Origin of the sequence: Sorangium sp. So ce834, assembly GCF_051521425.1 — a bacterium.
Classification (GTDB): Bacteria; Myxococcota_A; Polyangia; order Polyangiales; family Polyangiaceae; genus Sorangium; species Sorangium cellulosum_D.
In genome coordinates this window covers 8,575,008-8,690,350 of the sequence record NZ_CP150351.1, presented here as the reverse complement: position 1 = coordinate 8,690,350, position 115,343 = coordinate 8,575,008, and the positions used below count along the sequence as shown (strand labels likewise).

Here is a 115,343-nt window from a genome sequence, read left to right as displayed (position 1 = left end):
CGACGATGGCGACGTCGACCCTCGCCAACGCCAGCTCGCCCGCCAACATCAGCCCTGTCGGACCTCCTCCGGCGATCACAACTGCGTGCTTTGTCATGGCGACACCGCGTCCGGATTCGTCGTGCATTTCGATCCTCCTGTGCATGCCATCTCTGGCTTGCGGCCGGCGACCGTACGGCACGACCCGGGGCTTGCCGCAAGCCCCCGTCTCTGGCATACGTTGGTAGTGGAGAGAGGCGGGGGTTGCGCTCCCCGGAGCGTTTTGCGTGTGCCCTCTCACAGAACGACGGCGCGCAAATTTCAGCGAGACCCGCCTGCTCCCGCCGGCGTTGTGGGTCAGCGGATCCGCGGCGAAGAGCTGTCGGTCCTCCGGCGGCGCACAGCTGGCGCCGGTGTCCCCTGCGCGGGAGCACGGCCATCAGGACAGCCGCGTTCCCGGCGAAGTAGAGACAGGCCGTCCCGGCGGCGGGCTACCGTGCTCCACCTTGGATGACGAGGAGCGCCACGTCGGCTGACGACGGGTTCCGCCCGGGATGACGACGGGTTCCTCCCCGGCCGACGACACCCGCCGCCGCGATGCCGACGGCGTTGCGCGCCGCGCCGTCGTGATCGGCGCGCGCGTTCGCCCACGCTCGCCGGCCCTATCGCCGCGAGAAGCCCCTCGACATCCCGCTGCGTGCGCGCCTAGCGTGCGCCAAGCCCGGCAAACGACACCATGACCGCTCCTCAGAATCCGCTCCTCAACGACCGCGACGTCGAGTTCCTCCTCTACGAGGTGCTCGACGCGCCCCGCCTCTGCGAGCTCCCCTATTTCGCCGATCACACGCGGGAGACCTTCGACCTCTACCTCCAGAGCTGTCGCCGGTTCGCGCGGGAGGTGCTGTTCCCGACCTACCGGCCGGTGGACGCGTCGCCCCCGCGCTTCGAGGGGGGCGCCGTCGCGGCGCACCCCGCCCTCAAGCAGGTCTTCCGGCCCATGATCGAGCTCGGCGTGCTCACCGCGGCGCGGCCGGCCGACGTTGGGGGCCAGCAGCTGCCGCTCGTGGTCGCGATGCTCGCCGGCGCGTACCTGATGGCGGCCAACCTGAGCGCGTGCGGCTACCTCGGGCTGACGACCGCGGCGGCGCACCTGATCCAGACGTTCGGCGACGAGACCCTGAAGTCCACCTTCATGACCCGGCTGTACGCCGGCGAGTGGACCGGGACCATGGCGCTCACCGAGCCGCAGGCCGGCTCGAGCCTGGCCGACGTGCAGGCGCGCGCCGAGCGGACCCAGGCGGGGCACTACCTCGTCCGCGGGTCCAAGATCTTCATCTCGGGCGGCGATCACGACCTCGCCGAGAACATCGTCCACCTCGTGCTGGCGCGCATCGACGGCGCGCCGCCGGGCATCAAGGGGGTGAGCCTGTTCGCCGTGCCCAAGCGGCGGCCCGAGGGCGGGCGGCTCGTCCCGAACGACGTGGAGGTCGCCGGCGTGATCCACAAGATCGGCTGGCGCGGGCTCCCGAGCCTCGCGATGAGCTTCGGCGAGCGCGGGGACTGCCACGGCTACCTCGTGGGCAACCCGCACCAGGGCATCTCCTACATGTTCCAGATGATGAACGAGGCCCGGATCATGGTGGGCGTCAACGCCGCCGCGACCGCCTCGGCGGCCTACCACGAGGCGCTCGGCTACGCGCTCGCCCGGCCCCAGGGCCGGCCGCTCGCCTCGAAGGATCCGAGGACGCCGCAGGTGCCGATCGTCGAGCACGCCGACGTGCGCCGGATGCTGCTCCGGCAGAAGGCCATCGTGGAGGGCAGCCTCGCGCTGGTCTCCACGACGGCGCGGTACGCCGATCTCGCCGCGCACGCCGAGGATCCGGCGGAGCGCGAGCGCGCGCAGCGGCTCCTCGACCTGCTCACCCCCATCACCAAGACCTTCCCCGCCGAGAAGGGCTTCGAGTCGAACGCCCTCGCGCTCCAGGTCCACGGCGGCTACGGCTACTCGAGCGAGTACCTCCCGGAGGCGTGGCTCCGGGACCAGAAGCTCAACTCGATCCACGAGGGGACGACGGGCATCCAGGGCCTCGATCTCCTCGGCCGCAAGGTCGTGGCCGGGGGCGGCGCGGCGCTCATGGCGCTCGGCGGCGAGGTCGAGCAGGCGATCGGCCGGGCGCGGCGGGCCGGCGTCGAGCCCGCGTGGTGCGAGCGGCTCGGCGCGTCGATGGCGCTGCTCGGGGAGCTGACGATGCACCTCGCCGAGTCGGGGCTGCGCGGCGACGTCGAGCGGATGCTGCGGCACAGCGCGGACTACCTCGAGCTCGCCTCGATCCTGGTGGTCGCGTGGCAGTGGCTCGCGATGGCCGCGGCGGCCCGCGAGGGGCTGGCCCGGGGCGCGTCGCCCGCCGGCTTCTACGAGGGCAAGCTGTGCGCGGCGCAGTACTGGTTCTCGACGGAGCTGCCGCGGGCCCCGGCGCTCGCGGCGCTCTGCCGGTCGGGCGAGGACTCGTACGCGAGGATGCGGCCCGAGTGGTTCTGAGGGGCGGCGCGCAGCTCGCGCGGGGCGTCGGCCAGGTCGGCACCCGCACCCGCACCCGCACCCGTACCCGCCCCGGCACCCGCACCTGCGCACCGCCGCGCCCGCGCACCGCTGAGCCCGTGGAGCTGCTCCCGGCATGTCCGCGGAGCAACATCTTGGAGAGCCTACCTTGTCCCTGTTCGGCGCTTACGCTACTTGATGGATGCCACCTTCAGGGGTGGCCGGACATCGGCAAGGTAAGCGGGCTCACTCGACGCGGCGCTCCTTGCTTGACACGAGACCCAGGACTCCTTCACCAGGAGAGCGAGATGTACGTCCCGACGACGGCGATCCGGCCTCAGCTCGATATTCGCGCGCAGGCGCCCGTGCCCACGAAGCACGGTGTCTTTCAGATGCTCGTGTTCCACTGGGGGGGAGCGACGAACCCCGAGCAGGGGCTATCGCCCGACCACGTCGCGCTGATCATGGGCGACGTGCGCGGCAAGTCGGACGTCACGCTGCGCGTGCACTCCGAGTGCCTCACGAGCGAGGTGTTCGGCTCGCTGAAGTGCGACTGCCGCGAGCAGCTCGAGGCGGCCCAGGCGGAGATCGGCCGCCGCGGGCTCGGCGTCGTGCTCTACCTGCGGCAGGAGGGGCGCGGCATCGGGCTCGCCAACAAGATCCGCGCCTACCAGCTGCAGGCGTTCGGCCACGACACGGTCGACGCGAACCGCATCCTCGGGCTGCCCGACGACGCCCGCGGCTACGAGCCCGCGGCCGCGATGATCGATCACCTCGGGATCGAGTCGATCCGGCTCCTCACGAACAACCCCGACAAGGTGGAGGGGCTCCGCGCCCTCGGCGTGCGCATCTCGTCGCGCTCCCCGGCCATCGTCCCGGCGAACCCGTTCTCCGCGCCCTACCTCGAGGCGAAGCGCGTCCGGATGGGCCACGCCATCCCGGCGCTGCGCGACGGCGCGGCCGCCGAGAGCGCCGCGGCCGGCGACGCCGAGTAGCCCGGGGTGGGCGCGATCCGTCGTGACGTGCGCTGAGCCCCCGCCGGCGAGGTCGTGCGCCTGCGCGCCGGGCGCGTAGCCCGCCGGCGCCAGACCTTGCCGCATCCGTCGCGGATCTTGCCCATCCTCGCCTGCGCACCCACGACGCGCCCCGCCGCTCCGAGAGGGCGTTGGGACCGTCACGTTCGAGGCGCCTCGCCGCCTCGGGAGGCGAGAGGCCATCCGGAGGCGAGGTGACGGCTGCGAGGTGCCGCCAGCAGAGGCGCCGCCCTGGGAGACGCATGTTCGATGCGGCTCCGCGCGGCTCGTCCGGGGTCGCTCACGTCCTCCTCGGGGCGGTCGCTGGAGGAGTGAGCGGCGGCGGAGTGTCGGCTGCTCCCGCAGCGCGGCGGCGGAACAGCGCCACACGTGCCAAGAGCAGCGTGGTCACAGGGACCGTGATGGAGAGCATGATGATGATGAGCCACGGGTGCAGCACGGGCCGGGACTCGATCATCGAGAAGTAGAGGATGCTCGCCAGCGTCACGCACCAGCTGCCGAAGGTGTACGCTAGCGCAGGGGGATGCATGCGCAGGAAGAAGTCCGGCAGGCGTAGGAACCCGAACGCGGAGATGACCACGAACAGGCCGCTCAACACGAGCAACGCAGCGACCGCCGCCTCGACCCAGAGGGGGAGCTGGTTCATTCAATCACCTCCCCACGCAGGATGAACTTCGCCATCGCGGATGAGCTCACGAAGCTGAAGAGCGCGATCAACAACGCGGCTTCGAAGTACGTGTCGCTCCGGTGACGAATACCCAGCACCAGCATGACCAGCATTGCGTGGAAGTAGAGCAAGTCGAGCGCGAACACGCGGTCCTGCGCCCGCGGCCCCCGGATCAACCTGACGACCACCAGAACCGATGCGACGGCGTAGCAGCCGAGCGCGAAGGCAATTGCGCCAGACAGAAGTGCGCTCATTCGAAGATCTCCCTGAGAGGCTCCTCGTAGCGAGCCTTGAAATGGGCGACGAAGGCGCCTTCATCACCGACATTCCACACGTGCAGCAAGAGTGCGCTGCGATCGAGCGCGAGCTCCGACCACACGGTGCCCGGAACCACGGTCGTCACCATGGATAACGCGGCCAGCCCGACGGGATCACGCAGATCGAGGGGCACGATCACGAACTTCGACCGCGGTCGCCGCGATCGCCACGCGACCACGTCCCGGGCGACCTCGAAATTCGAGAGCAAAACGTCGTAGCCGACGCTCAGGATGAAGCGCACGACGACCAGCGGTCGCCGCGCCCGGACATTCGTCAGTCGCAGGGCCGAGGTAAGGAGCGGCACCGCCAGCGCGAGCCCCAGCCCCAGGACGATCTGGCCCACGCTCGTCGAGCGCGCGAGCGCCAGCCACAACGCGAACAGAGCGGCGGACAAGAGCGGCGCGAACACGGGCTTCTCGATGAAGGTCACGGTGCCCCCTCCTCTTCGATCACGGGACGCGTCGGGCCCGGACGAGGCCTCATCGACAAGACGGCCTCGATGTACGCCTCCGGCGAGTGCAGTCCCGCGGCTGTCGCGCTCGTGGTGCGCATGACCGGCTCAGCGCACAGCGTGAGCAAGATGCAGCAGAGGATGAGGCCGAGGACGGAGGCAGCCTCGACGACCTTCAAGCGGGGCGGAAGCCGGCCACCCGACGACCAAAAGTGTCGAATGCCCGCTCTCGCGAGGGAGATGGTGGCCGCGAGCCCCGAGAGGAGCAGCAGCCCAAAGAGGATCCACGCGGCGGGCGGGACGGGGGCGCTGGTGCTCGCGTGGCCGCCCCCTCGGGGCGACAGGAGGGCGGTCAGCAACGAGGTCTTCGCGACGAAGCCCGAGAGCGGCGGCAGCCCTGCGACGAGCAGCGCACAGACCATGAACGCCAGGCCGAGCAACGCGATGGACACCGGAAACGCTCGGGCGACGAGCGGCGCCTCCTCGTCATCGAGGTTGGTGTCCTCGCCCGGCTCCACGTCGAGGTCCGGCACCCGCCGCTGTCCATCGGAGCCGATGCGCTCCACCAACTCGACGAGGAGGAAGAGCGCGCTCACCGCCAACGTGGCGCTCAGCATGTAGAACAGCGCCGCCGACGTCACCGCGGGGGTCCCCGTCCCGAGCGACGCGAGGAGCGTCCCCGACGACACGATCACCGAGAAGCCCGCGACGCGCCCGAGGGACATGGAGGCCATGAGGCCGATCGCGCCGAAGGCGATGGTCGCGAGCCCTGCGTAGAGCAGGACTGTCCCCCCGAACTGCGCCGAAGCGCCCGCGGAGAAGAGCAGCGTCCACAAGCGCACGAGCGCGTAGATGCCCACCTTGGTCATCAGCGCGAAGAGCGCGGCGACAGGCGCGCTCGTGGCCGAGTAGGCCGGCACCAGCCAGGCGTTGAGGGGCCAGATCGCCGCCTTGATGAGGAACGCCACGGCGAGGACCGCCGCGCCTGCGTGCAAGAGCCCGCGATCGCGCGCCGGGACGAGCGCGAGCTTCTCGGCGATGTCGGCCATGGAGAGCGTGCCCATGACGCCGTAGAGCACTGCGAGGCCAACGAGGAAGAGCGACGACGCGAGCAGGTTCACCGCGATGTAGTGGAGCCCCGAGCGCACCCGCGGCCACCCGGATCCATGGAGATGCAGGCCATACGACGCCGCGAGCATCACCTCGAAGAACACGAAGAGGTTGAAGAGGTCTCCCGTGAGGAAGGCGCCGTTGAGCCCCATCAATTGAATCTGGAAGAGCGCATGGAAGTACGCGCCCGCGCGACCCCACGCGGCTTCCGCGTACAGGGCAGCGCAGAGGCTCACCACACCAACCAGAACCAGCATGAGCGCAGAGAGCCGGTCCGCGACGAGCACGATCCCGAAAGGCGCCTCCCAGTTCGACATGAGATACACACCAACGGCGCCGGACGAACCGCCAGCGTCGGCGCCGCGCATGATCTCCAGCGCCACGAGGAGGCCTGCGAAGGCCGCGCCGATATTGACGATCGACTTGGCGCGCTTGCGCTTTCCACCAAGCAGGAGCAACAGGGCCGCCGTCATCAGCGGCAGCACGACGGGCGCGACGATGATGTGCGGGAAGCGCTCGGTCATGGCTCCTCCCTCGTTCCATCCACGTGGTCGGTGCCGCTGAAGCCGCGCGAGGCGAGGAGCACGACGAGGAAGAGCGCCGTGGTCGCGAAGCCGATCACGATGGCCGTGAGCACGAGGGACTGCGGCATCGGATCCGTGTAGTGCTGGAGATCGGCAGGCACGCCGGATCGCACGAGCGGTGGCTTGTCGATGAAGATGCTCCCCATGCTGAAGATGAAGAGGTTCACCGCGTAAGAGAGCAACGTGAGCCCCATGATCACCTGGAAGGTCCGGGGACGCAGCACGAGCCAGGTCCCGGACCCGCCGAGCACGCCGATAACGAGCGCGAGTAGGGCTTCCATCTAGCTCGTGCCCTCGCTCGTCGACGACGCCGGACTCTGCGTTGGTCGCCGGTGTGCACGCAGCGACTGGTGAGCGAGCGCCGTGAGGGTGAGGAGCGTCGCTCCCACGACGACCGCGAACACGCCGAGGTCGAAGAAGGTGGCGCTCGGCAGGTGTGCTTCGCCGATCAGCGGCAGCCTGACATGCGCGGTGTGCGTCGTGAGAAAGGGATAGCCGACGGCGAGCGCGCCAAGGCCCGTGGTCGCCCCGAGCAGCAGTCCAGCGGCGATCCAGCGCACCGGACGGAGGCGCGCGCGCGCCTCCAGCCAGAGCGCCCCCGAGACCATGTACTGCATGAGCATCGCGATCGCGACGACGAGGCCGGCCACGAAGCCGCCGCCCGGCTCGTTGTGCCCACGAAGAAGGAAGTGCGCTGCGACGAGGACGGAGACCGGCAGGAGCAGGCGCGCGATGACCGCCGGCACCATCATGTACCCGCGCGCGGCGGCCTCGGCCGTGCGCGGCTTCACGAGGTCGGTGACGACGTCGGCCGGCAAAGCTCTCTGCTGCTGGGGCTGCTCGATGCTCTCCGGGGGCGGTCGAAAGCGGCGCAGGAGGGCGTAGACCGTGAGCGCGACCGCACCGAGGACCGTGATCTCGCCGAGCGTGTCGAAGGCGCGAAAGTCGACAAGCATGACGTTGACGACGTTGGCGCCTCCTCCTTCCGGCAGCGCGCGGCTGAGGAAGAACGGTGAGATGCTGTGCGGCGCCGGCCGGGTCAGCATGGCATAGGAGAGCGCGGCGAGGCCGCTGCCGGCGCCGATCGCGAGCAGCAGATCGCGCGCGCGCCGCACCCTGTCGCGGGCCGTGACTGGACTGGAAATTCCCTCGATGCGCATCGGCAACCAGCGCAGCCCGAGCAGAAACAGGATGGTGGTGATGATCTCCACGACGATCTGCGTGAGGGCGAGATCGGGCGCCGAGAACCACATGAACGTCAGGCAGGTGACGAGGCCCGCGCCGCCCATCAATGTGATCGCGATCAGCCTGTGGAACTTCGCCATCACCGCAGCGCCGACCGCGCAGACCGCCCCGATGACCCACAAGAGCACGAACGCAGGCGACGCGGGGAGCCTGTCCCGGTCGCCCCACTCCAACGGGACGCCACGCCCCGCGAGGAGCGCGAGGAGGAGCGCTACCGCGACGATCGCGAACATCTGCGTCTGAAGGCGTCGAGTCCCGACGAGCCGAAGCACCCTTCGCGAGAGGCGCGTGAGCCCGAGCAGCGCGCCCTCGAACAGCCGCCTTCCGTTGAGCCGTCCGACGAGGGGCGTATCCTGCAGTCGCCCCTGCTCCTGATGCTTGCGCAACCAGAGGTACCCAACGACGCCGCCTGAGATGGCGACGAGGCTCATGACGAAAGGCGGGTTGAAGCCGTGCCAGATGGCGAGGCTGTAGTCGGGGAGCGTCCCACCGACCACGGGGCGGGCTGCCGCTGCGAGCGATGGCCCGATGGAGATCGTCGGCGCGACGCCGACGATGAGGCAGCTGAGCACCAGGAGCTCGATCGGTGTCCGCATCCACCGCGGGGCTTCCTCCGGCTGCCGAGGAAGATCGGTCGACGGCGGGCCGAAGAAGATGTCGTAGCCGAAGCGCAGCGAGTACACGACCGCGAAGATCGCCGCGATCGTCGCCAGCGCTGGGAGCCCCACCTCCACCGAGGGGTGCGCGGACAAGAACATCGTCTCGGCGAAGAACATCTCCTTCGACAGGAAGCCGTTGAGCAGCGGCACGCCGGCCATCGCTGCGCTCGCCACGAGCGCCAGCGTGCCGGTGCGAGGCATGGAACGAATCAGGCCGTTCAAGCGACGGATGTCGCGCGTCCCGGTCTCGTGGTCGACGACGCCCGCAGCCATGAACAGCGAGGCCTTGAACGTCGCGTGGTTCATGATGTGGAACACGCCGGCGACGGCGGCGAGCGGGCTGTTGAGCCCGAAGAGGAGCGTGATGAGGCCGAGGTGGCTGACGGTCGAGTAAGCGAGCACGCGCTTCAGATCGTTCTGGAACATGGCGATGTACGCGCCGAGCAGGAGCGTCGTCACGCCCGCGCCGCTGACGATCCAGAACCACAGCTCGGTCCCCGATAGCACCGGCCAGAGCCGCGCGAGCAGGAATACGCCCGCCTTCACCATGGTCGCCGAGTGCAGGTAGGCAGACACCGGCGTCGGCGCGGCCATCGCCCGCGGCAACCAGAAGTGAAACGGGAATTGAGCGCTCTTGGTGAGCGCACCAAGCAAGATGAGGACGAGCGCGACTGGGTAAAGCGGGTGTGCCCGCACGCGGTCGCCCGAGGCGAGGGCCACATCGAGCTCATAGCTGCCGACGATGTGGCCGAGGATGATCACGCCTCCGAGGAGCGCGAGCCCGCCCGCGCCGGTCACGGTGAGCGCCATGCGCGCGCCCCGCTGCGCGTCCACCCGGTGATGCCAGTAGCCGATGAGCAGGAACGAAACGAGGCTCGTGAGCTCCCAGAAGACGACGAGCTGAACGAGGTTGCCCGAGACGACGACGCCCAGCATTGCGCCCATGAACGCGAGGAAGAGCGCGTATAGGCGCGCCACCGGATCCTCGGGGGACATGTAATAGCGCGCGTACAGACAGACGAGGGCGCCGATGACGGTGATGAGCACGGCGAACATCCACGCGAACCCGTCGATCCGAAGGACCAGATCGAGGCCGAGCGAAGGCACCCACGAGATCGTCTCGCGGATCACTCCCCCGTCACGCACCCGCGGGAACAGGCTGATGACCCAGGCCGCCGCGCCGGCCGACACGAGCCCTGCACAAGCCGCAAGCTCGGACCGCGCCCGCGTCGGCAGGAGCGCGGTGAGCACGCTTCCGAGAAATGGCAAGAGGAGCAGGGCGACCACAGGCATGGCGCGCGAGTGTACTTGCTGACCCCGCCGGTTTCAGCCAAAAGGGTGGGAAGGGGGGGCAGCCAGGCACAAGAAAGCTCGTAGTCGCGAAGCCGCCGCCGCGATGCGCGCGAACGGGGAAACGCACAGTACGACCCGTCCGTGAACGCCGATGCACTCGAGAGGGAAGCGCTGCGAAGAGGGGTCGTGACGAGAGGAGCCCCGATCGCCGACAAAAGCCATCAAGCGGAAGAGACTGTGAGCTCGAACAGGATATCCCGCGGTTCTCAAGTTACGGTGCGACCTCGTCGGCCCAGGGCCGGAGGCCGCGCCGCCGCGCCCGCTACTTCTTCGCCGCGTCCTTCAGCCGCGCCTTCAGCTTCCCGGCGTAGCCCTCCTTGTTCTCCTGCTTCACCCGGCCGATCGCCAGCGCGTCCTCGGGCACGTCGCGGGTCACGGTGGTGCCCGTCGCCACGTAGGCGCCCGCGCCGATCTTCACCGGCGCGACGATCTGCGAGTCGCTGCCGATGAACGCGCCGGGGCCGATCTCGGTCCGGTGCTTCCGGAAGCCGTCGTAGTTGCAGAAGATCGTCCCGGCGCCGACGTTCGCGCCCTCGCCGATGTCGCCGTCGCCGAGGTAGGCGAGGTGGTTCGCCTTCGCGCCCTTGCGGACCACCGTCTTCTTGGTCTCGACGAAGTTGCCGATGTGCGCGTCGGCCTCGATCTGGCTGTCCGGGCGGAGGTGCGAGAACGGCCCGATCTGCGCGCCGGCGCCGATCGACGACTGCGACGCGACCGTGTACGGCTTCACCGAGGCGCCCGCCTCGACGACGACGTCCGTGAGCACCGAGCCCACGTCGACGCGCGCGCCCGCGCCGATCCGCGTCTTTCCCCGCAGCACCGCCGCGTGCTCGATCACCGCGTCCGGCTCGACGACCACGCCGGCGTCGACGCGGGCGCTCGTCCGGATCGTGACGCCGCTCCGGCGCAGCCCGTCGGCGATGCGGCCGTAGAGCACCTCCTCGGCGGCGGCGAGCTGCGCGCGGTCGTTGATGCCCACGAGCGAGCCGACGTCCCTCGCCACGACCACCGCGGCGCCGCCGGCCTTCGCCGCCTGCGCGACGATGTCGGTCAGGTAGAGCTCGCCCTGCGCGTTGTCGGTCGTGAGCCCCGCGAGCGCGCGCTCGAGGAAGGGGCCGCGGGCGAGGTACACGCCGGGGTTGACCTCGGTGATCGCGCGCTCCTCCGGGCTCGCGTCCTTGTGCTCGCGGATGCCGACCACGCGCCCCGCGCCGTCGCGCAGGATCCGGCCGTAGCCCGTCGGATCGGCGACCTGCGCGGTGAGCATCGCCATCGGCGCGTCGCCCGCGCCGTCGAGCGCCCCGCGGAGCTGCGCGAGCTGCTCCGGATCGAGCAGCGGCGTGTCGCCGCACAGGATCAGGACCGCCTCGGCGGTCGCCTGGAGGTGCGGCATGGCGCATCGCACCGCGTCGCCGGTGCCGCGCTGCTGGGGCTGGAGCGCGGTGCGGACGTTCTTTCCCTGGGCGCCGAACGCCCTGTCCAGATACGCGGAGACCTCGTCGCGGCCGTGGCCGACGACGACCACGACGTCCGAGGCGCCGGCGGCGAGGGCCGCGTCGACGACGTAGTGGATCATCGGCCGGCCGCAGAGCTCGTGGAGCACCTTCGGTCGGGCGCTCTTCATCCGAGTCCCTTGTCCGGCAGCGAGAACGACAGCGGTGAGCGGGGTGGGTTGGGCGGTCGCCATCGCCACGCAGCCTATCACCCTCCGCCCCGCCGCCGTCCCCATCGCCGCGCGGCGAGCCTGGAAAACGCGCACTATGTCCTCACCGCCCTCACCCGCGCGGGCAGGAAGCCCTACGCCCCTTCAGCGGAATCGTCTACCCTCGCGGCGTCTCGGGGAGGTTTCCTCATGCGCACGCGTACGCTGCGTTCCTCGGCCGCTGGTGTGCTTCGGCTGGCTTCGCTCGTCGCGTCCGGCGCGGTGGCCGCTTCCTGTCACGAGCCGCTCGACACGGCGCGGAGGGCGCCCCCCAAGGCGACGCTGGGCGACGACGTCTTCGGCGTGCTCTGCGACCGCGTTGGGGCGTCGAGCCTCTACGAGGACCACACGGGCGCCTCGTACCAGCGCGTCTGCCATTACGACAGCGCGGGCGTTTACCTGGACGAGGTCGACGTCTCGCTGCTGCCGCCCGTCTCCGGCGAGCGGGCGGAGCGGGCGCGCAGGCTCGGCGTGGCCAAGGTCGAGGCCATGGCCCGGTGGCGCAAGGACCTCGTGCGCGCCGTCAACGCCGCGGTCCCGGACGTCGAGATCGACAACGTCGCGGCCGGCGAGGGGGGCGGCAAGATCCGGCTGCACGACGCCTTCCTGAGCCTGTCGCAGACGATCGCGCCGCTCTACGAGGCGAACCCGTTCGATCCGAGCCCGGAGGCCAGGGCCGTCCTGCCGGCGTCGACGCAGGGGATGGGGCGGCTCCTCGACGCGCTCATCCACGGCAGCGAGGCGAGCGCGGCTCGGCTCGAGGGGGAGGAGAAGGCGCGGCGAGAGCGGGCGCCGATCGACTGCGACCGGGGAGCGGAGGGGGAGGGGGGCGCGATCCCCTGTGCGCTCTCCAGGATCTGGGGGCGCCAGGGGTATCGCGCGGCGGACGTGGGGCTCGGCGCGATGCGCGCGGCGCTCGCGTACCCGGGCCTGCGCCCGATGACCGTGGCGGCGCTCGACGCGATCGGCCCCGGCGGCCCGGGGGCGCCCGCGCTCCAGGCGCTCTTCGCGGCCGGCAAGCGCGAGCTGGCCGCGCTCTCGCCGGAGGAGCGGGCGCCGCTCTCGGTCGACGCGCCCACCGCCCAGCCGAACCGCCCGCGCACGCTCCTGGAGCTCGCGCAGGCGGCGCTGCTCGCCGAGGACGACGCGTTCGCCTCGCCGCCGTCGAGCTTCGTCGCCCGCCGCGACCGCCGCGGGTGGGTCCTCCCCCAGGGCGGCGGGGTCCCCGCGCCGTTCGTCGACGCCGACGGGGACGGGCTCGCCGACGTCGACGCCTCCGGCAGGTTCGTCGACGAGCGCGGCGAGCCGCTCGCGATCGACCCGCCGTTCGCCATCCCCGGCGTCACCTCGCCGCCGCGGGACGACTTCGGGCGCCTCTCGCCGGAGCTCTACGCCTACGTCGACACCGAAAGGACGCTCCTCGGCGCTGCGCTGCGCGCGATCGTGCCGCTCGTCGACGGGACCCGGTACGCGGGCAAGGGCGACCCCGAGCCGTGGAAGACCGAGCACGAAGGGCTCATGTACGCCCTCGCCGGCTCGACCCTGCTCTTCGGTGACCGCGAGGAGGCCTGCTACGACTTCCGGACCGACACGGTCTTGCCGGCGGACCCGACGTGCGAGGAGCGCGATGGCCGCCTGTCGTACCGCCGCTTCCGCGGCGAGGATTCGCCGCTCGCCGACCTCGCGCACGCGGTCGGCCAGGTGGTCGCCGACAAGGACTCGGACGTCTTCCTCCTCACGCTGATCGATCTGCTCGAGAACCACGAGGCGGAGCTCGCCCGCATGATGGGCGCGGCGCTGCGCATCCGCGACCTCGCCCGCCAGCACGACCGGCTGGCCGCCGAGGGCAAGGAGGCGGCGGCGCGGATCGACGGCGAGGCGCCGCTCTGGGACGAGGTGGCGGCGGTGCTCGACCGGGCCGTCGAGCAGCCGGGGCTCGTGGAGCGCCTCGTCGAGGCGCTCGCGAGCGACGCGCTCCTCGCCCCGCACGGCAGGGCGAAGCACGCGGGCGACGCGATCGCGGCGATGCTCAGGTACCGCGATCAGTACGCGTACGACCCGGAGGACCTGAACGGCCAGGCGATCAACCTCACGGTCGGGGCGCCGTCGACGTCCGATCCGAAGACGCCGGTGGACCCGACGAAGCCGAAGGTCGGCGACAACCGCTCGGCCATGGAGCGGCTGATGCACCTCATGCACGACACCGCCGGGGTGAGGCAGTGCAACAAGAGGGACACGGAGCTGAGCGTGTTCGGCGTCTCGGTGTCCTGCCCCGGGTGCGACGCGCCGTGCGAGCTGTTCCAGATCGACAACCTGGCGGCCTTCTACCTCGACTCCCTCCTCCCCGAGGGGCACGCCAAGAAGGCAGAGCTCAAGATCAAGCCCTCGGTCCTCTCGGCCGTCATTCCCGATTCGGTGCTCGAGTTCTCCAGCGGCATCGACGGCTTGACGAGCCACCCCACGCCGGCCGCGCTCAGCCGGCTCATCTACTTCGGGGCCGATTCGGACGAGTTCCCGAACCTCGTCGATCTCGACCCGCTGCGCGAGCTGACCAACGAGACGACGAACGATTTCATCTCGGGGACGCTCGAGCCGGCCGGCACCATTCACTGCCCGAAGAACGAGCTGGGCGTGAACGAGTGCAGCTCCCCGGAGAACCTGATCCGGATCCGCCACCCGGGGACGACCTTCCTCATCGAGCGGCTCGGGCTCGGCGCTTACCTGAGCCCCATCGTGGCGGCGTTCGCCGAGGTCGCCCCGGACAGCACCGGGGAGGAGATCCTGATCGAGCTCTTCAGCACGGCGTACCGGCACTGGCCGGGCAAGGAGCACGGGCCGGAGTGCATCAAGGCCGGCTCGCCGGCCACCAACACCGCGTACTGCTCGGAGGCGGGGGCCAACACGTACGAGCCGCTCATGGCCGACGCGCTCCAGGCCGACGACGTCCTGGCGTCGTCGGTGGCGTTCGCCCGGACGCTGGCCGACCGGTCGGCCCCGGTGACGGTGCAGCGCGGCCCCGGGGCCGCGGCCAGTCCCCCGCAGACCTGGACGAAGGCGCAGGCGATCGAGAAGCTCGCGCGGATCTTCTTCAGCACCCGCTACGCGGCCAACGTGGGGATGGTCGACCGCTGGGGAAAGAAGCGCGCGACGTGGGCCGACGGCCGGACTCAGGATCAGCTCACCGGGTTCACCCTGCTCGCCGACGCGCTGAACGGCATCGACGCCCGCTTCGCGCAGAGCGCCGCGCCCGACGCCGCGGCGCGGAAGGGCCAGTGGAAGCGGGCCACGAGCGAGCTCGTCGACGCGCTCCTCGCCGTCGAGGGGTCAGGGCCGGAGACCCGGTTCAAGAACCGCGCGCTCCCGAGGATGGGCGCCGTCGCCCTGCGCGTCCTCCGCGAGCAGCTGAACGCGCGCTGCCCCGATCGCGAGAGGACGGGGCGGTGCGCCTGGGCCAAGGAGGAGCTCGGCGCGAAGGTGAGCGATCTCGTGAGCCACCCGCTGTTCGCCGCCGCGGTCGACGTGTCGGAGGCGATCCGCGCCCACGAGCCGGCGCGGCGGGAGCTCGAGCGGTTCCTCACCTACCTGCTCGACCCCGGCGCCGGCGACGCCCCGCCCCGCGCGCTGCTGGCGGCGCTGGCCGACGTCCTGCAGCTGCTCGGCGACGAGGATACCCTGGTCCCGGTCCTGAAGGCCGCGTCGACCGCGCTGACCCCGGAGGGCGATCGCGGCGGCCCGGGCGCGGCCGACGCGGGGCTCACGGCGCTCAAGGCGCTCAACGACGACCGGTACGACCGGTACCACGCGATGGATCACGTCCTCCCCGCGCTCGTGACGCCGATGAAGGACGACGGCCGCGCCCCGCTCGAGGTGTTCGTCGACGCGTTCGCGGACGTGCACCGCGTGGAGGCCGCGAGCGGCGAACCCTTGGCGGCGGAGGATTACCGGCAGGTCCTTGTCTCGCTCCGGGACTTCCTCACCGACGAGACCCGCGGGCTCGAGCAGATCTACGCCATCCTCCGGAAGCGGCCCGTCGAGTGAGCCGCGCGCACGAGACCCCGATCCGCGCCGCGCTCGCCGCGGCGTCCGCCGCCGGAGCGCTCGCGCTGCTCCCGGGGGACGCCGGCGCGGCCGGGCTGTACTTCACCGATCGCGGCGTCCGCCCGCTGTCCCGCGGCGGCGCGTACATCGCCGGCGGCGACGATCTCGGGGCGATCGCCTACAACCCCGCGGGCGTCTTCGAGGCCGGCACGCAGATCCTGATCGACGCCGGGCTCTTCGAGTGGCGCAGCGAGCACACGCGCCAGGCGATCGTGCGGCAGGTCGACCCGAACACCGGCGAGCCGACGGGCGCGAGCTTCGTGCAGACGATGGAGCCCGTGACCGGCAGCGCGCCGGTGCTGCCGATCCCCACGCTCGGCGCGTCGTTCCGGGTCGATCCGCGGTGGGTCGTCTGGGGCGGCGTGTGGACGCCGTACGCGGCCCTATCCAGCTATCCGGAGCAGGTGAAGGGCGCGCCGGCGCCGCAGCGGTACGCGCTGCTCACCCTCGAGGGCTCGGCGCTCGCGTTCGTCGGGGTCGGCGCGGCGTACGCGCCGTCGCCCAGGTGGCGCCTCGGCGCGGGGATCGGCGCGGTGGTCGGCACGTTCAACAGCCGCGTGATCGTCTCCGGGTGCGTCCCGGAGCGGATGTTCTGCGCGCCCGAGGATCCGGAGTGGGACATCCAGTCCGAGCTCACCGTCGGCCCGATCGTGGCGCCGACGGGCCAGCTCGGGGCGCTCTTCATCCCGACCCCGGCGTGGCGCATCGGCCTGGCCTTCCAGCTGCCCGCCTGGGTGCGCGCGCCCGCCACCTTCAGGGCGCGGCTCCCCGCGGCGCCCGTCTTCGAGCGCGCCGTCCAGGAGGGCGAGGACGCCGACGTCTCGTTCGATCTGCCCTGGATCCTCCGCGCCGGCGTGGAGGCGCGGCCCGTTACCGACCTGCGCGTGGAGCTCGGGGTCGGCGTCGAGGGGTGGGGCATGCACGACGAGGTCGTCGTCGAGCCCGACGGGGTGGTGCTCCGGAACGTCGCCGGCTTTCCCGAGGAGTTCCGCGTGCCTCCGGTCGTGCTCCCGCGGCGGTTCGAGGCGTCGCTCTCGGCGAGGCTCGGGGGCGAGTACGCGTTCGAGGCCGCCGGCAAGCGGTGGGCGCTGCGCGCCGGCGTGAGCCTCGAGCAGAGCGCGGTCCCGCCCGAGTACGTGTCGGTCCTCACGATCGACGCGACGAAGGTGACGACGGCGCTCGGCCTGGGCGTGCACCTCGGTCGATGGCGCCTCGACGCGACCTACGCGCACGTCTTCGCCGCGGACGTGCGGGTCGATCCGAGGGAGGCGCGGCTCCCGCAGATGAGCCCGGTGCAGGGCAATCCGCCGGAGAACCCGAACATGATCAACGGCGGCGTGTATAGCGTCCGCGCGAACGTGGTCGGGCTCGGGGTGGCGTACACGTTCGAGGACGCGGCGGGCGAGCCGAAGGCGCGATGAGGCGGCGAGCGCTGCGCGCTCAGCGGATCTCCACGCGTCGCGCGGGCCCGGCGTCGCCTTCAGGCCGCCGCGGGGACGGCGGCCTGAAGGCCAGATCTGCTTGCGCGAGCGCGGGCGGCGGCGCTAGACGGCCCGCAGCTCGCGCAGGCGCTCCGTGAGCCGGGGCTCGTCCAGCCAGCTCAGGTCCTTGTCCACGCTCGTCTCGATGTGGTTGCTGACCTGCTTGCTCACCGTGCTGCGCAGCAGGCCGAGGAAGTGCGGCGGCGCGATGAGCACCAGCGAGTCGTAGGCGTGCTCGTTGAGACCCTTCTCCAGCACCTCCGCGAGCTCCTGGGCGAACTTCTGCTTCTCGACCTCCTTGGGATCGGTGTCGGGCGCCGCGCCGGGCCGGCCGAGGTACGTGCCGCCCCCGCCGCCGCTGATGTTGCCGTTCCCGCCCGGGGTGCCGTTCGGCTTCCGCCCGTGCGCGTCGGCCATCAGATCCCGCACGCGCGCCCGGCTCTCGTCATGACTGTAGGACTCGAGCAGGGTAAAGCCCTTGCCCGCAGGCTCTTCACGATAGAGCTGGGCACGGCTTGCGTCGGAGACCAGGATCCACGTCTTCCGTGCTGCCTTGCTTGCCATAAGCCTCCACAGGGAATCAACGCTTCCCTTGGGTTACGTTAAAGACCGACCCCCTCCATCGCAAGCGGCCGGAGAGCCCAAACCGACGAGATTCGACCGGATTGCACGCGAGGGCACCGGATCGAGCAGGCTCATCCACCTTCCTGTGCGCGAATTCGAGGAGAACGGGAGAGGGCGAGAGCGGCTCAGGAGGTCGTTGAGCGCGAAATACGGTGTTCGGTGTACGAGCCGAGGTCGCAGCAGGCGGCTCGGGTTCTCGCGCGACAGCGGTGCTCGCCCTCACGCTGCGCGCCGGCCGCGGCCCCGACCCGCTCCGCCCGCCCGAAGTCCGTCCGGGGATGGTCGGACTTCGGCGGCTTCGCGGCGGCTTCGCGCGAGCGGCCTCAGCCTTGGTTGCTTGGGGCTCCGTCCTGCTCCGCACCCCGGCGTCCGCTTCGCCGCCGCAGCTCCGCGCACCAGCAATCTCCGGCGGGGCTGCTCGGTCTGGCGCCAGCACCGGAGGGGCGAGCAGGGGTTGACGGGGCGCGCGGGCAGGACAGATGCGGAGATCCGCGAGGGCGAGCCAGGTCGGCGCGGTTCGCTACGCCCTTGGATCTGCCGCGGCCCGGGCACCGCCGGCCGCTGGCAGCGCAGCGGGCCGATGACGCGTCGCGCTCGGTCATCGACCTGCGAGGTGCGAGTAACCCTGGGGCTGGGCAGAGGTCGCCCCAACATCACCGGGGTCAGCGTGCCTCGAGCCAGGGTGCTCAGCTCGTCTTGATCGTGAGCTCGTTGCCGCGCCCCGCCTCGAACGGGAGCGACTGGGAGAGATAGCCGTTCTGCGGGTTGCGCACGTAGTCGATGTAGCCCGAGGCCTGCTCGAACGCGTTCTCGCCGATGATGATCGCGCCAGGCCTCAGATGCGGCTCGAGCAGCCTGAGGACGTCGAGATAAAGGGTGAAGGCGCCGTCGAGCAACACCATGTCGATGTCGCCGGCGACACCAGACTTGAGGGTCTCTCGAGCATCGCCGACCCGGAGCTCGACGATCTCGGACAGCCCGGCGGCGGCGACGTTCGCCCGCGCCCGCTCGACTTTGCTGGGCACGAGGTCGGTCCCGATCACGCGGCCGCCGCCCATGTCGCGCAGCGCGGCGGCCAGATAGATCGTGGAGATCCCCATCGAGGACCCGAACTCCACGATGCGCTTGGCCTTGCAGGCGCGGGCGCACATATAGAGGAAACGTCCAAGCTCCGGGGAGACATTGAGGAAATTCTCCGCGAACCCGTGATACGTGCCTTTCAGATCGTCGGCTTCGTCCTTGACGACTTGGGTGATCATCTCTTCTCGGGTGGCCGCCTCGCTCACGGCGATGGCGGCGAGCGGCGCGTCGGCCGCCTCCGCTTCCTGATGAAGACGCTCGAGGACCTCTGCGACCTGGCCGTTGCTGATTGAATTCATATCGACGATTCCTTTCCCTCTGAATGCCGAGCGAGCCGCGCGGGCCGAAGGGGGAGCGCGAAGCTGCGGGACGGCGTCTGCCGGGACGCCCTTCGCGACCCTCATGCCCATGCCCGATGGGTACCGTTTGACAACCGAGTCGTCCAAGACAATATTGGGCTCGGTCTGAGACCTGCTGAGCATCGATGAAGGGCTGCGGCCCGCCCTGGGATCGAGGAGCAAGCCGATGGAACTCCGCCACCTGCGCTACTTCATCGCCATCGCCGAGGAGGAGAGCTTCAGGCGCGCGGCAGAGAAGCTGCACGTATCACAGTCGCCGTTGAGCCGTCAGATGCAGCAGCTCGAAGAGGAGATCGGCGCGGAGCTCTTCGAGCCATCGGGGCGCGGCGTGAAGCTCACGCCCGCCGGGCGGCTGCTCCTGGACAGAGCGAAGGCGATCCTCTCCGACGTGGACGCTGCGGCGAAAGAGGTGAGGGAGACGGCCGAAGGCCAGATCGGAACCGTCACGATCGGCTTCGAAAGCGGCTCTGGGTATGTAGGCCCGCTGTCGACGATCCTCACGCGGTTTCGGAAGCTGGCGCCTCGAGTGAATGTGGAGCTCGTGCCCATGAGCAGCGCCCAGCAGTGGGACGCCTTGCGCGCGGGGCAGATCTCGCTCGGCTACGGGAACTACGTTCCTGATGACTCGTCGCTCGAGAGCGTCGTGCTCTCCCGGCATCGCCTGGGGATCGTCGTGCCGAAGCAGCACCCTCTGGCGACCGCATCCACGATCAACGTCAAGGACTTGGCGACCGAGCCCATGCTGATGGATCCGCGGAAGAGCAACCCTCGCTTGTATGACGACATCATCGCCGCCGTTCGCGCGCGCGGCGTGACCCTGCACGTGGCTTCGGAGATCCTCGACGGAGAAGCCCTGTTGACGCTCGTGGCGAGCGGCTACGGATTGACCTTCGGCGCGGAACCCGCGGCTCGTTTCCTCGCGGTCGGCACCGCGGTCTGGAGGCCGGTCAGCGATCTCGGTTTGGAGATTCGCGACATCGCGATGTGGCGGCCCGACGCGCAGTCTCTCCTGCTGAGGCCGCTCATCGACTTGGTGCGTGAATCCGGCGCCGCTCCTCGCGATCGGGAGGTGGGGCTGCGCAGGCATGAGCGCGAGCGCCAGCGGCGGCCGCGACGCGGGTAGGTGCGGTGAGCAGCGCCAGCAAGATGGAGGGCCCCCGGGCGCCATGCTGAGCGCGTTCATCGACGGGTGGAGCCCGCGCCCGCCGCCAGGTCGTCGAGCGATCGCCGTCGCTTCGAGGCCTCACGACGGACGACGGTTGACAGCCGCCTCGCGCGTGGTGCATGCTGTGCGGCGATGACGTCCTCGAGCACGCGCAGCCTCTTCGCACGAACGGCGTTCGTGCAGGCTGCTGTGTGCGCAGACGTCGCGGCGCTCGCCATCGCCATTTCGATGCCCATTCGATGCGAGGTGCGAGCCCGTTCCTGAGTGATAGCAACCAGCGAACAGGCCCCGCACCTCGGCACGAGGGAGCGGGGCTTTTTCGTATCCAGTCTCCGCCTTCGTAGCCGTCGTCGGGGCCTCCGTCCGAGGCCCCATGAACAGCGATCGAATCCAACGTGGAACGGGCCGCGCGCCTGCACGCGCGATGCTCCGAGGAGCAGGGCTGCCGCGCGCGGCCGACATCGTCGCAGCGCCGGGGGTCCAGCCCGGCGTCCTGGCGGTGCGCGCGCGCGTCGAGGGCGCTCGCGCGACAGGCGCGCTCGCGCGGCGGCTCGCGAAGCTGCACGACGTGCGGCGCGCGGAGGTGCGGCCATGACCCCGCGGATGCCGTGCATCACGGACGTCGCCGCAGCAGCAGCCCGCCTCCGTCCGCTGCTCGCGCCGACGCCGCTCGTGCGCTCGGAGCGCTTCGACGGCTGGCTGAAGCTCGAGGCCCTTCAGGTCACGGGCTCGTACAAGGTCCGCGGCGCGCTCAACGCCATGCTCGTCGCGCTCGCTGGCGGCGATCGGCGGCCTGTCGTCGCCGCGTCCGCCGGCAATCATGCCCGCGGCATGGCATGGGCCGCGCGTCGCCTCGGGCTCGAGGCGCATGCCGTCGTGCCGGTCACCGCGCCGCGCACGAAGGTCCTCGGCGCCGAGATGCTCGGCGCGAGCGTGATCCGCTCCGGCGATTCGTACGAGGACGCGCTCGAGCACGCGCGGGCGCTCGCGGCGCGCCACGACTGGCGGTTCCTCCCAGCGTTCGACGACCCTGACGTGATCGCGGGCCAGGGGACCGTCGGCTGGGAGCTCGAGGCGTCGCCCGACGTCGTGCTCGTGCCGATCGGCGGCGGCGGCCTCGCCTCCGGCGTCGGCCTCGCGATGCGCGAGCGAGGCGTTCGCGTCGTCGGCGTGCAGGTCGAAGGCGTCGACGCCATGGCCCGCGCGCTCGACGGCCGCCCGGAGCTCGCGAACGTGCCCGCGACGATCGCGGACGGTGTGCGCGTGCGCGCGGCCGGCGAGCTGACGCGGCGGATCTGCGCCGAGGTGCTCGACGACGTCGTGACCGTGCCGGAGTCCGAGCTCCGCGACGTCGTCGTCGAGCTCGCCGCGTTCGACCGTGTCGTCGCGGAGGGCGCGGGCGCGCTCGCGTGCGCCGCGCTCGGTCGCGTGAAAGGGCGGAGGAAGATCGCGGTCGTGTCCGGCGGCAACATCGATCTCGCGACCCTGGCGGTGCTCGCCGGCGACGCCGCTCGCGCTCGACCCGCCGGCACGACTCTGCCGTCAGGCGCGGAGCGTGCGGCGCTGGGGAAGCCCGAGCTCGAAGCAGCCAAACAACCGCTGCAAAACTACCAAGAATAACCCAGATTGGCCCTCCTCCCGGACGCTGGCACTACGCAATCACGCCGGCGAGAGCGGGCGCGGCCTACCGCAGCGCGGCGAGCAGCTCGGCGAAGCCGCGCTCGGGATCGTCCGGGAAGAAGCGGAGCTCCAACGTCCCCTTCGGCAGCGCGCCAAAGGCGCGCCACCGTCCGCGGAGCTGCTCGAGCGCGGCGTGCGTCGAGGCCACCCGCCCTTCGGTGATCGCGACCGGCGGCGCGATGCCCGCCCCGGCAGCGCCCTCGAGCATGGAGGCGCGCCGCGCCTCGTTCGACACGAGAGGATCGTACCAGCCGGCGTTGGCGAGCGCCTCGGCGAAGAGCAGCTCCCGCTGGTCCTCGCCGAAGCCGCGGTACTTGTCGGCCCCGCCGGCGCGGTTCGCCTCGGCGTTGATGCGCGCCGGATCCATGCCCGCGTCGACCCGGCCCCAGAATCCGTGTCGCAGGCCGAACGCCGACTCCACCACGAGGTGGATGAGGTCGTGGGGCAGGTGATCCCCGTAGGTCGGAAACACCCAGGAGGTCTCCGTCCCGTCGCGGCGATGCACGTAGATGCGATCGCGCTGGCCGGGGACACGGACGAAGGCGGCCCGCAGGAAGGGCGCTCCGGTGCTCATGCCGCGAGCGTACCGCACGCGCGCGCGTCAGCGGAACCGGTCGGTCGCCTCGATGAGCTCGTGCAGGATGCCGGGCTCCATCGCCGAGTGCCCCGCGTCCGCCACGAGGCGCAGATCGGCCTCCGGGAACGCGCGGTGCAGCGCCCACGCGCTCTCCGGCGGACAGACGATATCGTAGCGGCCTTGCACGATGACCGTGGGGATATGGCGGATCCGGTGGACGTCGTCGAGCAGCTGCGCCTCCGACGTGAAGAACCCCTTGTTCATGAAATAGTGGCACTCGATCCGGGCGAACGCGAGGGCGAACTCCTCTCCTGACGTCTTCGTGACGAGCTCCTGGTTCGTGTACAGGCAGCTCGTCCGCCCCTCCCACACGCTCCACGCCCGCGCCGCCTGCTGCCGCAGCTGGGGATCGGGGCTCGTGAGCCGTCGGTGGTAGGCCGTGAGCAGATCGCCCCGCTCGGCCTCGGGGATGAACGCGAGGTACTCCTCCCACGCGTCGGGGAAGATGGCGCTCGCGCCGCGCTGATAGAACCAGTCGAGCTCCTGCTTCCGCAGCAGGAAGATGCCGCGCAGCACGAGCTCCGTCACCCGCTCCGGGTGCCTCTCGGCGTAGGCCAGCGACAGCGTGCTCCCCCACGAGCCGCCGAACACGAGCCAGCGCTCGATCCCGAGGTGCTCGCGGAGCGCCTCCATGTCCGCGACGAGGTGCCAGGTGGTGTTCTCCTCCAGGCTCGCGTACGGCGTGCTCCTGCCGCAGCCCCGCTGGTCGAAGAGCACGATCCGGTAGGCGGCCGGGTCGAAGAAGCGCCGCTGCTTCGGCTCGGTGCCGCCCCCAGGGCCGCCGTGCACGAAGATCACCGGCTTGCCGCGCGGATTGCCGGACTCCTCGAAATAGATCTCGTGAAGATCGGAGACGCGGAGCCTGCCGGCGCGGTACGGCTCGATCTCGGGATACAGCGTTCGCCTCTGGATGCCTGTCGTCATCATGCCGCTCCCGTCCGTTGCCCCGGCGTCCTGCCCGCGCCAGCGCGCGTCAGCCTACGCCAAGGCGCGCCGGGAGGGGAGAGGGCGTGGACGGGAAACGGCGGGAACAGCGAAGAACAGCGGGGGACGGCGGGCGCGCCGGCCCGGGGGCGGCGGCCGCTCAGCCGGCCGGCGCGGCCTCGCGCCGCTCGGGCTTCGACGCGCCGCCGTAGAGCGCCTCGAGCGCGGGCCCGTACTTCTGGAGCGCCACGCGCCGCTTCAGCTTCAGGGTCGGCGTGAGCATCCCGTTGTCGGCCGTGAAGTCCTCCGCCGCGAGGGCGATCTTCTTGATCTTCTCGAAGGACTTGAAATCCGCGGCGAACCGGTCGACCTCCTCCTGGACGTGCGCGACCACCCGCGGGTGCTTCAGCATCGTGTCGGGCGACTCGAACGTGAGCCCCTGGCCCCGCGCCCACTCGGTGAGCGCCGTCATCTCGGGCACGATCAGCGCCACGTTGAAGGGGCGGTTGTCCCCGTAGATCATCGCGCTGTTGATCAGCGGAGACAGCTTGAGCTTCTCCTCGAGCGGGGCGGGCGCGACGTACTTGCCGTTCTCGAGCTTGTACTGCTCCTTGATGCGGCCCGTGACATAGAGATAGCCGTCCTCGTCGAGGTAGCCCAGATCGCCTGTGCGAAAGCCGCCGTCCTCGGTGAAGACGGCCTTGTTCTCCTCGTCGCGCTTGTAGTAGCCCATCATGACGTTGGGGCCGTAAATGACGATCTCGCCCTGCTTCGGATCGTGCGTCTCCGACTTGTCGATGACGACCCGCACCCCCGGGATCGCCTTGCCCACGCTGCCGAGGCGGCGGGCCCCCGGGAAGTTCACGGTGGCGACGGGCGACGTCTCGGTGAGGCCGTAGCCCTCGTAGATGGTGATGCCGAGCGCGTCGACGAACTCGGCCACCTGGTACGAGAGCGCCGCCCCGCCGCTGATCGCGTACCTCAGCTTGCCGCCGAACTTGGCGCGGATCTTCGAGAAGATGACCCGGTCCGCCACGGCCAGCGTGAGCCGCTCGACGAGGTGGAGCGGCTCACCCTTGTTCTGCTTCGTCGCGGCGCGCAGCCCGGCGCGGAACAGGCGCTGGATGACCGCGGGCTTCTCGGTCATCTGCTTCTGCACCCCCTCGTAGATGCGGTTGAAGATCCGCGGGACGCTCATCAGCACGGAGGGGTGCACCTCGGCGAGGTTCGCGACGATCTTGTCGACCGACTCGCTCAGCGCCATCGACGCGCCGACCGTGATCATCACGTGGAGCTCGCCGGTGTGGCCGAACGAGTGGGCCCACGGGAGGAACGACAGGCTCCGGTCGCCGCTGCCGAACGGGATGAGATCCAGCACGGCGCAGACGTTGGAGGCGATGTTGCCGTGCGAGAGGATCACCCCCTTGGGATTGCCGGTCGTGCCCGAGGTGTAGATGAGGCACGCCGTGTCCTTCGACGTCGGCTGGATGGCGGGCGCCGGGCTCTCCTCGCCCGCGGCGAGCAGCTCCTTGTACGAGGTGGTCCGCGCGCCGGGGACGCCGTCCGCCGGCCCCGCGGGCTCGAACAGACAGACGACGTGCTTCAGCGAGGGCGCCTTCTCGGCGAGGTCCCTGCATTTGCCGTAGATCTGCGGCGTGGCGACGATCGCGGCGACGGCCTCGCAGTCGTTGATGATGAACGCCCACTCGCCCGGCAGCTGCGCCTCGTACATCGGCACGACCGCGACGCCCATGCTGAAGCAGGCATAGGCCGAGACCGCCCACTCCACACGGTTGTTGGAGATGAGGGCCACCCGATCGCCCGGCTGGACGCCGAGCGACGCCAGGCCGCCGCGAAACCTGGCGACGAGCTGCCCGAACTCCGCATAGGTGATCCAGTCCCAGCGGCCATCGGTCTTCGTGCCGAAGAGCGGCCGGGGCCCATGCTGCTTCAGCGAGCGATCGAGCAGTTCTACCAGGTTTTCCAGTTTCGCCATCGGGTCTCCTCCCAGGGCGATTTTTACCATGATGCTCCGGCCGGCTCTGCGTCCTTTTGCGGCGCGCGGCGCCGGCGTTCCCCGGGCCAGCGCCGGATCTGTCCCGCCCGTCCGCATCCGTCCGCGGATCCCGGCCGCGTCGCGCCGCGCGGGATGGGCCCGCGCGCGGGTTGGGTGGGGTGAGCGCGCCGCGCGGGTTGGGTGGGCGCGCCGCGGGAGGCGGGAGCGGGCGCCGGGCGCGCGAGGTGGCGGCCTCGGGTCCCTTCTGTTAGAGGGTGCATCGCTTCAATGCCCCGGTATTCGATCACGACGTTCGGCTGCCAGATGAACGTGCACGACTCCGAGCGGATGCACGACGTGCTCCGCCGCGCCGGCTACACCGAGGCCGGCGGTCCGGACGAGGCCGACGTGCTCGTGCTGAACACCTGCAGCGTGCGCGAGAAGGCCGAGCAGAAGCTGCGGAGCGAGGTGGGGCGGCTCGCGCGCTGGAAGCGCGAGGGCGAGGGTCGGGTGGTCGTCGTCGCCGGGTGCGTGGCGCAGCAGGAGGGGGAGCGCCTCCTCAAGCAGATGCGGACGATCGACGTCGTGGTCGGGCCGGACAACATCCCGGAGCTGCCGGGCCTGCTCGGCGACCTCGCGCTCGGCGGCCTGCCGGTCGCGCGCACGGTGTTCGACCTCGACGCGCCCCGGTTCCTCGTGGCGTCGCCGCCGCCCGCGTCGCGCGCCGCGCCGACGGCGTTCGTGACCATCATGAAGGGCTGCGACGAGCGGTGCTCGTTCTGCATCGTCCCGCACACCCGCGGGCCGGAGCGCTACCGGCCGAGCGACGAGATCGTCGCCGAGATCGCCGCGCTCGTGGCCGCGGGGACGCGCGAGGTCACCCTGCTCGGCCAGACCGTGAACAGCTACCGCGACCCGCTCGGCGCGCTGCCGCGGGCCCCCGGCGCGAGCGCGGACGACCCGGACGAGAGCGAGTTCGCGGCGCTGCTCCGGCGCGTCGCGGCCGACGTCCCGGGCCTCGCGCGGCTGCGCTACACGAGCCCGCACCCGCGGCACCTCACGCCCTCGCTCCTCCTCGCCCACGCCGAGCTCGCCGTGCTGCCGCGCCACGTGCACCTGCCGGTGCAGTCGGGCAGCGATCGGGTCCTCCGGCGGATGATCCGCCGCTACACGCGCGCCGAGTACGTCGCGCGGACGCGGGCGCTCGTGGAGGCGGTCCCGGGGCTGACGCTCTCGACCGACATCATCGTCGGCTTCCCGGGCGAGACGGAGGACGACTTCGCGGCGACGCTGTCGCTCGTGCGCGAGGTGGGGTTCAAGGGGCTGTTCGGGTTCAAGTACTCGCGCCGCCCGCACACGCCCGCGCTGAAGCTGCCGGACGACGTACCCGAGGCCGTGAAGGGCGAGCGGCTCTCCCGCCTGTTCGAGGAGAGCGAGGCGCTGCTCGCCGCCCACCTGTCCGGCCTCGTGGGGACGACGCAGGAGGTGCTCGTCGAGGGGCGCGACAAGGAGCGCGGGCACGGCGGCCAGGGCGGCGCGCTCTGGTCGGGCCGGACGGGGCGCCACGAGATCGCGCACATCGAGGGCGCGGCGGAGCTCGATCTGCTCGGCGAGGTCGTCGAGGTCTCGATCGCGCGGGCGAACAAGCACTCGCTGCAGGCCGAGCTCACGGAGGCGGCGCGCGCCGCGGCCCGCCCGCGGCAGCGGGGCGTCGCGGAGCCGCGGCCGGCCCGGCGCTCGCTGCCGGTGGTCGCCGCCGAGGGGGGCTGACGTGGCGCTCGTCCTCGACTTCGGCGGGGCGTCGCCGCGGCTCGGGCGCGACGTGTTCCTCGCGCCGAACGCGACGGTGATCGGCGACGTGGAGCTCGGCGACGAGGCGAGCGTGTGGTTCGGCGCGGTGCTGCGCGGGGACATCGGCGCGATCCGCGTCGGCCCGCGGACCAACGTGCAGGACCTCGCGTGCCTGCACCTGACGAGCGGCGTCTCGGAGACGATCGTCGGCGCCGACGTGACCATCGGCCACGGCGCGATCCTGCACGGCTGCCGCGTCGGGGACGGGTGCCTGATCGGGATGGGGAGCATCGTGCTCGACAACGTGGTGGTCGGCGAGGGCTCGGTGATCGCCGCGGGCGCGGTGGTGCCGCCCGGGAAGGTGATCCCGCCGCGGTCGCTGGTGCGCGGCAACCCGGCGCAGGTGATGGGGGAGGTGCGGCCGGATCAGGCCGAGCTCGGCAGGCTGGGCGCCGCGAGCTATGTGGAGAACGCGCGGCGCTTCCGGGCGGCGCTCGCCGCGGCGGCGCCCGCGGCCGGCGAGCCGGGGGCCGCCGCGGCGAGGCGCGATGGAGGGGCGATGGACGAGGTGAAGAGGCCATGAACATCACGGTGAACGGGGAAGCGCGCGAGGTGCCGTCGGCGGTCACGGTGCGGAGGCTCGTCGAGCTGCTCGGGCTGACCGAGGGGCCCGTGGCGGTGGAGCGCAACGGCCAGGTGGTGCCGCGGGCCGAGCACACGGCGGCCGAGCTCGCCGAGGGCGACGTGATCGAGATCGTGCACTTCGTCGGCGGCGGCTGAGCCCGCCTCGCGGCCGCGCGCCTCGCGGCCGCGCGCCTCGCGGCCGCGCACCTCGCGGTCTAGCGATCTTCCAGTTCGTCCGCGATCCGGGTAGCATGGCGAGCTGCCGTGGATACGAGGGCCCTCGCTCTGGTCTTGGCGCTCGGCAGCTCGGCGGGCGTGGGCGCCGCCCTGGCGGTGCGCGACGCGCTGCCGGCGTCCCCGGTGGTCCGCGGCCTCTCGATCGGCGAGCGCTTCGTGCCGGACGGCGCCGCGCCGGAGGCCTGGCTCGAGGCGAGGCGGGACGCGCTCCGCGGCCGCCTCGTCCGGCTCCGCCACGACGACGTCGACCTGACGGCGACGCTCGGCGAGGCGGGCGTCGAGGTCGACGTCGGCGAGACGCTCGCGGAGGCGCGGCGCGTCGGCCACGAGGGGCCGTGGTCGCGGCGGCTCCGGGAGGCGCGGCGGGCGCGGCGCGGCGAGATCGACGTGCCGCTCGTCTGGGCGGTCGACGAGGCGAGGGCGCGCGCCTTCCTCGAGCGGCTCGCCCCGCAGGTCTTCCGGATCCCGGTGGACGCGCGGCTCGACCTCGCCAACCGGCGCAAGATCCCGGAGCAGGCCGGCCGGGAGCTCGACGTCGACGCCTCCCTCGCCGCGCTGCGCGCCGGGGACCACGAGGACGAGGAGCTCATCGAGCTCGCCGTCCGGTACACCGCCCCCAAGATCACCGTCGATGACCTGGTGAGCGTCGACGTCAGCCGGGTCGTCGCGGCGTACGAGACGAAGTTCAAGCGGCACGGCAAGGAGGCCGGGCGCGCCGTCAACATCAAGACCGCGGCGTCCAAGATCGACGGCACCATCCTGGCGCCCGGCGAGACCTTCTCGTTCAACGCCCACGTCGGCCCGCGGACCCGCAAGAACGGGTTCACCATCGCCCCGGAGATCCTCGGCGACGAGACCGTCCCCGGCTACGGCGGGGGGACCTGCCAGGTCTCCAGCACGCTCTTCGCCGCGTCGCTCTTCGGCGCGCTCGACACGCCGGACCGCCAGAGCCACTCCCGCCCGAGCGCCTACATCCCGATGGGGCTCGACGCCATGGTGACGTACCCGGAGTCGGACCTGAAGATCAGGAACACGCTCCCGTTCCCGATCATGATCCACGCCTACCTGCCGACGCCCACGGTGCTCCGCGTCGAGATCCTCGGCGGCGACCCGGTGGCGGAGGTCGATCACCGCATCTCGGCCGAGCACACCGACGACTTCATCCGCCGCATCTACGTGAAGTCCGAGCTCTCCGGGGGCGACGTGAAGCGCCACCAGAAGGGCTCGTGCGGGTACGACGTGAGATCGTATGTCACCGTCCGTTACAAGGACGGCCGGGCCTCCGACCGCAGCTATACGAGCGAGTACAAGCCGGCGCCCGAGGTGTTCTGGGTCGCGCCCGGTTACGACCCTTCCGCGCTGCCGCAGCTCCCCGAGCACGCGAAGGCGGTCGAGGAGCTCCAGGAGGGGGAGACCCCCGCGGGCGAGACCCCCGCGGGCGAGACGCCTCCTGCGGAGCCGCAGGGCGACGGCTTCTCGATGTGAGCGGGGGCGCCGAGGCCGGCCGCGCCCGGGCGGCTCACCGCCTGGACGCGGCGGGCGCGCGCGGCGTCCGGCGCGCCCGGCGACGCGTCACGCGGCCGCCGCGGTGCGGTCGAAGCGCAGGGGCAGGCGCCGGAGCCCGCGCAGGCCGAACGATCGGTTCCACGACGGCGGCCCCGGCTCGCGCGAGAAGGGGGGCAGCCGCCGGAGGATCTCCTCGAAGGCGATCCTGCCCTCGACGCGGGAGAGCGGCGCGCCGACGCAGAAATGGATGCCGAAGCCGAAGGCCACGTGGCCGCGCTGCTCCCGGGTGATGTCGAACCGGTCGGGGTCGGGGAACTGCGCCGGATCCCGGTTCGCGGCGGCGACGAGCGGCATGACGGTCGCGCCCTCCGGGATCGTGACCCCGGAGAGGGTCACGTCCTGCGTCGCCCGCCGGGTGAGCTGCCGGACCGGCCCCTCGTAGCGGAGGACCTCCTCGATGAAGCCCGGGATCAGCGCCGGCTCCTCGCGCAGGCGGCGCAGCGCGTCCGGGTGCTCGAGGAGCGTGAGGGTGCCGTTGCCGATGAGGTTGGTCGTGGTCTCGTTGCCCGCGACGAGCAGGAGGACCACCATGCCGAGCACGTCGTCCTCCGTCAGCACGCCGTACTCCACCTCGCCGCGGACGATGTCGCTGATGAGGTCCTCGCGCGGCCGCCGCTTCCGGTCCGCGATCATCTCGTGGAAGTAGGCGCGCATCTCGCGGCGGCTCCGGAGGATGCGCTCGACCTCCTCGTCGCTGAGCGGCTGGGAGCCCGCGGGCAGGTTGATGGTGTCGTCGGACCAGCGCTTGAAATCGGCGCGGAGCGACGGATCGACCCCGAGCATCTCGGCGATGACCGTGACCGGCAGCGGAACGGCCAGGTCCTCCATCATGTCGAAGGTGTCCTGCGCGAGGATCCGATCGAGGTGCTCGGTCGCGATGTCGCGGACCCGCGCCTCGATCTGCGCGATCGCCCGCGGCGTGAACGCGCCGCTGATGAGCTTGCGCATCTGGGTGTGGTCCGGCGGATCGCTCCTGAGGAGGCTCGTCTCGCCGACGAGCAGGGGCTCGCGCAGGAGCCGCTCGTCGAGGAGGATCCGCCTCACCTCGGAGGTGCGGGACGAGAAGAGCTCGGGGTGCTTCAGGACGTAGACCACATCGTCATAGCGGCTCACGGCCCAGAAGCCGTTCGGCTCGACCTGGCAGACGGGCGCCCTCTCGCGCAGCTCGGCGTAGTAGGGGTGCGGGTTCTCGATGACCTCGGGCGCGAGTAGATTCAACGCGTGACGCATGGTTCCCTCCGTTGCTTGGTGTTCGGGCGCGGCGCGGCGCGCCTCCTTGTGAATCCGCGGTACGGCGGGCGACGGGCGGTGAGCTTCCGGCGCGCTCGGCTCAGTGCCCCGCGGACACGGGGCCGCCACGGCCCTTCCCGAGCAGGAACACCAGCGGGAGCGTGGCGATGACGAGCACCGCTGTCACCCAGAACGTGTCGTTGAACGACATCACGGCGGCCTGCAGGTTCACGATTCCGTCGAGGACGTGGAGCGCCTTGTTGCGCGCGTCGGTCAGATCGAACCCCTTCGCGGCGAACGCCGATGTGTACGCGGCGATGCGCTCCACGGTCGTCGGGTCGCTCGCCCCCATGTGGCTCACCAGGATCGCGCGGTGGAACGCCTGCCGGTCGGCGAGCACGGTGGTGAGCACGGCGACCCCGACGCTGCCCCCGAGCTGCCGCGTCAGGCTGTAGATGCCGGTCGCGGCGGCGATGTCGCGCTTGGGGAGCGGCCCGAGGGTGGCCATGCTGAGCGGCAGGAACATCAGGGTCGTGCCGAACGACCGGATGATCAGCGGCCAGAACAGGTCGCCCGCGCCCGTCACGGGCGTCAGCTGGTGGAGCTGGAAGAGCGCGACGAGCAGGATGAGCCCCCCCGTCACGAGGAGCGCGCGCGGGTCGAACCGGTTCACGAGCCGCGCCACGAGCGGCATCGACAGGGCGGAGGCCAGCGCGCCCGGCAAGAGCAGCATGCCCGTCTGCTGCGACGTGTAGCCGAGGATCGTCTGGGCGAAGATGGGCACGGCGAAGAGCGCGCCGTAGAGGCCCATGCCGATGACGGCGGAGAGGAGGCTCCCCGCCCAGAGCGAGCGGTGCCGGAGCACGCGCAGGTCCACGATCGGGCGCTCCGACGAGAGCTCGCGGTGGACGAACAGGGCGAGGCTCACGACGGCGACCGCGGAGAACGCGACGATGAACGGCGAGTCGAACCATTCCTCGGCGTGGCCCTCCTCGAGCACCGTCTGCAGCGAGCCGACGCCGGCCGCCAGCAGGGCGATCGCGATCCAGTCGACGCCGCCGCGCTCGCGCTCGCCCGCGGCGTCCGGCGGCAGGAAGGCCAGGCACATCAGCACGGCCGCGATGCCGAGCGGGACGTTGATGAAGAAGATCCACCGCCAGTTGATGTTCGTGACGATGTAGCCGCCGAGCGTCGGCCCGATCGTCGGGCCGGCGATGACGATGGACGAGAAGAAGCCCTGCGCCATCGCCTGCTCTTCCTTCGGGAACGTCTCGAACAGGATCGACTGCGCCTTCGCGAGCAGGCCGCCGCCGCCGAGCCCTTGGAGCACGCGGGCGACGATGAGCACCGGCAGGCTGCTCGCGACCCCGCAGAGCACCGACGCCGCGGTGAAGGCGATGAGCGAGAAGACAAAGTAACGCTTCTTTCCGAAGCGGTGTCCGAGCCACGCGGTGAGCGGCAGGATGATGACGTTCGCGATGGCGTAGCTCGAGACGACCCAGCTCACCTGCGTGAGCGTGGCGCCGAGCGAGCTCTGCATCTCGGTGAGCGCCACGTTGACGATGCTCGTGTCGACGATCTCGAGCAGCGCGCCGAGGGCCACGGCCGCGGCCACGAGCCACCGGTTCGCGTTGACGGGCGCGACGGCGTGCGCCGGCGCGGCCGCGATTGCCGCCTCTGCCATGGTTCCTCCTCTCCTGCGCGATCTGCGCGATACTCACTTGTTCGCGTCGACCGTCAGCTCGACGCTCATCCCGGGGCGCAGCGCGAGGTCGGGCGGCGCGTCGTGGAGGCGGATGCGCACCGGCACGCGCTGGACGACCTTGGTGAAGTTGCCGGTCGCGTTGTCCGGCGGCAGCAGGCTGAAGCGCGCGCCGGTGGCCGCGGAGAAGCTCTCGACCTCGCCGTGGACGGTCAGGCCGGGGTAGGCGTCGACGGACACGCGCGCGGGCTGCCCGACGCGCATGTGCGCGAGCTGCGTCTCCTTGAAGTTGCCGGTCACCCAGACCTGCCGCGCGGGGACGAGCATCCCCACGGCCTGGCCGGGGGAGACCAGCTGCCCGACGGAGAGGGTCTTCTTCGACACGATCCCGTCCTGCGGCGCGACGATGCGCGTGTACGAGAGCTCGAGGGCGGCCAGGTCCCGCGCGGCCTGGGCGGTCTCGACCTGCGCGTGCGCCACGCGGGCGCGGGCGCGCGCCAGCGCGATGAGGGCGTCGACGTTGCTCGCCTGCTGGACCCTCGCGCTCGCCTCCTCGACCCGGCTGAACGCCTGCGTGGTCGTGGCCTTGAGCGCCGCGAGGTGCGCCTTCGCCTGCTCCAGCGACGCGCCGGCGACGTCGACGGCCGCCTGCAGCTGGTCGAACTGGGCCTGGGCGAGCGCCCCGGTCTCCACGAGCCGCTTCGCGCGATCCCGCTCGAGCGTGGCCTGCTCCAGGGTCGCCGTCGCCGAGGTGACGTGCGCCTCGCCCTCGGCGATCTGCTGCTTCGACGCGCTCGCGCTGCTGGCCGCGCCGTGCAGCGACGCCTCGGCCACCGACTTGTTGCTGCGCGCGTTGGTCTCGGCGATGCGCTCGTCGGCGTCGGCCGCGTCGGCGCTCGCCCTGGCCGCCGACAGGCTCGCCTCGGCCTGCGCGAGCCGCGCGCGCGCGGGCTCGGCGTCGAGCTCGGCGAGCACGTCGCCCGCCTTCACCGCCTGGTTCTCCGCGAACAGGACCTTCACCACCACGCCCGACGCGCGCGCCGGGACGGACACCACCTCGGCGTCGATCTGCGCGTCGTCCGTGGTCTCGAGCCCGCGGTGCGCGACGTACCACCCCGCGCCCGCCGCGACGGCGAGCGCGATCGCCGCCGCCGTGATGCCGACCGCCCTGCTCGGCTTGCCGGTCTTGACCGCCCCGGAGGCCGCCTCGGGGGAAGCCGCCGCCTCTCCAGGGAGAGCGCTCGTGGTCGTGGACATGTCGCCGCTTGCTCCTCGTCGCCTCGACGGCGGGCGCAACGGGCGCCGCGTACCTAAGGCAACCTGTGGTTGCGATAGAGATAACATGAGGGCTGACAAAGACAACTACTTGTTGCCATAGTCCGGGCGAGCCATGCTCCACGGGTCGCGCCGTCGTGGTTGAATGGAGCCCCCCCGGGATATGCGGAGCGTTACGTCGTCCCCTCTGAAAGAGCCTTCTCCGGCCCAGTCCGGTGCCGCGGCGGGGCGCCGCCGGACCGGCACGCAGGGCGCGCGGCGCGGGGGCCGCAGCGAGCGCGTGGTGCGGGCGGTGATGCAGGCGGCCGCGGCCGAGATCGCGCGCGCGGGCTACGCGGCGCTGCGGGTGGAGGACGTGGCGGCGCGGGCGGGCGTGAACAAGACGACGGTCTACCGCCGCTGGCCGACGAAGGCCGAGCTCGTGAAGGCGACGTTGCGCTCGTTCTCGGACGACCGTCAGGCGCCGCCGGACACCGGCGCGCTGCGGCTCGACCTGCTCGAGCTGGTGCGGCGCTTCGTCGCCGCCGCGTCGACGTCCGAGGGGCAGGGCATCTACCGCATGCTCCTGGCCGAGATGCACGTGCCGGAGGTCGAGGCGCTCGCCCGCGCGCTCCGCGAGGAGCGCCTCGCCCCGTGGCGAGACGTGCTCGAGCGCGGCGTCGCGCGCGGCGAGCTGCCGCCGGGCACCGATCTCGACCTGATGGTGGAGATGATCCGCGGCACCGTGACGAACCGCCTCTTCCGCCTGCGCGCGCCGGTCGACGACGGCGTCCTGGAGTCGATCATCGACGTCGTGGTGCTCGGCGCGAAGGCCGGCGGCGCGCTCCGCCGCGCCCCCGCCGCGCCGTCAGACGACATTCATGTCATCGGCGACGAGCCTGGATGAAACCTCCCATCGAAAAGGGGAGATCCACGCAATCTGGGATCGACGGGTGAGCGCCCCTGCTCTCCGGGAATAATCCGCTGGACGGTGCATGACACCGGTGTAGATCGCCGTTGCAGCCGGAGGACCGGAGGTGAGCCGTGGCTCAGCTCGGTCGCGGGCAACGAGCCAAATGCGAGCCCTCCGCGGTGCGATCGTGCGCGGAGGGCGGATGCGGAGGGGGCGAGCACCGAGGGAGCGGGGAGATGCCGGTCGGCCGCCGCGCCGCCGCGAGCTCCTCGCCGGCATGGGGGCGACTGCAGGCCTCTTGCTGCTCGGCTGTCGCGGCGAGCCGGTCGATCTGCGCGCCCAGGCCGCCATCGCCGCCGGTGGCAGCCGGGGTTACGCGGGCCCGGCCGTGGATCTCGCGTTCTGGACGGGCTTCACCGGGGGCGATCGGCCGCCGATGGAGCGGCTCATCGCGCGGTTCAACCGCGAGCACGACAACATCGCGGTGCGGATGAGCGTGACCCGGTGGGGCGATTTTTATCAGAAGATCCCGGCCGCGGTCGACAGCGGCCATGGCCCCGACGTGGCCGTCATGCACGCCGATCAGCTGGCCACGGCGGCGGTCCACCGCACCATCCTTCCGCTCGACGAGGTGACCGAGGCGCTCGGCCTCGGCGCCGGCGACTTCTCCGAGACGCTCTGGAGCGCGGGCGTCTTCCGAGGGCGCCGCTACGGCATTCCCCTCGATGTCCACCCGCTCGGCCTCTACGTCAACCGCGCGGTGCTGGCCGGCGCCGGCCTCGACGACGCCGCGCTGCCTCGCTCGCGGCGCGACTACCTGGCCGCGCTCGAGCACCTCAAGCGGCGGGGGATCCAGGGATCGTGGGTGTCGCCGGTCCTGTTCACCGGCGGGCTGATGTTCCAGTCGCTCCTGTGGCAGGCAGGTGGCCAGCTGTTCTCGGAGGACGGCGCGCGGGCGATGTTCCACGCCGAGGCCGGCGTCGAGGCGCTGAGCTTCATGGTCGAGCTGATCCGGCGCGGCTACAGCCCGCGCGACGTCGGCCAGGACGCCGACACCATCGCCTTCATCAACGACCGGAACGCCTTCCTCTGGAACGGCGTCTGGATGATCAATTATTTCAAGGCGGTCCCCGGGCTCCGCTGGGGCGTGCTCCCGGTCCCCGTGATCGGCGCGCAGCGGGCGGTCTGGGGCAACGCGCACCACCTCGTGCTCCCGCGCCAGCCCGGGGCCGGCGCTGGCCATCGCCGCCTGCAGGCGGCGGTGGTGTTCCTCGCCTGGCTGAGCGAGCACTCCCTCGAGTGGGCCGCGGCCGGCATGGTGCCGGCCCGGCGGGCGGCCCGGGAGAGCGCCGCGTTCCGGCGGATGACGGAGCAGGCGATCGTCGCCGAGCAGCTCCCGGCGGTCCGCTTCCCGCCGGCCATCGCCGGGGTCGACGCGGTGCGCGCGTCCACCCTCGATCTCGCGGTGAACGAGGCCGTGCTGCTGAGGGCCGCGCCGCGCGAGGCCCTGAGCCGCGCCGCCCGCGAGGCCGACGCGCTGCTCGCAGGCAACCTGAGGAAGTTCGGGAGGGCGCCGTGACGGCGGTCGACGTACCCCTCGTGGAGCCCGGCCAGGCCGAGGCGGACGGCGGCGCGCAAAGCGCCCCCGGCGTCGGCCGGCTCCGGGAGCGCGGCTTCACGCGGCCGCGGCGGTGGGCGCCCTACCTGTTCCTCGCGCCGTACCTCGCGCTGTTCGGCCTCTTCGTCGCGACGCCGATCGCCCTCGGCGTGTGGATCAGCCTCCACGACTGGGACCCGTTCCTGCCGTCGCAGCCGTGGGTCGGCCTCGACAACTACGCGGATCTGTTCCGGTCCGGCTCGCCCATCCGCGGCAATTTCTGGCGCGCGCTGCGGGCGACCGCGCTGTTCACGGCGCTCAGCGTGCCTGTCCTCGTGACGCTCCCGCTGCTGCTCGCCCTCGCGCTCAACCAGCGCTTTCCCGGCCGATCGTTCTTCCGGGCGATGTTCTTCGCGCCGTACGTGCTCGGCGTGGCGGTCGTGGCGATGATCTGGCGGCTGCTCCTCGATCCGCAGGTCGGCGCGATCAACCACCTGCTGGCGAAGGCGGGTTTGCCTTCAGGCACGGGCTGGACCACGGCGGTGCCGTGGGTGTGGGTTTCGCTGGTGGGGATGACGGTGTGGTGGACCCTCGGCTATAACGCCGTGATTTACCTGGCGGGGCTGCAGAACATCCACCGGGAGCTCTACGACGCCGCCCGCATCGACGGCGCGACCCGATGGCAGCAGTTCTGGCACGTCACGATACCTGGGCTCAGGCCGGTGTTCGTGTTCGTCGTGACGATGACCGTCCTCGCGTCGGCCAACATGTTCGGGCAGGCCTACCTGGTCACCGGGGGCGGGCCGGGCAGCGAGACGCGCACCACCATCATGTACATCGCCGACGAGGGTTTCCGGAACTTCCGCCTCGGCGCCGCGGCGGCCATGAGCTACGTCCAGGCGTTCTTCCTCGCGGTCGTGAGCCTCGTCATGTTCCTCCTGTTCTTCGGCCGGGGCAGCGACGAGGACGCTCCATGAAGCTCCGGCTGCTCGAGGGCGGCTGCCCTGTCCGCCGCCGGCAGATCGGGAGGGCCTTGTCGTATGCGGCGCTGCTCCTGCTCGCCGTGGCGTACCTCGCCCCGGTGATCTGGATGGCGCTCACGTCGCTCAAGCCACCTTCCGAGGCGACGGCGGTGCCGCCCACGCTCTTGCCCGCGCGGGCGACGCTCGAGAGCTACGAGGCGCTCGCGGGATCGAGCGCCGGGGCGCCGGTGTTCCGCTGGCTCCTGAACAGCCTCCTCGCCGCCGTGGCGCACGCGCTGCTCGTGCTGGCCACGGCGGCCCCGGCGGCGTACGCGCTCGCGCGCATGGAGTTCCGCGGCAAGCGGCTCGTGCTCGCCGCGGTCCTCGCCACGCTGTTCATCCCGCCGATCATGTTCCTGCCCGCGAATTACCTGATCGTCCGGGGCCTCGGCTGGCTCGACAGCCTCCCTGCGCTGGTCGTGCCGCCGGCCGCCTCGGCGTTCGGCGTCTTCTTCCTGCGCCAGTTCTTCCTCGGCCTCCCGAGGGAGCTCGAGGAGGCGGCGGCGCTCGACGGCGCCACCCGGCTCCAGGTCTTCTGGAAGATCGTGCTGCCTCTGTCCAAGCCGGCCCTGGCCACGCTGGCCGTGCTCAGCCTGCTGAGCAACTGGAACGATTTCCTCTGGCCGATCTACGTGCTGTTCAACCCCGAGAAGCTCACGCTGTCGCCCGGACTCGCGCTGCTGCAGGGGGCCCACACCACCGATTACGCGCTGGTCACGGCGGGCGCGGTGGTCGCGAGCGCCCCGATCCTCGCGATGTTCATCGCCGCGCAGCGATACGTGATCGAGGGGGTCGCCCGCACCGGGTTGAAGGGGTGACCGGCGGCGCGACGCGGGGCGTCACGGCGGCGCGACGGCAAGGACATTGGCTGTCCGTGCGCGCCTCATCGTCGCTTGATCCGGAGTCGCTTTCGGAGGAAGCTCTCTGTCCACGGCGGCTGCGGTGCCCCTCTCGCGCGCGGCCGAGGCGCCGAGATGTGCCTGCTGCCGCGGACGACGGCTGGTGTGCGCTTGGCTTATCTTTGCTTGGATCTCATGAGCGGGATCCGGCGTCCTGTCTTGTCGGCGGAGCCCGTCGTGGTGTGCGGATTTCAACGCAAAGGCGCAAAGGCGCAAAGACGCAAAAATGCAAGAAGAGTGAACGGGCGCATTCCGTCGTGCGACGGCCGCATCCCATGATCATCCCAACCCATTCTCATCTTGCCTTTTGGCGTCTTTGCGCCTTTGCGCCTTTGCGCCTTTGCGCCTTTGCGCCTTTGCGTTAAAATCTCTTCTCATACCCGCCTCAGCGTCAGCGCGCCCTCCGCGCGAGCTCGGCCATGAGCCCGAAGAGCTCGACCACGCCTGGCAGATTGAGCTGCCCTCCGCTGAACTCCCGGTAGAGCGTGTGCACGTTCACCGCGATGCGCTCCGCGTCGCTCCAGCTCGCGTAATCGGCGAGCGCGATGTCGCGGGCGGCGTCGGCCGGCGGCATGCCGGCGTCGTAGCGGCGCCGCGCCTCGTCGCGGATGTACACGAGGTAATCGCGCACCGCGCGCACGCCGGCGCGATCCGTGATCGGGCCGTGCCCCGGCACGATGACGTCGGCGTCCAGCGCGAGGATGGTGTCGCACGCCTTGATCCAGTTGCCGACGGGCCCCGCCCACATGATCGGCGTCACGTCGATGAAGAGGATGTCTCCCGTGTAGATCGCGCGGTCCGCGGGCACGTGCACGAGCAGATCGCCCTTCGTGTGCGAGGGGCCCACCTCGAGGAGGCGGACCTCCTTCGCCCCGACCGTGACGGTCAGCTCCCCCTCGAAGACCCGGGTCGGCGCCGTGGGCGCGATCCCGTCGAAATCGAAGGCGCCGAAGCAATGGACGAGGTAATCGCCCAGCGCGCCGGCGGCGCCGCTGCGCGCCTGCCGCATCAGCATGGCGAGCATCGGCGCGGGGACCTCATCCATCTCGGCGGCGCCGGCGCGCGTGGCGATGATCGTCGCGCCCTCGACGAGCGCATTGCCGTAGCAATGGTCGCCGTTCGCGTGGGTGTTCACGACCGTGCCGATCCGCGCCGCCGCGGGGGCGGCCGCGCGCATGGCGTCGAGCATCTCGCGCGTGCGCTTCAGGTCGAAGAGCGTATCGACGAGCAGCGCCTCGCCGTCCGAGGTGACGAGCCCCGCGTTGCTGAGCCCCCAGGTGCCGGCCGGCTGCAGATACGCGAAGCAACCATTGCCGACCTCCTGCAACCCTTGCTCATACCGCCATCGGCCCATGTCCATCCCCTCTCGCGCGCGCGTCGCTGGACGCGCCTCCGGGCTCCGGAGCGTAGGCCACCCGCTCGACGCCAGGGAATCGAAATCGACCCGTCCCGCGGCGCGACTCCAGCGCATGGCGCCGGCGCGGCGCCATGCGCTGGAGTCGAGTGGGCCGGGCGGCGCCGGCGAGCGCCGCCCGGCGCCGCGCTACCAGGCGAAGGCCTCCGGCGCCTCGCCGCCGGGGCCGGGGAACACCTCGTCGAGGCGCTTCAGGGGCTCCGGGGTCAGCTGGATCTCGAGGGCGCGCAGGCTGCCGTCGAGCTGCTCGGCGGTGCGCGGGCCGATGATGGGCGAGGTCACGACCGGGTTCTTGAGCAGCCAGGCCAGGGCCACGTCGGCGGGCTTCTCGCCGAGCTCCGCGCAGAGCGCCTCGTAGGCCTCCAGCTTGGCGCGGTTCTTCTCGATGCGCGCCTGCGCGTCGGCCGACGCGCGCCGGCCCTCGCGCGCCTTCTGGAGGGCGCCGCCGAGCAGCCCCCCGGCGAGCGGGCTCCAGGGCAGGACGCCGAGGCCGAACGCGCGGCACGCGGGCAGGACCTCCAGCTCGACGGTGCGCGCGTTCAGGTTGTACACGCATTGCTCCGAGACGAGGCCGAGGAAGTGCCGCTGCGCGGCGAGCCCGTTGGCCTGCGCGATGTGCCAGCCGGCGAAGTTGCTGCTGCCGACATAGAGGACCTTGCCCTCGCGGACGAGCTGCTCCATCGCCTGCCAGATCTCGTCCCAGGGCGTCTCGCGGTCGATGTGGTGCATCTGGTAGAGGTCGATATGGTCGGTCTGCAGGCGGCGCAGGCTCTCCTCGCAGGCGCGGCGGATGTGATAGGCCGAGAGCCTCCTGTCGTTCGGCCCTTCGCCCATGGCGCCGTAGACCTTCGTGGCGAGGACGATGCGCTCTCGCCGCCCGCCGCCCTGCGCGAGCCAGCGCCCGACGATCTGCTCGGTGATCCCCTCTCCGCGCTTGCGGCCGTACACGTTGGCCGTGTCGAAGAAGTTGATCCCGTGCTGAAGGGCCCGGTCCATGATGGCGAAGCTGTCGGGCTCGCTGGTCTCCGGGCCGAAGTTCATCGTGCCGAGGCAGAGGGGGCTGACCTTCAGGCCGGTGCGTCCGAGATTGCGGTAGTTCATGGTGCCGGGGAGGGTAGCAACGCGCCCCGCGCGCGGTCCATGCCGGCATGCTGAACGCGCCGTAGGGTTTCGCCGGAGTCGCGCGCCCGTGAGCCGGCCCGCCGCTTCCTTGATGCGCTGCCGTGCTTCCCATAGGCTCGTTTCGTCGGGCGAGGAGACGATCATGTGGCAGCAGGAGGACACGGAGCTCGAGCACGCAGAGGACCTCCGCGACGAGGCGCAGGGGCTCTCTGGCGTCCGGTTCACCATCGAGCTCGGGCACATCGACCCGTTCGACGCCGCCGCCGTCTTCTGGGATCAGCACGGCCAGGCGCGGGAGCTCTTCCCCGGCACGGAGTGCGCGATGCAGTCGGGATCGTACCGCGAGCCGAGCTTCGTGCTCCGGATGAGCCTGGACCTCCCGGGGATCGGGCCGTTCACGCAGACGTCGCGGTATTCGGCCCAGCGCGTCGCGCCGGAGGCGTTCGCCATCCGCGTCGATACGATCGAGGAGAGCATGCTGTGGAAACGGGGGCTCGCGATTCACCGCTTCTCGCCGGGCTCCGGCGCGACGACGCTGCTCGAGGTGACGAGCCTGTACGCGCCCAGGGTGCCGATCAAGATCCTGAATCAGGCGGCGATCGGCGCGGCCCGCGCGCACCAGCGGCGCTACCTCTCGGGCCGGCGCCCGACGGCCGCGGAGCGGGAGCATTTCCTGGCGGCGCTCGGCGCGGGCGGGCAGCGCGGCGCCTGAGGCGCGCGTGTGCTCTCGCCGCCTTCGCGGCGCTCGTCAGGCGGGGCGCGCGCGGCGCGCGCGGCGCGCGCGGCGGGGGGCGGGCGGCGGCGCGGCGCGCGGCGTCGCCGCGGCCAGCACCGCGGCCTCGTGGGCGGCGAAGCGCTCCGCCAGGAAGTCGATGAACAGCCGCGCCCTGGCGGGCTGGAAGCGGCGGCTCGGATAGAGGACGTTCACGGCGGAGCCCGGCGAGGGCAGGTCGGTGAGCAGCGGGACGAGGCGCCCGGCGTCGATGTCGGCGGCGACGTCCCAGATCGACTTGAAGGCGAGGCCGTGGCCGGCGACGGCCCAGTCGCGCACCAGATCGCCGCTGTCGGCCACGAGGCGGCCGGCGGGGCGGACGGTGTGGAGCCCCTCTCCGGCGCGGAAGGTCCACGAGAGCGCGCGCATGCCGGGGCGCTGCAGCACGATGCACGCGTGCGCGTCGAGGTCCGCGAGCGTGCGGGGCCACCCGCGCCGCGCGAGGTAGGCCGGCGCGCCGCAGACCACGCGGCGGCTCCGGGCCAGCCGGCGCGAGACGAGGCGCGAGTCGCCGAGCGCGCCGATGCGCACGGCGACGTCCACGCCGGCGTCGAGCAGGTCCACGACGCGGTCCGACAGGCTGACGCGCACGCGGAGCTCTGGGTGCGCCGCCGCGAAGTCGGCCGCGGCGGGCCCGACCCACTGGCGGCCGAGATCCACCGGCGCCGACACGTGCAGGAGGCCGCGCGCCTCGGCCTGGCCGGCGGTCACCGCGAGCTCGGCCTCGCGCACGTCGGCGAGGATGGCGACGCAGCGCTCGTGGTAGGCCGCGCCCTCGGCGGTGAGCGTGAGGCGCCGCGAGCTGCGCTGGAGGAGGCGCACGCCGAGCGCCGCCTCCAGCCGCGTCATGCGCTTGCTGGCCACCGCCGGCGAGAACCCGAGCTCGCGCCCTGCCGCCGAGAGGCTGCCCCGCGCGACGGCGCACACGAACAGCTGCATGTCCTCCAGCTCGACCATGCGCACCCCCGGCGAGTCACGGGCAGCAAAGCGGGGGCAGGGTAGCCGCTCCGGGGGCGATCTTCAACATTTCCGAAAAGATGGTTCGGCGATCGCGGCCGTTTTCATACGCGCTGGAAAGGATCAAGGTGGCTCGTGTCGCCGCGCCGGTGCGAAGGCGGGCTCGGGGTCTCGGGCCTCGGGCCCGCCGTACCCGGGCGCGGCGTCTTTCCGAGCGGCCGGCGCTGATGGTCGGCGCGCGCGCCGATCGGCTGTCCGAGATCGCTTGTTCCGAGGAGACACGTCCCATGAAAAAGACCCTGTTGATCAGCGCCCTCTCCCTCTCGCTCTTCGCCGCCGCGAGCGCCTGCTACGTGCAGGGCGCCGGCGCGGAGGACCTGCCATCGCCGCGGTCGCTCGTCGTCGACGGGAGCTTGCCGAGGGAGCAGGCCGAGGCGGAGATGCTCGCGGCGCGCCGGTTTTACGCGTTCTGGAACACCGGCGACGAGAGCTACCTCGACGCGGCGATCGCGCCGACCTTCACGGACCGCACCTTGCCCAAGGGGCGCCCGCAAGGCCCGACGGGCCCGGCGTTCGCGTCGAAGAGCTTCCGCGCCGCCGTACCGGACCTGAGCTGCGAGGTGGAGCAGCTCATCGTCGTCGGCGATCACGTGGTGGCGCACCTGCGCTTCCGAGGCCGCTTCACCGGCACGTTCGGCGACAGGGAGGGCGCCGGGCAGGCCGTCGACTTCATCGCCACCGACATCCTGCGCGTGCAGAACGGCCGTATCACGGACAACTGGCATATCGAGGACAACCTGACGCTGCTTCAGCAGCTCGGCGTCGTGGCGCAGTGACGGCCGGCGGCGACGAGACGGCGCTGCGGCTCGCTCGCGCCGTCGCGGCGCTGGGCACCCGCGGTGGAGGACGTCACCGATCGAGCGGCTTCGTGGCGCTGAGGAGCGAGTATCCCGCGTACACCGGGACGACGGACACGTCCGTGAACCCGCACCCGCGGACGAGCTCGTCGAGCTCGCCGGCCGTGAGCTGCTTGCCCGGGGTCATGTACACCATGTTCATGGAGAACAGCGCCGCCGTGAGCGGGCCGTCCTGCCCGTCCGAGAGCAGGAGCTCGTAGATGAGGACGCGGCCGCCCGGCGGCAACGCATCGAAGCTGCGCTGGATCAAGCGCCGCTGGCGCGCGCTGTCCCAGTCATGGAGGATGTTGGCGAAGAAGATCACGTCGTGACCCGAAGGCCACGCGTCGCGGAACATGTCGAGCTCCAGCACGTCGATGCGATCCTCGAGGCCGTGCTCCGCGACGTACCTCCTCGTCGTCTTGCACACGGGCGGCAGCTCGGCGACCGTGAACCGCACCTCGGGGTTCTGCTGCGCCAGGGCGATGCTGAAGCAGCCGGAGCCGCCGGCGACGTCGAGCAGGCGCCCCACGCCCGAGAGCTCGGCCCGCTGCGCGAGCCCGACCGCGGTCGCGAACGAGTGGCTGTGCATCGCCTGGGTGAAGGCGAATGCCCGCTCGTCCGACAGGTCCACCTGCGCCCACTCCTCGGTGATGACCTTGCCCTGGCCCTCGCCCCACGCGATGGCCCCGTCCCGCCGCAGCGTCTCCAGCAAGGTGCCGTGCGTGATGGGAACCTGGCAGATGAGCCGCACCATGTGGCCCCAGTAGAACGGCTTGGTCGGGATCAAGAAGTTGCGAGACGTCTCGGTGAGATGGAACTTGCCATGAGACCGCACCAGGAGCCCCATGCCTGCCAGGGAGGCCAGGAGGGCCTCGGTCGCGCGGAGGCTGAGGTGGAGCTTCCCGGCCACCTCCGCGATGCCCGCGGGCTCCTGCTCGAGGAGCGAGAACACCCCGAGCTCGTCGGCAACGCTGATGATGGGCAGCTGGTAGACCGAATACCCGAGCTGCCGCATCAGGGAGTCGTCACAGGTAGGCTTTTCGAGATTCATGGACGTCAATGCATTCCTCCGCTCTGCTGAAAAAGGGGGGATGCCGGCGCGGCCGGCGAGCGATCCGTCTCCAACATAGCTGAGCTCGGTCGGGGCTGGCCAGGTGTCGCTCGCTGCCTCGTGGGTCCTCCCGCGCCCTTGCCGGCCGCCGCGAGCCCACGCCTGCTGGCGGGCGCGATGCGCGACGCCGCTCGGCGTGCGGTTCAGGCGCCTGAGCGAGATCAGACGCCTGCGCGAGACGTAAGGGGCTCTGGTTTCGGCGCGGCGCGTGGGCTGGGCTGCGAGCGGGGGCGATCGTCTCCGCAGGACGGCGGTCGTGCTACGCTCGGCGAAAGGCCATGTCCGCTGTCGAGCCCGAGATGACCGCCCGTCCGCCCGCTGCGCCTCACCGGCGGGTGGGAGCCCACGTCTATCGCCGCCCGCCCGAGCCGGTGGTCTTCCCGGAGGCCGAAGAGGTGCCCGAAACGAACCGCCACCTGGAGCTCCGCACCGCGCTGTACCTGATCCTCAAGCGCGAGCTCGCGCACGCAGCGACGCTCGGCTCCGACCAGTTCGTCTACTGGGACCCGACGACGCCGAGGAAGCGCCTCGCCCCCGACGCCTTCGTGCGTCTGGGCGCGCCTCATCGGACCTTCCGCACCTGGAAGACGTGGCTGCATGGGGCGCCCGACCTCGGGGTCGAGATCGTGAGCGAGTCGGACGAGGGCGAGCCCGAGTGGGAGGAGAAGCTCGAGCGCTACCGCGCCGCGGGCATCCGCGAGGTCGTGCGCTTCGATCCCGACGACCGGGCGCGGCCGATCCGCGTCTGGGACGCGCTCGACGGCGATCTCGTGGAGCGATCGCCGGAAGACCCGGATCTCTGCGCGTGCGAGACGCTGGGCCTCTGGTGGACCGTGGCGGAGGACCCGTCGGTCGGCCCGATGCTCCGGCTGGCGCGCGACAGGGAGGGCCGTGAGCTGCTGCCGACGCCGGACGAGGCCGCGGCGAAGGAGCGTGAGGCCGCGGCGAAGGCGAGAGAGGCCGAGGCCGAGGCGCGGGAGGCGAACAGGAAGCTCCAGGCCGAGCTGGACGCGCTGCGGGCGGAGCTCGCGCAGGCCACGGGCAAGCAGACCCCGCGTTGACGACCGCGCGCCCCGCGAGGGCGGGGCGCGGGGCGCGGGCGGTACGCTCGATTCACGAGCGAGCTATCGCGTCGCTCCCGGGACGCGGGCGCCTCGTGCCCTCTCGTGCACGTGGTTTGGGGTCGCCACGCCCTCGACGCCGGCGAAGATCTGGAGCGCGCCGGTGAGATCGGGATAGACGACCACGTCGCGCGCGGGCTCGTCCGGACCATAACGCAACCACAGCAGCGGCCATGCGTAAGCGCGCACCGCCTGGGCCACGAGGCGGCCCCCGGCGGCGAGCGCGGTGAGGCCGGACACGGCGCGCTCGATCGTGCCGGCGAAGCGGTGGCCGTGGAAATCCGGCTCGACCGTCCGATCGCTGCCGCCGCGGTAGGCGGTGCTGCTCGCGCGGGGGCGGAGGTCGTGGCAGCGCAGAGGCTCGGGAGGGGCGGCGGCGCCCAGGCGGCGCTCCAGGGCGCCCTCGAACGAGAACAGCGACGGCACGAAGGTCATCTCGAGCGGCGCGTAGAGCTCGCGCATCTCGAGCGGGCGGTCCTGCAGATAGCGGATGCGCACCCGTCGGACGCGGCCGGCGCCCATGCAGGACGGGCAGCGGACGTATCCCGCGCTGCACGAGCAGGCGTACGGCCGGGCCTGGCCGCTGCAAAGGGGGCAGCGGGCGCGCCCCGAGGCGCCGGCGCACCCGGTGCAGGGCCCGAAGCCGAGATCCTCGACGAGGCGCCGGTACGCGCGGGGCTCGAAGGACAGCGGACGCGGCGGGTCGCCCGGCTCGAGCTGCGCCGCGGCCTCCGGGCTGAGGTCGACGACCTCCGTCCAGCCCTCGCGGCGCACGATCGACGCGAGGACGACCAGCGCGGCCACGCGGCGCTCCTCGGCCGGCGCGCCGGGCGGCAGCGCGATGCCCTCGTCGCGGGCGCGCGCGACCGTGGGTAGAAACGGGGCCACGGGATCGGACGGCGGCACCATCGCGGCAGCATGTCCACGAACCGGAGCGCGCGCCATCGCGCCGCAGGCGGTGGGGACGAGGGCGCGCCGGGAGCTCAGGCGTTGCGCATCGGCTCCGCGAGCCATCGAACCAGCGCCTCGCGCTCGCGCTCGAGCAAGGCGACTTCGACCTCGTCTGGACCGTTCACGCGGGCGCGCTCGACGATCGAGCGCTCTTCTTGGGCCGTCAGACGTCGCCCGATGCGCCGCGCGAAGAGGCGGCCGAGGAGCTCTGCGATCGCCTTCTGCCCGCGCTCCTCTCCTCGTTGCTCGGCCTCGCCGATCATCTCCCCGATGATCGGCGTGCGCCGGAGCAGCCCCTCTTCCTTGTCCTCTACCATGACGATGAGCTCCTTCAGCAGATTATGCCCCCAGGGATCGATGGTCGCCATCACCAGGAGCGCTGTATACAGCTCGGCCCGCTCCTCGGCGCCCTTAGCCCCCGCGTGGATCTCCGCGACGATCTCTCGCAGCGCCGCCGCGGTCGCGTTACGTCCCCGCCCCCGGATCCTTGCAGCAGCGAAACCCGATCTCGTAGAACCGGAACATCGGACCGTGCGAGTCGTTGGTCCCGCGGCACCCCGCCCACGGCTTGGACCAGTAGCCGCCCTTCAGCGACGAGCGGTGCGGCCACTCGGGACGCGACGTCGATACCCACTCTTCCACGTTGCCGACCAGATCGACGACGCCGTACGGGCTCACGCACGCCGGATACGAGCCCGACGGCTCGCCCTGCCAGAGCCGCTGCGTCTCGGCGGCCCGCACCGCCGGGTCGTCCGACGCGAGCCGCCGCTCGCTGATGCCCCGGTACGGCTTGCTCACGTTGCAGGCGGCCGGGTCCTGCGCGTAACCGTACGGGAAGGGGAGCGCGGACGGCCCCTCGCACGCGAGCTCCCACTCGAACTCGGTGCAGAGGCGCTTGCCGACGGCGGCGCACTCCCGCTCGGCCTCGATGAAGCGGAGCATCACGACCGGCAGCGCGCCCGCCCGGTTCGGCCACTCGTGGCGATCCATGCACGTGCGCACCGGCGTGAAGCGCGGCTCGGCGGCGAACAGCCCGGGGAAGAAGCTGAAGCAGTGGTCGCCGCGGTAGCTCGTGCAGATCCGCTGCACGTTCTCGTGGTGGGTGCCCTCCACGAGCACCATGTCGGGCGGGCACGAGGCCGGAGCCCCGGGCCGGGGCAGCGCGTCGGCCTGGGCGAGCAGCGGGGCGAGCAGGAGGTCGAGGAGCACGCGGCGGCTCTCTATCGCAAAGCCGCGCGCGCCGCACGAGAGGCCGCGCGGCGGCTCGCCTCACCGGACCTCGCGCGGCGCTCGCGCCGGCGCCCGCGCCGGGCTAGTCTCGCGCCATGGGAATGACGCTGCTTAGGATGCGGTTCGTCGCGTTCGCGATCCTGGCCCTGGGGAGCGCCTGCGGTGGCAACGTCGTCGTCGACGGGATGCCCGGCGAGGGGTCGGGCGGCGCCGGCGCGGCCAGCGCCAGCGCGAACGGCGTCGGCGTGACCAGCAGCGGCGCGAGCCGGACGAGCAACGTGGCGGTGACCTCCACCGGGGGGGGCGGCGGCGACGCGCGGTCGCGGTGTCTCGACTACTGCGGGCTGTTCCTGTCGGCGTGCGGCGCCGTACCGGGCAGCTGCGGCGACCTCTGTGACGATCAGCTGTCCACCGCGCCCGCGTGCAACGATTGGCTCGTGCCGTTCTTCGACTGCGCCATGGGCGAGGTGTTCGATTGCAACGTCACCCCGCCCAAGTGCCAGCCGCTCCTGGCTCAGTACGACGCGTGTGCGTCCCGCGACGGCTGAGGGGCGCTGGTACGAACGGCGTTCGCCATGGGGGATCAGCAAGGAAGCGCAGCGCTGGGTGGGGCGCTCGCCGAGGCGGTCGCGAGCTGGGTGGGGGCGAGGATCGACGCGGCGCACGCGAACCCCGCGACGGGGCTCGTCGCGCTGGCGGTGTACGCCGGAGCGCGGCGTGTGCTCGGCGCCGGCATCGGGCCGCGCGTCGCGGGGGTGGGGGTCCTGCCGCGGCTGCCGCGGCTCCGCGCCGGCGCGTCGCATCCGCTCCTCTCGGCCCTGCGGGCTCACCTGGTCGGCCGCCGCGTGCTGGCCATCGAGGTGCGGGGCGACGGCGTCGCCGTCGTCGCCGGTGATGCGCTGTTGGTGGAAGAAGACCGAGAGGATGAATCGGCGAGCGAGGCGGGGTCGTCGTCGCCTCAACCCGGGTTGAGCCCGGCGCCCGCACCCGGGTTGAGCCCGGCGTCGCCCCAACCCGGGTTGAGCCCGGCGTCGCCCCAACCCGGGTCGAGCCCGGCGCCCGCCCCGGCGGCGCGGCTAGAGCTCGCCCCGGGGCGCCGCGGCGAGGTGCGGCTGCTCGACGGCGCCGGCAACCTCATCCTCCGCTGGCCGCCTCAGGGGAGCGCCCCGCCGGCCGAGATCGCCTACCCGGAGGATCCGCTGGCCGCCGGCGCGGCGCTGGTCGAGGCGAGCGACGACGCCGCCGCCGGCCAGGAGAAGGCCGCCCTCGCGCGCGCCGTCAAGGCGCGGCGCGCGGCGCTCGAGCGCAGGGCCGAGGCGGTGCGCGGCGATCTCGGGCGGCTGGGGAGCGTCGCGCGCCTCCAGAAGACGGGGCAGCTCCTGCTCGCGCAGGGCGCGCGGGTGCCGCGCGGGGCCGCGAAGGCGCTCCTCGACGACTGGGAGACCGGCGGCAAGATCGAGGTCGCCCTCGACCCGGCGCGCCCCGCGAAGGCGCAGGCCGAGGCGTTCTTCGCCAAGGCGCGGCGCTACCAGCGCGGCGAGGCGGTGATGCGCGCGCGCCTCGCCGAGACCGAGCGCGCCCTCGAGGCGATCGCCGCCCTCGAGGCCGACGTCGCGGCGGCGGAGGCGCTGCCGGAGGCGCTCGAGCCGCTCGCGCAGCGCGCGCGCTCCCTCGGCGTGGCGCGCGCGGACATCGCCGGGGCGGGCGCCTCCTTCGCCGGCGCCGGCGAGTCGGGGCCGGCCGGAGCCCGCGGCCCGCGGGCCGGGCGGGCCGCCTCGCGCCGGCCGTTCCATGCCTACCGGAGCGCGTCCGGCGCGGCGATCCTCGTCGGCCGGGGCGCCGAGGACAACGACGCGCTGACGACGAAGCACGCGCGGCCGCACGACCTCTGGCTGCACGCGAAGGGCGTCGCGGGCTCGCACGTCGTCGTGCCGCTCCCGAAGGGGGCGAGCTGCCCCGCCGACGTGCTCGTGGACGCCGCGACCCTGGCGGCGCACTTCAGCGACGCGCGCGGCGAGGCCGTGTGCGAGGTGAGCTACGTCCCGCGCCGCTACGTGCGCAAGCCGCGCGGCGCGGCCCCGGGCGCGGTGGTCTTCGATCGGGAGAAGGTCATCGCCGTGCGCATCGAGGGGGCGCGCCTGTCGCGCCTGCTCGCGACCAAGGAAGAGGGCTGACGACGGCGCGCTCGCGCCGGTTGCGAGGCGCCTCGCGCGCCGGCTGCGACGCCCCTCGCGGTCGCGCCGAGACGCCCCTCGGGCCAGGCTGCGACGCCCTCGCTCCGCCTGCGGCGGGCCGCCCTCAGGCCGTGAACGCCGCCCGGACCTGCTCGTTCAGCTGATCCAGCCGGCGCGCCGGCAGCTCCGCCGCGCGGGCGAGCGACGTGATCACCGCGCGCTCCGCGTCCGAGATCCCCTCGCTCGCGTGGGCCACCGCCAGCGCGACGATGATGCCCTCCTCCACCGCGTCGCAGTCCATGAGGATCTCCGCGAGGAGCCGCACCCGCGGCTCGACGCCCGCCGCCGCGATCACCTTGAGGCTCGCCTCGATCAGGTAGCGGACGAGCTCGGTGTTCAGCTCGGCGCCGAGCATCGGCTCGATCAGCTGCCGGAGGGCGTCGATCTCCTCGGCGTCCACGTTGCCGTCGGCGTTCGCCACGAGCGCGCCGAGGTCGACGATCGGGGTCGGGTTGTACTCGTTCAGGTCGAAGCGAGCGCGGAGCAAGCCGGCCGCCTGGTGGACCAACGCGGGGGGCTTCATGTCGCCTCCGCTCCGGCGATTCGCCTCATGACTCACCACCTTTCGGCGCGCGGCGCCGCACCGTCTCGGACTCGCTGAGCCCGAGGCAGAGCTGCGCCCGCAGCGCGCGCAGCCCCGCGAGCACCTCGGCCGACGCCTTCTCGGCCTCGGCCCGCTCGATGGCCGCGTCGAGCGTCGCGAGCCGGCCTGTCTGGAGCGCCTTGAGCGAGTAGGTCATCTGCACGAACGTGTCGAACAGGTCTCCGAGCTCATCACCTTTGCGCAGCCCCTCTCCGATGGTGAGCCGCGTGGTGCCGACCTGGCGGCACAGGCGCTTCATCTGGTGGACCGGCCCCACGATGCGCTGGGTGATGAAGATCCCGAGCACCCCGAGGACGACGAGGAGGAACGCGCCGCCGCCGACGAGGATGTTGAGGAGGCGCTGGCGCAGCGCCTCGACCTCGGAGCGCCGCCTGCCGACCTCCGCCAGGTTGCGCTCGTACTCGCGGTTCGTCTTCTCGAGCTCCTCGTCGAGGGTATTGCCGAGCTCGGCGCCGTCGCCCCCCAGGGCGGCGGTGCTCATCCTCAGGATCTTGGCGCTGTTGGCCGCCTCTTTGAGCGCGAGCTCGGCCTGGGACGCCGCGTACTGCGCCTGCTCGTTGGCGACGCTCGCGGTCTGCCAGATGACGAGTCCGAGCACCGCCATGACGGCGAGCACCACCGCCACCAGGAGCCCTGTGTACTTGAGCTGGAATCGCGGGTTGAGGAGCAGCTTGCGGCGGGAGGCCGGGCGGGCTGTGGCGCGATCCTCGGCGGGAGAGGTCATGAGGTCTCGTCAGCGGGCGGACGGCATGACCGCCAGCACAGGACATGGCATGAGCGGGGCCGCCCCGGTGCGACCCCCCCGGAAAAACGCACTGCGGTCTCACTGGTACCCCATTCCCGGCGCCGGTCGCAAGGGTCATTCAGAGGTCGAACAGCGTCCCCTGCCGGCTCGGCCGTCGGAAGGTCGAGCGCTCGTCCGCCTCTTCGCGCTCGCGCGCGGCGTTCAGCCCGAGGCGCTGGCAGTGCACCTCGAACAGCCGCAGGATCGCCGCCCAGCGCGGGCCCGCGCCCTGGAAGCGCGCCCCGAAGGCGGCCTCGTTCATCTTGCCGCCGCGCATCTCCTGGATGCCGCGGCGCACCTTGCCGGCGCGGTCCGGGAACGCCTCCTCGAGGCGCTCGTCGAAGACCGGGAGCACCTCGCGCGGCAGGCGCAGCGGCATCATGAAGGCGCTCTGCGCCCCGGCGTCGCGGGCGCGCTCGAGGAGCTCGGGGACGTCGCTGTCGTTGAGCCCGGGGATCAGGGGCGACAGGGAGATCCCGGTCGGCACGCCCGCGTCCGAGAGCGCGCGCATGGCCTCGAAGCGCAGCGACGAGCGGCTCGCGTACGGCTCCATCTTGCGGGCGACGGCGTCGTCGGCGAAGGGGATGCTGAAGTGGACGCGGGCGCGGGCGCGGCGCGCGAGCTCGCCGAGCAGGGCGGCGTCGCGCCGCACGAGCGCGCCCTTGGTGATGAGCCCGACCGGGTTCCTGAACGCGAGGCACACCTCGAGGCAGCGGCGGGTGAGCTCGTAGCTCGCCTCGAGGGGCTGGTAGCAATCGACGTTGCCGGAGAACACGATCGTGTCGCCCTGCCAGCCCGGTTTGTTGAGCTCCTTCTCGAGCAGCTCGGGCGCGTTCGCCTTGACCACGATCTTGCGGTCGAAGTCCGTGCCGGCGCCCCACCCGAGGTATTGGTGCGACGGCCGGGCGTAGCAGTAGGCGCAGGCGTGGATGCAGCCCCGGTAGGGGTTGACGCTGTACCGGAACGGGAGATCGGGGCTGTCGTTCGCGGTCACGATGGAGCGGGCCTGCTCCTCGAAGACCTGCAGCGTCGCCGGGGGCGCCTCTTCGAGGTACTCGACCTGCGTCGACGACCACGGGTTCGGAGGGTTGTTCACGGGGCGCGGCATGGTGCGGGGCGCGCCGGGCGAGGGGCGGGCGGCGCGCCGTGAGTGTAGCGCGGTCGTGGGTAGGGTGGGAGCGTTTGTTCAGGTGTGCCCGGTGAGCGCCGGCGTGGCGGGCTCGGCGGAGAGAGGAGCGGCGGGGCGTCGACGCGCGGCGGCGGGCGCGGCGGGAAGGGGGTGAAGGACGCGGAGGACGCCGCGGAGAGGCGTGAGGGCGCGGCGGCAGAGGCGCGGAGCGCGACGGGGAGAGCGGATTGACAGGGCAGGGGGGCCCTGCTCGCATGGGCGCGTCCAGCAGCGACGAGAGGGACAAGATGGCCAATCCGAGACAGCCCGGGTTCGATTTCCGCAGCACCTACCTGCACCTCGCGGACGGGGGCGACGCGTTGCCCATCGAGGTGAGGCCGACGTTCTGGCAAGAGCTCATGTCCGGCGATTCGAAGGCCGCGGACATCCGGCGGGTCGCGGAGGCAGGCGGTTGGCTGGTGACGACGTTTCACCTCGCCGAGGACATGCAGCAATGGGAGATGCACCCGGCCGGCGACGAGATCCTGGTCCTCCTGTCGGGCGCGAGCGACATCGTGCTGCAAGAGCAGGGCGGCGAGCGGGTGGTCGAGCTGCGCGCGGGCACGGCGTGTAAGGTCCCGCAGGGCGCGTGGCACCGGTTCATCGTCCGGGAGCCGGGGGACATGCTGGCGATCACGTACGGCAAGGGGACGCAGCACCGGCCGCTGTAGCGGGGGCGAGCAGATTCATGGGTGCGGCGCGAAGGAAGCCGAGCGCGGCGCTCGGCGAGCGACGGCGGGGGTGCCGCTGCGAGGGTCGACGTGAGCGCGTTTGACGGGCGAGCTGAACCATGTTAGCGGCCTGACGACTGCACACGATGCACGGCCCATACTGGGCAGCACATTTCACTCGATCTGCTCTGCCTCGTCGCGTGACATCCCTGTGATGAAGGGGTTGTGGTCGCGAGGCACGACCGCCGGAGAATGTCGTCATGACGCATTGGGTTCGATGGACAGCGCTTTTTGTTGCAGCGTTGAGCGCTTCAGCTTGCTACGGCGAGAGCTCTGAAGAGAGCGTCCCCGTGGAGGACTTGGGCGAGGCGGCGGCTGCCGTCACGGTCTGCGTCAGCGGCACGTCGGGGGCGTGCGGCGGGAGCGATCCCGCCGAGAGCTGGACGGGAACACTCTGCTGTGTCAGCACGTCGCCGACCTGCACGAACGGGACGTCGAGCGCCTGCGGGGGCTCGGACACGAAGGAGCACTGGACGGGGACCGAGTGCTGCGTCGACAATCAGCCCACGTGCGTGAACGGGACGTCGAGCGCCTGCGGGGGCTCGGACACGAAGGAGCACTGGACGGGAACCAACTGCTGCGTCGACAACACGTCCATGTGCACGAACGGGACGTCGAGCGCCTGCGGGGGCTCGGACACGAAGGAGCACTGGACGGGAACCGATTGCTGCGTCGAGGCGTCGACCTGTGTGAACGGGACGTCGAGCGCTTGCGGGGGCTCGGATACGAAGGAGCACTGGACGGGAACCAACTGCTGCGTCGAGGCGTCGATCTGTACGAGCGGGACGTCGAGCGCCTGCGGGGGCTCGGATACGAAGGAGCACTGGACGGGAACCGATTGCTGCGTCGAGGCGTCGGCGTGCACGACCGGGACCTCGGGCACCTGCACCGGCGCGGGAAAGCACTGGACCGGCACGATGTGCTGCATCGAGTGACCGGCTCGCGATTCCGACGCTGAGGAGCATGACCGGAGCGCTACCCGGATCGCTCCCATCGACCGCGCGGTCAGCCGACCTCAGCCCCGCGCGGCGAAGCGGCGGTGGTCGACCATGAGGCAGCGGTCCTGCACGACGAGGACGCCGGCCTCGATCAGCCGCTCGGCCACCGCGTCGCTCCGGATGCCGCTCTGCAGCCAGACGGCGCGCGGCCGGGCGGCGAGCAGGTCGTCGAGGTGCGCGGCGACGTCCTGGCCGCGCCGGAAGACGTCGACGATGTCGATGGGGCCCGGGACGTCCGCGACGCGGCGGTAGACCTGCTGGCCGAGGATGGTCTTCACGTCGGGGTAGTAGACGGGGACGGGGATCACCTCCACGCCTGCGCTCTTGAGGTAGCTCGGGACGTAGAAGGCGGGCTGATCCGCCTGCGCCTCGGTCTTGATGCCGAGCACGGCGACGCGCCGCGCGGAGCGGACAAGCTCCGCCACCCGGGCCTCGTCGTGGCTGATGTCGCGGATGTCGTTCATGGGGGGAGTGTACGTCCGCCGAGCCGGCGCGGCACCCGGGACGGCGTGCTGGAGAGCCGGAGGCGTGGGGCCTGGGCGGCGCTCGGCGCTGGGACCGCTGCGTTCAGCGGGGGCGGCGGCCGGCGGAGGCACGGGGGCGTGTCGGCCTGGGGCGTGGGGGCGAGTCGCTTTCGTCTTCTCGTGGTTCGACCGAGCCTCTCGGGGGCTGCGCGGCGGGCGTCGTGCCGCCGCTGGGGCGGCCGCTCGGGCGGAGGTAGCCGAGCTCGCGGAGGAGCTTGCGATCCTGGATGGCCGATCGGACGACGGCGCTCCATTCCAGGTACCAGCCCCAGAGGTCGGCTTCGGCCTGCTCGCCGTCGTTTTCGGGGTCTGCCGGCGACCGATCCCCGGCGGGCTCGACCTTCTCGGCGCGGGCGAGGAGCTCCCTGGCCTCGTCGACGACCTCTCTGGTGATCCCGCGCCAGGCGAGGAGCTTCCTGGCTTCGCGGCCGTCTCGTTCGGGGCCGCCCTTGTCGTTGCGCCTGGCGAGCTGGTCCCAGCGCTCGACGAAGGTGCCGACGGACACGACGACGGCCGCGCCCTCGGTCTGGCCGAGGTTCCTGAACATCCAGGCATGGACCTCGGGGTGACGGCGCTTGAGGGTCGCCGCGGCGATGGGAAACCACCGGTTCTCCCAGCCGTCGAGCGCGGCGATGAGGTCGGGTTCGGGAGCGCTGGGGCGCACGTCGATGTCGAGCCGGGGGCGCGTGAGGCCCTGGAGGAGGCGCCACCCCTCGGCGAGGTCGGCGTCGGTGAAGCCGTGCGCGACGAGCGCCGCGGCGATCTCGTCCCTGCGAAGGCCCATCAGCAGCTGGAGCACCCGCACCGCCTTCTGCCGGAGCGTCGACCTGGCCATGAGGAATGAGGTCCTCCCGTGGAAGACGACTGTACGGGGTCGGGGGACGCGTCCACCAGGGCATAGCAAGAGAGCGCCGGGGCCGGGAAGGGGAAACCCAGGGCGGGCGAGGGGCGCCCCCGGTCGGCGGGGCGGAGCACCCGGGGGAGGGAGGCGCCAGTGAGGTGGATCGAGCCGGGGGAGGTGGGGATCGAGTGAGGGGGGCTGGGGGATGACGAGCAGGACGTGGGGGTAGAGGTGGCGGGAGATGGGGATCGAGTGCGGGAGGGCGGGGATCGAGAGAAGAGGAGCGGGGATGTAAGGAGGGGAGGAAGGGGAGCGGGGCGGGGAGTCGCCCGGGGGAGCGGCAAAGCGGCCGAGGAGTGTACGAGCGGAGCCCTGGTAACACTTCTGACCGGGAGCCGCGGTGACACTTCCTTGAGCTACGGGCCCCTGCTCCGGGAGGAGTGGAAACAGGGGCCGGATCCTCGTCGACGCGACACGCTCACCGCGCTCTCTCGGACCGCCAGGATCTATACACGATCCGCTTCCCGCGGTCTCGGTACACGCGAGCCTCTCCTCACGTTCCGGCGTGAGTGCGCGCAGGTCACCGTGCCTTGGCGAGCTGCAGCTCCTTGTTCTTCAGGGTGACCTGCGCGAGCAGAACCGGCCCGTAGTACAGCTCCCAGACGTCGTCGGCGATCGGAAGCAGCCCCACGGGCTCGTTGGCGATCAGCTTGGAGACGAAGGTGTTCGCGCCACCGAACTGCAGCCGTCCCATGTCCCCCACGCGTCGCACGGCCATCGTGTCCGGATACTCCGGCGAGGAGGGCTTGCTCGGCATCGTCCGCCGCGACGGCGTGTAGCGCGAAGCCGGCGTCCTCTGGCCGAGCGCCTCGTGGGGCCGCTGGTCATTGTACTCGTGCCGGAAGCGGTCGAAGACGCGCTGCTGCGCCGCGAGCGTGGCTCCGGGCGGCGAGGTCGCCTCCGCCTTCAGCGTCTTGTGCATGCGCTCGTGACGGCCGTTCTGCTGCGGCTTGCCGGGCTCAATGCGCTCGGGAACCACGCCGAGCTTGATCCAGCTCACCGACAGCGCCGAGAGCCCTCCGATGCCCAGCGTGGCGAACGGCGGGCCGTTGTCCGAGCGGATACGGTTCGGCAGCCCGAACTCGCGGAACGCGCGCTCGAAGTGCGGCCGCACCGAGGCCTCGTCCGGCTTCGCCACCCCCTCGCACTTGAGCAAGTACCGCGACGCCTGGTCCGTCAACGTCAGGGGGTGGCACCGGGTCTTGTCGCCAAGCGCAAAGTGCCCCTTGAAATCGACGCACCATGTGTCATTAGGCTGCTCCGCTGGAGCCAGCGTCGACGGCATCGCTGACGTCGGCATCACCACGCGGCGCCGCCGGGGTCGGATCAGCCCGTGCTTCTTGAGCAGCTCGCCGATGGTGCTCGTCGCCGGCAGCCCCTCAAGGCCCATGCTCTCCAGCCGGGCGCGCAGCTTCTTCGGACCCCAGGTGGGTCGCACCTTCCGCAGCTCGACCAGCGCGTCGACGATCGCCGCTGGCGTCGCATGCGGGAACGTGTGCGCCACGGGCCGCCGCTCCTCCAGACCACGAGGTCCGGATTGCTCGTAGCGCTCCACCCACTTGTACCCCGTCTTCCGGCTGATGCCGAACCGTCGGCACAGCTCCGCGAACGTCTCGTCCGACTCGTTGACCTGCGCGATGAACTGAAGCCTCTCGTCCACTGAACATGTCTCTTTCCAGGGCACCAGCGATCCTCCGTCGCCGACCCTCTACGACATGTGTCACCCAGGCTCCCGGTTCGTCCGGGTGCTACCCAGGCTCCCGGTCTGAACCGTTACCCAGGCCACCGGTCCGTACCGAGAACGGAAGGGCTGGTCAAGCGAAGGAGGGGGAGTGCTAGAAGAGGGCGGGAGCACCGGCTGTGAGCGGTGGAGTGGCGCGGAGAAGCCGGGGGGCGCTCGCAAGGCCGGCAGGTGTTTGAAATGACGATGGATTTGGGGATGACCGGGGGCGCGCGGGGCGGCCTCCGGGAGCCGGAGCGAGGGGGGCGGCGGGGACCTCTCGCAAGCCGGGTTGCAAGTGCGCGAATTGTTTCGTAGCCCTGCGAGGGCTCTCTCCGCTGCTGAAAGGCGGCGGCCCCATTGAAGCAGGTTCCAGTCCTCCGCCTCGAGTGCCGTGCGCAGGACTCTCCGCCGCTGACAGGCGGCGGCCCCGTTGACGCCGGATCTCGTCTTTGCCCTCGGCCTTGCGCCGATTCTCTCCGGCGCCGCCGTACCGCGCGCCCGTGGAGCAGCCGAGCCAGCCGGGAGGACGTCGACCCGCTCCTCCTCTCGCTTTGCTCAGTCGACGCCCTCGGTCCTGCGAGCTGAGCGAAGCACCCCCAGCCCGCCCTTACCTGCACGCAGCGACGTCCCACCCCCCCCGCGTAATCCTTCAACGTTCGCGATTCAATCGACCTTCTGCTGCCAGCCGCTCCCTGCACCCCCGCGCTGATCGACCCGCCCCCGCCGCCGCGCATGCAGCGGCGCGACGGTATCCAGCTCAGCGCAGCTCCCCGTCCGCCGCTTGTGGCAGACTCCGCAACGTGAACCTCGACCGTCTCCAGGCGTCCCGGCCTGACCTCGCACTCGGCATGTCTTTCGCCCCCCTTAGGCCTCAAGACGAATGTCGCCGGCTCGCGGTCACCATCGGACTCCTGTCCGGCGCCGCGATCCTGCTCTGGCCGAAGGCCGCCCTCGCGAACGCCGGCATCCCGATGATCGTCTTCGCGTGGCCCGCATCGTGGATAGCCTTCGTTCCCGTCGTGCTCGTCGAGGCCGCCGTGGCTCGCCGGGTCCTGCGCCTGCCGACGCGAGACGCGATCAAGCTCTCTCTCTCGGCGAACGCATGGTCCACGCTCGCGGGGATCCCGATCACGTGGGCTCTCCTGACGGTCCTCGAGATGACCGTAGGGCCGATCCTGTCGATGGCTCGCGATGATCTCGGACCGGCCGCCTCCCTGCTCCTGCTGCCGATCTCGGCTCCCTGGCTAGGCCCCGTGGAGGAGGGCTGGCGCGTGCTCGCCGCCGGGGCCTTCCTCTGCGTGCCCTTCTTCTTCGCCTCGGTGTGGATCGAGGCGCGAAGCGCCGGGCGCCGCGTGCCGGCGGCCGACGCGCTCCGCTGGGCGAAGAGGGCGAACTCCGCCACCTATGGCTTTTTCCTCGTCGCGCTCGCGCTGTTCGCGCTGATCTCGTGGATGAGCCACGCGCGCAGCGCCGGCTAGCCGCGGTCGCCGGCGTGGCGGCGGCCCTCCTGTGGCAGACTCCCCCGCGTGAACCTCGACCGGCTCCCCGCGCTCTGGGCCGACCTCCTCCGCCACCCCACCTCGCTGCCCGTCGCGCTCGGCGCGGCCGTCGCCGTCCTCGCGCTCGGGTTCTTCGCCTACCGCCTGCTCTTCGCCCTGCTCTCGCGCGCCGCCCGCGCGACCCAGACGTCGCTCGACGACCTCCTCCTCCGGCGCATGCGGCTGCCGGCGCGCCTGCTCGTCGCGCTCCTCGCGCTGCACACGTTCATCGCCCTGCGCGGCGGCGAGCTGCCCACGCTCCTCAAAGGCGTGCTCCTCCTGGAGCTCGCCCTCGCGTCGTACCTGGCCATCGAGATCGCCGAGACCATGGTCATCGACTACTGGCTCGCCGAGCGCCGGAAGGTGCAGCTCCCGGCCCTCGTCCGGCACCTCCTGCTCACGATCCTCTACCTCGTCGCCGGCCTCTCCATCGTCGGCGCGGTCACCGGCGTCGACCTCGTGCCGCTGCTCGCGACCTCGACCGTCATCACGGTCGTCCTCGGCCTCGCGCTCCAGGACACCCTCGGCAACCTCTTCGCCGGGCTCGCCCTGCACTCCGAGCGCTCGTTCGGCGTCGGCGACTGGATCCTCGTCGACGGGATCGAGGGGCAGGTCGTCTACGTGGGATGGCGCTCGACCCGCCTCCGGACGTTCTCCGGAGACATCGTGATCCTGCCGAACTCGATCATCGCCAAGGCGCGCGTGCAGAACTTCTGCGCGCCGACCCGGACGTGCGCGCGCAACATCGAGATGCTCGTCGCCCTCGGCGCCGCCCCCGAGGCGGTGGAGCGCGCGGCGCAGCGCGCCTATGCGCAGGTGCCGGACATCCTCCGCGAGCCGCCGCCCAGGCTCTGGCTCGCGGCCGTCACTCCCCTCTTCCAGCGCTATGTCATCAAGTTCTGGATCGCCGACTTCGAGCGCCACGATCTCCTGGAGTCCGAGCTGATGAAGGCGTTCTTCCGCGCCTGCCGCGAGGAAGGCGTCGCCCTCAGCCCCGCCGCAGCGCAGCCGGGCCTCGCCGTCGATCCGCGCATCCTCGACCCGCGCGCCCCCGTCGATCCGACGGTGGCTCCGGTGGTCCTGCCGGCGATCGTCGCGGTGCCGTCCGCACCGGCGCCCGCCGCCGCGAGCGGCAAGGCCGACGCGGCAGCACCGCGCCAGCAGGCGCGCTCCGCCGAGCCGCTCCCGGAGCGCTGAGCGCCGCGATCGGCGCCCAGCGCCCGGCATCGCTTCGGCGACGGCCCGCCGCAGATCGCTTCGGCGCCGGCCCGCCGCAGATCGCTTCCGCGCCGCGGCCCGCCGCGGCCGTCCGAGGTCCGCAGTCACCCTGATTTGGCTTGGTCCGGTCGCGCCGCTGCGGTAGCCGAGCGGTATGCCTGACAACCAGCCCGTCTCCCCCAACAAGGTCGCGGTCGTGGGCGCTGGCAGCGTCGGCGCGACGATCGTCTACGCGTGCCTGCTCCGCGGCGTGGCGAAGGAGGTCGCCCTGTTCGACGTGAACCGGGCCAAGGTCGACGCCGAGGTGCTCGACCTGAACCACGGCCTCCAGTTCGTCCCGGCGGCGACGCTCGAGGGCAGCGATGACGTCGAGGTCTGCCGCGGGGCGCACGTGGTCGTCATCACCGCCGGCGCGAAGCAGAAGCCCGGGCAGAGCCGGATGGACCTCGCCACCGCGAACGTCGCTATCTGCCGCGAGCTCCTGCCGCGGCTCCAGGCCGTCGCGCCCGACGCGCTCTACTTGCTCGTCACCAACCCGGTCGACGTGATCACCTATGTCACGCTCAAGCTGACCGGCCTGCCGCCCGCCCGCGTCATCGGCAGCGGCACGGTGCTCGACAGCAGCCGATTTCGCTTCCTGATCGCCCGGCGGCTGAACGTGGCCGTGCAGAACGTCCACGCGTACATCGCCGGCGAGCACGGGGACAGCGAGGTGCCGCTGTGGAGCAGCGCGAGCGTCGCGAACATCCCGCTCGACGCGTGGTCCGTGCCCGGCCACGGCAAGCTCACCGCGGGCGACCGGGCGGAGATCTTCTCGAACGTGAAGAACGCCGCCGCCCAGGTCATCTCCGGCAAGGGCGCGACCAACTACGCGATCGGCCTGGCGACCGCCAAGATCCTGGAAGCCCTGCTCCGCGACGAGAACCGCGTGCTGCCCGTCAGCAGCCTGCTCCGCGGCTACCGCGGGATCGACGATGTGTGCCTGAGCGTGCCGTGCGTCGTGAACCGCTCCGGCGTCGAGTCGCAGCTGCCCATCCCGATGAGCCCCGAGGAGGAGGCCGGCGTCCGCGCCAGCGCGGACACGATCCGCACGGCGATCCGGTCGCTCGGCTTCTGACGCGACCTCGCGCCGCATCGCCTGAGCGCATCCCTGGCTCGGTGATGGGGAGAATTTGAACTACAGAGGGCACAGCGGGCACAGAGGAGAGGGAAGAAGCTATTTGTCTTTCTTCTCTTCCCTCTGTGCCCTCAGTGTCTCTGTGGTTCTTATCTCATGAGAAGCCGTCCGGTGAGCACGACCGTGCGCCGGCGATCGTCGCTGTCTCAATCGCTCCGCCGACGATGAAGTGCCACGCTGGCGGCCGAGGAGCGCCCATGCCGGCTCCGTACGACCTACAACGACTCGTGGATACGACCGCTGTCGGGTCGAGGTGGGGGACCCGGGGCTCGATCACACAGTGTGTGGGTGCATGGGCTGGTAACGCCACGATGGCCTACCGGTGTTGCGACGGTGCGTGGTGGTCCAGGTGACGCCGCGCCGGCGGCCCCCATGGTCCGGCGGTCCAGGGGCTCGAGCCCGTGCCGGGCTCGGCCAGCAGCTTGGCCGCCTGTGGATGTGTCGTGTCGTCACCGAGGCCGACATCCTGAGGACATCTTGCTCTACTCTACGCTCCACCCGATGCCTAGCGACGCTCCTGTCGATCTCTACTCACTCGCCTTCACCTGCAGCGTCGACCCGCTGCTCTTGCTCGACGAAAGCGGTCGGATCCTGGCGATGAACCCCGCCGCCGAGCGCCTCTGCTCCACGCCCGGGGCGACGGCGCGCGGAGGGCCCGTCGATGAGGCCCTGCGGCCCGATCCGCCCCTCGGCGCGCTGCTCGAGCAGGCGCTCCGCGATCGCGCCCCGCGCGCCCTGCCGCCCGAGCTCACCCTCCACCTCGCGGACGAGCGCGTCGTCCTCGCCGAGGGGAGCCTCAGCCCGCTCGTCGACCCCGCGGGCGCGTGCGCCGCCGTGCTCCTCGTGCTGCGCGACGTGACCGAGCGACGCCGGGCCGAGCAGGCGGCGCGCGATCAACGAGCGCGCCTGCACGCGGCCGTCGAGGCGCTCGACGTCGGCTTCGTCGTCTACGACGCCGAGGAGCGGCTCTGCTTCTTCAACACCGCGTACAAGTCGCTCTACCCCGAATGTGCCGCCGCCATCCAGATCGGCAACACGTTCGAAGACGTCGTCCGCGAGGGCTGTCGAAACGGGATCCACCTCCACAGCGGCCTCAGCGAAGAAGAGTGGGTCGCCGGTCGCGTCGCGGACCATCGCCGCTCCGGGGAGGTCTACATGCGGCGGTTCGGGGATCGCTGGCTCACCCTCAAGAGCACCCGCCTCGCCGACGGCAGCTTCGTCGGCCTGCGGATCGATACCACCGAGCTCAAGCAGGCAGAGCTCGCCCTCGAGCGCGAGCGGCAGTTCATCCGCCTCGTGCTCGACACCATCCCGATCGTCGTCACGGTCAAGGATCGGGACGGCAAGATGATGCTCGTCAGCAAGAGCTACGCCGAGCTCTACGACATCACGCCGGAGGGGGCGGTGGGCAAGACCGTCGCCGATCTGCCGTCCTCCCACGCCGAGCTCTCCACCATCGGCGAGATGGACCGGCAGGTGCTCGCGCACATGCAGCCGGTCTCGAGGGTTCAACCCGTCGCGCGCCCGAACGGCAAGGTGCGGTGGATGTCCATCGTCAAGGTGCCCCTGGTCGAGCAAGACGGCACGGCGCACATCCTCGCCATCGGCACGGACATCACGGCGCAGCGGGAGCACGAGGAGCACATGGCCGCCACCATCGCCGAGCTCGAGCGGCAGAAGCAGGCCATCGCCGATCAGCTCGCGGTCATCCAGCACCAGCAGGCGCTCATCCGCGCCCTGTCCACGCCCGTCCTCCAGGTCGCCGAGGGCGTGGTCGCCGTGCCCCTCATCGGCGTGCTCGACGACGCGCGCGCGGCCGACGTCACCGGCAAGCTCCTCGACGAGGTCGTGCGCACGGGCGCTCGCTTCGCCATCATCGACGTCACCGGCATCGAGAGCGTCGACGCCGCGGCGGCCGACCACCTCGTCCGCATCGTCCGCGCGATCCGCCTGCTCGGCGCGAGCGGCGTCCTCACCGGCATCGGACCCGCCGTCGCCCAGTCGATGTGCGGCCTCGGGGTCGACCTCTCCGGCGTCACCACGCACGGCAACCTCCGCGCCGGGATCGAGGTCTGCCTGCGCGCGCTGCCCCGGCGCCGCTGAGCGCTGCCGGCGCTCCCATCCTCCGCGAGGGTGACGAGGAGGGTCACGCCGCGCAGGGCCGGGCGCGAGGCCCAGCCGGACGCGGAGCGTGGAGGCCGCGAGCGCTCACGCGACCTGGCTCCACCCGTAGAGGCCGATCGCGTCGATCAAGCGAGCAATGGACCGCCAAGTCGCCAGGGACGCCGAGAGGGGGATTCTCTTCTCGTATTTTCGGGGGGCCTCTCGGCTCGAAGCTCTGCGCTCTTCGTCGAGCTGCTCACGGCGGGGCCTCAGCTCCAGTGCGCGGTCAACTCGAGATGATCATCGTCGTCGCCGCCGCCGGCGATGATGCGCTGGCGGACGTGGCTGGCGCCGCCGATCTCGAGGAGCTGTTCGCAGGAGCCGATGACCTCGGTCCACATGTTCTCGTCGAACCCGGAGCAGCCGCTCCAGCGAGCGTGGGTGAAGCCCCGGCGGGATTCGAGGACCTGGACGCGGCCGACGGAATAGTAGTTGGCGAAGACGCGCTGGCCCAGGGAGAAGAGGGTGGAGGGCGAGATGAGGGCAGCGATGACCTTGTAGATGCCGCTCATGTCGTCGCGGGTGCACTGGCGGCCGATCTGGTGGATGAGCTCTTTGCCCTCGCCGCTGGCGCGCCGGATGGCCTGGAAGAGATCCTTGTACCAGGCGATCGGGTACCAGCCGGTGGAGACGATGCTGCCGTAGCGCATGCCGGCGCGCAGCGGCTCGCACATCTCGTCCAGGCTGAGCTTCTGGAGGGGCTCGCCGCGCAGCTTGCCGAGGCTCACGTACACGGAACGAAACGCCACTCCCTTGACCTTGGGTTCGTCCGTCATCCAGCCGTGCCAGCGCCCTCAGCAGCGAGGGTACCGCGCACGTCGTGCGTAGGCCAGAGAGCTGCCGCTGGCCCGGGTGTGGCCAGAGCCGTGGGCGGGCAGTGACGAGCCCGTCCGGTCGCCGTCATCGCTGGACCCTTTGGTGGGGCGGCCAACGGTGCGTTCGATCTGGACGTTCCGTCGTGGAGCGGGGCTCACGGGATCTTGCAATAGGTCGGGAAGCTCGCCGGGACGCCCGACGCGTAGGGCTCGGGGCGCGCCTTGTAGGGGTGGTCCTTCAAGAACTGCCAGCTCGAGGTGGCGATGCCCGACGGGATGCTGTGCCCGCCGCCGGTGTCGCAGTCGATGGCGAATCCCCCCTTCGCCTTGATGTCGTTCTCGAACGCCGCGCTCGCCTGCGCGAAGTCGATGATGACCACATCGGAGCCCTTCGCGCCGTGGACCGCCATGACGGCAGGCGGGTTGCTGGGATCCTGGAGGGGCGGCACGCCGAGGCTCGTGTTACCGCCCGAGTACGTCACGACGCTCGCGACGTAGTTGGATCGCGCATAGGCCATGTACGCGGCCTGCAGGCCGCCCGCGCTGAAGCCGAGCGAGTGAATGCGGCGCGTGTCGACATTGCGCTGCTGGATGGCGCACGCGAGCGCCTCGTCGGCGATGTTGAGGTCGCCCACGTACCACACGTTGTTGCCCGTGGTCCGCGTGCCGTCCTCGCCGCCGTGCCCATCGTACGCGTTGGGCGCGAACACGACGCCTCCGCGGCTCGTGATCTCGTCGATGGCGGCCTGTCCGAGGCCGGCCAACGCTTCTTGCGGGCGGGAGCTCGTGGCGTGCCAGTAGATGACCACCGGCGCCGGGGTGGCGGACCTCGCGCCGGCCCACACGCGAACCTCACGGCCGAGGAAGGTCATGGTCCCGGTGGCGATCGTCGGACACGCCTCCCGGGCCGCTGGCAGGGCGCTCGGCGCGCTGCCGCCGCCGGAGCCGCCGGAGCCGCCGCTGCCGCCAGCGCCGCCGGCGCCGCCGCTGCCGCCCGAGCCGCCGCTGCCGCCAGAGCCGCCGGCGCCGCCGGAGCCGCCGCTGCCGCCCGAGCCGCCGGAGCTGCCGGAGCCGCCCGAGCCGCCGGAGCCGCCGCTGCCGGTCGTGCCGGAGGCTCCGCCTCCTGTCACGGACGAGATCGTCGGACGCGTGGTGCCCGTCGCGCAGAAGTTGAACGTGACCGAGGCGCCGGGCTCGATGCGCGCGTTGCCCCGGGTCGGCGTCGCCGTCAGGAGCGTGCCGCTGCTCGAGAACACTGCGCCCCAGGACCTGGTCACCGTCGCGTCCTTCACGTCGGTGACGACGCTCCAGGACGTGGCCGCGCTCGCGCCGCCGTTCGATACCTTGACGGCGGCGCAATAGCGGCCCCCCCAGCTCGGCTGATAGCTCAGCTCGGCCGAGAGGCCGCTCTCGGCCGCCATCAGCGATTCGCCGCCCAGCTCGGCATCGCCGGCCTCTCCAGCGACGCACGCGCCCAGCGTCGCGAGCAGCCCGGCCAGCGCGAGCCGCGTCAGCCGATGAGCGCCGGCGACGCCTGCCTCGATCGGGCGCGGGCGCGACGCGCCGACGAGCCGCTCATCCCTCGCTCGACGCTGCTCATCGCTCCCGCTCCGGGACCGTGAGCGCCGCTGCAACGAGCGCTTCTGCCAGGGGGCAATGTTCATGAGAGTGTCCTCCGTCCTGTGATGTTGAGATCACGTGACTGCGCCAGGCGCCGAATCCCCGCGCGCGAGGAGCGACACGGGCACGGCCAAGGGCAGCCGCGAGCTTCCTAAGAAAGCTGGCTCGACGGCCGCGATGAACGGATCATAGCAAGCGTCGAATCGTCGGTGAAGTGAAGATGCGTTTGGATGAGTCGTAATTTCCGCAACTTCGCTTGAAGTTTCCGCGGCTCGTGCAAATGGCTCGCACGGTGTGAGACGCGAGCTCCGGTGGCCGCCGTCGTGCGTTTGGAGCCCCGCTCACAGAGCGCGTGTGCGCTCGTCTTCGAGCCCGCTGGCCGCCGACCGAGCACGGCTGTACGCGAGGCCCGGCGTGATCCGCGCGGGGGGCCAGATCCCCTCGAATCCGTGGGGCAGCGGGCGCGTAAGTCGTTGGAAACATATGATCTTCAATATGTTCGTCGCTCCAACTAGAGCGGTTTTCGGCTGGGACTGAGACACCGGCCTCCGTCTCTCGTCCCCGTCTTTCGTTCTCCGTTTCCCGCCTTCTTCGCCTTCCGTCTGCCGTCACCCGTCTTCGTGCGCGTCCCTCGTGCGCGTGCGCGTGCGCGCTGATTCCGGGGAATCGCGCACGCGCACGCGCACGGAAGAGCGAAGATGAAAGACGGCAGACGGCAGACGGGGACGATGTGTCAGTCCCAGCTAAAAACCGCTCTAGAACAACGATGCGGGTCGGAGCGCGCCTGCTGGAGTCGCGCTCACGGGGTCCGCGCCGGAAGGGAACAGCTGGTCCGCGAGCCGTGGCACGTCCACTGGATGACGGGCGCGCGTGCCGCTGTGGACCCTCCGACGATGTCCAGGCATTTGCCGCTGCGCCGGGCGATGATCCTCACGTAGCGAAGGAGCTCAGGCGAAGCTGCCCATGGTCGTGGGGCGGCCAACGGTAGTCCCCAGGAGAGGGAGCCCGCCGCGGGGCCCCCGCGCCGCGCGGCGCACTCCCTCTCCTGGGGCCGGGCAGCTCGACAAGACCCCACCCCGCGAAGACCGTCACCCGCTGGCCGGCCCCGTCCCCTGGTCCGACTCCCCCCACGCCACCATGACCGCGCTCGTGTTGTGGAACCCCTCGACGCTCCCACCGAACTTCGCGATCTGCCCGTAGCACGCCACCCCGAACATCGGATGCGGCGCCGCGTTCGGCGACAGGAACGCCCGCACCTCGTCGCGGTACCGCTCCCCCAGCGACCGGAACCGCGACGCGCAGTCGAACACCAGCGCACCCGACACCGCCGGCAGCGGCCCGAGCACCTTCGTCGACAGCCCCTTCGCCGCCTGTAGCAGCGCGTCGGCCGTCGCGCTCACCACCCGCACCACCTGCCCCCGCGAAAGCCCCCCGGTCAGCACCACCGCCCCGTCCCCCCGGATCGCGATCGGCGACCGGATCTTCAGCGCCTCCCCGAACGGCGTCTTCGCCCCGAGCGCGTGCTTCGCCATCGTCTGGAGCAGCCCCTCGCCCGGCGACCGCAGCCCGAGCCGCGACAGCTCCTCCTCGTACACCCGCGCCGCCGGCTGCCCGTCCAGCGTCCGGAGCACGTTCCGCTCGATGTCCGTGATCGTGAAATCCCGCCCACCCTCGGCCGCCCGGAACCCGTGCACCACGTCGAGGTTCACCCGGTGCCGGTGCGTCAGCCGCACCAGCACCGCCGCGTCCGTCAGCGCCTTCCGGCCCAGGAACACCCGCGCCCCCTCGAACGTCCACCCGTCGCCCGCCGTCCCGCCGAACACCCGCATGTGCGGCGGCACACCCTGCCGCAGCGCGGCCACCAGCTCGTCCCCGTCGCACGCGAACGCGTCCGCCAGCACCAGGATCGAGCTCGGCGCGCCGCTGCGCGGGCCGTTGCTCGACACCGCCTCGTCCATGTCGCTCAGCGCCGCCCGCACGCTCTTGCCGTGATCCGCCCGCAGCTCGCGCGCCGCGGCGCACGTCACCTCGACGCCCGCGCCCCCGAGGAACGCGCACGACACGCCGCTCCTGCTGAAGCCCCGCTCCGTGAACGACACCCCGCCCGTGGTGGCCCCGACCACCGGGACGCCCGTCGCGTCCTCGACCGCGGCGAGATACTCCTCGTGCTTCGTCCCGCTCGGCAACGCCACGATCGCGAGCCGCGCTGGCTCCTTCCACTCGGCGACCGTTCGCTCGATCTTCCGCCCGAGCAGCCAGGCGTTCCCATCAAAGGGTCCGAGGGTCATCATCTTCATGCGCCGAAGCTCCTGCCTGCCCGGCGCCGGAACGCGGGGCTTCGAGTCCAGGCCATCGCTGACGATACGCGTCGCGGCTCGGTGATAACACGCACGAGGGACCCCCCTCTACTCCTCTTGCAGACTTCTGCCCAGCGCGGTCGCCCGCCTGGCGCGGCGCCCGCGGTCGCGCGTCGGCGGAGCTCGGGCGCTGTGATCCGCTCACGCACCTCCGCGCCCGCGCACGTGGTCTGCTTCACCAGACCGCTCGCCCGGCGGCGGCTGGGCCTCGGGCCGCGCCGCCCCGCGGACCTTCTCGTCGAGCGACCGGAGCGCCTGGCCGAGCTCCGCGATCTGCGCCTCGATCGCCCGGATGCCGAACGCGCTCTGCGTGGTCGCCTTCGCGAGCGGCGCGACGATCCGCTCGACCAGCGAGAGGTGGTGGCCCACGAACTCCGACACCGATCGATCGGTCTCGACCTTCACCTCGACCTTCGGCTGCGCGACCCCCTTGAGCGCCGCGGAGAGCCGCTCGAGCTCCGGCGCGAGCCACTGCTTCACCTCCCGCGCCCGCCCGTCCCCCGCCTGCGCCACCGCGGCCGCCTTGCCGATCGCCCCGCGGATGCCCTCCAGCTGCTCGCCGAGCATCGAGAGCGTCCCGGTCACGCGCACGACCGGATCGTCCTCCTTGCCGCCCATGCGCTTGATGCGCTGGTACCCCTTCTTGATCTCCTCCCACCGCGCGCGCTGCTCGGGCGAGTGCCGCCCGCGCAGCTCGCCGAGCTTGAGCAGGTTCTGCTCGGCGCCCGTCGTCAGCGTCTGCGACTCGCTCACGTAGTGATCGTCGACGAGCCGCTCGATCTCCTCGGGCGTGTGCGCCGAGACGACCTTCTCGGCCAGCTTGTTCATGTTGCGGTAGCTGCCCTGCAGCTTGAACGGCGGCTCGGTCCGGAAGGCGTCGTCCTGCGACGCGCTCCGGATGTACTCGAGGTTCACGGACAGGAGCACCCTCTGCACCCGGAAGAGCCGCTCGAACACGGCGACGATCTCCGCGACCTCCGCCGCGGAGTACGCGTGCTCGAGCTCCGTCGCGGCGATGGCCTCGCCCCGCGCCATCCGGATGAGCTTGTGCGTGTCCCCCGGCGCCCGCCCCGAGAGCGGCGCGAGCGTCGGGTTCGAGGTGAGCGCGTTCTCCAGGTAGCTCAGCGCGAACAGCTCCTCCTTGCCGTCGAGGATGTCGCCGAGGTTGTACGTGTCGGCCCGGTTCGACAGCATGTCGGGGATCTGGAAGCGCGCGCCCGACTCCGTGTACGGGTTGCCCGCCATCACCACGCAGAACTTCTTGCCGCGCAGGTCGTACGTCTTCGTCCGGCCCCGCCACACGCCCTCGACCCGGCGCTGCCCGTCGCAGAGCGAGATGAACTTCTGCAGGAGCTCCGCGTTCGTGTGCTGGATGTCGTCGAGGTAGAGCATCACGTTGTTGCCCATCTCGAACGCCAGGTTGATCTTCTCGACCTCCTGGCGCGCGGTCGCGTTCGGGGCCTCGGCCGGGTCGAGCGACGTGACCTCGTGGCCGAGCGACGGGCCGTTCACCTTCATGAACACGAGGCCGAGCTTGCTCGCGACGTACTCCATCAACGTCGTCTTGCCGTAGCCCGGCGGCGAGATGAGCAGCAGCATGCCCATGAGGTCGGTGCGCTTCACGTCGCCCGCGGCCCCGAGCTGCTTCGCCAGGTTCGCGCCGACGAGCGGCAGGTACACCTCGTCGATGAGCCGGTTGCGCACGAACGACGTGAGCACCCGCGGCGCGAACTCCCCGAGGCGCAGCCGCCGCCGCTCCCGCTCCGCGATCTCGCTCCGCACCTTGCGGTAGGCGCGGTAGCGCGGCGCCCGCTCGCGCAAGAACTCCTCGATCCTGCTCAGGAACTCGTCGAGCCGGAGCGCGATCGCGCGCTCCCTGATGCGCGGGTGCTGGCCGAGCAGCCCCTCCACGCGCGCCTCGGTCACGGCCCCGCTCGGCTCCCGCTCGAGGTGCCGCTCCGTCACGAGGACGACCGCCGCCTCGAGCGCGAGGTGGCCCATCGGGGCCCACGCGGCGTCCCGCGCGGTGAGCCCCCGCAGCCACGCCAGCGCGAGCTCCAGCCGCTCGGCCGGGTGCTTCTCGAGCTGCCGGAGGTCGTCCTCGAACGCCGCGCGGCTCCCCTCGAGGTCGAGGCGCGCGAGCAGCGCGTCGCGCAGCGCGAGCGCGGCGTCGCTGGTCACGAACCGGGGGCGCTCCGCCGCGAGCTCCTCCACGAGGTACCGCGCCGCGACGCGCACGTCCGCCGCGCCGCTCACGTCCGCCGCGAGCCGGTGCGCCGCCGCCGTCGCGGCCACGCCCTGCGCCAGCTCGGCCGCGAGCGCCGCCCGCGCCTCGCCCGGGCCGAGCTGCGCCGCGAGCCGGCCGAGGCTCCGCGCCCGCCGGTGCGCGAGATCCCGGGCGCGCGCGTCGAGCCCCGCCCAGTGGAGGCAGGCGAGGGCCCGCGGCGCGCTGCCGAAGCGGAGCAGCCCCGCCGTGGCGCGCAGCGCGAGCAGCTTCTCCAGGACGAGCGCGGCGTCCGCGTCGTGGACGCCGCGCTCGTAGCCCTCGTCGTGCCGATCGGCGGCGTACGCGCGCACCGCGGCCAGCAGCCCGCCCGGGCCGAGCGACGCCTCGCGCAGCCGCTCGATCGAGAGCCCGCCGCGCCCCGCCTCGGCGTCGAGGAGCATCGAGCCCGCGAGGAACTCGCCCCGGTAGACGTCCGCGGTCTCGCTCACGAGCTCCTGGCCCCAGAGGTCGCGCGCGCCCTCGAGCGCCGGATCCTCGATCGGCTCGAAGAAGTCGGTGCCGGTGAGGTGCAGCGCGAGCCCGTCGCCGTGCGGGACCAGCGTGAGCTCCAGGACCTGCGTGCTCACGTTGAAGCGGTGGCGGCCGAGCTTGATGACGTCGCCGCCGCCCTCGAACAGGTCCTCGCGGTCGCGCAGCGCCCGGAGCGCGTCCTGCCGCGCCGACTTGAGCCGCGCCTCGACCTCGTCGCCCTTCACGCTGTCGCCGAGCGCGTGCAGGCTCGCCGCGAGGTCGCGGATCTTCGCGACCATCGCGTCGGACGCGAAGTACGTGTTGAGCTCGTCCACGGTCGCGAACGTGCGCGCCCGCCGCGAGACCCCCTGGACGATCCGGTCCGCGGCGGCGACGAGGTTCGCGACGCGCCGCTGCCGCTCGTCGAGCAGCGCCTGCCGCCGCGCGGCGATCGCGTCGTTCACCTCCTCGCGCTTGGCCGCGAGCTCGCCCAGGAACTCGTCGAACTCGCCGAACTTGCCCTCGAGCTCCTCGAGCTGGACGAGCAGCTTCGAGAGCTCGGCGTCGCAGCGCTCGGGCGAGTCGCAGACCGCGAGCGCGCTCGCGACGCTCTGGCCGAACACCTTGAACTGCGCGCCGAACTCGGCGCGCCCCTCGGCGCCCCGGAGGTCCTTGCCGCGGGCGCCGAGCGTGGCGCGCGCGCGGTTGAGCTGCGCGTAGACCTCGCTGATCCCCTCCAGGATCCGGGTCCGCGCCGTGGGGTCGTCGACCTTGAGGCCCGCGACGATGTCGGCGAGCACCGAGAGCCCCTCGCTCACGGCGTCGAGGTCCGCGGCGAACGGCGCGAGCTCGGACGACCTCGCGACCGCCTCGATCTTCGCGATGAGGCCCGCGAGCCGGTCGGCCAGCGGCCGGAACGCGTGGTCGCCGAGGAGGAACGTCACGCACGCGCGGCTCACCTCGTCGGCCCGCGCGACGATCTCGGCCTCGAGGGCGTCGACGCGGCCGAGGTCCATGTACTTGAGCTCGCGGAGGGTGATGAGGTGCCCCCGCTGCCGCCGCAGCGCGGTCAGGGCCTTCAGGAACGCGTCGACGCTCGCCGCGTCCTCCGGCCGGACCCCGCCGAGCAGCTGCCGCTGCGCCGCCTCGGTCTCGGCGAGCGCGCTCGCCGCGCGGGCCTTGATGGCCTCGACCTTCTCGAACTCGTCGACGATGCTCTCGGAGACGGCCCGGAGCTCGTTCACGGTCGACAGGAGGTCGCCCGCCTCGGCGTGGCCGAGCCAGTAGAAGGCGTCGGTCATCCGCTCGGCGGTCCGGATGAGGTCCTCGTACGTCTGGCGGGTCGGCGACGCCTCGAGCGCGGCGCGCCGCATGCTGAGCGCGTCCGAGATCCCGCGCACGAGGTCGGCGTTGCCCACCTTGGCGAGGTACGAGCCGTCGGTCGGCGCCGACGCCGCGAACTCCGCGGTCATGAACGGCGTCTGCCAGATCTGCATCGGGTGGACGCGGGTCGGCTCCTCGCTCGCGGCGCGGAAGATCACCATCTTGCCGTCGTCGAAGAGGCTGTAGCCGTGGCACTGGATCGGGGTCGCGATCTCCTTGCGGATCAGGTTGTACGGGAAGAGCACGTAGCGCCCCTCGACGACCTGGTGGAACACGTAGAGCACGTCCTCCCCGTTCGGCGAGCGGACGACCCGCTCGAAGACGAGGCTGTCGGTGCTGCCCTCGAAGCGCTTCGTCTCGCCGGTGATGAGGTAGTAGCCGTTCGGGAAGACGATGCCCTGGTCCTCGGGGAGGCTGAGGCAGGCGAGGCCGATCGCGTCGATGCGCGCGACCTTCCGGGTGCGGCCGTTGTAGACGAGGTAGCGGTACGACGGCTCCCGGAACGGCTTGATCTTGAGCAGGATGAGCGGCCCGAGCCGCGCGTACTGGATGTCGGCGTCGTCGAGCGCCTGGCCCGCGTCGTCGACCGGCTCGCGGTAGATGCCGAGCCCCGTGGCCGTGTTGTTCTCGATCTTGATCGTGAGGTCGCCGCCGACCGTCTCGACGAAGATCTCGCCGAGGATGGAGACGTGCGGGTGCTTGCCCTGCACGTGGTCGTCGCGCGTGGTCTGCGTCCACGCGAAGTCGTGCGCCCGCGGCCGGACGTTGTCCTCGTCGCCGCGGGCGTCGAGGTAGCGGGTGCGCCCGGTCGCGTCGATGCTCCAGCGGAACACCTTCACGTCGCGCTCGGACGCGCCGACCTGGAAGATGGCGAGCAGCCTGCTGTCGCTGCGCCGGAGCTGGAGCAGCCGCGGCTCCTTGACGTAGCGGTGGAGGTCCTTGAACTCCTTGACGAAGGCGGGGTCGCCGAGGAACGCGTCGCCCTCGTCGAGCGGCACGTGCGTCAGGTCGAAGGCGCCGCCGTCCTTCGCGAAGCGGTGGAGGCTGAAGACGTCGCCGACGTTCACCTCCTTGAGCCCCATGAACACGAGGTAGCCGACGAGCAGCTTGCCCCGGATGCTCACGATGTCGCGCGGCAGGCAGTTGTTCTCGGTCCTGACGCGCGCGTTCTCGAGGAGCGCGAGGTCGGCGCCGCCGAACACCTGCTTTCGCCGCGCGTTGAGCGCCTCGGCGCGGCGGCCGAGCTCCTCGGCGCGCTCGACGAGCCGCCGGCGGATGACCTCGTAATTGCCCCCATCGAGCGACTCTGCCGCCTGCGGGGGGAGAGCCCCCGCGGTCTGGGCCGCGCCGTCCAAGGCCCCTGTCGACACCATGCATGCTCCGTGTGGTCAGGCTCGAGGCCCGCCCCCGCGTCGAATCCGCGCGGGCCTCGGCTCGCCAGCGGCCAGGTTACCGCCGTTCGCCGCGTCCGGGGGGCGAGATGGCGATCGCGCGCCCAGGCGGGGCCGCGCGCCGGGATGTCAAGCTCGCGCTGCCCCCCGCCGGCCCGCGCGCCGCCCGCGGATTTCCTCGCGTCCCGGCGACCGGCGCGTCGCAATCCCGCTGCGGCGTCAAATCCGCTTGCCGCACGGGGGGTGTTGCGTTGCGATGTGCCGGTAACGAGGGCGACCTACGCGCGCATACGCGCGCGAGCGCTGTGCGGCGCGCGCCCACGCCGCCTCCGGCGGCGCACCCGAAGGCCGGGGCGCCTGGCGGCGCGGGTTGAACAACACGACGCTCTTCAGCGAGTTGGGATGGTGGCATCAATGCGCTTGGGAAAGAGACTTACTTCTTCCGTGCTCCTCGTCCTGCTTGCCGGTCCGCTCGCCGCCTGCGGGGACGACGGCGGCGGCGGCGGCGATGGCGGCGCGGGCAGCGGCGTGGGCGGCGCGGGCGGCAGCGGCACGTCGGGCACCGGCGGGACCGACGACAGCTCCGGGGCGTTCGGCGGGTTCATCACCGTCGGCTCCGGGACCGGCGGCAGCGGGGGCGACCCGTGCGAGTCGCCGGATCCTCCGCCGGAGTGCGACGCGGTCGACGCGGCGTGCGGCGACGGCGAGATCAACCAGGACACCGAGAAGTGCGACGACGGCAACAGCCTGCCCGGCGACTGTTGCTCCGGCGCGTGCAAGGTGGAGCCGTACTGCGAGTGCCCGCCGGGGGAGCCCTGCCGCACGACGATCGCGTGCGGCAACGGCGCGATCGAGCCCGGGGAGAGCTGCGAGGACGGGAACACGGTCTCGGGCGACGGCTGTGACGATCGCTGCCAGCGGGAGCCGGGCGACTGGATCTGCCCGAGGGCCGGGGAGCCGTGCTTCCGGCTCCACTCGTGCGGCGACGCGCGCGTCTCGGGCGGGGAGACCTGCGACGACGGCAACGCGGTGGGCGGAGACGGGTGCTCCGAGGTCTGCGCGCTCGAGGACCCCGGGAACATCACCTGCCCCCAGCCGGGGAAGCCGTGCAGGCCGGTCGAGCGCTGCGGCGACGGCCTGCTGCGGCCGAGCGAGCAGTGCGACGACGGCGGCGTGGAGCCGGGCGACGGCTGCTCGCCGAGCTGCCAGGTCGAGGCCGGCTGGGTGTGCCCGGACGGCGTGCACTGCGTCTTCACGGTCGTCTGCGGCGACGGCCAGATCGGCGTCGGCGAGGGGTGCGACGATCGCAACACGGTCTCGGGCGACGGGTGCTCCGCCACGTGCCAGATCGAGCCCGGGTTCGACTGCGCGCGCGCCGGGCGCCGCTGCACGGCGGTCTGCGGCGACGGGAGGGTCGTCGGGCGGGAGGAGTGCGACGACGGCAACACGAGGGACGGGGACGGATGCAGCGCCGCGTGCAAGTGGGAGCCGGGCGTCGTGTGCGAGCCCGCGCCCGGCGGTTACCTCTGCCGCGCCACAGTCTGCAACGACGGGAAGCGCGAGGGCTCCGAGCCGTGCGACGACGGCAACAACACGATGGGCGACGGCTGCACGCCGTTCTGCCAGGTCGAGCCGGACTGCGGCGAGACCGGCTGCACCTCGGCGTGCGGCGACGGGCTGCGCCTCGGCGGCGAGGCGTGCGACGACGGCAACACGAGGGACGGGGACGGCTGCTCGTCCACGTGCACCATCGAGCCGGGGTACAGCTGCACGAACGACGTGGCGCTCGGCGACCAGCTCCGCGTGCCGATCGTGTACCGCGACTTCAAGGAGGACGCGCCGAACTTCGAGCCCGACACGAACCCGCCGAACGCCGTCGTTACGGGCATCGTGCAGAACCTCCTCGGCGCGGACAACAAGCCGCAGTTCGCGGCGGCGCGGCCGAACGCCTTCCTCACGAACGCGACGGACTTCAACCGGTGGTACAACGACTCGTCCTTCTCGAAGACGGTCGTGGACTGGCTCACGCTCGCGCGGATCGGGACGTCGGACGTGTTCCGCTTCGAGGATCACACGTTCTTCCCGCTCGACGGCCGGGGCTGGCAGGACACGTCGGTGCCGGTGGCGCAGCGCGAGGCGAGCCGCGCGGCGGGCGATCCGTTCGACAACTGGTCTCCTGCGGGCAACCACAACTTCTACTTCACGAGCGAGGTCCGCTACTGGTTCGAGTACCACGGCGGGGAGCGGCTCGATTTCTACGGGGACGACGACGTCTGGGTGTTCCTCAACAACCGGCTCCGCATCGACCTCGGCGGCATCCACGCCCCGATGGGGACCGGCGAGATCGGCGGGGTGGCGGACAACCGCGGGACGTTGCTCATGGATGAGCTCGGCCTCACGGTGGGGCGCGTCTACGAGGTGGTCGTGTTCCAGGCGGAGCGCCACGTCACGGGGTCGAGCTACAAGCTGACGCTCGGCGGCTTCAACGCGGCCCCGTCTCGCTGCGAGCCGGTGTGCGGCGACGGGATCGTCACGGCGGACGAGGAGTGCGACGACGGGAGCGAGAACGGCGCGGGGTACGGGAAGTGCTCGACGAGGTGCGAGCTCGGGCTCTACTGCGGCGACGGCATCCGGACGACGCCGTACGAGATCTGCGACGACGGCACCAACCTCGGCGGCTACGGCTCGGGGGCCTGCGCGCCGGGGTGCGTGGCGGCGCCTCGCTGCGGCGACGCGGAGATCAACAGCCAGTTTGGCGAGACGTGCGACGACGGCGTGAACGACGGCCGGTATGGCGGCTGCACGACGGACTGCCTCGTCGGGCCGCGGTGCGGCGACGCGGTGGTCCAGATGCCGAACGAGACGTGCGACGACGGCGTGAACGACGGCCGGTATGGCGGCTGCACGCCGGAGTGCCGCGACGCGTCGAAGTGCGGCGACGGGGTGACCCAGGGCGAGTGGGGCGAGGAGTGCGACGACGGCGTGAACGACGGCTCCATGGGGTGCCTCGGCTGCCGGATCGGCGCGGTCTGCGGCGACGGGGTCAGGCAGGCGGACCTCGGCGAGCAGTGCGACGACGGCGTGAACGACGGCGGTTACGGCGAGTGCGCGCCCGGTTGCGTGTACGGCCCGCGCTGCGGCGACGGGGTGACGCAGACGCCGCAGGAGGAGTGCGACGACGCGGAGAACGACGGCGGCTACGGCGAGTGCGCTCCGGGTTGCGTGTTCGGTCCGCACTGCGGCGACGGCGTGCGGCAGCAGCCGTACGAGGAGTGCGACGACGGCAACACCGCGAGCGGCGACGACTGCAGCGCGACGTGCCGCACCGAGGTCAAATGACCCGGGTCGAACCGTGATCGAGAGGAGCGCGCGGCGGCTCGGGTGAGCCGCCGCGCTGCGCGCCGGGGGAGGGGAGCGCATCGTCCAAGGATGTAGCTGGTGCGGGGGGAGGTGCTCCCTCCGCGGGGGCCTACCGTGGACGAAAGGCCGACGGCGGAGGCGATGTCCTCAGCAGCCGGGGGCGGATTCGGTCCAGAGACCGCCGGTGCAGGTCTGACCGCTGACGTACGCGCCGCCCTCGTCGTAGCGGCACCCAGCCCCCTCGTGCGAGCACGAGCCGCCAGCCGCCGTTGGCTTCGCCGCCGCTCCAGCGAGCACATGATCCATCAAGATCGCTGTCGCAAGTCGAATCCTCATCGCCTCCGGTCGCACCAAGGATCAATCATGGTGCAATTGTTGATCGAATGAAAAGAAGGCATTCGGGACGACTCTGCCGCGAATGTGCCGCAGTGTGCCCACGCCGCTGAGCCCGCGACACCGAATGAACGCTGCGGGTTGCGTGGGGCCGCCGTGTGATCTAAGGACAGGAGCTCGCCCCTTCCGGGCACTCCGTACTTTGTTCCTTTTTTGTTAAGGAGGTCTTTGATGAAGTCTTTCACCACGCGTCACCGGTTTGCTTTCACGGTGCTCCTCTTGTGCGCCCCGCTGCTCGCCGGGGCGAATGACGATGGGTGCGGCCAGGCCGTCCCCGAGCTCGATGGCGTGGACAGCGCGCCCGCCGAGCTCGTCTCCGCGGCGGCCGGGGGGATCAAGCCCGGCCGCTGTAGGCCGACCGGCTGCAGCGGGCAGGTCTGCGCGGACCAGGTCGTGTACACCACGTGCGAGTGGCGCGAGGAGTACGCGTGCTACGGCGACTACGGCATCTGTGAGCGAGACGCGTCCGGCCAGTGCGGCTGGCGGCAGACGCCGGAGCTCGCTGCGTGCCTCGGCGGCGGGGACGCGCTGAAGGCGCCGCCTGGCGGCGGCCCCGGGCGCTGCGTGGTCACCGGCTGCAGCGGGCAGGTCTGCGCGGACCAGGAAGTGTTCACCACGTGCGAGTGGCGCGAGGAGTACGCGTGCTACGGCCAGCTCGGCGTCTGCGAGCGCGACGCGTCCGGCCAGTGCGGCTGGCGGGACACCCCCGAGCTCGACGCCTGCCTCGCGTCGGCATCGGGCATCTGAGCAGCGCGCCGGGGGGGGGCCCGGGGCGCTCCGCGTCCGGGCGTCGGCGCTAGGGGGCGCCCCCGGCCATGGCCTCGCCGCCCCGCGCGCCCGCGCGCTTCAGGAAGGCGCCCGGTGTGAGCCCGACGAGCTCCCGGAAGTCGGCGATGAGGTGCGCCTGGTCGTAATAGCCGGCGTCTGCGGCGATGCGTGCCCAGTCCTTCGAGCTCGCCGCCCGCCGCACGGCACGCTGCAGGCGAACGCTCCGCGCGAAATCTTTCGGCCCGATGCCGACGCTCTCCGTGAAGGCGCGGCGAAGATGCCGCGCCGTGACGCCGAGCCGCTCCGCCACGCGCTCCACCCGGACCTCGTCTCCTTCGAGCAGGCGAACCGCGCGGCGAGCGAGCCGCGCCGATGCCGGTTCGGAGGTCTGGCGGGTACGCAGGGCGACCGCGTGGGAGAGTCGGTCGAGCACCTCCGGCAGGCTGCGCGCCGCGAGGAGATCGAGGCAGAGGTCGCCGCCCGAACGGCCCCAGATGTCTTCCAGCGGGACGATCCGGTCCGTCAGCGCGTTCGCTGCCACGCCCAGCAGCGGCCCCGACCAGCCCGGCTTGAACTGAAGCATCACCGCCCGCGCGACGCCGGTTGCGTTCTTGAACAGCGCCCGCGTCCGCGGGCCCGCGACGGTCACATCCCCTCTCCGGCCCTCCTCGATCACTCGAAAGACAAGGGTCGTTCTCCCGTTGGGCAGCCATTCAACGTCGAGTGCGCGTCCAGCGACCGGGGCGACGGCGCGGACTTCCTCGACGAAGCGGGAGAGCGAGAACGTCGAGGCTGCAGCGTCCATCGTGCGCGGCATCCTCGGATTCTCGCGCGTGCGCCGCGGCCGGTCAAGCCGGCGCGGAAGGGCCGATGAAAATGTCCGGTCCTTCCAACCGGAGGGCGGCGGCGGGAGGTACGAAGGCGGTGGAGGTACGGCATGAGCAACCGAAAGGAAATCAACATCATGAGCAAACCGATTCCCGCAGCCGACATCCCCCGCGGACCGACGCCGGTCCTCTCGGTCAGCCCACTCGTGCTGTCAGCCCCCGGCCGCGCCGTCGATCTCCAGGTGCGCGTCTCCGCGCCCGTGACCGGAAGCGAGCTGCCCATCCTCTTGCTCTCGCACGGCCACGGCCCCTCCAACCACCTCTCCTCCTTGAACGGCTATGCCCCACTCGCCAACTACCTGGCGGCACACGGCTTCGTCGTGATCCAGCCCACCCATCTCGACTCGAAGGCGCTCCCCTTCAGGGACTCCGATCACCCCGAGGCGCCGCTGTACTGGCGATCGCGGGCCGAGGACATGAAGCGCATCCTCGACCAGCTCGACGCGATCGAGGGCGCCGTCGCGGCTCTCGCCGGGCGTTTGGACCGGAGCAAGGTGGCCGTCGTCGGGCACTCGATGGGCGGGCACACCGCGAGCCTGCTGCTGGGCGCGCGGCACAAGGATCCCCACGACGGAACGGAAGTGAGCCTCGCCGAGCCTCGGATCAAGGCGGGCGTGCTGCTCGCCGCGCCCGGCAGAGGCGGCGATGCCCTCAGCGAGCTCGCGGCCAAGAAGTATCCTTTCTTCTCGACCATCGACTTCTCCACGATGACGACGCCCGCGCTCGTGGTCGCCGGCGATAAAGACGCCTCTCCCCACCTGACGGTCGCAGGCGCCGACTGGCACACCGATCCATACTTCCTCTCCCCGAGCCCCAAGTCCCTGGTCATCCTGTTCGATGCAGGGCACGGGCTGGGCGGAGTCTCGGGATATGACGTCGCCGAGACCACGGACGAGAACCCCGAGCGAGTGGCCGCCGTCCAGCGCCTCGCCTGGGCCTACCTCCGCGCCGAGCTCTACCCCGGAGACCCCGCCTGGCAGGAAGCGCAAAGCGCGCTGACCGGCGCGGCCAACCCGCTTGGACGGGTCGAATCCAAATAGCTCTGGGCGCGCCTCCCGACCGTCCTCTAGCGATCTTCGGCGCCCTGGGTCACGTCGATGCCTCGCAGCGCCTGCTGGGCGATGGTCAGGAAATCGGTCTCGGTGATGATCCCGACGAGCTGCTCCTCGTCGCCGACCACGGGCAGACAGCCGATCTTGTGATCGAGCAGCATCTGGGCTGCGTCGGCGGCCAGGGTCGTCGATCGCACGGTGCGGACACGCCGGGTCATGATCGACTCGATCGGGATGGGCTTGCCGTTGAGGCTGCTCGCGTGGCGGAGCACGTCGCGATCGGAGACGATCCCGACGACGTGCCCCTTCGCGTCGACGACGGGGATATGCCGGATCTCGGCGAGCTTCATCTCGAGGTTCGCGGCGCTGATCGTGTCGCCCTCCTTCAGCGTGATGACCGCGGTGCTCATGTAATCCTCGACCCTGCGATTCTTCTTGGGCTTCATCGAACAGACTCCTTGCGCCCTCGGCGCGCATGAGCGCGCCCGCCGCCGTTGCGAGCTCCGCTTCCCTTGGCTCCCGCTCGACGGAGCATGCAAGTGGCCGACCAGCGCGCCCCCACGCCCCGGAACCGCCGCGCCGCCGGGGCCGCCCGCGCAAGGCCTGCAGATGCGGTGCAATTGCTGCGCCGCTGGGCAGGTGAGGGGGCGAGCGCCAGCGGCCCGCGATGCTGCCTACCCCGGCTGGCCGCCCAGCTGCGTCACCGCCTTCGATCCCGCCTCGATCCCGCGCCGCAAGCACGCCGCCTCGCCCGCGCCCTCGAGCTCGGCGGCGATGAACCCGGCCGCGAACGCGTCGCCGGCCCCGGTCGTGTCCACCACGTCCACCAGCGGCGCCGGCTCGTCGAGGCGCAGTCCCTGCCGTCCGCCCAGCGCCGCGCCCCGCGCGCCGCGCTTGATGATCACCCGCTCGCAACAGGCCCCCAGCGCGATCATCTGCTCGTGGAGGTCGCCGGTGCCCGAGAGCGCCTCCGCCTCGTCGGCATTGGCGAGCAGCGTCGACATCCCTCGGGTCCACTCGAGGAAGGCCCCGACCCCCACCTCCCGCAGGAAGCTCGCCGACGCGGCGTCGATGGCGACCGGGACGCCGCGGCGCCGCGCCTCCCCGGCGAGCCACAGCACCGCGCGCCGAGGCCCCTCGGCGAAGAGCGAATACCCCGAGACGAGCAGCAGCCGCGTCTCGTCCAGGAGCCACGACGGCATGTCCGACGGCTCGAGCGCGAGGTTCGCCCCTCGATCGGTGAGGAAGCTCCGCTCCCCGTCGGCGTCGACGAGGATGACCAGCACGCCCGACGGCTCCTGCGGATCGGCCGCCAGGATCGCATCGACATGGAAGCCCTTGAAATAGGCTTCGAGGTGCGGCTTGTCGCTGGCGCCCACCCGGGCGACGAACGACACCCTCGCTCCCATCGAGCCAAGCCACACCGCCTGGTTGGCCCCCGAACCTCCCGGCCGGCGCTGGATCTTGGCGCGCCGGTCCGAGCCGCGCACCAGCGGCCCCTCGGGGCGGACGATGACGTCCGTCATCACGTCGCCCACCACGAGCACGCGGCCGGCCTCGCTCATGCCTTGGCCTTCGGCTTCGCCTTCTGCTTGGCCCCGAGCTTGCGCAACGCCACCGCGATCTCCGCCGCCACCGCCGCGTTGTTCTCGACCAGAGCGATGTTGGCGACGAGGCTCTTGCCGCCGGTGAGCTCGACGATGCGCTTCAAGAGGAACGGCGTCAGGTCCTTGCGGCTCACGCCCTCGGCCTCCGCGCCCTGGATCGCCTCCTCGATCCGCGCCTCGATCTCCTGGGCGTCCAGGGCGTGGCTCTCTGGGATCGGATTGGCCACCAGGACCCCGCCCATGCCGAGCTCGAACTGCAGCGCGATGACCTTGGCCGCTTGCTTGGCGCTGTCAATCCTGTGATCCACCTTCTGCCCGCTCTGCCGCGCCCAGAACGCCGGAAAATCCCCGGTCTTGTAGCCCAGGACCGGCACGCCCTTGGTCTCGAGCGTCTCCAGCGTCTTGGGGATGTCGAGGATCGACTTGGCCCCCGCGCAGACCACCGCCACCTGCGTCCGACTCAGCTCCTCGAGGTCGGCGGAGATGTCGAACGTCGTCTCCGCCCCGCGATGCACGCCGCCGATGCCGCCCGTGGCGAACACCCGGATGCCGGCCCACGCCGCCGCCATCATCGTCGTCGCCACGGTCGTGCCGGCGACCTCGCCCGACACCAGGAGCGCCGCCACGTCGCGCCGCGACGCCTTGGCCGCCTTGCCGCCCACCTTGGCCAGCCGCTCGAGATCGTTCGCCTTCACGCCCACCCTGAGCTTGCCGTCCATGATCGCGATCGTGGCCGGCACGGCCCCGCTCCGGCGGACCACCGCTTCCACGCGCTGCGCCATCCCGAGGTTCTGCGGATAAGGCATGCCGTGGGTGATGATGGTCGACTCCAGCGCCACCACCGGCCGGCCGGCCGCGAGCGCCTTCCTGACCTCGGATGAGATGGAGAGGTGGTCCTTGATCGACACGATGAGATCCTTCGGCTGCGAGGGTTTGGCGCGTGGGGAGGGCTCGAGCGACGCGGCCCGCTACCCCTTCGGCCGCAATGAATCGGCGGTATAGACGATCTTCCCCCCGACCATGGTCATGAGCACCTGAATCTTGCCGAGATCGTCCTCGGGGATCTGAAGAAAGTTCTGGTCCAGCACGATCATGTCAGCGAATTTGCCCGGCTCGATCGAGCCGACGACCTTCTCCAGCCGCAGCTGGTAGGCCGAGTTCATGGTGATCGCGCGCAGCGCGGCGTTGCGCGGCAGGAGCGGGTCGTCGTTGAGCCGGCCCGCATAGGACGGACCGAAGCTGGCCGGATGCGTGGGGTCCCCCTTGCGGGTGACGCCGATCTTGAGCGCCAGGAACTCGGCGAACGGATCGATCGGCCAGTCGCTGCCATAAGCGATCCTCGCGCCGGCGTTGTGCAAGCTGCCCTCGGGCTCGAGGCGGGCGTAGCGCGCCGGCCCGAGCTGATGCTTCATCGCATCGACCGAATACGGGGCCTCCTGCGCCCACTGGAACGACATCACCGGGATCACGCCGAGCGCCTTGAAGCGACCGTAATCCGCCGGATCGACCGTCTCGCAATGCGCGATCGCCGCGCGAACGTCCTTGCCCGGCAGCCGGGCGCGCACGGCTTCGTAAGCGTCGAGCGTCTGCCGCACCGCACGATCGCCGATCGCGTGGACGTGGGGATCGAGCCCGGCCTCGACCGCCGCGAGGATCAGCGATTTCAGCGTGTCCGGCGGAAAGTAGACGTCGCCGCTGTGCTTGCCCGGAACCCATTGAGGCGCGCCGTCCGTGCCGACGTTGGCATTGTACGGCGCGAGCATCGCCGCGGTCTGGGCCGGCGCCTGCAGGACGCCATCGAGCATGACCTTGATGTGGCGAGCGCCGACGCCGGGGGCCGGCGCCGCGGCGGGCTGATCATAGGAGGACGAAAGCGCCTTGGCCGCGGCGATCGCCTTCTCCGGACCCTTCGCCACCTCGTCGGGATCGATCAGGATGGCGAAGAGCGACCTCGCCGTCAGCTCGCCGCTGCGCTGCACGGCCGTGAACGCCCTCAGCGCGCGTTCGTCGGAAGACGCGTCCATGAAGGTGGTCACGCCCTGGCGGCGGATCGCGTCGAGCGCCGCCTTGGCGCTGCGCACGTCGTCCTCCGGCGTCCGCGGCGGCATGGCCGCCGATACAAGCGTGATGCCGGCATCCTCGAAGATGCCCGTCGGCTGGCCGCCTGCGTCGCGGCCGATCTTGCCGCCGGCCGGATCGGGCGTTTTCGCGGTGATGCCCGCCAGCGCCAGGCCGCGCGAGTTGGTCAGCGCGCTGTGGTGGTCGGTGGAGTGCACGAGGATCGGCCGCTGGGTCCTGAGCGCGTCGAGCGCAGCCCGCGTCGGGTCGGCGTCCACCGAGACCGTGCCCTGCCGATCCCAGCTCGTCACCTCGAGCCACTGGTCGGGACCCTTGGCCGGCTCGCCGTCGAGGCAAGCCTGGATCCTCTCCTGGAGCTGCGCGATGGTGTGCGTCTTGTAGTCGAGGCTGCACATCAGGCGCTGCGCCCCGCCGGACATCACGTGCAAATGGCCGTCGACCAGCCCCGGCATCAGCATGCGGCCCTTCAGGTCGACGACCTCGGTCCGAGGGCCCACATACCCCTGCGCGCCGCTGTCAGCGCCGACATAAACGATCCTGCCGTCGCGCACCGCGACCGCCTGGTGCACCGAGTCCGCGGCGTCGACGGTGTACACGAAGCCGTTCCGCAGCACCGTGTCGGCGGCCTGCGGCATGGAGGCGCCGCAGGCGACCTGCATCGCGAAGAGGACGTGCGACGCCGCCCACGCGGCGCCGAACGCGCGGTGACGGCGGGGGGGAACGCGGCTGTCCCCGGCAGATCGAGATCGGTTCCTCATGAGCGCTCCTGGGCCCATTCAGCGTCACCTGCGACACGGCGTCGCCGTGATCCGATGGGCTCGCTTGTCATCAGAGACGGAGATGTTCGTGGTCGCGGCTCATGAGAGCTCCGCTCTGGCCATGCCTGCGTCGCTCGAGAGGTCATGAGTCGGGCCGCCATCCTAGCACCTTCGCCGCGGCGGGAGGGAAGCCGGTCGCGGCGGAAAGCGGCCGCCACATGCCACGATCGTCGTCCGCCGGCGCTCACCGACCTTCGATGACCAGATCGCGCAGGGTGTCGTCGAGCTCGGCGCGCGCCATGGCCACATCCTCGACGCGCTGGGTGATCTTCGCGCCGATCTCCTCCGACTGTCGGGCCACCTCGGCGAGCCGGTCGAGCAAGGTCTGGCGGAGCTTGCCGGCCTGGGGCGTGCGCTCGATGGTCCTCAGGCTCTCGCGCAGCTCGGCGGCGCGGTCGATCAGCTCGGCGCGCCTCCGCCGCAGCGGGTCGAGCTCGTCGTTCGCCGCGTCGAGCGCGCGCCGGAGCGCGAGCGCGCGGTCCAGCCTCGCGCGGAGCTCGGCCGGGAGGCTCGAGCCCTTCAGGTAGAGCGAGAGCCGCTCGCTCTCGGCCTGGACGAGCGGGATGTCGCGCTGAGACAGCCGCGTCTCCTCGACCACGACCTTCTGGGGCGCGCCGGGGGCGAGCTTCTTCTCGACGAGGCAGGCGTCCGGCGTCGCGTCCGTGCACCCCGAAAGGCCCTGCGGCGCGAACCCCGTCGCCCTCGCGTGGCGGATGAGCAACGTCTCCGGCACGTCCCGGCCGGGCCTCACCTCGTAGACCGTCACGCGCCGGTACCGATCCTCCACGCGCAGCGCGCCGCGGGACAGCGACACGACCCGCACCGGCACGTCCGTGGTCATGCTCGTCGCGCGCACCTCGGTCGAGCTGTCGATGGCGTACGGGATCGTCGCGCTCTGCCCGGGCAAGAGGCGCGTGAGCACGCCCTCGCCCACGAAGGTCCCGCCGGAGAAGATCGACACGGATCCGGGCTGGAGGCCGAGCGCGCTCCGGTTCTCGATCTGCGCTGCGCGGAAGGGGTGGGTCGCGCTCGCGGGCGCCGCGGGATCGGGGCGGAACAGGAGGACGTCCTCGCCCGCGACCGTGCGGTTGATGAGCGTGATCAGCGCCGACGACTTCTTCGGGAGCGTCACCGGGTTCGCGATCGCGTACCGGAAGGCCCCGGCCACCGCGTCCACGCTCGCCGCGCCCTCCGGCACCTTCTCCATCGCCTCGGGCGTGACGGCCGGCGCCTCGCGCCCCGGGCTGGGGGCCTGCGCCGGCCTGACGTCCGAGGCGCGCAGCGAGACGCGGCGGTTGCGCTGCCGGTTCTCCTCGATGTCGTTGGCGACGAGGGGCATCTCGGCGCCGTGCGATCGCGTCACGAGCTCGGCCGTGACCCCGAGCTGGAGGAGCGCCGCGCGCACGGCCGCGGCGCGCCGGGCCGCGAGATCCGCCGCGCCGGCCTCGTCGGCCGACGCGTGCCCCTCGACCTCGAACGCGCGGATGTGCGGGGCGCTCTTGAGCGAGCGCGCGAGCTCCTCGACGAGCGGCCTCGCGCGCGGCGGGATGACGTCCGAGCCCTTGTCGAAGGGCACGGTGGTCAGGATCTGGATCTCGCTGCTGATGGCGCGGACCGCCAGCGGGCAGCCGTGCCGGTCGGGTTGCGGGCTCGGCGAGCCGGGCTCGCGCGGGCAGGCGTCCTCGTGGTCGAGCACGCCGTCGCGGTCGGCGTCGGACCCCGGCGAGCTCTCCGCGAGCACGGGGGCGAGCGCGCCGCCCTCGCCGTCGTAGACGCCCTTCAGCTCCGGCCTGTCGAGCATCGCCGGCGTGCGCAGGTTCGAGGCGTAGGAGAGCGGCGCGCCCGTCGCGAGCGTCACGTCGACCTCGCTCCAGTCCTCGTCGCCGATGTTGCTGATGAGCGCCCAGGCCTGGAGGAGCGCCCGCTTCTCCTTGTGCCCCTTGGCCGGCAGGATCACGCGGTAGGTCGCCTTCCAGGCGGCGGTCGGCACCGCGTACGCGATCGACACGGGCCTCCTCGCGGCCGGCGAGAAGACGAGCTCGACCTCGGCGGGATCGTCGGGCCCGCTCGCCTGCTCGGAGCGCGGCAAGAGCGCGCTCACGGTGGAGGGGGTATCGTTCGGCCCGAGGTTTTGCTCGACGACCACCATGCTCTTCAGCACGTCGTCGACCTCGCGCTCCCGGAACCGGAGCGAGAGCCGCTCGCCCGACATGACGCCGGTGCGCTCGAAGTAACCGAGGCCGTTCTGGTACAGGACGACGTGCCGCAGGCGGAGATCGGGCGACGGCCCTTTGGCCAGCGGTCCGGCGCACGCGGTGAGGGCAAGCGAGAGCGCCGCGAGGAAGGCGTGCTTCATGGGGGCGAGCTTTCCGTGAAGAAGTGGGTGGAGGCGCTGATCGCCGGCAGTGTACCCGACGCAGATCGACGGCAGGCGGTGGAGCAAGGCTGCGGCGCGGCGGCTCGCCGTTCGCCCGGCCGCAGCGAGGGCGCGTGTCGCCCGGCGGTCGATCCAAGTGAACAGCGGGCTCAACCTTCGCCCCCGGCCGACGAATTCGCCGCCACGCCGCTGGCGGGCGGCATCTTCACGGCCGAGGTCGATATCCCCGGCCTGCCCGAGCCCTTCTTCGCCGGCTGGTTACTTCTGCCGCACCACGCGGTTGCGCAGGACGCCGATCTTCTCGACCTCCAGCTCGACCACGTCGCCATCCTTGAGATAGCGCCCATGCTCCAGGCCGCAGCCATCGCCGACGGTGCCGGAGCCGAAGAACTCGCCAGGATGGACGGTCTCGTCGGCCGAGACGCGCGCCAGCAGATCCTCGAATTTGTGATGGATCGTGCTGGAGCTGCTGTCGCACCAGGTCTCGCCGTTCACCCGTGCCTGCATCCGTAAACGATAGGGATCGCCGATCTCATCCGTCGTGACAAGGAACGGCCCCATGCTGTTGCCGGTGTCGAAATCCTTGCCTTTGCAGGGGCCGAGCATGCTCTGCATCTCGATGCTCTGCGCATCTCGAGCGGAGAAATCGTTGAAGATGGTGAAGCCGAAGATGTGGTCGCGCGCCTCCGACGGCTTGATGTCCTTGCCCTTCTTGCCGAGGAAGAAGCCGAATTCCAGCTCGAAATCCATCACCTGGCTGTAGCGCGGCCAGATCACGTCGCTATCGGGGCCAATCACCGAAAAACGATTGGATTTGTAGTAGATCGGGATCTGATACCAGGTCGGCGCGACCTTGACCATTCCCAGCTTGACCAACCATGGGCCGAGCACGGGATGACGCATCCTGGCGATCTGCGCCATCGCCTGCTGCACATGCTTCTCGAACAGCATGCTGTCGCGGATCTGCTCTGGCACCGGCACGGGTGCATGCAGCTCGGCGTCCGACAGAGGCACGCGGATCTCGGCCTTGGCATGCAGGTCGCGTACCCGCGCCATCGCCTCCTCGCCACCCTTGATGATCGACAGCATCTCCGGGAAGGCACCGCCGAGATCGACGATCATCGCGCCGTCGCTGGTGAGGACGCCTGGGCGCATGGTCCCGCGCGCCGGATGGCTGAAGGTGCAGAATTTCATCGGAGCTCTCGCTTGTCTTGTGCTTCGATGACGGCGACGGCGCGGGTCCAGCCGGCGGGCGCGCCGCGGATCTCGTACGGAAAGCAGGAGACGGTGGAGCCGAAAGGCGGCAGGGCGGCCTTCATGGCCTCTCAGCTCAGATGGAGTTGCCCGAGAGCCCCGCGGTGCCCGGGAACCCCATCGAGGTGCCGCCGGCGCCCCCCGAGCCGGCCGCGAGGACGTTGCCCCCGAACGACACCGAGCTGCTGCCGACGCGGTAGAGGCCATACGAGACGCCGCCCGCGCCGCCGCCGCCGTATCCACCCTGGCCGCCGTTGCCGCCGCGGCCGCCGTTGCCGCCGGCGCCGACCTCGCCGGTGCACACCGTCCCGCCGTTGCCGCCGTTGCCGCCGTTGCCGCCGGCGCCGCCGACGCCTCCCGCGCCGCCGTTGCCGCCGTTGCCGCTGGAGATCTGGTTGGCGATGAGCGTGAACCCGTTCGAGTTCACGAGGAACAGCCCGAACGAGCCGCCACCCCCGTTGCCCCCGAGGCCTCCGAGGCCGCCGCAGCCCCCGGCCCCGCCGCCGCCGCCGCCGTTGCCGGCGCCGTCGTTCGCGATGATGCCGCCCTGCCCGCCGCCGCCGCCGCCGCCGCCGGCCCCGTTGCCGTGCACACCCGTTCCGCCGGTGTTGCCCGCCCTCGCCCGCCAGAGGTTGCTGGTGATCGTCCCGCCGTTGCCGCCGGAGCCGTTCAGCCCGGCCCCGCCGTTCGCGCCGTTCTGGCCGTTCGCGCCCGCCTGCGCGGTACGCGTGTCGTTCCCCGCCGCGCCCCCGTTCCCGCCGAGCGACCCGCCCACGCCATTTTGGCCGCCGCTGCCTGCGTGCTCCCCCTCGGGGCCCCCGTCCCCGCCCTTGCCGCCAGCGCGCCCGCAGCTCGACGTCCCCCCCGCGCCGCCGGTGCGCGTGCCCACATCGTTGCAGCTGCCCGCCCCGCCGGTCGACCCGTTGCCGCCCGCGACGCCGGCCGTCCCGCTGCCGCCCGCCGCGCCCGGCGCCCCGTTGCCGGCCTCGAGCCTGCTGTTCTTCAGCGTCACCGCCGTGCAGTTGACGCACCGCATGGCGTAGTTCGAGATCCCCGCCGACGACACGCCCAGGTCCAAGGTCATGATCGTCAGCCGATCGATCGTCGTCGGCGCGTTGATGTTCGTCCCCTCGACCGCCGCGGCGTAGCCGCCCTCCGTGGACCCCGAGCGCACGACGGCGATCGACGCGGCCGATCGCGCCCAGCCGAGCGCCCGGTTGTAGCCGCCGTACAGCGACACGCCGCTCGTGAGGGTGACCCGGCCGTTGTACGTCCCCTGCGAGATGTAGACCTGCGTCTTGCCCCTCAGCACCGCCTCGTTGATGCCCGCCATGACCGTGAGCTTCGGCTGCGCCATCGTGCCCGGCGTGGTGCCGGCGTCGCTCCCGTCCGTGGCGACGAAGATCGCCTGGCTCGCGTCGCCGTCGATGCCGTCGCAGTTCGCGTCGACGAACGCGTCGTCCGGCAGGTCCACGTCGCTCAGGAACGTGCACGCGTACTCGCAGCCGTTCGCGAGCGACCCGTCGATGTTGTAATAGCCCGGCAGGCAGCCCTCGAACGTGCACGCCCCCGCGCCGCACCCGACCGCCGCGTTCGGGATCGCCGCGGCGCAGTTCATGCCGCAACCGCCGCAGTTCGCCGGATCCGTCGCGGTGCTGATCTCGCACCCGTCGGCGTCGATGCCGTTGCAGCTCGCGTACCCCGCGTTGCAGGCGATGAGGTTGCAGGCCCCGGCGACGCACGCCTCGGCGGCGTTCGCGAGATCGCACGCCGCGCCGCAGGCGCCGCAGTGCACGGCGCTGGTGCGCGTGTCGGCCTCGCAGCCGTTCGCCGTCTGGCCGTCGCAGTTGGCGAAGCCGGCCTCGCAGGCGCCGAGCACGCAGCTGCCGGCGAGGCACGACTCGGCCGCGTGCGGCAGGTCGCACGCCAGGTTGCAGCCGCCGCAGTTCGCGAGATCGCTCGCCGTGTGGACCTCGCAGCCGTCCAGGGCGCTCGCGTTGCAGTTGGCGTACCCCGGGGCGCACGCGCCGAGGACGCACGTCCCGCCGAGGCACGCCTCGGCGGCGTTCGCGAGGTCGCACGCCGCGCCGCAGGCGCCGCAGTTCGCGGCGCTGCTGTTGAGATTGACCTCGCAGCCGTTCGCCGGGTCGCCGTCGCAGTCGGCGTACCCCGCGGCGCAGGCGCCGAGCACGCAGCTGCCGCCGACGCACGACTCGGCGGCGTGCGGCAGGTCGCACGTCGCGCCGCAGGCGCCGCAGTGCGCGGCGCTGGTGTTCGTGTTGACCTCGCAGCCGTTCGCCGGGTTGTCGTCGCAGTTGGCGTACCCGGCCTCGCAGGCGCCGAGCACGCAGGTGCCGGCGAGGCACGACTCGGCGGCGTGCGGGAGCGAGCAGGCGATGTTGCAGCCGCCGCAGTTCGCGAGGCTCGTGCCGGTGTCGACCTCGCAGCCGTTCGCCGGGTCGTTGTCGCAGTTGGCGAAGCCCGCGTCGCAGGCGCCCATCACGCAGACGCCCGAGAGGCAGGCCTCGGCGGCGCCCGGGTAGCTGCACGACGCGCCGCAGGCGCCGCAGTTGGCGAGGCTCGCCCCGATGTTCGCCTCGCAGCCGTTCGTCAGGTCGCCGTCGCAGTCGGCGTAGCCGGCGTCGCACGCCCCGAACTCGCACGCGCCGCCCACGCACGCCTCGCTCGCGTGGGCGAAGTCGCAGGCGACGTTGCAGCCGCCGCAGTGGGCCGCGCTGGTCCGGAGATCGGTCTCGCAGCCGGTCAGCGGGTCGAGATCGCAGTCGGCGTGGTCCTGCGCGCACCCCATGATGTTGCAGTTGCCCCCGTTGCAGAACGCCGTGGTGTGCTCCTTGAGGCAGCTCGCCCCGCACGCCCCGCACGACCGCACGTCGGTCAGCAGGTTTGTCTCGCAGCCGTTCGTGGGGTTGCCGTCGCAGTCGGCGAAGTTGTTGGTGCACGACGAGACCGTGCAGACCCCGTCGATGCAGCCGGTCGTCCCGTTCGGGGAGACGCACAGCTGGTCGCACGCGCCGCAGTGGGCCGCGCTGGTCAGGAGGTCGGTCTCGCAGCCGTTGTCCGGCTCGTCGTCGCACGCCGCGGTCCCGACCGGACAGCTGCCCGACCGCCCGATGACGGGCACCACCACGTCGGGCGCGCGGGCGCCGCCGACCTCGGCCTCCACGGTCACCCGATCGGCGGGCAGCGGCCCGGCGACGCCCCTCGAGGTGAACGTCACCTCGAAATAGAGCGCGCCGCCCGGCGCGCTCTCGGCCGGCAGCGCCTCGGCGGCGCGGGTCCACCCGCCCGGTCTCGCCGGATCGGGCTCGTAGCGCACCGGCGCGACGGCGAAGTCGGCGCTGGCGATGCCGGCCTCGGTGAAGACGACGTCCTTCCCGGTCTGGTTCTCGACGCGGAACATGCGTGTCCGCTGCCGGCCGGCCGGCACCGACGCGAAGTCGAGGACCTCGGGGCTCGCGCACGCGCCGGTCGGCCCTCCGTCGTTGAGCACGCAGAGCTCGAGCTTCCCGCTCCAGACCCCGCCCGCGCCCCCGCTGCCGCCGTCGCCGCCGCTGCCGCCCGCGCCGCCGAGGCCGCCGCTGCCGCCCGCGCCGCCGGTCCCGGTCGGCCCTGTCGGGACCTCCGAGCTCCCCGCACAGCCGGTCGCGGCGAGCGAGGCGACCAACGCGAGCACGGGGACGAGCGGCGCCACCCGGACGAACAGCGTGGCGAGGTTCGGACGCAGAAAATTCCTATCGCGCGCCATAAGACCAGTGGAGCTCAGAGGCCTTACGCTGTCTACAGATCTCGCGGCCACCGGAACGAGACCTGACGCGATGGCGAAATGGACGCCTCCCTGCGTCCCGATGGATGGAGGCCGGTATCGCACCTCGCCGCATTGCGCAGCATCGCCCTGCTGGCCGCGTGGACGCGCCGCGTTCCTCGGGCGGCGGGCCGCCGGCCGTGAATTGACGCACGACGGGCCGCACGGCGCGTCGCAGGCGCCTGCCCAGCTCGATCGGCGCTTCGGGGTCGCGCCGGATCGTCCACGACGCCAAGGCTGGCCAGGTCCTGACCTCTCTTCTCTTCAGCGGCGAGGCGCGCGGCGCGTCCTGCCCAACTCCACGGGTCGCATCGCGCTGTGACGCTCTCCTCGGGTCGTTTCAGCAGCACGAGCGAGCCGCGGGTCCCCTGGACTCGAGCGCGTCCGGGCGCCGGCCGTGACAACGTTTTATCCAGGGGGATTTCGGTGCAGAAAACAAACTTGCGCCGTAACGAAAATACGAGAAAACGAGTGATCTGCGGCCTATGAACAGGCATCCTATGTCTGGGCGATGGCCGATGTACGCGCCCCCCGGACGAGGTGAGTGCCATGTACACGTGGGCGAGGCGGTTCATCGTTCCTGCGCTGTTCACGACGAGCTGCGCGGCGATGCTCGGTTGCATCGCGAACATCGGCGGCCTGGATGGCGAAGAGGGGAGCAGCGGGCCTGGCGCCGGGCCTGGCAGCGGGCCTGGCGCCGGCGCTGGCACGGGCGGGAGCGGCTCGACGGGCGGCGGCCCCGACGTCGAGCCGACCGTGTGCGTGCCGGGCGTCCCGCGGACGTCGGCGCTGCCGCGCCTGACCAGGGTCCAGTACGACAACACGATTCGCGATCTCGTCGGCATCGACAGCCAGCCCTCGTCGATGCTCGCGCCGGACGGCGTCGGGAGCGTCGATCAGCGCGCGTGGGATGGGTACAAAACTGCCGCAGCGACGGTGGCGGCGGCGGTGATGGCGGACCCCGGCGCGCGCGCCAGGACCATCCCCTGCACCCCGGCGGGCGACGGCACCGCGTGCGCGCACCAGCTCATCGATACGCTGGGACGGCGCGCCTTCCGGCGCCCGCTCACCGACGACGAGAGGGGACGCTTTCAGGCCCTCTACGCCCGCCGCCAGGCGCTCACGGAGACCGGCTCGTTCGACGAGGGCGCCCAGCTGATCATCGAGGGGTTCCTGGTCTCTCCCTCCTTCCTGATGCGCGCGGAGATCGACGAGACGCCCGAGGGCGAGTACTTCGCGCTGAACAGCCATGAAGTGGCGTCGCGCCTCTCGTACTTGCTGTGGGGGAGCATGCCGGACGACGCGCTGTTCGCCGCCGCGGACGCCGACGCGCTGCGCACGCCGGAGCAGATCCTCGCGCAGGCGCGGCGAATGCTGGCGGATCCCAAGAGCCGCGGTATGGTCAAGGCCTTCCACGAGCACTACCTGCACATGGGGCCGGGCACCCGCTGGTCGAACATCCAGCGCGATCCGGCCGCCTTCCCGGACTTCGACGCTTCGATGGTCCCTCTTCTGTCGGAGGAGACCGAGCGCTTCATCGAGCACGTGGTCTTCGACCAGGCCGGGACGTTCCAGGAGCTGGTCACCACGCCGGTGGGCTTCGTCAACGCCTCCCTGGCGCCGCTCTACGGCCTGGATCCTGCGCAGTTCAACGGCGCGGAGCTCGTGCCGGTCGAGCTCGACCCGACGCAGCGCTCGGGCCTCTTCACGCGCCTGGGCTTCCTGGTGTCGCACTCGGGGTACGACCGAACATCGCCCATCCTGCGCGGCGCGTTCCTGCAGAAGGAGGTCCTGTGCGCGGACATCCCGCCGCCGCCGCCGATGGTGGAGGGCACGCCGCTGCCCACGGACGAAAGTCTCACGACCAACCGCGCTCGAGTCGACGCCCAGACGGCGCCAGACGCTTGCAAGTTCTGCCACCACACGTTCATCAACCCGACCGGCTTCGCGCTCGAGGCGTACGACGCCGTGGGGGCCTACCAGCAGACGGAGTCGTTCTCGGGCGCGCCCATCGACACGCGGGTGAGCGTCGACATGGGCGAGAGCGTCGTGGAGATCGACGGCCCGGTGGCGCTCTCCGAGGCCATCGCGAGCTCGCCGGAAGCGCAGAAGTGCTACGTGAGAAAGTGGGTCTCGTTCGCCTACGAGCGCGAGCTCAACAGCGAAGACGCCTGCACCGTGGACGAGCTGACCGCCAAGCTCACCCAGGGCGGCTACACCGTGCTCGACCTGATCGCGGACCTCACGCAGAGTCAATCGTTCCGAGTTCGTGCACTACAGACGGAGGTGGCGCCGTGAACCGAAGGCTCTTCCTACGCGGAATTGGTGGCGCAGCGCTCGCGGTCCCCTTCTTGAATTCGCTCGTCCGCTCTGCGCGAGCGCAGGAGGTCCCGTCGCCGCGGCGCCTGGTGATCTTTTACACCAACAACGGTTGCCTGACGAACCGCTGGTTCCCGACGATCGAGAACGGGTCCGGGAGCGTCACCGCGGCGTCGCTGGAGGCGGTGCAGGCGGACGGGAAGCCCCGGACCCTCGCGCCGCTCGCCCCCTTCGCGGCGAAGCTGCTCTTCCCGCGCGGGCTCGCGATGCCCCTGAACGGCTTCAACAACAAGGTGGACGGGGTGGTGCATTTCGACCCCCACGATCAGGGCATGGGCAGCAAGCTGACCTGCGCGCCCCTCGATCCGGCCGGGGAGCACTGGGCGCTGTCGCACTCGCTCGATCACGAGATCGCGCAGCGCTTCAACCAGGGCACCAACAAGTCCCCGCTCGTGCTCTCCGTGGGCAACGCGTTCACGAACGTCAAGGGCATCGTGTCGTACTCGGCGTCGAAGACGCCGTACGCTCCGGTGACCAACGCTCGCACGGTGTACAGCAGCCTGACCGGGCTCTTCGCGAGCGGCTCCGAGACCGAGGCGGATCATCGCGTGGCGCGCGGCGAGAGCATCATCGATCTGGTGAGCGCCGACCTGAACGCCTTCAAGGCCCGCAAGATGAGCGGCCCCGATCGGAGGAAGGTCGACGACTGGCTCTCGCTGCTCCGCGAGACGGAGCAGCAGGTCGTCCCCTCGGCGTGCACCGAGGAGGCTGCGGCCGCGCTCGGCGTCACGGACGCCGCGCTCACCGAGGCGGGCTACCCAGCGCGCGGCGGCGGCTTCCCCAACAGCGAGAAGGTGTACACGCTGGGCAGCGAGATGATGATCCGCCTCATCGCCCTCACGATGATGTGCGATAGCAACCGATCCATCGTGCTCCAGTGGCCGGGCTACGTGACGTTCAATTGGGACGGCATCGCCCACACCCACGATCATCACGGGCTCTCGCACCGGAACGGGAGCGCCGCCACCGGCGGCCAGTGCGTGAGCGGCGTCCTCGAGCAGATCCACGAGATCGACCGCTGGTATGCGGGCCGCTATGCCAAGCTGGTCAAGACCCTCGACAGCATCGAGGAGGGGGACGGCACCATGCTCGACAACTCCGCGGTGATGTGGCTGCCGGAGCTCGCCGACGGCAACGCGCACAACAACAACAACCTGCCCATCGTGATCGCCGGCAGCGCCGGCGGTTACCTCAAGCAGGGCGTCTCGGTGAACCTCGCGGGCGGGAACCTCGCGGTGGGCAACAGCGAGGCCAGCTGCGCGACCGGCGCGGAGGGCGAGGACAACAGCGGCAACACCGGCTCGCAGGGGGAGACCGTCCCGTTGAACAAGCTCTACACGACCTTGATCAACGCGCTCGGCGCCGGGAGCCCCGACTGGATTCCGGTCGATCGCTTCGGCGTGTCGGACGCGGTCTCGGCCGGCTTCGGCGGCAGCTCTCCGTCGTTCACCACGGACGGCGCAGGCAAGGTCATCGACGGGCCCGGCATCGGCAATCCGGGGGAGCTCGACGCCCTCAAGGCGTGAGGCGAGGGGAGGCCCTCGCGGCGCCGCGAGGGCGCGCGGGCCTCGCCTGGCGAGCTCAGCAAGACCGAGCTTCGCGCCTCCTGGGCCGGCTCCGGGAGCACCCGCGCGAGGCCCTGCTTCTCCTCGCCGACGGCGGCGGCGTTCCTCGTCTCGAGCGTCACGCGCGCCTCGGCAGACCCCTGCTTCCAGATCTCCGCGGCGCGCACGTTTTCGTCGGGGCCTCGGGTCTCCTCGGAACTATTCTGCGCCTCCCGTGGTCGCTTTCCGTCTCTGGACATGCTGCACCGATCGTAGGCTGCCCTACGATTCGTCGTCGGCTGCTCCGGTCCAGCCGGCGCGCCGCTGCGCGATGAGGCCATCACGACCCCGACGGCGCGTCTGCGCGGCGGACGCTGTCGAGAAGGAGTTTCATGCGGAAGTCGATGTCGTTCGTGCTCACGCCGCTGGCGTTCCTGCCGGCGCTGCTCCTGGGTTGTTCCGGCGAGGAGGCGCCGGGCTCGGCGGGGACGTCGCCGACATTTCATCACGACGTCGAGCCGCTCTTGCAGAAGCGCTGCATGAGCTGCCACTCCCCGGGGAACATCGCCCCGTTCGGTCTGACGACGTACGAGGAGGCGCGCACGGTGGCGAGCCTCATGGCGCACGCGACGCGGGAGCGCACGATGCCGCCGTGGGGGGCGGAGGAGACCGACGAGTGCCAGCCCCCGTACGGCTGGAAGGATGATCTCCGGCTGAGCGAGGCCGAGATCGCTGTCCTCGAGGCGTGGTCTGCGGCGGGCACCCCCGAGGGCGATCCTGCCGACGCCCCGCCGCCGTTCGTCCGCGGCGCCGGCGGGCTCAGCGGGGTCGAGCTGGAGGTCGCGCCGGAGGAGCCGTTCGTCGCGAGCGGCGATGCCGACCAGTTCCGGTGTTTCGTGATGAATCCTGGGCTCGCGGAGACGCGCTACATCAACGGCGTGCACATCGTTCCTGGCAACAGCAAGGTGGTGCACCACGCGCTCGTGTTCCTCGACCGGGAGGGCGCGGCGGACGAGCTCGCGGACGAGCACGGGGGATACGACTGCTTCGGCGGCCCCGGCTTCTCGGGCCAGCTGGTGGCCGCGTGGGCGCCGGGGGGTGTCCCGCTGGAGTTCGAGCCGAACATCGGCGCCGAGCTCCCGGCCGGCGCGCGGCTGGTGATGCAGGTGCATTATCACCCGGCGGGGACGACCGCGGATCCGGACACGACGCGCCTCCAGATGCGCTTCACGAAGGGGGTGCCGGAGTACTCGATGGGGGTCGCGCTGATCGGCAACTTCGAGTCGTCGGTGGACGAGGGCGGCGGCCTCTTGCCCGGCCCGAACGATGGGAACGGCGCCGAGTTCTTGATCCCGGCCGGCGCGGAGGATCACGTCGAGACCATGCAGTTCCGGATGCCCGAGTCGGTGTCTGCCGCGGAGATGTACCTCTACGGCGCCGGAACCCACATGCACTATGTGGGCACGGACATGAAAGTCACCCTGGAGCACACGCGGGGCGATCCCAGCGGTGCTGGGGAGCAGTGCCTCGTGCAGACGCCGAGGTGGGATTTCTCGTGGCAGCGCGGGTTTTACTACGACGCTCCCATCGCGGAGCTCCCGCGCATCCACGGCGGCGATCTGCTCACGATGCGCTGCACGTACAACAACTCGACCAGCAATCCGTTCCTCGTGAAGGCGCTCCAGGAGCAGAACATCCCGGGCCCGGTGGACGTTCGCCTCGGCGAGAGCACGCTCGACGAGATGTGCCTCGCCGCCCTGATCTACCTGACCAAGAACCGATAACGCATGGATGAGCCGCGGCGCGATGGATCCATCAGATGGTAGGTAGCATGGTGGCGAAAGCGAAGAGGACCGCAAGGGCGCCAGGGACGCAAGGAAAGGAGGATGTCGGCGGTTATGTCTGTCTTTCTTGCGGTCCGCTTGGCGCTATGTCCCAGCCGTCGTTGTAAGCCCGCCCCTCAAGCCTCGATCTCCACCTGAAGAACACCTTCGACCGGTAGCATATTCTCGGCATAAACGTGGTACGCGAAGTCCCACGTCGCCGTCGTTCCCATCGACCCGCGCCTCTCAACACCTGAATGTTGAAGCTGAAGAAGCGCGACTTCTGAGTCGGGATGAACGACAAGATTGCTGCCATCGCGAAAAGACATGTAGACCCCCCCTTCGCCCTTGTACTCGTAGACCGCCGCCCAGGATTCCAAGCGCGTGTTGCCGTTTAGCTCGTAACCACTCTGCCTGATACCATTGGGGAGGCCGAAGATCACGTACGGGTTCCTCGCGCTCGCCTTCCCGCGATTCGCGAGTGAAACCACGAGGCGATCGTTGCCAATTTTTCGGATGATAAATTCCAATGCAGGGCGCAGCCTTCTGGTAAACAAATCCTCGATCAGGCTGACCGGCATCGCACTGAACACACCGCCCGCCCGCAGGTAAAATTTGTTGTCGATCTGGCTCCGATGGGGCGGGCGTTCGCTCTGCGGGATGTAGACAGCGATCAGGCCCTCATCCCCAGCCGTCGCGATCGGCAGGTACTCCACTCCGGCGACCATTCGCTCGACGACTCGGCTCTCCAACTCCCTCAGGGCGGACTCGATCTTCTTCAGCTCCTTGATGGGCTTGATGCCGACGATTTGATCGATATCGTCGTTATCCTTGCGCGCCTCCAGGCCGAGGAACAACACCCCTCCGGAGGTGTTGGCGAAGCCGGACAGCGCCTTGGCGAAGTTCGACTTGTCGCCTTGATCGAGCGACCCCTGATCCGGCCTCTGCTTCTCCTTGCATTCGAGCCAGTTGTTCTCGAACGCCTTGCCGATCATCTCCTGCTGCACGTAGGCGAGGTCGAGCTTTCGAAAGAGGGACTCAGCGTTGTCCATGTCGCCGAGCATAGCAGGTACGGCTGCGCCATTCGAGCCGCTCAGCGAGAACGGGCCGAACACGGCGTGGCCTACGCTTGGCGCAACCCGTTGTCGATGGCTGCGGCACGCCGCGAGTGAACCACCAAGCGAGCGGCGTAGAAGTTGAAAAAGGCGAGACACCGCGCACGGCTCAGGCCGGCGCCCGCCCGTGTAACGCACGGATGAGCCGCGGCGCGACGCGCCGTCGGATCATCAAATGGTTGGGCAGCATGGGGGAGAAAGAGAAGAGGACCGCAAGGGTGCCAGGGACGCAAGGAAAGGAGGAGGCTGGCGGTCATATCTGTCTTCCTTGCGGTCCGCTTGATGCTATGTCCCCGCCGTCGTGGTTCGCCGGGCGATTCTGAACGACGCGCTTCACTCCGCGCATCAGCACCGGGACGTCGAAGTTGATGAGCAGCGCGAGCGGAAGCGCCGTGGCCTTCAGGTACGACAGGGCCTGCGAGACGTGGACATCGGTGAAGCGTTCGACGGCCTTGAGCTCTACGACGAGTAGGCGCTCGACGAGGAGGTCCATTCGGCCCTCGCCCACCTCGTGTCCCTTGTAGTCGACGCTGAAACCCGCCTGTCGCTGGAACGATATGCCTCGAAGACCAAGCTCGATCACGAGCGCCTTCTCATAGACCGACTCCGAGTATCCGGGGCCGAGATGCCGGTGCACTTCGATCGCGGCGTCGATCACCCGCCGCGCAAGCTCATTCACCTCCGGTGGGGTCTCCCGAAACCGAGCTTCCCGCTTGGGAATGTCCGCGCCATCATCTCCGGTCCCTTGCGTCCCCCGCGCCCTTGCGGTCCTCTTTTCTTCCGTCATCCCTATGTCCCCGCGATCGTCGACCTGCGGTCCACGGGTCCCGCGGCCCAATGATCGCGATCGTGGCTCGACGGCGGCGGACGGTCGGGGCTCCGTCGATGGTGACCCATCTTTCCCACGTCCCCCACCGCCGCCGATCGCCGGTCAGGTCCGCGGCGTCCGCTGCTGCACCAGCTGATCGAGCCCGAGCTCCCGCGCCTTCTGGGCGAGCGCCTCGATCTTCTTCTTCCCGTCGGCGTCCGCGCTCGGCAGGAGCGACGTCAGCATCCCCGACAGCGTGCCGTCCGCGGGCCTCGCGAGCGGCGAGGGGTGCGCGACGAGCTGCTTCAGGTCCTCGGGGAGGCTCGCGTTGCCGTTCAGGTAGTCGCCGACAAGCGCGCGCACCGTGGCGCTCTGGTCGACCATCCCGTCGACCGACTGGCCGAGCGTGACCGCCTTGACGAACCGATCGAAGAACGCCCCGTCGCCGCCCACGATGTTGATCTTCGCCTGCTCGAACGCGCCCCGCAGGATCTCCGCCTGCGCCCGCGCGATCTCGGCGCGGATGCGCAGCGCCTCGAGCTCCACCGCCCGCTCCTTCTCGAGCCGCAGGCGGAACTCCTCGTGCTCCCTCCCGACCCCGTCGAGCGCCTTCATGGCCGCGGCCTTCTCCGCCGTGCCCGCCGCCTCGGCCAAGAGCCGCTGCTTGATCGCGGTCGCCTCGGCCAGGCCCGTCTTCTCGAGCGCCATCGCCTCCGCCTCGCGCGTCCTCGCGGTCGCGAGCCCCTTCTGCTCGATGCCCGCGGCCTCGGCGAGCAGCCGCTCCCGCGCCACGAGCGCCTCGGCCCGCCCCTGCTTCTCGATCGCCTGCGCCTCCGCCTCCTTCACGAGCACCCGCGCGAGGCCCTGCTTCTCCTCGCCGACCGCGGCGGCGTTCATCTTCTCGAGCGCCACGCGCGCCTCGGCGAACCCCTGCTTCTCGATCGCCTGCGCGTCGGCCTCCTTCACCCGGATGCGCGCCAGCCCCTCGGCCGCCGACTCGGCCTGCACGCCCTCGGCCATGCGGATCTTCGCGCGCGCCGCCTTGTCGCTCGCCTCGAGCTCCGCGTCCGCGATGAGGAGCTTCTCGCGCGCCCGGAACTTCGCCGCCTCCTCGCTCGCCTCCGCCCCCTTGATCTGCTTGACGAGCTGCTCCTGCGCCTCGGCCTCGGCGTTGATGCGCGTCACGTCCTTGAGGCGCGTCGCCTCGGCCACGGCGCGCACGTCCCTGATCCGCTCCTCCTCCTCGGCGACCGTCTTCTCGACCGCGATCCGCGCCCGGACCACGTCGGCGATGTCCTTCTTCTGGAGCTCGAGCTCCTTCTCGCGGGCGATCTTCTGGAGCGACACGTCGCGCTCGCGGCTCACGATCTCGAGCTGCCGCGCCTTCTCGACGCGCTCGGTCTCGACCGCGACCTCGCGCTCCTTGTTCTTCTGGGCGACCTGGACGCCGCGCTCCTTCGCCTCGCGGGCGACGAACGCCTCCTCGTCGTTCTTCTCCTGGAGGAGCACCGTCTTCTTGCGCTCCTCGCTCGTGATGCGGGCGGCCTCGTTCTGCTCGCGCGCCTGCGCCACCGCGATCTCCTTCGCCTTCTTCGCCTCGGCCTCGGCCCGGCGCTGCTCGAAGCGGAAGATCGCCTCGTCGGAGTTCAGGTTCTGGCTGCCGATCTCCATCCGCTCCTTCTGGCGGAGCTCGTTCGTCAGCACGTTCTGCGTGACCGTGAGCTCGGTGATCTTCCGGATGCCCTCGGCATCCATGATGTTGTCCTTGTCGAGCAGCTCGATGGGCGTCTGCTCCAGGTAGTCGATCGCCGCGTCCGCGAGCACGAACCCGCTCAGATCCTTGCCGATGACGTCGATGATGTCGTCCTTGAACTTCTGCCGCTCCTTGTAGAGGTCCTCGAAGTTCAGGCGCTTGCCCACGGTCTTGAGCGCCTCGGAGAATTTCGCGGCGAACAGCTGCTCGAGCGTCTGCGGGTTCGAGGCGCGGACGCAGCCGATGGTCCGCGCGACCGTGCGCACGTCGTCCTGCGTCTTGTTCACCTGCACGAAGAAGGTGACCTTGATGTCCGCCCGGATGTTGTCCTTGCAGATGAGGCCCTCCTTGCCGCGCCGGTCGATCTCGATCGTCTTGACCGAGATATCCATGTACTCGGCGCGGTGGATGATCGGCAGGACGAGCGTCCCGGTGAAGGTGACGATGGGGTCCTGGCCTCGCGTGTTGATGATCAGCGCCTTGCCCTGATCCACCTGGCGGTAGAACTTGGCGTACATGACCAGCATCCCGAGGGCGACGAAGGCGAGGACACCGACGAGGACGAGGATGAGGGGGACAGTCACAGTGGGCACGCGCATCTCCTTCGCGTTCCGGCGGAGGGGAGGGCGCTGACCCTCGCGCCAGCGAGGATCGACGCCCGGGCCCGCACCGAGCCGGGTCGGGGGCCGCACGATGCCCCCTCGGGGGATAGCGTACACGAAACGAGCAGCGCGAAAGCGGATTCAGCCGCCGCGCTGCTGCTCGTCCCTGGCGCGCGCCGCGGGGATGGCCTCGTCCTCGGCGTCGTCCGGGGGAGCTTCCACGCGGGACGCAAGCCGCTCGGCGAGGGGAGGGGGTGGGCCCAGCAGCCCGTCGAGCGGCTCGACGCCGAAGACCTCCGCGCCTGGGTCCCAGCTCACGAGCAGCGCGCGGTCGCCGCGGCGGAGGGCGCCGGGCGTGTCGCACCGGACGTCGAGGATGTGGCTCGCGCCGCCCTCGTCGATCACCGCCTGGCCGAAGCGCTCGTCGACGCGCCCGGTGGAGACGACGCACACGCGGCCCACGAGGTCCTTCTTCGACGTCGCGTGCCGGGTGACGAAGAGCGGCGCGAGCGGCCGCACCGCGAGCGAGGTCAGCAGCACGGCGACGACGAGCGACGCGGCGAGCGCGGTGACGCCGAGCGCCCAGCGCGGCAGCCCGGCGCCGGTCCAGAGCGGCGCGGCGAGCATCGTCGAGAGGGCGCTCGTGAACCAGCCGAACGCCGCGATCAGCGTGAGCGTCACGGTCGCCGGCACGCGGTGGAGCTCCAGGGCGACGAGCACCGCGCCGACGCCGTGCGCGCCGTCGGCGGCGCCCTCGAGCGAGCCCTTGGCGGCGCCCTCGAGCGAGCCCTTGGCGGCGCCCTCGAGCGAGCCCTTGGCGGCGCCCTCGAGCGCCCCTTTGGCGGCGCCCTCGAGCGCGCCCTTGGCGGCGCCCTCGAGCCCGCCGAGGTCGGGCGTCGCGTCGCCGTGAGCGCCGCCGAGCAGATCGAGGTCGAGCGCGCCGAGGAGGACGAACAGCCAGTAGATGAGCGCGAGCGCGAGCACGACCGTGAAGATCACGGCGGGGAATGCGAGCGAAGCGGCGAGCACCTCGGCCATAGGCAGACGCGGGCAGGGCGCGGGCGCAGGGGAACGCCGCGCGATGCGGCGCCCGCGACCAGCGCGCCCGATTGGATCACAGGGAGGGGAGGGATGGGGTCAAATTCTGCCGGCCGGCATGACGGCGAAAACGCTTGACATCCGGCGGTAGGCGCCGAAGGCGGAGCAGCCTGAGATGAAACGAGGCGCTAGCGACGGGAAAACCGCGGAGGCGCTGCGAGCGCCCCCGGCTGGCTGGCACGAAGATCGGGCGCCGGCCGGATGGTCAGAAGCAGGCCGAGCCCGCTCACCATTCCGAGGACCGCCATGCCAACGACGGCCTCCACGCCGAGAGCGTCGAAGAAGCGCCCGGCGCAGGAGGCAACGACGACAATGCCGAGGTTCAGAAGGCTCGCGTTCAGGGCGGTGATGGTGCCGCGGACATGACGGGAGATCTGTCCCAAACCAGAGTGATGGACAGGTCCTGCGATGCCGTACCCCAGCGCCCAGACAACCCCCGCCAGCGCGGCCACCGGCAGCGAGAACGGCGGGAGCACGCCGACCACCAGACATCCGATGAGCGTCGCGATGACGCCGCCGACGACGACCCGCGAGCGCGATCCGGCGAGCCGCTCGGTTCGGCCGATCAACGAGTTACCTATCACCGTCACGAGTCCGAATGCGCCGACCATGACGCCGATGGCCTCGGTCTGCATGTGGAACCGACGGCGCAAGACCTCGGCCAGGACCGTGGTGACGCCGATCGACAGACCGAGCCACAGAAAGCTGGCTGCGAGCCGCCGCCGGACGCTGTAGATGGTGAGCGCCTCTCGGAACGTGGTCCAGAAACCCATGTTCTGTACCGCGGCGCGCCGAACGGGCATCCGCCACGTCAGGATGGCTGCCACCAGCGCCGCTGCTCCGACCAGGAGATACGCTGCTCGCCAGTCGACCCGCGCGGCGAGCACGGCGCTGACGACCGGCATGATGACGAAGCTGAGCGTCAATCCCATGAAGACGCGGCCCGTGGCCGCCGGCTGCGCCTCCTCCTCGACATTGTCGTTGATGATGGACAGCGCGTTCGGTTGGACCGCGGCAGCGCAGATGCCCCCGAAGATGCCAGCGGCGACGGCAGACGAGAAGGAAGGCGCCAGGGCGATGAGCACGGCTGCTGCGCTGAACCCGATGAGCCCTGGAACGAGCAGGGGCTTGCGCCCGAACCTGTCGGATAACGGGCCGAGGAGCGGCGCGAGGGAGGCATAGACGAGCGCGTAGCTCGCCGGCAACCAGGCAATCTGCGCAGCGGGAACGCCGAAATGAGCGCCCATGGCCGCCATCATCGGCCCTGCGACCACCTCCGCTGTCCCAATGAGGAACATGACCAACATCAGCGGTATCAACCGCCGAGTCGGTACACGAGGCGCCACTGGACTAGCGGAGGATTGGAGGTTCTGAGATGTCACCCAGTGTTTTCCTGCGTCGCCGGCGACGGCTCCGAGCTGCCGGCCGAGCCGAGCGCGCAGCGGCCGGTAGACTCGGTCAGAAGAAGTGAACCTCGAGCTTCAGGTGGTCAAGATAAGGCCAATCCAGGGTGCCGTGAAGAGAAAAATCTTCCGCCACGAAGATTCGCTCGTCGTTCGGCTCTTCCTCGTACGTGAGGCCGTTGCAGATGTACCGGTCCAGGTAGTCGTAGTCGGTCGGTACGATGGCGTCTTTGCCGTGCGCCGTCACGTCGAGGATGTAGTTGACGTCGCCTGCCTGGTAGATGCTCACCACCGGGCTGAGGTGCGCCATGCCGATGTGCTTCAGGAATTCGATGCCGAAGTTGTTGGCGCCGACTTCGAAGTCAATCCTATCTTTTCGCATCTGGTCAGTGACCACGCGAGGTTCTTCACCTAGATTCTTGTAGAGGTGAAGGTTGGGCGAGTCCGTCCCTGCCTTGTCGTAGATGTACTCGTACCTGGTGTTCTTCGTCTTCTTGGCGCTCGAGATGAAGTAGTAGTGTCCCAGGCTGTGCAAGATCATGAACGTCTTGGAGGACAGCGAGATCCCTTCCCGGAACGTGAAGGTCTTGTATTTGATGACGGCCTTGATGTTGTTCGGGTGAGATTCGACCGTGTTGTAGTCGAGGTCGAACATCTCTGCGGTCTGCTTGATCAGCTTGTCATAGTCGCTCTGGCTGACCATCTCCAGGACGCTCTTGATCTTCTCTTTTTTCGAGGCGAAGCCGGGCTTCGTCTTCGTCGACGTGCTCTCTTGCGTTTCCATGTGATCCTCTATTGTCCTTCTGAGACATCAAGTAAGTAATCTATCGGTGTCAGCGCTCTGGTGTCGAAATTTCGGTGTACAGCGGCAGTCCAGCGAACCGACGCCGGGGGGCGGTCCGCTCTGCTCAATGTGAGCGGCTCGCCGCGTCGCGCACCGGGCTACTTCGCGTCGCCGCTCGAGACCACGCCGCCGTCCGCCAACGACGGGAGCGTATGGCCCATCCGCAGGCGCTTCGCCTCGAGGTAATGCGCCGAGAAGGGGTTGGCCGGAATGAGCGCCGGAGCGCGCGAGGCCACGTGCACGCCGAGCGCGACGAGCGCGTTCACCTTGTCCGGGTTGTTGGTGAGAAGCCGGATCGATTCGATGCCCAGGTACTCGATCATGGCGGCGGCAGGCTCATAACCGCGGGCGTCGTCGGGCAGCCCGAGGAGGCGGTTCGCATCGATCGTGTCGTGCCCGAACGATTGTAGCTCATATGCGCGGATCTTATTGGCGAGGCCGATCCCGCGTCCCTCCTGCCTGAGGTAGAGCACCACGCCAAGCCCTTGCCGCCCGACCTCGGCTTGCGCCGCCTCGAGCTGTTCGCGGCAATCGCACTTCAGAGAACCGAATACCTCGCTCGTAAGGCACTCGGAGTGAACGCGAAGGGTCACCCCCGACTTCCCGCGAACGTCGCCCATGACCAGCGCGACGTGATCGGGCGAGAGCCCGTGCTCGGGATGGGCCGAGCTGAGCCAATGGAATACCAGCATCTGAAAGACGCCATGCTTCGTGGGTACAGGAGCCTGGGCGCGTATATCGAGCTGAGGCCGGATCGCCGTCACGGGGACGTGCATCTCGCTCTCCTTCTGAACATGATCAGCCCCCCGATGAAGCGACGACTGTCGCGCGAATTGCTCTCGCTCGGAGAGGCGCAGCCATTCCGCTGCGTTGCCCAGTGTTCTAGCCCACTCACCGAGTGAGCGCAAGAACGAATAGTGGCCCTCGATTCGATCCTCAATGCGTTCGATATGCGTTCGCGAGCGGCGAGAGCGTGGCGCGCCGTCCTCAGGCCCGCGCCGGGAGAGAGGTGGTGAGAATCGAACCAGCTCGCCTGAGCCGCACTGCTGGGCTCGACCCAAGATGATCTCTACAAGACTTATATCTCGTCATACCCCTACCGCGTCGCAAGTGGTCGTCACGGTGCCGTCGCATCAATTTACGGTGGCGTGCTCTGCCCAGGCCGGGCTCGTCGAGGCGGACGTCCCGGCTTCTTGGCTCCCGCGTCGCTCAGGCCGTCAGCCGAACATCTCGAGGGCCGCGCCGGTCACGGCCTCTGGAGCGTCGAGCGCGGCGTACGCGATGAACCGCGCCACGTCGTCCGCGCTCATCTGCGGAGCGAACCCGCTGCCGGCGAGCATGTCCGTGTCCACGGAGCCGGGGAGCACGGCGATCGACTGGAGCCCCGTCGCGCGCAGCTCCTCGGCGAGGCTCTTCGAGAAGCCGACGAGGCCCCATTTCGACGCGGCATAGGAGGCGTTGCCGGGCGACGCGATGGTCGAGGAGATGCTGCCGACATGGATGAGCCGGCCGCGCTTCTCAGCCAACATGGCCGGGAGGAAGGCGCGCGAGACGAGGTACGGGCCGCGGAGATTGACCGTTATCACCTCGTCCCAGGCGGCAGGGGAGGTCTCGTGGACCGCCGCGCCGCGGCGGACGATCCCGGCGTTGTTGATGACGACGTTGGGCGCGCCGCGCCAGGCGACGACCTCGGCGGCGGCGCGCGCGACCTGCTCCTCGCAGGCGACATCGCAGGGGACCGGCAGCGCGGCGACGTCGAGTCGGCGTACCGCGTCGGCGATCTCGTCAAGGCGTGGACCCTGGCGGCCGAGCAGCGCGACGGAGAGGCCCCGGCGCGCGAGCGCGAGCGCGGTGGCCCTTCCGATCCCTCGGCTCGGTCCGGTGACGACCGCAACGCCGGTCATACCCGGCCCCCGGCGAGCGCGGCGGCGACCGCGATGTCGCGCTCCGGGCACGGCTCAGCGAACAGCCCCGCGACCGCGACCGTCTCGATAACGGCGCCCGCCTTGCGCTCGCCGCGCGCGACCAAACAAGTGTGGGTCAGCGCCAGCTTGCACAGGGCGCCCCTCGCGCCGAGCTCGTTTACGAGCAGCTCGACGAGCTGCCCGCCAATGCGCTCCTGCAGGGTGAGGCGCCGGGCGAGCGCGTCGAGCGCGCGCGCGAGCGTGCCGATGCCAGCCATCCGCGCGCCCGGCAGATAAGCGATGGTCCCGGCGCCGTGGGCCGGTAGGAGGTGGTGCGGGCACATCGTGGTCACGGCGAGGTCGCGGGCGACGACGAGCCCACGATCGAGGGGACCCGCCTCCATGCTGCCCTCGCGGAGAACGGCGGCCGCGTCGACCGCGTCCCCGCGGATTAGGTCGTCCGCCCACGCGTCGGCGACCCGCTTGCCCGTGCCGGCGAGGTCTCCCTTGAGATCGCGCCCCAGGGCGCGAAGAAACTCTTCGATGGCCTGCGCTGCCCTACGCCGGTCGATCATGGCGGCCTGGTTCATTGAACACCATTCAATAAGAAATGAGGCACCTGTGAGCGTGCGATGACGCAACAAATCAAAATAACTCCGAGGCGTCAAGCCCGAGCAGCTCGAGTCCGCGTGGATGCGACGAAGCCGCGCATGGACGGCCTGCGCATGCATCTATTCGCACGAACATTCCCATGTCACTGCTGCGCGAGGGACTTGCCCGAGCTGCTCGCCGGCCGTCGCGGCGCGCACCGACGAGGTCCATTGACAATGGATCGCGTTTGCCTCATGAGGGTTGACCCATGAATGTTCGTCTCGTGCACGAATTTCGCTTCGAGGCCGCTCATCGACTTCCCAGGGTGCCGCCTGGACATAAATGTGCGCGCCTCCATGGCCACAGCTTCAAGGTCGAGATCGCCGTCCGTGGCCCCGTGAATGAGGAGACGGGGTGGTTTCTCGATTTCAGCCATCTCTACGAGGCCTGGGCTCCTCTCTACGCGGCGCTCGATCATAACTACCTGAACGATGTTCCCGGGTTGGAGAACCCGACCAGCGAGGTGCTCGTCCGGTGGATTTGGGACCGGCTCGCGCCGTCGTTGCCCTTGTTGAAGCGGGTCACGATCTTCGAGACCTGCGACGCCCGCTGCGAGTACGAAGGGGACTAGTCCGGCCCGCCTGAAGTCCGGCCAGGGATGATGGCCGGACTTCAGCGCTGCTTCGCGGCGGCTTCGCGCGGGCGGGACCCTGTGCGACGAACGCCGCGAGCGGCCCGAGCTCATGGAGCGCGAGCGAGGGGGGCTGCAATACTTCGAGCGAGCTCGACGCGGTGCCGAGCTCGCCGGGGTCATGGGTACAGATCGGTGCTGAGGTACTTCAACCCCGAATCGCACGCGAGGCACACGATCGTCCCGCCGCGGTGCGGTCCCGCGAGCAGCTTCTCCGCGGCGGCGACGTTCGCGCCCGTCGAGAAGCCTCCGAAGATACCCTCGCTCCGGGCGAGCCGGCGGGCCGCGTCGATGGCCTCCTCGTCGCTGACGGTGAGATAGCCATCGCACAGCGCCCGATCCAGGAGTGGCAGCTCTCGGCTGTAGCCGCCGCCCTGGATGCGGTGCCGCTGATCCGTGACTTCCCCGCCTGCCAGGAAGGGCGCCGTTGCGGGTTCGACCACGTAAGTGCGGACGGCCGGCAGCGCACGTTTCAACGCCCGCGCCACGCCGGCGAACGTGCCGCCGGTGCCCACGAAATCGACGAACGCATTTAGTCGGCCGCCGGTCTGCCTCAGGATCTCCACGCCTGTCCCGCGCTCGTGCGCCTCGACGTTGGCTTCCATCTCGAACTGATCTGTCCGACAGGCGCCCCGCTCGACCACGATAGCGCGGGCGCGCTCCTCGACGAGCGCGAGATCGAGCCCGCTGACGACGCCGGGCACCGAGTCGGGGTGCTGCGGTACCAGCACGACCTCGGCGCCGAGCGCCATCATCATGCGAGCGCGCTCGATGGAGTTCCCCGCGCTCATCACCGCCACGAAGGGATGCCCGAGGATCGCGCACGCGATCGCCAGCCCGGCGCCGGTGTTGCCGCTCGTGAGCTCTACGACCGGCTGTCCAGGCCGCAGGGCGCCTGTGCGGCGGGCGGCGCGCACCATCTCCACCGCGATCCGGTCCTTCTTGCTGAGGCCCGGGTTGCGCATCTCGAGCTTCAGGAAGATCGACCCATTTCGCCCGCGGCATAGGCGGTCGAGCGCCACGAGCGGGGTGTCGCCGATCGTATCGGCCACGCTCGCGGCGACACCCGCCGTGGCTTCGCCCGGCCACCGCGCGCTGCCCGCCTGCATCTCGCCCCGGCGGGCGATCAGCAGCGCGGCGTCCCACGCGCGCCACGCGCAGGCCGCGTCCATGCGCGAATCCTGCCGCAGCCAGAGGAGATGATCTTCCACGGCGATGCGGCGCTCGCCAGCGAGCCTGTCAAGCGCCGAGCGGGGTGGCCCGGCGCCGAACACCGCGACATGATCGCTCGCCGCCTGCTCGCGGATCGGCTCTCCCGCCGCGCACCCGAGCTCCCGCGCGAGCCCTTCGAGACGGAAGATGTCCAGCAGCAGGAGCGCACCGTGCGGCGCCAGGCACGCGCAGATCGTGCGAAGGAGAGCCCTCTCTGCGCGATCGGACAGCTGAGATGCCGCGCATACCGAGAGGACGACATCGAAGCGCGCATCCCCGAGCCGCGCCGCGATCTCGGCCGACTCCACCGGTAGCACGTGCGTGGCGACGACGGAATCTCCCAGCGCGTCGCGGGCGCGCTCGATCATCGCCTCGTCGCCGTCGAGGAGCGTGAAACGGACGCGAGCGGGGCCGAGCGTGCCGCGCAGCACGGCCGCAGGCTGGAGCGCGCCGCAGCCGAGCTCGAGCACACGGAGTTGCCCGTCAGGCAGCGACCGGCTCAGGAGCCGCGCGGCGGATGCGAGCGCCACCATGGCCGCGCTCGCCATTGGAGTCGCCGGATCCCCAAGGAGCTCAGGCGTCCCGAGCGCATCCCAGCGCTTGAGCCAGCAGCTCAGCACGTCACCTCCGTGGCCGTGTGCCTCATGATGGACGTGCGCCACGTCGGCTCCGCGCACGACTGCGCTGGATCATGGCGTCGAGCGTGCCCCAGGGCCGGACAACGGCACGCTCTCGCGCGCAGGTCTGCGCCGGAGGAGGACCCCGGCGGCCAGCGCGCGATCATGTCACGCCGCCCGGCCGATGGTTCTCCTCGATGGCGATCTGCGCGATGATGTCACGCATGACCTCGCTCGCCCCGCCGGCCATGGTCGCGGCGGGCGCGTCGCGGTATATCCTAGAAATCGCCGAGCCCTCCAGGTAGCCGCGGCTGCCGTGGAGCTGCAAGCACTCCGCGGCCACGCGGCTCGCGAGCTCGGTGGCGCGGAGCTTGGCCATCGAGCACTCCGCGATGGGCAGCTCGCCGCGTCGGTACAGCCATGCGGCGTGGTAGACGAGCTGGCGAGCCGCCTCGATGTCCGTCACCAGGTCGGCGACCCGGTGCCGGATCGCCTGCAGGCCCGCCAAGGTCCCCTGGAAAGCGGGCCGCCCGACGATGTGGCGGCAGGTCTCCTCGATGCAGCGGTCCATCCCGCCGATCGCCAGCGTCGCTGCGACCAGCCTCTCGAGCTGGAACCCGCGCATCAGATACATGAAGCCGCCGGCGGGCTTGCCGATCAGGTTTTCGGCAGGCACGCGCACGTTCTCGAAGCGGAGCTCCGCCGTGTCGGAGCAATGCCACCCAATCTTGTCCTGCCTCTGCCTGGAGATGCCGGGCGACTCAGCATCGACGATCAAGAGAGAGAGCCCCGTAGCACCGCGCTTCGCCGTGGTCGATGCGGGCGCGGTGCGCGCCGCCAGCGTGATGAAGCCGGCCGTCGTCCCGTTGGTGACGAAGGTCTTCTCTCCGTTCACAACGAAGCAATCACCGTCGAGCGTCGCCGTGGTGGCGATGCGGTTCAGGTCCGAGCCGGCGTCCTTCTCCGTGATCGCGAGCGCCGCGATCTTCTCTCCGGCGATCGCCTTCGTCAGGTAGCTGCGCTTCAACGCCTCGCTGCCGGACGTGGCGAGATAGTAGGTCGCCATGTACTCGTGCACCGACACGGAGGCCCGGAAGCCGGAGTACCCCGTGCGGCCGAGCTCCTCGAGAAATGCCAGCGAGTAAAACAGATCCAGCTCGGCCCCGCCGTACGCCTTCGGGTACGGGAGCCCGAGCAGCCCGCGGCGGCCCATCTCCAGCCACGTCTGTCGCGGAATGCATCGAGCGTGCTCCCACTCGTCGGCGAACGGTAGTACCTCCTGCGCCAGGAACTCCCGTACGCGATGACGAAAGGCCTCGTGCTCGGGCGAAAAGTAGACGGACATCACGGCGTCCAGCGCTCCATGCTCCTGCTGCCCCTCTCCACGTGGTGCTCTCGCTGTCCGTCAGCAGGATTCCAGCGTGGCACGAACGTGACCCACCAACGCGTCTTCTGACGTCCGGAGGAAGAAGTGTTCACCGGGGAGTACATGGGCGGTGAACCGTCCTGTCGTATAGCGACCCCACTCTGGGATGCGATCCGGCGGAGCGAGCGCATCGTCCGCGCCAGCGAACACGGTGATCGGGACGTCGAGCGGCTCGTTGGCCGTCCCCGACCACGTCTCCGCCAGTTTGATATCCGCGCGCAGCGTCGGCGCGAACAGCGCCATGAACTTCTTGTCTGCCAGGACCTCCGGAGGCGTCCCGCTGATGTCGCGCAGCCCCTCGTAGAACTCCTCGTCTGGCAGGTGGTGGATCGCCGGCACGTAGCGAGGGACGTGCGGCGCGCGGCAACCGGCCAGCAGCAGGTGCGCCGGAAGCGGCTTGCCCTTCGCCGAGAGCTGCCGGGCGAGCTCATAGGCAACCGCCGCGCCCATGCTATGGCCGAAGAAGACGAAGCGCCCGGTGAGCAGCTCTAGAAGCGAGTCCTCGATGGCGGCGAGCAACGCGGGCCATTCGCGGTACGCGGGCTCCTTGATCCGGCTGTCGCGACCCGGAAGCCGTACCGCCATGACGTCCACGTCCGCCGGGATCGCGTGGACCCAGCCCCGAAACACCGAGGGGCTGCCGCCAGCGTAAGGAAAGCAGAACATTCGGAGCCTCGCGTTCACTCGCGGGGCCGGGCGGTATATCCAGCGATTGAGGCCAGGGGCTGCGGTAGGGATCTGCTCGATACTCATCTCAGCCTCTCGATTCGCAGGAGCGGACGGCAGGCAACGTTTCAGGATCTATCGAGCGCATCGCGCGGCGCCTCGCTCGGGGCTGTGTCCGCGCGGGCGGCGATCGCCTGCGCGGGAGCGGCGCGCTGGAACCAGTTGAGCACCGCCAGCGCAAAGACGCCGGTCACGAGCCCCCAGAACGCGGCGCCGATCCCGAACAGCGAGACGCCCGACGCGGTGACCAGGAAGGTGATCAGCGCGGGCTCTCGGGCACGTTCGTCTCTCATGGCGCCGGAGAGGCCGCTCGCGATCGTGCCGAGCAGCGCGAGCCCGGCCACGGCGAGCACGAGCTCTCTGGGAAAGGCCGTGAACAGCATGCCGACCGCCCCCCCGAAGACGCCGACGAGCAGGTAAAAAACGCCGGCGGCCACGCTCGCCAGGTACCGCTTCGCCGGATCCTCGTGCGCCTCTTTGCCCATGCAGATGGCGGCGGTAATGGCGGCGAGGTTCAGCGCGAAGCACCCGAACGGCGCGAGCAGCAGGGTGGTGATACCGGTCCATGTGATCAAGGGCGACACCGGCGTCGCGTAGCCGGAGCCGCGGATGACGACCACGCCGGGGAGGTTCTGCGACGCCATCGTGACGACGAACAGCGGAATCCCCACGCTGATCAGGACGGGCCAGGAAAACGTCGGCATGACGAACGTCGGCGTCGTCAGCGTTAGCTGGGACGACTCGATGCGGAGCAAGCCTTGCCACCATGATACGCCGACGCCGAGGAACAGCACAACGATCACCGCGTAACGAGGCCACAGGCGCTTGCAGAGCAGATAGGCGAAGAACATCGAGAAGACCAGCAGGAACCTGGTCTTCATGGCGGTGAACACGTCCATCCCGAAGCGGACGAGCACGCCAGCCAGCATAGCGGACGCGATCGGCAGCGGGATGCGATCGATCACCCGCTCGAACCAGCCGGTCAGCCCGCAGATGGTGATCAACGCCGCCGAGAGCACGAAGGCGCCGATCGCTTCCGCCATGGATACGCCGGCGAGGCTTGTGACGAGCAACGCGGCGCCCGGCGTGGACCAGGCCGTGACGACAGGCGCTCGGTAACGCAGCGAGAGGCCAATGCACGTGACGCCCATACCCAGCCCGAGCGCGCCCATCCAGGAGCTCAGCTCGGCCGGCGTCGCGCCGGCGGCGCTCGCGGCCTGGAACACGATAGCGGCCGCGCTGGTGAAGCCGACGAGGACAGTGATGAAGCCCGCGACGACGACGGATAGCGGAATCGAGCTCGTCACAGTCCTCGGCATGAACATACATCCACGGCCGCGTCAATCAACCAGCGCTGTCCTGGGCCTGCAGACCTGCCACACCACGCTGCGCCGGATCACGCTGCGCTGCCGCCGGCCTGCCGCGCCGCGAGCGCGGCATCGATGGCGGCCGCCATGTCGTCGAGCCGGCTCGCCGTGAAGATATCGTCCGGCGCGAGGACGTCTGCTCCGAAGCTGTCCTCGATCCGGGAGAGCAGCCGCACCGCCGTCAGGGAGTTCCCGCCGAGCTCGAAGAAATCCATATCAGGGCGCACCGCGCTCGCTCCGAACAGCTCCCGCCAGATGTCGGCGAGGCGCGACTCGATCTCGTTGCGGCTACCCTCCTGCGGGCGCGGCGCGTGCCCCGCGCGAGAGAGCGCCGCGCGCTCGCGGAGGCTGGCCTCGGTGGGAAGGGCGCTCACGAAGATGAAGCGCTCGGGGACAGGATGGCCTGGGAGCTGGCTTGTGATCGCGGCGCGCAGGTCGTCGGCGAGCTTGCGCCGCGTCGGCCAGCGCTCGGCGGGAGCCGCCGCTCCGGCCCGCGCGCCGGCGCGTCGCTTCTGCGCACCGCGGCCGTAGACGGTATAGCAGCCCGTCTTGACCATGCGGGCGTCGCAGTCGTTCGCGACGTCGAAGCCCCGGTCGCCGAGCATTTTCAGGACCTCGGCGAGCCGACCCCCGATGTCGTGTACCTCGATGACGATCTGCGCGACCTTGGCCCACGTCGCTTCGTCCATGCCGCTCAGGACGTCCATCTCGGCCTTTTCAACGTCGATCTTCAGGAGATCGATCTCCTCGATACGTTGGAGCTGGACCACCTGCCGCAAGGTCATGACCTCGACGCTCCGCCGCTCCATCGCCATGCGGTCCGCGACGAGGTCGTCCAGGAGGCGTCCTTCCTGCGCGC

General features: G+C 71.0%; 91 protein-coding genes and 1 pseudogene (2 of these 92 cut by a window edge). 32 read left to right on the top strand and 60 right to left on the bottom strand.

The window, feature by feature from the left end; all coding sequences use genetic code 11:
- Positions 1-127, bottom strand: the 5' end (the start) of a protein-coding gene (locus WMF20_RS31635) for an FAD-dependent monooxygenase (RefSeq protein ID WP_437605591.1). Its footprint begins 1,379 nt before the window's first position; only the first 127 of its 1,506 coding nucleotides appear in the window; the start codon lies at positions 125-127; its stop codon lies off the left edge, out of view.
- Positions 128-715: 588 nt separating this feature from the next.
- Here WMF20_RS31635 and WMF20_RS31630 point away from each other — a divergent pair.
- Together WMF20_RS31630 and ribA (WMF20_RS31625) are read left to right on the top strand one after the other, a co-directional pair.
- Positions 716-2,518: an acyl-CoA dehydrogenase gene (locus WMF20_RS31630; RefSeq protein ID WP_437605590.1), complete on the top strand. Its 1,803-nt coding sequence runs from the start codon at positions 716-718 to the stop codon at positions 2,516-2,518.
- Between the two features lie 308 nt (positions 2,519-2,826).
- Positions 2,827-3,513, top strand: a complete 687-nt coding sequence (gene ribA, locus WMF20_RS31625; protein WP_437605589.1) for a GTP cyclohydrolase II — start codon at positions 2,827-2,829, stop codon at positions 3,511-3,513.
- A gap of 145 nt (positions 3,514-3,658) precedes the next feature.
- On the opposite strand, the pseudogene WMF20_RS31620 reads toward ribA (WMF20_RS31625), so the two are convergent.
- The 8 genes and pseudogenes from WMF20_RS31620 to glmU all read right to left on the bottom strand — a co-directional run.
- Positions 3,659-3,796 (bottom strand): annotated as a pseudogene (locus WMF20_RS31620) (cation-transporting P-type ATPase); the annotation flags it as partial.
- A gap of 36 nt (positions 3,797-3,832) precedes the next feature.
- Complete coding sequence (locus WMF20_RS31615) at positions 3,833-4,198, bottom strand: Na+/H+ antiporter subunit G (RefSeq protein ID WP_437605588.1); 366 nt, start codon at positions 4,196-4,198, stop codon at positions 3,833-3,835.
- Positions 4,195-4,473, bottom strand: a complete 279-nt coding sequence (locus WMF20_RS31610) for a K+/H+ antiporter subunit F (RefSeq protein WP_061628449.1) — start codon at positions 4,471-4,473, stop codon at positions 4,195-4,197. Before WMF20_RS31610 ends, WMF20_RS31615 begins: the two co-directional genes overlap by 4 nt.
- Complete coding sequence (locus tag WMF20_RS31605) at positions 4,470-4,958, bottom strand: Na+/H+ antiporter subunit E (RefSeq protein ID WP_437617192.1); 489 nt, start codon at positions 4,956-4,958, stop codon at positions 4,470-4,472. The genes WMF20_RS31610 and WMF20_RS31605 overlap by 4 nt, the downstream gene beginning before the upstream one ends.
- Positions 4,959-4,963: 5 nt before the next feature.
- Complete coding sequence (locus WMF20_RS31600; protein WP_437605587.1) at positions 4,964-6,622, bottom strand: monovalent cation/H+ antiporter subunit D; 1,659 nt, start codon at positions 6,620-6,622, stop codon at positions 4,964-4,966.
- Positions 6,619-6,963, bottom strand: coding sequence for a Na+/H+ antiporter subunit C (locus WMF20_RS31595; protein WP_437605586.1), 345 nt, complete (start codon positions 6,961-6,963; stop codon positions 6,619-6,621). Before WMF20_RS31595 ends, WMF20_RS31600 begins: the two co-directional genes overlap by 4 nt.
- Positions 6,964-9,879, bottom strand: a complete 2,916-nt coding sequence (locus tag WMF20_RS31590; protein ID WP_437605585.1) for a monovalent cation/H+ antiporter subunit A — start codon at positions 9,877-9,879, stop codon at positions 6,964-6,966.
- Between the two features lie 322 nt (positions 9,880-10,201).
- Entirely contained in the window at positions 10,202-11,563 is a 1,362-nt protein-coding gene (gene glmU, locus WMF20_RS31585) for a bifunctional UDP-N-acetylglucosamine diphosphorylase/glucosamine-1-phosphate N-acetyltransferase GlmU (RefSeq protein ID WP_437605584.1), read from the bottom strand.
- Positions 11,564-11,827: 264 nt separating this feature from the next.
- On the opposite strand from glmU, the gene WMF20_RS31580 reads away from it, so the two are divergent.
- Positions 11,828-15,679 carry a hypothetical protein gene (locus WMF20_RS31580; protein WP_437605583.1) on the top strand — a complete coding sequence of 1,284 codons (3,852 nt, stop codon included), beginning with the start codon at positions 11,828-11,830 and terminating at the stop codon, positions 15,677-15,679.
- Positions 15,676-17,160, top strand: coding sequence for an OmpP1/FadL family transporter (locus WMF20_RS31575; protein WP_437605582.1), 1,485 nt, complete (start codon positions 15,676-15,678; stop codon positions 17,158-17,160). Before WMF20_RS31580 ends, WMF20_RS31575 begins: the two co-directional genes overlap by 4 nt.
- A gap of 123 nt (positions 17,161-17,283) precedes the next feature.
- On the opposite strand, the gene WMF20_RS31570 is transcribed toward WMF20_RS31575, so the two are convergent.
- Both WMF20_RS31570 and WMF20_RS31565 read right to left on the bottom strand, forming a co-directional pair.
- The gene (locus WMF20_RS31570; RefSeq protein ID WP_129577883.1) at positions 17,284-17,784 is read right to left on the bottom strand and encodes a host attachment protein; all 501 of its coding nucleotides are present in this window, start codon (positions 17,782-17,784) and stop codon (positions 17,284-17,286) included.
- Between the two features lie 746 nt (positions 17,785-18,530).
- Positions 18,531-19,223: an O-methyltransferase gene (locus WMF20_RS31565; protein ID WP_437617191.1), complete on the bottom strand. Its 693-nt coding sequence runs from the start codon at positions 19,221-19,223 to the stop codon at positions 18,531-18,533.
- A 226-nt stretch (positions 19,224-19,449) separates the two neighbouring features.
- Here WMF20_RS31565 and WMF20_RS31560 point away from each other — a divergent pair, with 226 nt between their 5' ends.
- From WMF20_RS31560 to WMF20_RS31550, 3 genes are all read left to right on the top strand, one after another.
- Entirely contained in the window at positions 19,450-20,406 is a 957-nt protein-coding gene (locus WMF20_RS31560; RefSeq protein ID WP_437605581.1) for a LysR family transcriptional regulator, read from the top strand.
- A 466-nt stretch (positions 20,407-20,872) separates the two neighbouring features.
- The gene (locus tag WMF20_RS31555) at positions 20,873-21,043 is read left to right on the top strand and encodes a hypothetical protein (protein ID WP_437605580.1); all 171 of its coding nucleotides are present in this window, start codon (positions 20,873-20,875) and stop codon (positions 21,041-21,043) included.
- Complete coding sequence (locus WMF20_RS31550) at positions 21,040-22,068, top strand: pyridoxal-phosphate dependent enzyme (protein WP_437605579.1); 1,029 nt, start codon at positions 21,040-21,042, stop codon at positions 22,066-22,068. The genes WMF20_RS31555 and WMF20_RS31550 overlap by 4 nt, the downstream gene beginning before the upstream one ends.
- Before the next feature lie 64 nt (positions 22,069-22,132).
- Here WMF20_RS31550 and WMF20_RS31545 read toward each other — a convergent pair whose 3' ends face one another.
- From WMF20_RS31545 to WMF20_RS31535, 3 genes are all read right to left on the bottom strand, one after another.
- Entirely contained in the window at positions 22,133-22,702 is a 570-nt protein-coding gene (locus WMF20_RS31545; RefSeq protein WP_437605578.1) for a hypothetical protein, read from the bottom strand.
- 27 nt (positions 22,703-22,729) lie between these two features.
- Entirely contained in the window at positions 22,730-23,692 is a 963-nt protein-coding gene (gene pip, locus WMF20_RS31540) for a prolyl aminopeptidase (protein ID WP_437605577.1), read from the bottom strand.
- 157 nt (positions 23,693-23,849) lie between these two features.
- Complete coding sequence (locus WMF20_RS31535) at positions 23,850-25,685, bottom strand: AMP-dependent synthetase/ligase (protein WP_437605576.1); 1,836 nt, start codon at positions 25,683-25,685, stop codon at positions 23,850-23,852.
- A gap of 288 nt (positions 25,686-25,973) precedes the next feature.
- Here WMF20_RS31535 and miaB point away from each other — a divergent pair, with 288 nt between their 5' ends.
- From miaB to WMF20_RS31515, 4 genes are all read left to right on the top strand, one after another.
- Positions 25,974-27,455: a tRNA (N6-isopentenyl adenosine(37)-C2)-methylthiotransferase MiaB gene (miaB, locus tag WMF20_RS31530; RefSeq protein WP_437605575.1), complete on the top strand. Its 1,482-nt coding sequence runs from the start codon at positions 25,974-25,976 to the stop codon at positions 27,453-27,455.
- 1 nt (position 27,456) lies between these two features.
- The gene (locus WMF20_RS31525) at positions 27,457-28,059 is read left to right on the top strand and encodes a gamma carbonic anhydrase family protein (RefSeq protein ID WP_129577875.1); all 603 of its coding nucleotides are present in this window, start codon (positions 27,457-27,459) and stop codon (positions 28,057-28,059) included.
- On the top strand, positions 28,056-28,256 hold the full coding sequence (gene thiS / locus WMF20_RS31520) for a sulfur carrier protein ThiS (RefSeq protein WP_129577874.1): 201 nt from the start codon (positions 28,056-28,058) through the stop codon (positions 28,254-28,256). Before WMF20_RS31525 ends, thiS begins: the two co-directional genes overlap by 4 nt.
- Positions 28,257-28,364: 108 nt before the next feature.
- The gene (locus WMF20_RS31515) at positions 28,365-29,822 is read left to right on the top strand and encodes a VanW family protein (RefSeq protein ID WP_437605574.1); all 1,458 of its coding nucleotides are present in this window, start codon (positions 28,365-28,367) and stop codon (positions 29,820-29,822) included.
- An 87-nt stretch (positions 29,823-29,909) separates the two neighbouring features.
- Here WMF20_RS31515 and WMF20_RS31510 read toward each other — a convergent pair whose 3' ends face one another.
- From WMF20_RS31510 to WMF20_RS31500, 3 genes are all read right to left on the bottom strand, one after another.
- Positions 29,910-31,133 carry a cytochrome P450 gene (locus WMF20_RS31510; protein ID WP_437605573.1) on the bottom strand — a complete coding sequence of 408 codons (1,224 nt, stop codon included), beginning with the start codon at positions 31,131-31,133 and terminating at the stop codon, positions 29,910-29,912.
- 100 nt (positions 31,134-31,233) lie between these two features.
- Entirely contained in the window at positions 31,234-32,817 is a 1,584-nt protein-coding gene (locus WMF20_RS31505) for a DHA2 family efflux MFS transporter permease subunit (RefSeq protein ID WP_437605572.1), read from the bottom strand.
- 33 nt (positions 32,818-32,850) lie between these two features.
- Positions 32,851-34,092: an HlyD family secretion protein gene (locus tag WMF20_RS31500; RefSeq protein ID WP_437605571.1), complete on the bottom strand. Its 1,242-nt coding sequence runs from the start codon at positions 34,090-34,092 to the stop codon at positions 32,851-32,853.
- A gap of 181 nt (positions 34,093-34,273) precedes the next feature.
- Here WMF20_RS31500 and WMF20_RS31495 point away from each other — a divergent pair, with 181 nt between their 5' ends.
- The 4 genes from WMF20_RS31495 (at position 34,274) to WMF20_RS31480 (ending at position 38,439) form a co-directional block, all read left to right on the top strand.
- Positions 34,274-34,996 (top strand): TetR/AcrR family transcriptional regulator, encoded by a 723-nt coding sequence (locus WMF20_RS31495; protein WP_165374303.1) that lies wholly within the window; start codon positions 34,274-34,276, stop codon positions 34,994-34,996.
- Between the two features lie 283 nt (positions 34,997-35,279).
- Positions 35,280-36,581 carry an ABC transporter substrate-binding protein gene (locus WMF20_RS31490; protein WP_437605570.1) on the top strand — a complete coding sequence of 434 codons (1,302 nt, stop codon included), beginning with the start codon at positions 35,280-35,282 and terminating at the stop codon, positions 36,579-36,581.
- Entirely contained in the window at positions 36,578-37,576 is a 999-nt protein-coding gene (locus WMF20_RS31485) for a carbohydrate ABC transporter permease (protein WP_437605569.1), read from the top strand. Before WMF20_RS31490 ends, WMF20_RS31485 begins: the two co-directional genes overlap by 4 nt.
- Positions 37,573-38,439, top strand: coding sequence for a carbohydrate ABC transporter permease (locus tag WMF20_RS31480; RefSeq protein WP_437605568.1), 867 nt, complete (start codon positions 37,573-37,575; stop codon positions 38,437-38,439). Before WMF20_RS31485 ends, WMF20_RS31480 begins: the two co-directional genes overlap by 4 nt.
- Positions 38,440-38,911: 472 nt before the next feature.
- On the opposite strand, the gene WMF20_RS31475 is transcribed toward WMF20_RS31480, so the two are convergent.
- Together WMF20_RS31475 and WMF20_RS31470 are read right to left on the bottom strand one after the other, a co-directional pair.
- Positions 38,912-39,874 carry an MBL fold metallo-hydrolase gene (locus WMF20_RS31475; RefSeq protein ID WP_437605567.1) on the bottom strand — a complete coding sequence of 321 codons (963 nt, stop codon included), beginning with the start codon at positions 39,872-39,874 and terminating at the stop codon, positions 38,912-38,914.
- A gap of 189 nt (positions 39,875-40,063) precedes the next feature.
- Positions 40,064-41,035, bottom strand: coding sequence for an aldo/keto reductase (locus tag WMF20_RS31470; protein WP_129577865.1), 972 nt, complete (start codon positions 41,033-41,035; stop codon positions 40,064-40,066).
- Between the two features lie 163 nt (positions 41,036-41,198).
- Here WMF20_RS31470 and WMF20_RS31465 point away from each other — a divergent pair, with 163 nt between their 5' ends.
- Entirely contained in the window at positions 41,199-41,768 is a 570-nt protein-coding gene (locus WMF20_RS31465) for a hypothetical protein (protein ID WP_437605566.1), read from the top strand.
- A 36-nt stretch (positions 41,769-41,804) separates the two neighbouring features.
- Here the strand turns inward: WMF20_RS31465 and WMF20_RS31460 are convergent, their stop codons facing one another.
- Positions 41,805-42,785: a LysR family transcriptional regulator gene (locus WMF20_RS31460; RefSeq protein ID WP_437617190.1), complete on the bottom strand. Its 981-nt coding sequence runs from the start codon at positions 42,783-42,785 to the stop codon at positions 41,805-41,807.
- A gap of 287 nt (positions 42,786-43,072) precedes the next feature.
- Here WMF20_RS31460 and WMF20_RS31455 point away from each other — a divergent pair, with 287 nt between their 5' ends.
- Positions 43,073-43,621 carry an ester cyclase gene (locus tag WMF20_RS31455; RefSeq protein WP_437605565.1) on the top strand — a complete coding sequence of 183 codons (549 nt, stop codon included), beginning with the start codon at positions 43,073-43,075 and terminating at the stop codon, positions 43,619-43,621.
- Positions 43,622-43,694: 73 nt separating this feature from the next.
- Here the strand turns inward: WMF20_RS31455 and WMF20_RS31450 are convergent, their stop codons facing one another.
- Positions 43,695-44,735, bottom strand: a complete 1,041-nt coding sequence (locus tag WMF20_RS31450) for a methyltransferase (RefSeq protein WP_437605564.1) — start codon at positions 44,733-44,735, stop codon at positions 43,695-43,697.
- Positions 44,736-45,073: 338 nt separating this feature from the next.
- Between WMF20_RS31450 and WMF20_RS31445 the strand changes: the two genes are divergently transcribed.
- Positions 45,074-45,856 (top strand): Uma2 family endonuclease, encoded by a 783-nt coding sequence (locus tag WMF20_RS31445; protein WP_437605563.1) that lies wholly within the window; start codon positions 45,074-45,076, stop codon positions 45,854-45,856.
- A gap of 63 nt (positions 45,857-45,919) precedes the next feature.
- Here WMF20_RS31445 and WMF20_RS31440 read toward each other — a convergent pair whose 3' ends face one another.
- From WMF20_RS31440 to WMF20_RS31430, 3 genes are all read right to left on the bottom strand, one after another.
- Entirely contained in the window at positions 45,920-46,825 is a 906-nt protein-coding gene (locus WMF20_RS31440; RefSeq protein ID WP_437605562.1) for a hypothetical protein, read from the bottom strand.
- Positions 46,826-46,899: 74 nt separating this feature from the next.
- Positions 46,900-47,235 (bottom strand): hypothetical protein, encoded by a 336-nt coding sequence (locus WMF20_RS31435; protein WP_437605561.1) that lies wholly within the window; start codon positions 47,233-47,235, stop codon positions 46,900-46,902.
- 97 nt (positions 47,236-47,332) lie between these two features.
- Positions 47,333-48,076 (bottom strand): formylglycine-generating enzyme family protein, encoded by a 744-nt coding sequence (locus WMF20_RS31430; RefSeq protein ID WP_437605560.1) that lies wholly within the window; start codon positions 48,074-48,076, stop codon positions 47,333-47,335.
- A gap of 116 nt (positions 48,077-48,192) precedes the next feature.
- Here WMF20_RS31430 and WMF20_RS31425 point away from each other — a divergent pair, with 116 nt between their 5' ends.
- On the top strand, positions 48,193-48,645 hold the full coding sequence (locus WMF20_RS31425; RefSeq protein WP_437605559.1) for a hypothetical protein: 453 nt from the start codon (positions 48,193-48,195) through the stop codon (positions 48,643-48,645).
- A gap of 27 nt (positions 48,646-48,672) precedes the next feature.
- On the top strand, positions 48,673-50,271 hold the full coding sequence (locus WMF20_RS31420; protein ID WP_437605558.1) for an NFACT RNA binding domain-containing protein: 1,599 nt from the start codon (positions 48,673-48,675) through the stop codon (positions 50,269-50,271).
- 124 nt (positions 50,272-50,395) lie between these two features.
- Here the strand turns inward: WMF20_RS31420 and WMF20_RS31415 are convergent, their stop codons facing one another.
- From WMF20_RS31415 to WMF20_RS31405, 3 genes are all read right to left on the bottom strand, one after another.
- Positions 50,396-50,854 carry a tellurite resistance TerB family protein gene (locus WMF20_RS31415; protein WP_437605557.1) on the bottom strand — a complete coding sequence of 153 codons (459 nt, stop codon included), beginning with the start codon at positions 50,852-50,854 and terminating at the stop codon, positions 50,396-50,398.
- Between the two features lie 25 nt (positions 50,855-50,879).
- Positions 50,880-51,659, bottom strand: coding sequence for a HAMP domain-containing protein (locus WMF20_RS31410; RefSeq protein ID WP_129577855.1), 780 nt, complete (start codon positions 51,657-51,659; stop codon positions 50,880-50,882).
- Positions 51,660-51,798: 139 nt separating this feature from the next.
- A complete protein-coding gene (locus WMF20_RS31405) occupies positions 51,799-52,827 on the bottom strand; it encodes a PA0069 family radical SAM protein (protein WP_437605556.1) in 1,029 nt (342 codons plus the stop codon).
- A 308-nt stretch (positions 52,828-53,135) separates the two neighbouring features.
- Here WMF20_RS31405 and WMF20_RS31400 point away from each other — a divergent pair, with 308 nt between their 5' ends.
- Positions 53,136-53,558, top strand: a complete 423-nt coding sequence (locus tag WMF20_RS31400; RefSeq protein WP_437605555.1) for a cupin domain-containing protein — start codon at positions 53,136-53,138, stop codon at positions 53,556-53,558.
- A gap of 319 nt (positions 53,559-53,877) precedes the next feature.
- Here WMF20_RS31400 and WMF20_RS31395 read toward each other — a convergent pair whose 3' ends face one another.
- From WMF20_RS31395 to WMF20_RS31375, 5 genes are all read right to left on the bottom strand, one after another.
- Positions 53,878-54,117, bottom strand: coding sequence for a hypothetical protein (locus WMF20_RS31395; protein WP_437605554.1), 240 nt, complete (start codon positions 54,115-54,117; stop codon positions 53,878-53,880).
- A complete protein-coding gene (locus WMF20_RS31390; protein WP_437605553.1) occupies positions 54,118-54,546 on the bottom strand; it encodes a hypothetical protein in 429 nt (142 codons plus the stop codon).
- Between the two features lie 87 nt (positions 54,547-54,633).
- On the bottom strand, positions 54,634-55,080 hold the full coding sequence (locus WMF20_RS31385) for a CoA-binding protein (RefSeq protein WP_129577849.1): 447 nt from the start codon (positions 55,078-55,080) through the stop codon (positions 54,634-54,636).
- 103 nt (positions 55,081-55,183) lie between these two features.
- Complete coding sequence (locus WMF20_RS31380) at positions 55,184-55,975, bottom strand: hypothetical protein (protein WP_437605552.1); 792 nt, start codon at positions 55,973-55,975, stop codon at positions 55,184-55,186.
- A 586-nt stretch (positions 55,976-56,561) separates the two neighbouring features.
- Positions 56,562-57,725, bottom strand: coding sequence for an integrase core domain-containing protein (locus tag WMF20_RS31375; protein ID WP_437605551.1), 1,164 nt, complete (start codon positions 57,723-57,725; stop codon positions 56,562-56,564).
- Positions 57,726-58,612: 887 nt separating this feature from the next.
- Between WMF20_RS31375 and WMF20_RS31370 the strand changes: the two genes are divergently transcribed.
- The 4 genes from WMF20_RS31370 to WMF20_RS31355 all read left to right on the top strand — a co-directional run bounded on the left by WMF20_RS31370 (position 58,613) and on the right by WMF20_RS31355 (position 63,800).
- Positions 58,613-59,242 carry a hypothetical protein gene (locus tag WMF20_RS31370; protein ID WP_437605550.1) on the top strand — a complete coding sequence of 210 codons (630 nt, stop codon included), beginning with the start codon at positions 58,613-58,615 and terminating at the stop codon, positions 59,240-59,242.
- A gap of 48 nt (positions 59,243-59,290) precedes the next feature.
- Entirely contained in the window at positions 59,291-60,499 is a 1,209-nt protein-coding gene (locus WMF20_RS31365) for a mechanosensitive ion channel family protein (RefSeq protein ID WP_437605549.1), read from the top strand.
- Between the two features lie 175 nt (positions 60,500-60,674).
- Positions 60,675-61,637 carry an L-lactate dehydrogenase gene (locus tag WMF20_RS31360; protein WP_437605548.1) on the top strand — a complete coding sequence of 321 codons (963 nt, stop codon included), beginning with the start codon at positions 60,675-60,677 and terminating at the stop codon, positions 61,635-61,637.
- Positions 61,638-62,198: 561 nt separating this feature from the next.
- Positions 62,199-63,800, top strand: a complete 1,602-nt coding sequence (locus WMF20_RS31355) for a PAS domain-containing protein (protein WP_437605547.1) — start codon at positions 62,199-62,201, stop codon at positions 63,798-63,800.
- Between the two features lie 269 nt (positions 63,801-64,069).
- Here the strand turns inward: WMF20_RS31355 and WMF20_RS31350 are convergent, their stop codons facing one another.
- The 5 genes from WMF20_RS31350 to WMF20_RS31330 form a co-directional block, all read right to left on the bottom strand.
- Positions 64,070-64,636: a hypothetical protein gene (locus WMF20_RS31350; protein ID WP_237244266.1), complete on the bottom strand. Its 567-nt coding sequence runs from the start codon at positions 64,634-64,636 to the stop codon at positions 64,070-64,072.
- A gap of 194 nt (positions 64,637-64,830) precedes the next feature.
- The gene (locus WMF20_RS31345) at positions 64,831-66,339 is read right to left on the bottom strand and encodes a cellulose binding domain-containing protein (protein WP_437605546.1); all 1,509 of its coding nucleotides are present in this window, start codon (positions 66,337-66,339) and stop codon (positions 64,831-64,833) included.
- 755 nt (positions 66,340-67,094) lie between these two features.
- Positions 67,095-67,229 (bottom strand): RICIN domain-containing protein, encoded by a 135-nt coding sequence (locus WMF20_RS31340; protein WP_437605545.1) that lies wholly within the window; start codon positions 67,227-67,229, stop codon positions 67,095-67,097.
- Positions 67,230-67,383: 154 nt separating this feature from the next.
- On the bottom strand, positions 67,384-68,592 hold the full coding sequence (locus WMF20_RS31335; RefSeq protein WP_437605544.1) for an FIST signal transduction protein: 1,209 nt from the start codon (positions 68,590-68,592) through the stop codon (positions 67,384-67,386).
- A gap of 201 nt (positions 68,593-68,793) precedes the next feature.
- Positions 68,794-74,145 (bottom strand): DNA repair ATPase, encoded by a 5,352-nt coding sequence (locus WMF20_RS31330; RefSeq protein ID WP_437605543.1) that lies wholly within the window; start codon positions 74,143-74,145, stop codon positions 68,794-68,796.
- A 432-nt stretch (positions 74,146-74,577) separates the two neighbouring features.
- Here WMF20_RS31330 and WMF20_RS31325 point away from each other — a divergent pair, with 432 nt between their 5' ends.
- Positions 74,578-77,502 carry a DUF4215 domain-containing protein gene (locus WMF20_RS31325; RefSeq protein ID WP_437605542.1) on the top strand — a complete coding sequence of 975 codons (2,925 nt, stop codon included), beginning with the start codon at positions 74,578-74,580 and terminating at the stop codon, positions 77,500-77,502.
- 585 nt (positions 77,503-78,087) lie between these two features.
- Positions 78,088-78,663 carry a hypothetical protein gene (locus tag WMF20_RS31320; RefSeq protein ID WP_437605541.1) on the top strand — a complete coding sequence of 192 codons (576 nt, stop codon included), beginning with the start codon at positions 78,088-78,090 and terminating at the stop codon, positions 78,661-78,663.
- Between the two features lie 49 nt (positions 78,664-78,712).
- On the opposite strand, the gene WMF20_RS31315 is transcribed toward WMF20_RS31320, so the two are convergent.
- Positions 78,713-79,501, bottom strand: a complete 789-nt coding sequence (locus tag WMF20_RS31315; RefSeq protein WP_437605540.1) for a helix-turn-helix domain-containing protein — start codon at positions 79,499-79,501, stop codon at positions 78,713-78,715.
- 147 nt (positions 79,502-79,648) lie between these two features.
- Between WMF20_RS31315 and WMF20_RS31310 the strand changes: the two genes are divergently transcribed.
- The gene (locus WMF20_RS31310) at positions 79,649-80,611 is read left to right on the top strand and encodes an alpha/beta hydrolase family protein (protein ID WP_437605539.1); all 963 of its coding nucleotides are present in this window, start codon (positions 79,649-79,651) and stop codon (positions 80,609-80,611) included.
- Between the two features lie 26 nt (positions 80,612-80,637).
- Here WMF20_RS31310 and WMF20_RS31305 read toward each other — a convergent pair whose 3' ends face one another.
- The 8 genes from WMF20_RS31305 to WMF20_RS31270 form a co-directional block, all read right to left on the bottom strand.
- Positions 80,638-81,069, bottom strand: coding sequence for a CBS domain-containing protein (locus tag WMF20_RS31305; protein WP_437605538.1), 432 nt, complete (start codon positions 81,067-81,069; stop codon positions 80,638-80,640).
- Positions 81,070-81,297: 228 nt separating this feature from the next.
- Positions 81,298-82,188 (bottom strand): carbohydrate kinase family protein, encoded by an 891-nt coding sequence (locus tag WMF20_RS31300; RefSeq protein ID WP_437605537.1) that lies wholly within the window; start codon positions 82,186-82,188, stop codon positions 81,298-81,300.
- Entirely contained in the window at positions 82,185-83,138 is a 954-nt protein-coding gene (locus WMF20_RS31295; protein WP_437605536.1) for a pseudouridine-5'-phosphate glycosidase, read from the bottom strand. The genes WMF20_RS31300 and WMF20_RS31295 overlap by 4 nt, the downstream gene beginning before the upstream one ends.
- A 60-nt stretch (positions 83,139-83,198) precedes the next feature.
- Entirely contained in the window at positions 83,199-85,067 is a 1,869-nt protein-coding gene (locus WMF20_RS31290; protein ID WP_437605535.1) for an amidohydrolase, read from the bottom strand.
- A gap of 244 nt (positions 85,068-85,311) precedes the next feature.
- Entirely contained in the window at positions 85,312-87,483 is a 2,172-nt protein-coding gene (locus tag WMF20_RS31285) for an OmpA family protein (RefSeq protein ID WP_437605534.1), read from the bottom strand.
- 279 nt (positions 87,484-87,762) lie between these two features.
- Positions 87,763-88,698, bottom strand: coding sequence for a fumarylacetoacetate hydrolase family protein (locus WMF20_RS31280; RefSeq protein ID WP_437605532.1), 936 nt, complete (start codon positions 88,696-88,698; stop codon positions 87,763-87,765).
- Complete coding sequence (locus tag WMF20_RS31275; RefSeq protein ID WP_437617263.1) at positions 88,695-88,823, bottom strand: hypothetical protein; 129 nt, start codon at positions 88,821-88,823, stop codon at positions 88,695-88,697. The genes WMF20_RS31280 and WMF20_RS31275 overlap by 4 nt, the downstream gene beginning before the upstream one ends.
- An 11-nt stretch (positions 88,824-88,834) precedes the next feature.
- Entirely contained in the window at positions 88,835-92,524 is a 3,690-nt protein-coding gene (locus WMF20_RS31270) for a hypothetical protein (RefSeq protein ID WP_437605531.1), read from the bottom strand.
- A 606-nt stretch (positions 92,525-93,130) separates the two neighbouring features.
- Between WMF20_RS31270 and WMF20_RS31265 the strand changes: the two genes are divergently transcribed.
- From WMF20_RS31265 to WMF20_RS31255, 3 genes are all read left to right on the top strand, one after another.
- A complete protein-coding gene (locus tag WMF20_RS31265; RefSeq protein ID WP_437605530.1) occupies positions 93,131-94,879 on the top strand; it encodes a DUF1592 domain-containing protein in 1,749 nt (582 codons plus the stop codon).
- Between the two features lie 110 nt (positions 94,880-94,989).
- A complete protein-coding gene (locus tag WMF20_RS31260; RefSeq protein ID WP_437605529.1) occupies positions 94,990-96,486 on the top strand; it encodes a DUF1552 domain-containing protein in 1,497 nt (498 codons plus the stop codon).
- A 410-nt stretch (positions 96,487-96,896) separates the two neighbouring features.
- Complete coding sequence (locus WMF20_RS31255; RefSeq protein ID WP_437605528.1) at positions 96,897-98,288, top strand: hypothetical protein; 1,392 nt, start codon at positions 96,897-96,899, stop codon at positions 98,286-98,288.
- A 176-nt stretch (positions 98,289-98,464) separates the two neighbouring features.
- On the opposite strand, the gene WMF20_RS31250 is transcribed toward WMF20_RS31255, so the two are convergent.
- The 9 genes from WMF20_RS31250 to folE all read right to left on the bottom strand — a co-directional run bounded on the left by WMF20_RS31250 (position 98,465) and on the right by folE (position 108,585).
- Entirely contained in the window at positions 98,465-99,442 is a 978-nt protein-coding gene (locus WMF20_RS31250; protein WP_437605527.1) for an AlbA family DNA-binding domain-containing protein, read from the bottom strand.
- A gap of 253 nt (positions 99,443-99,695) precedes the next feature.
- Entirely contained in the window at positions 99,696-100,229 is a 534-nt protein-coding gene (locus WMF20_RS31245) for a GxxExxY protein (RefSeq protein WP_437605526.1), read from the bottom strand.
- A gap of 144 nt (positions 100,230-100,373) precedes the next feature.
- Positions 100,374-102,602 (bottom strand): hypothetical protein, encoded by a 2,229-nt coding sequence (locus WMF20_RS31240; RefSeq protein WP_437605525.1) that lies wholly within the window; start codon positions 102,600-102,602, stop codon positions 100,374-100,376.
- 144 nt (positions 102,603-102,746) lie between these two features.
- Positions 102,747-103,604 carry a glycine zipper family protein gene (locus WMF20_RS31235; protein ID WP_437605524.1) on the bottom strand — a complete coding sequence of 286 codons (858 nt, stop codon included), beginning with the start codon at positions 103,602-103,604 and terminating at the stop codon, positions 102,747-102,749.
- A gap of 227 nt (positions 103,605-103,831) precedes the next feature.
- Positions 103,832-105,010, bottom strand: a complete 1,179-nt coding sequence (locus WMF20_RS31230; RefSeq protein ID WP_437605523.1) for an MFS transporter — start codon at positions 105,008-105,010, stop codon at positions 103,832-103,834.
- Positions 105,011-105,161: 151 nt separating this feature from the next.
- Positions 105,162-105,890 carry a hypothetical protein gene (locus WMF20_RS31225; RefSeq protein WP_437605522.1) on the bottom strand — a complete coding sequence of 243 codons (729 nt, stop codon included), beginning with the start codon at positions 105,888-105,890 and terminating at the stop codon, positions 105,162-105,164.
- Positions 105,891-106,048: 158 nt separating this feature from the next.
- Positions 106,049-106,726: a GTP cyclohydrolase II gene (ribA, locus tag WMF20_RS31220; RefSeq protein ID WP_129577821.1), complete on the bottom strand. Its 678-nt coding sequence runs from the start codon at positions 106,724-106,726 to the stop codon at positions 106,049-106,051.
- 441 nt (positions 106,727-107,167) lie between these two features.
- Positions 107,168-107,854 carry an SDR family NAD(P)-dependent oxidoreductase gene (locus WMF20_RS31215; RefSeq protein WP_437605521.1) on the bottom strand — a complete coding sequence of 229 codons (687 nt, stop codon included), beginning with the start codon at positions 107,852-107,854 and terminating at the stop codon, positions 107,168-107,170.
- Positions 107,851-108,585 carry a GTP cyclohydrolase I gene (folE, locus tag WMF20_RS31210; RefSeq protein ID WP_437605520.1) on the bottom strand — a complete coding sequence of 245 codons (735 nt, stop codon included), beginning with the start codon at positions 108,583-108,585 and terminating at the stop codon, positions 107,851-107,853. Before folE ends, WMF20_RS31215 begins: the two co-directional genes overlap by 4 nt.
- A 128-nt stretch (positions 108,586-108,713) precedes the next feature.
- On the opposite strand from folE, the gene queD reads away from it, so the two are divergent.
- On the top strand, positions 108,714-109,076 hold the full coding sequence (gene queD / locus WMF20_RS31205) for a 6-carboxytetrahydropterin synthase QueD (RefSeq protein ID WP_437605519.1): 363 nt from the start codon (positions 108,714-108,716) through the stop codon (positions 109,074-109,076).
- Positions 109,077-109,255: 179 nt separating this feature from the next.
- Here queD and WMF20_RS31200 read toward each other — a convergent pair whose 3' ends face one another.
- The 5 genes from WMF20_RS31200 to WMF20_RS31180 all read right to left on the bottom strand — a co-directional run.
- Positions 109,256-110,881 carry a pyridoxal-phosphate dependent enzyme gene (locus tag WMF20_RS31200; RefSeq protein WP_437605518.1) on the bottom strand — a complete coding sequence of 542 codons (1,626 nt, stop codon included), beginning with the start codon at positions 110,879-110,881 and terminating at the stop codon, positions 109,256-109,258.
- Positions 110,882-111,128: 247 nt separating this feature from the next.
- A complete protein-coding gene (locus tag WMF20_RS31195; RefSeq protein WP_437605517.1) occupies positions 111,129-112,310 on the bottom strand; it encodes an acyl-CoA dehydrogenase family protein in 1,182 nt (393 codons plus the stop codon).
- Between the two features lie 60 nt (positions 112,311-112,370).
- Positions 112,371-113,057, bottom strand: coding sequence for a thioesterase II family protein (locus WMF20_RS31190; RefSeq protein WP_437605516.1), 687 nt, complete (start codon positions 113,055-113,057; stop codon positions 112,371-112,373).
- A gap of 128 nt (positions 113,058-113,185) precedes the next feature.
- Positions 113,186-114,436: a benzoate/H(+) symporter BenE family transporter gene (locus WMF20_RS31185; protein ID WP_437605515.1), complete on the bottom strand. Its 1,251-nt coding sequence runs from the start codon at positions 114,434-114,436 to the stop codon at positions 113,186-113,188.
- A gap of 77 nt (positions 114,437-114,513) precedes the next feature.
- Positions 114,514-115,343, bottom strand: the 3' portion of a protein-coding gene (locus WMF20_RS31180; RefSeq protein ID WP_437617189.1) for an FkbM family methyltransferase. The gene runs 613 nt beyond the window's last position; only the last 830 of its 1,443 coding nucleotides appear in the window; its start codon lies beyond the right edge, outside the window — the gene reads right to left on this strand; it ends in the stop codon at positions 114,514-114,516.

What these genes read in the sequence shown, in the direction of transcription:
- WMF20_RS31245 (WP_437605526.1), bottom strand. Translation starts at nt 100,229, where the DNA reads ATGACGGAAGAAAAGAGGACCGCAAGGGCGCGGGGGACGCAAGGGACC.
- WMF20_RS31610 (WP_061628449.1), bottom strand. Translation starts at nt 4,473, where the DNA reads ATGAGCGCACTTCTGTCTGGCGCAATTGCCTTCGCGCTCGGCTGCTAC.
- WMF20_RS31360 (WP_437605548.1), top strand. Translation starts at nt 60,675, where the DNA reads ATGCCTGACAACCAGCCCGTCTCCCCCAACAAGGTCGCGGTCGTGGGC.
- WMF20_RS31330 (WP_437605543.1), bottom strand. Translation starts at nt 74,145, where the DNA reads ATGGTGTCGACAGGGGCCTTGGACGGCGCGGCCCAGACCGCGGGGGCT.
- WMF20_RS31285 (WP_437605534.1), bottom strand. Translation starts at nt 87,483, where the DNA reads ATGAAGCACGCCTTCCTCGCGGCGCTCTCGCTTGCCCTCACCGCGTGC.
- WMF20_RS31280 (WP_437605532.1), bottom strand. Translation starts at nt 88,698, where the DNA reads ATGAAATTCTGCACCTTCAGCCATCCGGCGCGCGGGACCATGCGCCCA.
- WMF20_RS31615 (WP_437605588.1), bottom strand. Translation starts at nt 4,198, where the DNA reads ATGAACCAGCTCCCCCTCTGGGTCGAGGCGGCGGTCGCTGCGTTGCTC.
- WMF20_RS31630 (WP_437605590.1), top strand. Translation starts at nt 716, where the DNA reads ATGACCGCTCCTCAGAATCCGCTCCTCAACGACCGCGACGTCGAGTTC.
- glmU (WP_437605584.1), bottom strand. Translation starts at nt 11,563, where the DNA reads ATGAAGAGCGCCCGACCGAAGGTGCTCCACGAGCTCTGCGGCCGGCCG.
- WMF20_RS31460 (WP_437617190.1), bottom strand. Translation starts at nt 42,785, where the DNA reads ATGGTCGAGCTGGAGGACATGCAGCTGTTCGTGTGCGCCGTCGCGCGG.
- WMF20_RS31380 (WP_437605552.1), bottom strand. Translation starts at nt 55,975, where the DNA reads ATGGCCAGGTCGACGCTCCGGCAGAAGGCGGTGCGGGTGCTCCAGCTG.
- WMF20_RS31410 (WP_129577855.1), bottom strand. Translation starts at nt 51,659, where the DNA reads ATGACCTCTCCCGCCGAGGATCGCGCCACAGCCCGCCCGGCCTCCCGC.
- WMF20_RS31310 (WP_437605539.1), top strand. Translation starts at nt 79,649, where the DNA reads ATGAGCAAACCGATTCCCGCAGCCGACATCCCCCGCGGACCGACGCCG.
- WMF20_RS31320 (WP_437605541.1), top strand. Translation starts at nt 78,088, where the DNA reads ATGAAGTCTTTCACCACGCGTCACCGGTTTGCTTTCACGGTGCTCCTC.
- WMF20_RS31335 (WP_437605544.1), bottom strand. Translation starts at nt 68,592, where the DNA reads ATGAAGATGATGACCCTCGGACCCTTTGATGGGAACGCCTGGCTGCTC.
- WMF20_RS31415 (WP_437605557.1), bottom strand. Translation starts at nt 50,854, where the DNA reads ATGAAGCCCCCCGCGTTGGTCCACCAGGCGGCCGGCTTGCTCCGCGCT.
- WMF20_RS31270 (WP_437605531.1), bottom strand. Translation starts at nt 92,524, where the DNA reads ATGGCGCGCGATAGGAATTTTCTGCGTCCGAACCTCGCCACGCTGTTC.
- WMF20_RS31465 (WP_437605566.1), top strand. Translation starts at nt 41,199, where the DNA reads ATGTGGCAGCAGGAGGACACGGAGCTCGAGCACGCAGAGGACCTCCGC.
- ribA (WP_129577821.1), bottom strand. Translation starts at nt 106,726, where the DNA reads ATGCACGTCCCCGTGACGGCGATCCGGCCTCAGCTCGATATACGCGCC.
- WMF20_RS31350 (WP_237244266.1), bottom strand. Translation starts at nt 64,636, where the DNA reads ATGACGGACGAACCCAAGGTCAAGGGAGTGGCGTTTCGTTCCGTGTAC.
- pip (WP_437605577.1), bottom strand. Translation starts at nt 23,692, where the DNA reads ATGATGACGACAGGCATCCAGAGGCGAACGCTGTATCCCGAGATCGAG.
- folE (WP_437605520.1), bottom strand. Translation starts at nt 108,585, where the DNA reads ATGCATGCGCAGGCCGTCCATGCGCGGCTTCGTCGCATCCACGCGGAC.
- WMF20_RS31590 (WP_437605585.1), bottom strand. Translation starts at nt 9,879, where the DNA reads ATGCCTGTGGTCGCCCTGCTCCTCTTGCCATTTCTCGGAAGCGTGCTC.
- WMF20_RS31600 (WP_437605587.1), bottom strand. Translation starts at nt 6,622, where the DNA reads ATGACCGAGCGCTTCCCGCACATCATCGTCGCGCCCGTCGTGCTGCCG.
- WMF20_RS31225 (WP_437605522.1), bottom strand. Translation starts at nt 105,890, where the DNA reads ATGGAAACGCAAGAGAGCACGTCGACGAAGACGAAGCCCGGCTTCGCC.
- WMF20_RS31455 (WP_437605565.1), top strand. Translation starts at nt 43,073, where the DNA reads ATGAAAAAGACCCTGTTGATCAGCGCCCTCTCCCTCTCGCTCTTCGCC.
- WMF20_RS31275 (WP_437617263.1), bottom strand. Translation starts at nt 88,823, where the DNA reads ATGAAGGCCGCCCTGCCGCCTTTCGGCTCCACCGTCTCCTGCTTTCCG.
- WMF20_RS31315 (WP_437605540.1), bottom strand. Translation starts at nt 79,501, where the DNA reads ATGCCGCGCACGATGGACGCTGCAGCCTCGACGTTCTCGCTCTCCCGC.
- WMF20_RS31300 (WP_437605537.1), bottom strand. Translation starts at nt 82,188, where the DNA reads ATGAGCGAGGCCGGCCGCGTGCTCGTGGTGGGCGACGTGATGACGGAC.
- miaB (WP_437605575.1), top strand. Translation starts at nt 25,974, where the DNA reads ATGCCCCGGTATTCGATCACGACGTTCGGCTGCCAGATGAACGTGCAC.
- WMF20_RS31445 (WP_437605563.1), top strand. Translation starts at nt 45,074, where the DNA reads ATGTCCGCTGTCGAGCCCGAGATGACCGCCCGTCCGCCCGCTGCGCCT.
- WMF20_RS31420 (WP_437605558.1), top strand. Translation starts at nt 48,673, where the DNA reads ATGGGGGATCAGCAAGGAAGCGCAGCGCTGGGTGGGGCGCTCGCCGAG.
- WMF20_RS31325 (WP_437605542.1), top strand. Translation starts at nt 74,578, where the DNA reads ATGCGCTTGGGAAAGAGACTTACTTCTTCCGTGCTCCTCGTCCTGCTT.
- WMF20_RS31560 (WP_437605581.1), top strand. Translation starts at nt 19,450, where the DNA reads ATGGAACTCCGCCACCTGCGCTACTTCATCGCCATCGCCGAGGAGGAG.
- WMF20_RS31440 (WP_437605562.1), bottom strand. Translation starts at nt 46,825, where the DNA reads ATGGTGCCGCCGTCCGATCCCGTGGCCCCGTTTCTACCCACGGTCGCG.
- WMF20_RS31230 (WP_437605523.1), bottom strand. Translation starts at nt 105,010, where the DNA reads ATGTTGGTCATGTTCCTCATTGGGACAGCGGAGGTGGTCGCAGGGCCG.
- WMF20_RS31195 (WP_437605517.1), bottom strand. Translation starts at nt 112,310, where the DNA reads ATGTCCGTCTACTTTTCGCCCGAGCACGAGGCCTTTCGTCATCGCGTA.
- WMF20_RS31555 (WP_437605580.1), top strand. Translation starts at nt 20,873, where the DNA reads ATGCTCCGAGGAGCAGGGCTGCCGCGCGCGGCCGACATCGTCGCAGCG.
- WMF20_RS31450 (WP_437605564.1), bottom strand. Translation starts at nt 44,735, where the DNA reads ATGAATCTCGAAAAGCCTACCTGTGACGACTCCCTGATGCGGCAGCTC.
- WMF20_RS31535 (WP_437605576.1), bottom strand. Translation starts at nt 25,685, where the DNA reads ATGGCGAAACTGGAAAACCTGGTAGAACTGCTCGATCGCTCGCTGAAG.
- WMF20_RS31495 (WP_165374303.1), top strand. Translation starts at nt 34,274, where the DNA reads ATGCGGAGCGTTACGTCGTCCCCTCTGAAAGAGCCTTCTCCGGCCCAG.
- WMF20_RS31345 (WP_437605546.1), bottom strand. Translation starts at nt 66,339, where the DNA reads ATGAACATTGCCCCCTGGCAGAAGCGCTCGTTGCAGCGGCGCTCACGG.
- WMF20_RS31545 (WP_437605578.1), bottom strand. Translation starts at nt 22,702, where the DNA reads ATGAGCACCGGAGCGCCCTTCCTGCGGGCCGCCTTCGTCCGTGTCCCC.
- WMF20_RS31200 (WP_437605518.1), bottom strand. Translation starts at nt 110,881, where the DNA reads ATGGTGGCGCTCGCATCCGCCGCGCGGCTCCTGAGCCGGTCGCTGCCT.
- WMF20_RS31385 (WP_129577849.1), bottom strand. Translation starts at nt 55,080, where the DNA reads ATGAACGACATCCGCGACATCAGCCACGACGAGGCCCGGGTGGCGGAG.
- WMF20_RS31475 (WP_437605567.1), bottom strand. Translation starts at nt 39,874, where the DNA reads ATGGGCCGATGGCGGTATGAGCAAGGGTTGCAGGAGGTCGGCAATGGT.
- WMF20_RS31505 (WP_437605572.1), bottom strand. Translation starts at nt 32,817, where the DNA reads ATGGCAGAGGCGGCAATCGCGGCCGCGCCGGCGCACGCCGTCGCGCCC.
- WMF20_RS31565 (WP_437617191.1), bottom strand. Translation starts at nt 19,223, where the DNA reads ATGAATTCAATCAGCAACGGCCAGGTCGCAGAGGTCCTCGAGCGTCTT.
- WMF20_RS31500 (WP_437605571.1), bottom strand. Translation starts at nt 34,092, where the DNA reads ATGTCCACGACCACGAGCGCTCTCCCTGGAGAGGCGGCGGCTTCCCCC.
- ribA (WP_437605589.1), top strand. Translation starts at nt 2,827, where the DNA reads ATGTACGTCCCGACGACGGCGATCCGGCCTCAGCTCGATATTCGCGCG.
- queD (WP_437605519.1), top strand. Translation starts at nt 108,714, where the DNA reads ATGAATGTTCGTCTCGTGCACGAATTTCGCTTCGAGGCCGCTCATCGA.
- WMF20_RS31265 (WP_437605530.1), top strand. Translation starts at nt 93,131, where the DNA reads ATGTACACGTGGGCGAGGCGGTTCATCGTTCCTGCGCTGTTCACGACG.
- WMF20_RS31425 (WP_437605559.1), top strand. Translation starts at nt 48,193, where the DNA reads ATGGGAATGACGCTGCTTAGGATGCGGTTCGTCGCGTTCGCGATCCTG.
- WMF20_RS31510 (WP_437605573.1), bottom strand. Translation starts at nt 31,133, where the DNA reads ATGCGTCACGCGTTGAATCTACTCGCGCCCGAGGTCATCGAGAACCCG.
- WMF20_RS31290 (WP_437605535.1), bottom strand. Translation starts at nt 85,067, where the DNA reads ATGAGGAACCGATCTCGATCTGCCGGGGACAGCCGCGTTCCCCCCCGC.
- WMF20_RS31255 (WP_437605528.1), top strand. Translation starts at nt 96,897, where the DNA reads ATGCGGAAGTCGATGTCGTTCGTGCTCACGCCGCTGGCGTTCCTGCCG.
- WMF20_RS31215 (WP_437605521.1), bottom strand. Translation starts at nt 107,854, where the DNA reads ATGACCGGCGTTGCGGTCGTCACCGGACCGAGCCGAGGGATCGGAAGG.
- WMF20_RS31305 (WP_437605538.1), bottom strand. Translation starts at nt 81,069, where the DNA reads ATGAAGCCCAAGAAGAATCGCAGGGTCGAGGATTACATGAGCACCGCG.
- WMF20_RS31435 (WP_437605561.1), bottom strand. Translation starts at nt 47,235, where the DNA reads ATGGCGACCATCGATCCCTGGGGGCATAATCTGCTGAAGGAGCTCATC.
- WMF20_RS31490 (WP_437605570.1), top strand. Translation starts at nt 35,280, where the DNA reads ATGGGGGCGACTGCAGGCCTCTTGCTGCTCGGCTGTCGCGGCGAGCCG.
- WMF20_RS31570 (WP_129577883.1), bottom strand. Translation starts at nt 17,784, where the DNA reads ATGGCAAGCAAGGCAGCACGGAAGACGTGGATCCTGGTCTCCGACGCA.
- WMF20_RS31480 (WP_437605568.1), top strand. Translation starts at nt 37,573, where the DNA reads ATGAAGCTCCGGCTGCTCGAGGGCGGCTGCCCTGTCCGCCGCCGGCAG.
- WMF20_RS31185 (WP_437605515.1), bottom strand. Translation starts at nt 114,436, where the DNA reads ATGCCGAGGACTGTGACGAGCTCGATTCCGCTATCCGTCGTCGTCGCG.
- WMF20_RS31405 (WP_437605556.1), bottom strand. Translation starts at nt 52,827, where the DNA reads ATGCCGCGCCCCGTGAACAACCCTCCGAACCCGTGGTCGTCGACGCAG.
- thiS (WP_129577874.1), top strand. Translation starts at nt 28,056, where the DNA reads ATGAACATCACGGTGAACGGGGAAGCGCGCGAGGTGCCGTCGGCGGTC.
- WMF20_RS31190 (WP_437605516.1), bottom strand. Translation starts at nt 113,057, where the DNA reads ATGTTCTGCTTTCCTTACGCTGGCGGCAGCCCCTCGGTGTTTCGGGGC.
- WMF20_RS31390 (WP_437605553.1), bottom strand. Translation starts at nt 54,546, where the DNA reads ATGCAGCACATCGTGCCGGTCCAGTGCTTTCCCGCGCCGGTGCAGGTG.
- WMF20_RS31595 (WP_437605586.1), bottom strand. Translation starts at nt 6,963, where the DNA reads ATGGAAGCCCTACTCGCGCTCGTTATCGGCGTGCTCGGCGGGTCCGGG.
- WMF20_RS31370 (WP_437605550.1), top strand. Translation starts at nt 58,613, where the DNA reads ATGTCTTTCGCCCCCCTTAGGCCTCAAGACGAATGTCGCCGGCTCGCG.
- WMF20_RS31400 (WP_437605555.1), top strand. Translation starts at nt 53,136, where the DNA reads ATGGCCAATCCGAGACAGCCCGGGTTCGATTTCCGCAGCACCTACCTG.
- WMF20_RS31355 (WP_437605547.1), top strand. Translation starts at nt 62,199, where the DNA reads ATGCCTAGCGACGCTCCTGTCGATCTCTACTCACTCGCCTTCACCTGC.
- WMF20_RS31240 (WP_437605525.1), bottom strand. Translation starts at nt 102,602, where the DNA reads ATGCGCGTGCCCACTGTGACTGTCCCCCTCATCCTCGTCCTCGTCGGT.
- WMF20_RS31550 (WP_437605579.1), top strand. Translation starts at nt 21,040, where the DNA reads ATGACCCCGCGGATGCCGTGCATCACGGACGTCGCCGCAGCAGCAGCC.
- WMF20_RS31470 (WP_129577865.1), bottom strand. Translation starts at nt 41,035, where the DNA reads ATGAACTACCGCAATCTCGGACGCACCGGCCTGAAGGTCAGCCCCCTC.